This is a genomic window from [Flexibacter] sp. ATCC 35208, from assembly GCF_001975825.1.
In the GTDB taxonomy this organism is placed as follows: domain Bacteria; phylum Bacteroidota; class Bacteroidia; order Chitinophagales; family Chitinophagaceae; genus Chitinophaga.
The window spans coordinates 215,244-330,586 of sequence record NZ_MTKN01000001.1 but is presented as its reverse complement, the minus strand read 5'-3'; the positions used below and the strand labels follow the sequence as shown (position 1 = coordinate 330,586).

General features: G+C 43.8%; 81 protein-coding genes and 1 tRNA gene (2 of these 82 cut by a window edge). 32 read left to right on the top strand and 50 right to left on the bottom strand.

Annotated elements, in window-relative coordinates; all coding sequences use genetic code 11:
• Together BW716_RS01260 and metG are read right to left on the bottom strand one after the other, a co-directional pair.
• Positions 1-633, bottom strand: partial view of a 3-hydroxyacyl-CoA dehydrogenase/enoyl-CoA hydratase family protein gene (locus BW716_RS01260; protein WP_083720280.1) — the start only. The gene continues 1,767 nt to the left of window position 1, outside the view; only the first 633 of its 2,400 coding nucleotides appear in the window; it begins with the start codon at positions 631-633; its stop codon lies off the left edge, out of view.
• 112 nt (positions 634-745) lie between these two features.
• Positions 746-2,854: a methionine--tRNA ligase gene (metG, locus tag BW716_RS01255; protein ID WP_255373850.1), complete on the bottom strand. Its 2,109-nt coding sequence runs from the start codon at positions 2,852-2,854 to the stop codon at positions 746-748.
• Between the two features lie 127 nt (positions 2,855-2,981).
• Here metG and BW716_RS01250 point away from each other — a divergent pair, with 127 nt between their 5' ends.
• Positions 2,982-3,890 carry an LD-carboxypeptidase gene (locus BW716_RS01250; protein WP_083720278.1) on the top strand — a complete coding sequence of 303 codons (909 nt, stop codon included), beginning with the start codon at positions 2,982-2,984 and terminating at the stop codon, positions 3,888-3,890.
• 174 nt (positions 3,891-4,064) lie between these two features.
• Here BW716_RS01250 and BW716_RS01245 read toward each other — a convergent pair whose 3' ends face one another.
• From BW716_RS01245 to BW716_RS01235, 3 genes are read right to left on the bottom strand one after another with little or no spacing between them, the layout of a single operon-like run.
• Entirely contained in the window at positions 4,065-4,853 is a 789-nt protein-coding gene (locus BW716_RS01245) for an alpha/beta hydrolase (protein WP_083720277.1), read from the bottom strand.
• An 11-nt stretch (positions 4,854-4,864) separates the two neighbouring features.
• On the bottom strand, positions 4,865-5,677 hold the full coding sequence (locus BW716_RS01240; RefSeq protein ID WP_083720276.1) for a HesA/MoeB/ThiF family protein: 813 nt from the start codon (positions 5,675-5,677) through the stop codon (positions 4,865-4,867).
• A 27-nt stretch (positions 5,678-5,704) separates the two neighbouring features.
• Positions 5,705-7,060 (bottom strand): sensor histidine kinase KdpD, encoded by a 1,356-nt coding sequence (locus tag BW716_RS01235; RefSeq protein WP_083720275.1) that lies wholly within the window; start codon positions 7,058-7,060, stop codon positions 5,705-5,707.
• Positions 7,061-7,656: 596 nt separating this feature from the next.
• On the opposite strand from BW716_RS01235, the gene BW716_RS01230 reads away from it, so the two are divergent.
• Entirely contained in the window at positions 7,657-8,211 is a 555-nt protein-coding gene (locus BW716_RS01230) for a YqgE/AlgH family protein (RefSeq protein ID WP_083720274.1), read from the top strand.
• 643 nt (positions 8,212-8,854) lie between these two features.
• Here BW716_RS01230 and atpC read toward each other — a convergent pair.
• Both atpC and atpD read right to left on the bottom strand, forming a co-directional pair.
• A complete protein-coding gene (gene atpC / locus BW716_RS01225) occupies positions 8,855-9,106 on the bottom strand; it encodes an ATP synthase F1 subunit epsilon (protein WP_083720273.1) in 252 nt (83 codons plus the stop codon).
• A 26-nt stretch (positions 9,107-9,132) separates the two neighbouring features.
• Positions 9,133-10,635 carry a F0F1 ATP synthase subunit beta gene (atpD, locus tag BW716_RS01220; protein WP_083720272.1) on the bottom strand — a complete coding sequence of 501 codons (1,503 nt, stop codon included), beginning with the start codon at positions 10,633-10,635 and terminating at the stop codon, positions 9,133-9,135.
• Positions 10,636-11,160: 525 nt separating this feature from the next.
• On the opposite strand from atpD, the gene BW716_RS36030 reads away from it, so the two are divergent.
• Positions 11,161-12,639, top strand: a complete 1,479-nt coding sequence (locus BW716_RS36030) for a DUF6600 domain-containing protein (protein ID WP_143708676.1) — start codon at positions 11,161-11,163, stop codon at positions 12,637-12,639.
• Positions 12,640-12,658: 19 nt separating this feature from the next.
• Here BW716_RS36030 and BW716_RS01205 read toward each other — a convergent pair whose 3' ends face one another.
• Both BW716_RS01205 and BW716_RS01200 read right to left on the bottom strand, forming a co-directional pair.
• Positions 12,659-13,171, bottom strand: a complete 513-nt coding sequence (locus BW716_RS01205) for a GNAT family N-acetyltransferase (protein ID WP_083720269.1) — start codon at positions 13,169-13,171, stop codon at positions 12,659-12,661.
• A 124-nt stretch (positions 13,172-13,295) separates the two neighbouring features.
• A complete protein-coding gene (locus BW716_RS01200; protein WP_083720268.1) occupies positions 13,296-13,907 on the bottom strand; it encodes a hypothetical protein in 612 nt (203 codons plus the stop codon).
• 75 nt (positions 13,908-13,982) lie between these two features.
• On the opposite strand from BW716_RS01200, the gene BW716_RS01195 reads away from it, so the two are divergent.
• The gene (locus BW716_RS01195) at positions 13,983-14,354 is read left to right on the top strand and encodes a hypothetical protein (protein ID WP_083720267.1); all 372 of its coding nucleotides are present in this window, start codon (positions 13,983-13,985) and stop codon (positions 14,352-14,354) included.
• A gap of 361 nt (positions 14,355-14,715) precedes the next feature.
• Complete coding sequence (locus tag BW716_RS01190; protein ID WP_083720266.1) at positions 14,716-15,879, top strand: hypothetical protein; 1,164 nt, start codon at positions 14,716-14,718, stop codon at positions 15,877-15,879.
• Positions 15,880-16,102: 223 nt separating this feature from the next.
• Here the strand turns inward: BW716_RS01190 and BW716_RS01185 are convergent, their stop codons facing one another.
• The gene (locus BW716_RS01185) at positions 16,103-17,290 is read right to left on the bottom strand and encodes an ATP-binding protein (RefSeq protein ID WP_179090956.1); all 1,188 of its coding nucleotides are present in this window, start codon (positions 17,288-17,290) and stop codon (positions 16,103-16,105) included.
• Positions 17,291-17,670: 380 nt separating this feature from the next.
• Here BW716_RS01185 and BW716_RS01180 point away from each other — a divergent pair, with 380 nt between their 5' ends.
• The 9 genes from BW716_RS01180 to BW716_RS01140 all read left to right on the top strand — a co-directional run bounded on the left by BW716_RS01180 (position 17,671) and on the right by BW716_RS01140 (position 27,711).
• A complete protein-coding gene (locus tag BW716_RS01180; RefSeq protein WP_083720264.1) occupies positions 17,671-19,785 on the top strand; it encodes a M48 family metalloprotease in 2,115 nt (704 codons plus the stop codon).
• Positions 19,786-19,861: 76 nt separating this feature from the next.
• A complete protein-coding gene (locus BW716_RS01175) occupies positions 19,862-21,907 on the top strand; it encodes a DNA polymerase III subunit gamma/tau (protein ID WP_083720263.1) in 2,046 nt (681 codons plus the stop codon).
• 88 nt (positions 21,908-21,995) lie between these two features.
• Positions 21,996-23,645, top strand: a complete 1,650-nt coding sequence (locus tag BW716_RS01170; RefSeq protein WP_083720262.1) for a pyruvate dehydrogenase complex dihydrolipoamide acetyltransferase — start codon at positions 21,996-21,998, stop codon at positions 23,643-23,645.
• 134 nt (positions 23,646-23,779) lie between these two features.
• The gene (locus BW716_RS01165) at positions 23,780-24,166 is read left to right on the top strand and encodes a VOC family protein (RefSeq protein ID WP_083720345.1); all 387 of its coding nucleotides are present in this window, start codon (positions 23,780-23,782) and stop codon (positions 24,164-24,166) included.
• Between the two features lie 73 nt (positions 24,167-24,239).
• Positions 24,240-24,746: a GbsR/MarR family transcriptional regulator gene (locus BW716_RS01160; protein WP_083720261.1), complete on the top strand. Its 507-nt coding sequence runs from the start codon at positions 24,240-24,242 to the stop codon at positions 24,744-24,746.
• Between the two features lie 213 nt (positions 24,747-24,959).
• A complete protein-coding gene (locus BW716_RS01155; protein WP_083720260.1) occupies positions 24,960-25,910 on the top strand; it encodes a TIGR01777 family oxidoreductase in 951 nt (316 codons plus the stop codon).
• A 32-nt stretch (positions 25,911-25,942) separates the two neighbouring features.
• Positions 25,943-26,311 (top strand): CoA-binding protein, encoded by a 369-nt coding sequence (locus BW716_RS01150; RefSeq protein WP_083720259.1) that lies wholly within the window; start codon positions 25,943-25,945, stop codon positions 26,309-26,311.
• 185 nt (positions 26,312-26,496) lie between these two features.
• Positions 26,497-26,970, top strand: a complete 474-nt coding sequence (locus BW716_RS01145; protein WP_083720258.1) for a ribonuclease H-like YkuK family protein — start codon at positions 26,497-26,499, stop codon at positions 26,968-26,970.
• A gap of 324 nt (positions 26,971-27,294) precedes the next feature.
• Positions 27,295-27,711 (top strand): hypothetical protein, encoded by a 417-nt coding sequence (locus BW716_RS01140; protein ID WP_083720257.1) that lies wholly within the window; start codon positions 27,295-27,297, stop codon positions 27,709-27,711.
• A 259-nt stretch (positions 27,712-27,970) separates the two neighbouring features.
• On the opposite strand, the gene yihA is transcribed toward BW716_RS01140, so the two are convergent.
• The gene (yihA, locus tag BW716_RS01135; protein ID WP_179090955.1) at positions 27,971-28,579 is read right to left on the bottom strand and encodes a ribosome biogenesis GTP-binding protein YihA/YsxC; all 609 of its coding nucleotides are present in this window, start codon (positions 28,577-28,579) and stop codon (positions 27,971-27,973) included.
• 90 nt (positions 28,580-28,669) lie between these two features.
• Between yihA and ubiE the strand changes: the two genes are divergently transcribed.
• The 5 genes from ubiE (at position 28,670) to BW716_RS01110 (ending at position 34,727) form a co-directional block, all read left to right on the top strand.
• Positions 28,670-29,404 carry a bifunctional demethylmenaquinone methyltransferase/2-methoxy-6-polyprenyl-1,4-benzoquinol methylase UbiE gene (ubiE, locus tag BW716_RS01130; protein WP_083720256.1) on the top strand — a complete coding sequence of 245 codons (735 nt, stop codon included), beginning with the start codon at positions 28,670-28,672 and terminating at the stop codon, positions 29,402-29,404.
• Between the two features lie 59 nt (positions 29,405-29,463).
• The gene (locus tag BW716_RS01125; protein ID WP_235643406.1) at positions 29,464-30,081 is read left to right on the top strand and encodes an outer membrane beta-barrel protein; all 618 of its coding nucleotides are present in this window, start codon (positions 29,464-29,466) and stop codon (positions 30,079-30,081) included.
• 132 nt (positions 30,082-30,213) lie between these two features.
• Positions 30,214-31,560 carry a dihydroorotase gene (locus BW716_RS01120; RefSeq protein WP_083720254.1) on the top strand — a complete coding sequence of 449 codons (1,347 nt, stop codon included), beginning with the start codon at positions 30,214-30,216 and terminating at the stop codon, positions 31,558-31,560.
• Between the two features lie 163 nt (positions 31,561-31,723).
• Entirely contained in the window at positions 31,724-33,052 is a 1,329-nt protein-coding gene (locus BW716_RS01115; RefSeq protein ID WP_083720253.1) for a DNA mismatch repair protein MutS, read from the top strand.
• A gap of 142 nt (positions 33,053-33,194) precedes the next feature.
• Entirely contained in the window at positions 33,195-34,727 is a 1,533-nt protein-coding gene (locus BW716_RS01110) for a YifB family Mg chelatase-like AAA ATPase (RefSeq protein WP_083720252.1), read from the top strand.
• A 3-nt stretch (positions 34,728-34,730) separates the two neighbouring features.
• On the opposite strand, the gene BW716_RS01105 is transcribed toward BW716_RS01110, so the two are convergent.
• Both BW716_RS01105 and BW716_RS01100 read right to left on the bottom strand, forming a co-directional pair.
• Complete coding sequence (locus BW716_RS01105; protein ID WP_083720251.1) at positions 34,731-35,387, bottom strand: nucleotidyl transferase AbiEii/AbiGii toxin family protein; 657 nt, start codon at positions 35,385-35,387, stop codon at positions 34,731-34,733.
• Positions 35,377-35,889, bottom strand: coding sequence for a helix-turn-helix domain-containing protein (locus tag BW716_RS01100; protein WP_220388694.1), 513 nt, complete (start codon positions 35,887-35,889; stop codon positions 35,377-35,379). The genes BW716_RS01105 and BW716_RS01100 overlap by 11 nt, the downstream gene beginning before the upstream one ends.
• Before the next feature lie 818 nt (positions 35,890-36,707).
• Between BW716_RS01100 and BW716_RS01095 the strand changes: the two genes are divergently transcribed.
• Together BW716_RS01095 and BW716_RS01090 are read left to right on the top strand one after the other, a co-directional pair.
• The gene (locus tag BW716_RS01095; RefSeq protein WP_235643404.1) at positions 36,708-39,740 is read left to right on the top strand and encodes a TonB-dependent receptor; all 3,033 of its coding nucleotides are present in this window, start codon (positions 36,708-36,710) and stop codon (positions 39,738-39,740) included.
• A gap of 27 nt (positions 39,741-39,767) precedes the next feature.
• A complete protein-coding gene (locus BW716_RS01090; protein ID WP_083720249.1) occupies positions 39,768-41,405 on the top strand; it encodes a RagB/SusD family nutrient uptake outer membrane protein in 1,638 nt (545 codons plus the stop codon).
• A gap of 245 nt (positions 41,406-41,650) precedes the next feature.
• Here the strand turns inward: BW716_RS01090 and BW716_RS01085 are convergent, their stop codons facing one another.
• Positions 41,651-43,780, bottom strand: a complete 2,130-nt coding sequence (locus BW716_RS01085; RefSeq protein WP_083720248.1) for a translation factor GTPase family protein — start codon at positions 43,778-43,780, stop codon at positions 41,651-41,653.
• Positions 43,781-44,011: 231 nt separating this feature from the next.
• Here BW716_RS01085 and BW716_RS01080 point away from each other — a divergent pair, with 231 nt between their 5' ends.
• Positions 44,012-45,769 carry an ABC transporter ATP-binding protein gene (locus BW716_RS01080; protein ID WP_083720247.1) on the top strand — a complete coding sequence of 586 codons (1,758 nt, stop codon included), beginning with the start codon at positions 44,012-44,014 and terminating at the stop codon, positions 45,767-45,769.
• Between the two features lie 722 nt (positions 45,770-46,491).
• Here the strand turns inward: BW716_RS01080 and BW716_RS01075 are convergent.
• Positions 46,492-46,899 (bottom strand): DUF983 domain-containing protein, encoded by a 408-nt coding sequence (locus BW716_RS01075; protein ID WP_083720246.1) that lies wholly within the window; start codon positions 46,897-46,899, stop codon positions 46,492-46,494.
• Positions 46,900-47,013: 114 nt separating this feature from the next.
• Between BW716_RS01075 and BW716_RS01070 the strand changes: the two genes are divergently transcribed.
• Positions 47,014-47,481: a hypothetical protein gene (locus BW716_RS01070; protein ID WP_083720245.1), complete on the top strand. Its 468-nt coding sequence runs from the start codon at positions 47,014-47,016 to the stop codon at positions 47,479-47,481.
• A gap of 257 nt (positions 47,482-47,738) precedes the next feature.
• Here the strand turns inward: BW716_RS01070 and BW716_RS01065 are convergent, their stop codons facing one another.
• The 4 genes from BW716_RS01065 to BW716_RS01050 all read right to left on the bottom strand — a co-directional run bounded on the left by BW716_RS01065 (position 47,739) and on the right by BW716_RS01050 (position 53,988).
• Positions 47,739-50,183 carry a TonB-dependent receptor gene (locus tag BW716_RS01065; protein WP_083720244.1) on the bottom strand — a complete coding sequence of 815 codons (2,445 nt, stop codon included), beginning with the start codon at positions 50,181-50,183 and terminating at the stop codon, positions 47,739-47,741.
• An 85-nt stretch (positions 50,184-50,268) separates the two neighbouring features.
• Positions 50,269-50,607 (bottom strand): hypothetical protein, encoded by a 339-nt coding sequence (locus BW716_RS01060; protein WP_083720243.1) that lies wholly within the window; start codon positions 50,605-50,607, stop codon positions 50,269-50,271.
• Positions 50,608-50,732: 125 nt separating this feature from the next.
• A complete protein-coding gene (locus BW716_RS01055) occupies positions 50,733-52,316 on the bottom strand; it encodes a DUF1501 domain-containing protein (RefSeq protein WP_083720242.1) in 1,584 nt (527 codons plus the stop codon).
• A gap of 28 nt (positions 52,317-52,344) precedes the next feature.
• On the bottom strand, positions 52,345-53,988 hold the full coding sequence (locus BW716_RS01050) for a DUF1800 family protein (protein WP_083720241.1): 1,644 nt from the start codon (positions 53,986-53,988) through the stop codon (positions 52,345-52,347).
• 298 nt (positions 53,989-54,286) lie between these two features.
• Here BW716_RS01050 and BW716_RS01045 point away from each other — a divergent pair, with 298 nt between their 5' ends.
• On the top strand, positions 54,287-54,796 hold the full coding sequence (locus tag BW716_RS01045; protein WP_083720240.1) for a hypothetical protein: 510 nt from the start codon (positions 54,287-54,289) through the stop codon (positions 54,794-54,796).
• Positions 54,797-54,857: 61 nt separating this feature from the next.
• Here BW716_RS01045 and BW716_RS01040 read toward each other — a convergent pair whose 3' ends face one another.
• From BW716_RS01040 to BW716_RS01025, 4 genes are all read right to left on the bottom strand, one after another.
• The gene (locus BW716_RS01040) at positions 54,858-55,265 is read right to left on the bottom strand and encodes a hypothetical protein (RefSeq protein ID WP_083720239.1); all 408 of its coding nucleotides are present in this window, start codon (positions 55,263-55,265) and stop codon (positions 54,858-54,860) included.
• Complete coding sequence (locus BW716_RS01035) at positions 55,262-55,822, bottom strand: hypothetical protein (protein WP_083720238.1); 561 nt, start codon at positions 55,820-55,822, stop codon at positions 55,262-55,264. The genes BW716_RS01040 and BW716_RS01035 overlap by 4 nt, the downstream gene beginning before the upstream one ends.
• A gap of 500 nt (positions 55,823-56,322) precedes the next feature.
• Positions 56,323-57,036, bottom strand: coding sequence for a hypothetical protein (locus BW716_RS01030; RefSeq protein WP_220388693.1), 714 nt, complete (start codon positions 57,034-57,036; stop codon positions 56,323-56,325).
• Positions 57,037-57,354: 318 nt separating this feature from the next.
• Positions 57,355-57,427: transfer RNA gene (locus BW716_RS01025), tRNA-Lys, on the bottom strand.
• Between the two features lie 138 nt (positions 57,428-57,565).
• Between BW716_RS01025 and BW716_RS01020 the strand changes: the two genes are divergently transcribed.
• Both BW716_RS01020 and BW716_RS01015 read left to right on the top strand, forming a co-directional pair.
• A complete protein-coding gene (locus tag BW716_RS01020; protein WP_083720236.1) occupies positions 57,566-58,741 on the top strand; it encodes an acetyl-CoA C-acyltransferase in 1,176 nt (391 codons plus the stop codon).
• Positions 58,742-59,014: 273 nt separating this feature from the next.
• On the top strand, positions 59,015-60,598 hold the full coding sequence (locus BW716_RS01015; protein WP_143708674.1) for a glycoside hydrolase family 71/99-like protein: 1,584 nt from the start codon (positions 59,015-59,017) through the stop codon (positions 60,596-60,598).
• Between the two features lie 397 nt (positions 60,599-60,995).
• Here BW716_RS01015 and BW716_RS01010 read toward each other — a convergent pair whose 3' ends face one another.
• The 10 genes from BW716_RS01010 to BW716_RS00965 form a co-directional block, all read right to left on the bottom strand.
• Complete coding sequence (locus tag BW716_RS01010) at positions 60,996-61,361, bottom strand: hypothetical protein (protein ID WP_083720234.1); 366 nt, start codon at positions 61,359-61,361, stop codon at positions 60,996-60,998.
• A 146-nt stretch (positions 61,362-61,507) separates the two neighbouring features.
• On the bottom strand, positions 61,508-62,668 hold the full coding sequence (locus BW716_RS01005; RefSeq protein ID WP_179090954.1) for a carboxypeptidase-like regulatory domain-containing protein: 1,161 nt from the start codon (positions 62,666-62,668) through the stop codon (positions 61,508-61,510).
• Between the two features lie 379 nt (positions 62,669-63,047).
• A complete protein-coding gene (locus tag BW716_RS01000) occupies positions 63,048-64,727 on the bottom strand; it encodes a RagB/SusD family nutrient uptake outer membrane protein (protein WP_083720232.1) in 1,680 nt (559 codons plus the stop codon).
• 27 nt (positions 64,728-64,754) lie between these two features.
• Positions 64,755-68,033 (bottom strand): SusC/RagA family TonB-linked outer membrane protein, encoded by a 3,279-nt coding sequence (locus BW716_RS00995; protein WP_083720231.1) that lies wholly within the window; start codon positions 68,031-68,033, stop codon positions 64,755-64,757.
• A 521-nt stretch (positions 68,034-68,554) separates the two neighbouring features.
• Positions 68,555-69,280: a hypothetical protein gene (locus BW716_RS00990; protein ID WP_083720230.1), complete on the bottom strand. Its 726-nt coding sequence runs from the start codon at positions 69,278-69,280 to the stop codon at positions 68,555-68,557.
• Positions 69,281-69,285: 5 nt separating this feature from the next.
• Entirely contained in the window at positions 69,286-70,563 is a 1,278-nt protein-coding gene (locus BW716_RS00985; RefSeq protein WP_083720229.1) for an LVIVD repeat-containing protein, read from the bottom strand.
• Between the two features lie 204 nt (positions 70,564-70,767).
• On the bottom strand, positions 70,768-72,582 hold the full coding sequence (locus BW716_RS00980; RefSeq protein WP_083720228.1) for a beta-galactosidase family protein: 1,815 nt from the start codon (positions 72,580-72,582) through the stop codon (positions 70,768-70,770).
• 168 nt (positions 72,583-72,750) lie between these two features.
• Positions 72,751-74,412: a RagB/SusD family nutrient uptake outer membrane protein gene (locus BW716_RS00975; RefSeq protein ID WP_083720227.1), complete on the bottom strand. Its 1,662-nt coding sequence runs from the start codon at positions 74,410-74,412 to the stop codon at positions 72,751-72,753.
• A gap of 18 nt (positions 74,413-74,430) precedes the next feature.
• Positions 74,431-77,529 (bottom strand): TonB-dependent receptor, encoded by a 3,099-nt coding sequence (locus BW716_RS00970; protein ID WP_083720226.1) that lies wholly within the window; start codon positions 77,527-77,529, stop codon positions 74,431-74,433.
• Between the two features lie 132 nt (positions 77,530-77,661).
• Positions 77,662-81,639 (bottom strand): two-component regulator propeller domain-containing protein, encoded by a 3,978-nt coding sequence (locus BW716_RS00965; RefSeq protein ID WP_235643398.1) that lies wholly within the window; start codon positions 81,637-81,639, stop codon positions 77,662-77,664.
• A 158-nt stretch (positions 81,640-81,797) separates the two neighbouring features.
• Between BW716_RS00965 and BW716_RS00960 the strand changes: the two genes are divergently transcribed.
• Positions 81,798-82,166, top strand: coding sequence for a VOC family protein (locus BW716_RS00960; RefSeq protein ID WP_083720225.1), 369 nt, complete (start codon positions 81,798-81,800; stop codon positions 82,164-82,166).
• 64 nt (positions 82,167-82,230) lie between these two features.
• Here the strand turns inward: BW716_RS00960 and BW716_RS00955 are convergent, their stop codons facing one another.
• Positions 82,231-82,455, bottom strand: coding sequence for a hypothetical protein (locus tag BW716_RS00955; RefSeq protein WP_083720224.1), 225 nt, complete (start codon positions 82,453-82,455; stop codon positions 82,231-82,233).
• Positions 82,456-82,677: 222 nt separating this feature from the next.
• Between BW716_RS00955 and BW716_RS00950 the strand changes: the two genes are divergently transcribed.
• Positions 82,678-82,908 (top strand): helix-turn-helix domain-containing protein, encoded by a 231-nt coding sequence (locus BW716_RS00950; RefSeq protein WP_083720223.1) that lies wholly within the window; start codon positions 82,678-82,680, stop codon positions 82,906-82,908.
• A gap of 283 nt (positions 82,909-83,191) precedes the next feature.
• Here the strand turns inward: BW716_RS00950 and BW716_RS00945 are convergent, their stop codons facing one another.
• Positions 83,192-84,466 carry an MFS transporter gene (locus BW716_RS00945; protein WP_083720222.1) on the bottom strand — a complete coding sequence of 425 codons (1,275 nt, stop codon included), beginning with the start codon at positions 84,464-84,466 and terminating at the stop codon, positions 83,192-83,194.
• Between the two features lie 250 nt (positions 84,467-84,716).
• Here BW716_RS00945 and BW716_RS00940 point away from each other — a divergent pair, with 250 nt between their 5' ends.
• Together BW716_RS00940 and BW716_RS00935 are read left to right on the top strand one after the other, a co-directional pair.
• Positions 84,717-85,148 carry a MarR family winged helix-turn-helix transcriptional regulator gene (locus tag BW716_RS00940; RefSeq protein WP_083720221.1) on the top strand — a complete coding sequence of 144 codons (432 nt, stop codon included), beginning with the start codon at positions 84,717-84,719 and terminating at the stop codon, positions 85,146-85,148.
• Positions 85,149-85,403: 255 nt separating this feature from the next.
• Complete coding sequence (locus BW716_RS00935) at positions 85,404-86,384, top strand: tetratricopeptide repeat protein (protein WP_179090953.1); 981 nt, start codon at positions 85,404-85,406, stop codon at positions 86,382-86,384.
• Between the two features lie 681 nt (positions 86,385-87,065).
• Here the strand turns inward: BW716_RS00935 and BW716_RS00925 are convergent.
• The 4 genes from BW716_RS00925 to BW716_RS00910 all read right to left on the bottom strand — a co-directional run bounded on the left by BW716_RS00925 (position 87,066) and on the right by BW716_RS00910 (position 95,321).
• On the bottom strand, positions 87,066-89,171 hold the full coding sequence (locus BW716_RS00925) for a GH92 family glycosyl hydrolase (RefSeq protein WP_235643396.1): 2,106 nt from the start codon (positions 89,169-89,171) through the stop codon (positions 87,066-87,068).
• 152 nt (positions 89,172-89,323) lie between these two features.
• Positions 89,324-90,244 carry an endonuclease/exonuclease/phosphatase family protein gene (locus BW716_RS00920; protein ID WP_083720341.1) on the bottom strand — a complete coding sequence of 307 codons (921 nt, stop codon included), beginning with the start codon at positions 90,242-90,244 and terminating at the stop codon, positions 89,324-89,326.
• Positions 90,245-90,269: 25 nt separating this feature from the next.
• The gene (locus BW716_RS00915) at positions 90,270-92,093 is read right to left on the bottom strand and encodes a RagB/SusD family nutrient uptake outer membrane protein (RefSeq protein ID WP_179090952.1); all 1,824 of its coding nucleotides are present in this window, start codon (positions 92,091-92,093) and stop codon (positions 90,270-90,272) included.
• An 18-nt stretch (positions 92,094-92,111) separates the two neighbouring features.
• The gene (locus BW716_RS00910) at positions 92,112-95,321 is read right to left on the bottom strand and encodes a TonB-dependent receptor (RefSeq protein WP_083720217.1); all 3,210 of its coding nucleotides are present in this window, start codon (positions 95,319-95,321) and stop codon (positions 92,112-92,114) included.
• Between the two features lie 225 nt (positions 95,322-95,546).
• Here BW716_RS00910 and BW716_RS00905 point away from each other — a divergent pair, with 225 nt between their 5' ends.
• The gene (locus BW716_RS00905; RefSeq protein WP_083720216.1) at positions 95,547-98,102 is read left to right on the top strand and encodes a hypothetical protein; all 2,556 of its coding nucleotides are present in this window, start codon (positions 95,547-95,549) and stop codon (positions 98,100-98,102) included.
• Positions 98,103-98,131: 29 nt separating this feature from the next.
• Positions 98,132-99,235, top strand: a complete 1,104-nt coding sequence (gene dinB, locus BW716_RS00900) for a DNA polymerase IV (RefSeq protein ID WP_083720215.1) — start codon at positions 98,132-98,134, stop codon at positions 99,233-99,235.
• Positions 99,236-99,359: 124 nt separating this feature from the next.
• On the opposite strand, the gene BW716_RS00895 is transcribed toward dinB, so the two are convergent.
• The 11 genes from BW716_RS00895 to BW716_RS00845 all read right to left on the bottom strand — a co-directional run.
• On the bottom strand, positions 99,360-100,991 hold the full coding sequence (locus BW716_RS00895) for a RagB/SusD family nutrient uptake outer membrane protein (RefSeq protein ID WP_083720214.1): 1,632 nt from the start codon (positions 100,989-100,991) through the stop codon (positions 99,360-99,362).
• 25 nt (positions 100,992-101,016) lie between these two features.
• The gene (locus BW716_RS00890) at positions 101,017-103,989 is read right to left on the bottom strand and encodes a TonB-dependent receptor (RefSeq protein WP_235643394.1); all 2,973 of its coding nucleotides are present in this window, start codon (positions 103,987-103,989) and stop codon (positions 101,017-101,019) included.
• 644 nt (positions 103,990-104,633) lie between these two features.
• Positions 104,634-105,143: a DinB family protein gene (locus tag BW716_RS00885; protein ID WP_083720212.1), complete on the bottom strand. Its 510-nt coding sequence runs from the start codon at positions 105,141-105,143 to the stop codon at positions 104,634-104,636.
• Positions 105,144-105,320: 177 nt separating this feature from the next.
• Positions 105,321-106,349 (bottom strand): exo-alpha-sialidase, encoded by a 1,029-nt coding sequence (locus BW716_RS00880; protein ID WP_083720211.1) that lies wholly within the window; start codon positions 106,347-106,349, stop codon positions 105,321-105,323.
• A 78-nt stretch (positions 106,350-106,427) separates the two neighbouring features.
• A complete protein-coding gene (locus BW716_RS00875) occupies positions 106,428-108,065 on the bottom strand; it encodes a SusD/RagB family nutrient-binding outer membrane lipoprotein (RefSeq protein ID WP_179090951.1) in 1,638 nt (545 codons plus the stop codon).
• 32 nt (positions 108,066-108,097) lie between these two features.
• A complete protein-coding gene (locus tag BW716_RS00870; protein WP_083720209.1) occupies positions 108,098-111,724 on the bottom strand; it encodes a SusC/RagA family TonB-linked outer membrane protein in 3,627 nt (1,208 codons plus the stop codon).
• 294 nt (positions 111,725-112,018) lie between these two features.
• Complete coding sequence (locus tag BW716_RS00865; protein WP_179090950.1) at positions 112,019-113,080, bottom strand: FecR family protein; 1,062 nt, start codon at positions 113,078-113,080, stop codon at positions 112,019-112,021.
• 94 nt (positions 113,081-113,174) lie between these two features.
• On the bottom strand, positions 113,175-113,804 hold the full coding sequence (locus BW716_RS00860; RefSeq protein WP_083720207.1) for an RNA polymerase sigma-70 factor: 630 nt from the start codon (positions 113,802-113,804) through the stop codon (positions 113,175-113,177).
• Positions 113,805-114,010: 206 nt separating this feature from the next.
• Entirely contained in the window at positions 114,011-114,508 is a 498-nt protein-coding gene (locus BW716_RS00855; RefSeq protein ID WP_083720206.1) for a ferritin, read from the bottom strand.
• 30 nt (positions 114,509-114,538) lie between these two features.
• Positions 114,539-114,802, bottom strand: a complete 264-nt coding sequence (locus BW716_RS00850) for a cupin domain-containing protein (RefSeq protein WP_235643384.1) — start codon at positions 114,800-114,802, stop codon at positions 114,539-114,541.
• Between the two features lie 109 nt (positions 114,803-114,911).
• Positions 114,912-115,343, bottom strand: the 3' portion of a protein-coding gene (locus BW716_RS00845; RefSeq protein WP_083720204.1) for a DUF4369 domain-containing protein. The gene runs 249 nt beyond the window's last position; only the last 432 of its 681 coding nucleotides appear in the window; its start codon lies off the right edge, out of view — the gene reads right to left on this strand; the stop codon is at positions 114,912-114,914.

The window sequence follows — 115,343 nt, the reverse complement described above, 5'->3', positions numbered from 1 at the left end:
ATTTGCAATAAAGGCAGGCGTATCCTTACAGAACACGGTCGTTTTACCCAGGTACAGGTCTCCGTACTCCATCAGGAAACTGATGATGGCCGGATCTGTATGTGGAGTAGGAATAATTTCAAGTAAACGCAGGTAACGGGGAGGGTTAAAAAAGTGAGTACCGCAGAAATGTTTCTGGAAGTCTTCACTCCTGCCTTCCGCCATCAGGTGAATAGGAATGCCGGAAGTATTGGACGTAATCAACGTACCCGGTTTCCGGAATTTCTCCACCTGCTCAAAAACGGATTTCTTCACGTCCAGGTTCTCTACCACAACTTCAATGATCCAGTCTACGTTGGCAATCTGGGACATGTCGTCAGTAAAGTTTCCGGTACGAATCAGTTTTACAACCTCCTTCGTGTACACAGGGGAAGGATTCGATTTTAACGTGGATTGCAGAGCATCGTTGACAATACGGTTTCTTACCGCTTTGCTTTCGAGGGACAAACCTTTGGCCTTTTCTGCATCATTGAGTTCTTTGGGGGCTATATCCAGCAACAATACCTGTACGCCTATCCCGGCAAAATGAGCTGCAATACGGGAACCCATCACGCCAGAACCTAAAACGGCCACCTTATGGATGTGTCTTTTCATAGAACGCGTAATTTTTTATCGGTAAATGAATATAGGATATTATGCCGATATCCTGCATAAAAAACCCTCCGGTGATGAGCCGGAGGGTATCTATCTTATTACATATCAAATGTTATCTCACTTCACTTCCTGGTGCAGTTTCCACATCAGGATTTACAAATACGAGCTTGCCAGCTGCATCTTCCGCCATCAGGATCATACCCTGGCTATCGATCCCCTTCATTTTACGGGGAGCCAGGTTAGCCACCAGTGTTACCTGTTTGCCAATGATTTCTTCAGGTGTATAGTGCAGGGCAATACCGGAAACTACGGTACGTTTTTCTGTACCGATATCTACCAGTAATTTCAGCAGTTTATCTGCTTTCTTTACTTTTTCAGCCTCAACGATGGTACCTACGCGGAGGTCCAGTTTTGCGAAATCGTCGTATTGAATATCGTCCTTTACAGGAGCTGGTTCTGCAGCAGGAGCTGCTTCAACAGGCTTAACTAAGCCAGCATGTAATTTTTCCACTTGTTCCTGGATTTTAGCGTCTTCAATTTTCGTAAACAGGTATTCAGGCTCGCGCATTGCATAACCAGTATTTACCAGTTTCAGGCTACCTGCATTTTCCCATTCCAGCATGCGGTCTACCACTTTCAGCATATGGCAGATCTTTTTAGACGTACCAGGCATGAATGGATTAGACAAAATAGCCAGGTTGGCAGTCAGCTGTAAACATAAATGCAGACAATTGTCAATCAGTTTCTGTTTAGCCTCCTTCAGTTCCGGATTAGCTTCCTGTTCTTTTGCCAGTTTCCATGGTGCTTTGCCCTGAAGATAAACGTTACCACTACGAGCTACGTTAATCACTTCAGCCAGCGCTTCCCTGAAACGATAATTTTCCAGTGACTCTTCAATTTTCTTCTTGGATTCTAACAAGTCGCTCAGCAATTTATCATCTGCCTCATCCTTCACATCCAGGTGGAAAGGAGGTACTTTACCTTTGCTATACTTGTGTACCAGTACCATAGTGCGGTTCACAAAATTGCTATAGATATCCGTCAGCTCACTATTATTCCGCTGCTGGAAATCTTTCCAAGAAAAGTCATTATCCTTCGTCTCCGGTGCAGTCGCACACAGTACATAACGCAGAATATCTTCCTGACCAGGAAAATCCTTCACATAATCATGCACCCACACCGCCCAGTTACGTGAAGTAGAGATCTTATCTCCTTCAATGTTCAGGAACTCATTCGCAGGTACATTCTCAGGCAATACAAATCCGCCATGCGCTTTCAGCATGGATGGGAATATGATACAGTGGAATACGATATTATCTTTTCCAATAAAGTGTACCAGCTTGGAATCTTCTTTACACCAGTAATCTTCCCAGTTAGGCGTCAGTTCTTTGGTCGCAGAGATATACCCAATCGGTGCATCGAACCATACGTACAATACCTTTCCTTCTGCATCAGGCAACGGAACTTTGATCCCCCACTCACTGTCACGGGTCATGGCGCGGCTCTGCAAACCACTGTCCAGCCAGCTTTTACACTGACCATACACATTGTTTTTCCATTCCTTATGACCTTCCAGCAACCACTCTTTCAGGAATGGTTCATAATTCTGGAGTGGCATGTACCAATGTTTGGTTTTCTTCTTCACAGGCACCGCATCACTCAGGGTAGAGCGTGGTGAAATCAGGTCGTCAGGACTGAGACTTGTACCACAGCGTTCGCACTGGTCACCATATGCATTAGGATTACCACATTTAGGGCAGGTACCTACTATATATCTGTCAGCCAGGAATACCTTGGCCACATCGTCATAGAATTGTTCAGTCTCCTTTTCTTCAAACAGGCCATCGTCGTACATCTTCTTAAAGAAGGCAGCAGCGGTTTCATGATGGATTTGTTTGGTGGTACGGGAAAAGATATCAAAAGAGATGCCCATATCAGCAAAGCTTTCGGAAATGATCCTATGATACTTGTCCACAATATCCTGTGGCGTTACACCTTCTTTCAGGGCTTTGATGAGAATGGGAACTCCATGCTCATCGGTGCCCCCAATGAATTTGACATCTGCTTTCTTTGCACGCAGGTAGCGCACATAGATATCAGCAGGGAGGTAACAACCCGCCAGGTGACCAATATGAACTGGTCCGTTGGCATAAGGCAGGGCAGCCGTGATTAGATATCTGTTAAATTTTGCCATGTTAACTGAAATAATCTTGAAATCTATTTTATCCTTTTGGAAGAGCGAAAAGTATTTATCAACTTAGCCCTGTTAAAACTCCCAGCAAAAAAGTGGGGCTTGTCTCGCGAATTCGTCATTCGCAGGTTGCAAAGGTAACTTAAAGCGTAGAACAATGAAAATTCCTCCATATCTGAAAAAAAGTGACCTTATAGGCGTCACCTGTAGTAGTAGTAAAATGGATTTACAGGCAGCAGAATATGCAGCTGGCGTATTCACCTCCTGGGGATACCGTGTACACCTGGGTATCACGGTGGGCACCAGTTTTCACAACTTTTCCGCACCTGATGAGCTGAGGCTGGAAGAGCTACAGGATATGCTGGATGATCCGGAAATCAAGGCGATCGTTTTTGGCCGTGGTGGTTATGGCATGATTTGTCTGCTGGATCAGTTGGATTTCAGGAAGTTCCGCAAGCATCCCAAATGGATATGTGGTTATAGCGATGTAACTGCCCTCCATGGACATATTCACCGGCAATATGGCATTCCTACACTCCATTCTGTGATGTGTAGCGGCATCCGCCCTGAAACTGTGGAAAATGTGTATGTAGAAAGTCTGCGCCTGGCCCTGAGAGGAAAAAACTACAGATACAGCTTTGAGCCACATGCCCTGAACCGCACTGGCAAAGCATCCGGCCAGCTCATTGGTGGCAATCTCACATTGCTGGCCAACCTGTCAGGCACCGTTTCTCAACCTGATACCAAGGGTAAAATACTGGTACTGGAAGATGTAGGTGAATATCGCTATAGAGTAGATGGAATGATGCACAACCTGAAAAGAGCGGGTTGGCTTGATAAACTGGCAGGCTTAGTAGTGGGTACATTTACAGACCCGCAGGAAACAACTACGCCTTTCGGTCAGAATGAATATGAGATTATACACAATATTGTAAAGGATTATGAATACCCGGTGGCATATGGATTTCCGGTAGGTCATACCCATGAGAATTATACATTGAAACTGGGTGTCACGCATGATTTGCAAATCGGCGAAAAAACCTGCAAACTAATAGATCGTTCATAAATTTTAAGGACACTTCTCTAAAAGCCGGCCGCTCTTAAATTCGCATTTTAAAAGCGCTAGAAGCCGGTCGCTATTGCATTAGCTCCTCTAAAAGCCGGCTGCAGGCCTCATTCCAATAAAAAATGCTCCTGCCTTCGGCACGGGCATTTTTTATTGGAATATTTATTTAATAATTTATTTCACCAATCCTTCAACTGTCTTTCCAAACAGCGGATACTCCTTCAAATTATTATGCCCTGCACCTGGAATCGTAATAAAACTATCCCCCTTCTTAAAATACTCCTTCAACTTCATCCCCGACTCATAAGGCACCGTCCTATCATCCGTACCATGAATTATCGTAACCGGCGCCGTCACTTTCTGCAAATATTCATTCGTCGGAAACTTATAATTCAACATAAACCCATACGGATAAATCGGCGCCATCTTCATCGCCATATCCGTCAGATTATAATAAGGCGCCTCCAATACAAGTCGCTTACAATCCCTGATACTAGCCAGTTGCGCAGCAATGCCTGTACCCAAAGACCTCCCATAAATGATAATACTATCCGGAGAAAAACGAGACCTCGCCACCTGGTACATCTGCAATGCATCCGCATACAGATCATCTTCCGTCAACGGACCCGTACTCTTACCAAAACCAGGATAATCCATCATCAACACCTCATACCCATGTTTGGCAAAGTACTGACTCACGTAAGCATAATAAGATACATTCTGTGCATTCCCATGAAAATACACCACAATCCCTTTGGGCTGTTCAGCTTTAAAAAGGATCGCATTGATGGTAGTCTTGTCATTCACCCTGATATTCATCTCCTGAAACGGCACATCAAAATGATAGGTAGCATCAGCTGCCGTTACAATCGGATGGAAGATCAGTTTCTTCTGAAAAAAGTACAGGAGTGCACCAGCCAATACATACACCACTAAGATCCAGGTTAATACCTTTCTAAACATGTAAGTTTTATTTAGTCTTCAATATCCGGTACTAATTCCAGTCCATAAGCTTCTGCGGTGAGCAGGCCATTGGCTTTGGTAGTAGCCAGGATCCCGGCATCGGGGTTGAGTGTATGGGTTTGGTATACGTTATGGAGGTAATCCATACTATATAGTTTATTCGCCAGGCCATCGGGTACACCGGCCAGGTATTTCAATACCTCATTCACGATCAGCATACCGGTAGCGCCATGCGTTACACCGATAGCACCTGCATCGAAATTGGTATATTCATCTATCAGGTTAATATTGCAACGATAAGACGCTGCCGCATCACCACTGGATGGCGCGATGTTAAACCCCGCCCACCAGGAGATCCAGTTATGCACCTCGCCAATTACAAAAGGTTTACCTTTTGCGATACAGGCATCATTCACCACCAGGTGAGTCGGCATATGTTGAGAACAATCAATGACGAGGTCCATACCTTCCAGTAACTGATTGATATTTTCAGGTTTCACCTGCAACAACAGGGGATAATGTTTTGTAAAAGGATTGCTGGACCACAGACGGCTGGCAGCCATCTTCGCCTTGTGCTTACGCAGATCCTGCATATGGTAAATAGGCTGACGATGCATATCTTCGTCAGTAATTACACCATAATCAGCAATGCCGATTACACCGATACCACTTGCACTCAGGTATTGAATAACCGGACTACCTAAACCTCCCGCACCTACAACCAGGATACGGCTTTCCTTCAGTTTTTCCTGCATAGCAGTACCCATACCGGGAACGGCTATAGGATATCTAAAATGTGCTAATTCTTTTTCGATTAATGCCATTGAACAACCCCTTTTAAAAATAATAAATTAGTCCTGCGGGAATTCAAGTGTAAACTTACTACCCTTACCCACAGCGCTTTCCACCTTGATTTTTCCTTTGTGTGCATCCATGATAGCTTTTACATAGCTGAGACCCAGGCCGAAGCCTTTTACATTGTGTACGTTACCTGTATGTGCACGATAGAATTTTTCAAAGATACGTGAAATCGTATCACGACTCATCCCGATACCATTATCTGATACGGTGATGACAAGGCTCTTGCGGGTGCTGTAGGTAGAGATGATCACTTCCAGGTTCTCTTTGGAATACTTGATCGCATTGTCCAGCAGATTGAAAATAACGTTGGAGAAATGTACGTCATCAGCCTGAATGATGGGGTTGATTGCATCCAGTCTCAGTTCAACGTGACCATTCTTGGAAGCCAGCTGCAGCTGTATATTTTCGACCGTATGCGTGATTACTTCATGCACATCGGTGGGTTGCAATTTCAATCCAATTTCGTTCTTCTCCAACAAGGCAGATTGCAGAATGCTTTCCACCTGTTTGTTCATACGTTTATTCTCTTCTTTGATGATACCGGAGAAGTAGCGGATCTTTTCTTTATTGTCCATGACCTTCTCATTGCCGATCGCATCAATGGCCAGCGAGATGGTGGCCAGCGGGGTTTTCAGCTCATGCGTCATGTTGTTGATGAAGTCAGATTTGATCTCGGAGATCTTCTTCTGGTTCAGCATGGTGCGGATGGTGAGTGCGAATGCAGTGATGATCACACCGGTAAAGAGAATACCACCGGCGACCATTTTTCCGAGAGACAGCAGGAAAGACATGTTGTTACGAGGTTGCAGTACCACCATTGTTTCCGTATTATCCGTCATGTATTCATAGCTACCTAACAGAGGCATGTATTTCACGAGGTAGTTTACACTATCCCGGGCAACAGCGGTGGCCATATTAGGGAAGCCGGCAGACTGCATTTTAATACTGCTTTCCCCAAAGTTACCTTTGCCTACGATCGCGAATTCGAAGGTTGTATCAAGCCCTTCACGTTTCAGTCCGCTGATGAGCAGGTTTCTCACCTCTGCGGTTGTGAAGCGGTCACTGACCGCTATATTCAGGTCAAGGGTATTGAACTTATCGATCGTTAAACCTCTTTCGGTAGGCCTGACCCCGGTACCATTCATTTTCAGGCGAATAGCGGGACCGGACCGTGCAAGCATTTCTTCACGCACCCTATCAAGTACATTGATAGCGCGTTCTTCAATTTGCTCTCTGCGTACGATAGAGGCGTTATGGATCCAGCTAAACTGGATGTAAATGAGGCCCAGCAAGGATAGTGTAATTAACACCACAATGATGGGAAAGACTTTCTTCAGTGGTACCATTTCAGGATGCTCGTAAAGCGCACAATATACTCACATTCAGTGAGCGTTCCAGCGCTTATTTTGTTAAAACTGGATATTTGCTATAGCAACGTTAATATAAAATTAATACGCTAAAACCTTTTACCAGCTTGGATCAAGCAAATAAACACCACTTTAACGTAATTTTAACTGGCAAAAGGCGTTTATAATTCTCTTTCTTTACGTACATTTGCTATATCAAACTGGTACTAAATTTGATGTAACAGTTTAACAAACAAGCAATTTTAATTATTCTACATACATCGACATGGATTCGTTCCATCAAGCGATTTAGATTTTGGTTGATAAAATGGTAAGGAGGCTTTCTAGCCTCCTTTATTTTTTTAGAAATTTTGCAGCCTGCATTCGCCTCAAAAAACACGCATTCCTCACTGCCACAGTCAATTTTCCAACAGGGCCACAGCCCCACAATAAGCCCTCTTTCCTGCCGCCGCTGGCCAATTCAAACCCTCCTAAGTTTGTTAAACTTTCTCCAATCTCTAACGAAATCTCTAATAAATTCTATTCTACTTGCATTCAATTAGTTAAATTTGAGTAAGTGATAAAACTGAATGTGTATGGTAACCTTGTCGCCTGGAATATTGCTTATTTCTGACCCGTTCCTTAAAGATCCAAACTTTGCCCGCACCGTAGTACTACTCTGCGAGCACCAATCCAATAAAGGAAGTTTTGGCTTTGTACTCAACAAACGTTTCGATCAAAATCTGCACGACCTCGTTCCGGACATATTGATTCCCAACATCCCTGTCTATTACGGAGGCCCGGTGCAGATAGACACCATTCACTTCGTTCACCAACAACCAGAACTCATCAAAGGAGGTTTCGAAATCATCAACGGTGTATACTGGGGTGGCGAATTTGATAAGGTAGTGAACATGATCAATGCAGGCAAACTCGATATCAATAAGATCCGTTTCTTCATCGGCTATTCCGGTTGGAGTAGTGGACAGCTTGACAATGAATTAAATGAAAAAAGCTGGATACTTTCAGCCAGCAGTAAAGCCCTCATCTTCGATGAAAAAGATGAAAACATTTGGAAACAGGCTTTAAAGAACCTGGGCAGTAACTTTGCCATCATGGCCAACTTCCCCATAGATCCATTATTAAATTAGTAACGTGTATACTGCACCGTATGCCACTGATGAGCTGTAAATAGCTTATTGTGGAAAAAAAAGAAAAAAATATTTACAAGCCTAAAGACTCAGTTCCAACGACTAACGTTGTTGGCTGGATTTTAGTATCCCCCAGCGACCACTCAGCACGAGGATATTTAAAAAAAATCAAATATCTTGCTTGAGCAAAATAGTAATATAGTCAGAGCAATCTATTGTTGGTGACCCTGTTTATCAGTATTATGATTGGAAAAATGTGAACTAAACCGAAGTATAAACACCTATGAAGGACAAACCGATACACATGTTACGTATGCCTTCCTGGACTATAATTGAAACAACTAAAATATAATCACTTACCCTCTACTTCCGGTCAGGGGTTTGTGATAAATGTGACAGTTATACAATTAAAAAAATCATTACATAATATAAGATATTCATTTTCATAGGAACAGGCCCAATTGCGGCTGTAGGATACTTGTATCCTGCGCGGCGTGGGTCCTGATTGTAAGACGCCCTGGCCAGTAATCCTACTGCGCTCCTTAAACAGGGTAATTATTAATTAGATTGGAATAGTTAGGACAAAACGAAGGCCGGGTAATCCTACCCGGCCTATTTCATTTATAGCTATTCGCTATTTCAGTTATATTGCTGCTGCACCTTCTACAAGCACAGTCGCTTTATTCCTTAGTACTTCCACAAAACCACCTTCTATGTTATAGAATTCATTCTGTGACTTATCTTTCAGCACTTTCATTCTGCCCTTGCCCAATGCGGCAATCAACGGCGCGTGATTATTCAGCACTTCAAAAGAGCCGTCTATCCCTGGCAACTGTACGCCATACACTTCGCCAGAGTACAGTTTTTTTTCAGGTGTTAATACTTCTAATAACATATTAAAAGTTAAGGGTGATAAATGAATTAGTTCTTAGCTGCTTCCAGCAGTTTCTTACCTTTCTCGATAGCTGCTTCGATGTTACCTACCAGGTTGAATGCTGCTTCCGGATACTCATCAACTTCTCCATCCATGATCATGTTGAAACCTTTGATAGTTTCTTCGATCGGAACCAGTACACCTTTCAGACCAGTAAACTGTTCTGCTACGTGGAAAGGCTGTGACAGGAAACGCTGTACACGACGTGCACGGCTTACTGTGAGTTTATCTTCGTCGCTCAATTCATCCATACCAAGAATCGCGATGATATCCTGCAGTTCTTTATAACGTTGCAGAATCATCTTCACACGCTGTGCACAGTTGTAGTGTGCTTCACCTACGATAGTAGGAGAAAGAATACGTGATGTAGAATCCAGTGGGCTCACCGCAGGATAGATACCAAGGTCAGAGATCTTACGATCCAATACCGTAGTAGCATCCAGGTGCGCAAATGTTGTAGCCGGAGCAGGGTCAGTCAAGTCATCCGCAGGTACATACACCGCCTGTACGGAAGTGATGGAACCATTCTTGGTTGAAGTGATACGCTCCTGCATCAGACCCATCTCTGTAGCCAGTGTAGGCTGATAACCCACCGCAGAAGGCATACGGCCTAACAACGCGGATACTTCAGAACCTGCCTGAGTGAAACGGAAGATGTTGTCAACGAAAAACAGGATATCCTTACCACCACCTGCAGTACCATCTCCATCACGGAAATATTCTGCAATAGTCAGACCAGACAATGCAACACGTGCACGGGCACCAGGAGGTTCATTCATCTGACCAAAGATAAATGTAGCCTGAGATTCTTTCAGTTGTTCTTTATCAACAGCTGCCAGATCCCATCCACCATGTTCCATGGATTCAACAAATTTCTCACCATATTTAACGATACCAGCTTCGATCATTTCACGCATCAGGTCATTACCTTCACGGGTACGCTCACCCACACCTGCAAACACAGACAAACCTTCGTAACCTTTCGCAATGTTGTTGATCAGCTCCTGGATCAATACTGTTTTACCTACACCAGCACCACCGAACAATCCAATCTTACCACCTTTTGCATATGGTTCGATCAGGTCAATTACTTTGATACCGGTAAATAATACTTCTGTATCTGTAGCCAGATCCTCGAAACGAGGAGGCTTACGGTGAATAGGATAACCATTTGTAGTATCAATATCACCCAGACCGTCAATAGCCTCACCTACCACGTTGAACAAGCGACCCTTAATACCATCGCCCACCGGCATTTTAATAGGAGCACCCTTGTCTGTTACCACCATTCCCCTTACGAAACCGTCTGTAGAGTCCATTGCAACGCAACGAACGCTATCTTCGCCAAGGTGCTGCTGAACTTCCAGCACTACCTTCTGACCATTTTCGCGGGTAATTTCCAGTGCATTGTAGATTTCGGGTAGCTTCCCGTCGAAGTGGACGTCCACCACTGGACCGATAATTTGCTTGATCTTACCTGTGTTAGGCATATTTTTAAGAGGTTTATAAATGCTTAAAATGAGCGGTTTGTTAATTTTGCCGCAAAGGTAACAGTTAATAGGGGAAATTCAAAATACCGTGGATATTCCGCCGAAATTCCCTTTTAAACGTGGCTTTGCGCTAATTATGTTAGACATAATTATGATGCATTCTCAGGTGTAAAAATAACAGGTCCCGGCCATTTGTCATGCATGATTGTCATCATTCTTATCCACATACATAATCATACAAATGTTAGCATTATGCTAAAATCAGCTCCACAAAACCATTAAAACCCGCTACAGCTCAGCATTTAAGTAATCCGGCACAGGATTTGATTTTATTTAACCAAGCTAAATTCTGACACCGCGAACATCCGAATATGAATGCAGCAGGCCAGCCTAAGCCAGCAATAACACTTGATCAACTGTTATACACTACTCATTCGTAAACTATTAAATTTCAATTGATTCCTTTACTGCTGTAGAACTAAATCCTATACATTAAAGTAATCAGCCGCCAAAAAGATTACATATATGAAAAACATTAAACGATATATTTTCACAATAGCTATAGCAGCCTCCTTTGCTGCACTCCCCGGTATGTCCTGTGTAGCTGCCCGCCCTCCACAAGACTTTCAGGTTTCCGATGGCGGCTTCTACGATGCCCTTAGCCCTTATGGCCGCTGGGTCAACTATGGAGGTTACGGAGACTGCTGGATTCCAAATGCCGGACCTGATTTCCAACCCTACTCTACCAATGGTCACTGGGTATACACTGACTATGGTTGGACCTGGATGTCTGATTACGATTGGGGATGGGCACCTTTCCACTACGGTCGCTGGACATATGACGACTATTATGGTTGGCTCTGGATCCCAGGCTACGAATGGGGACCAGCATGGGTGAGTTGGAGAAACAGTACCGATTATTATGGCTGGGCACCTTTAGGTCCTGGTATGAGCATCGGCGTGAGTGTGAATATTCCCGTTTCTTACTGGTCATTCGTACCCTGCCAGTACATTACCAATGCTTATGTAAGCCGGTATTATGTACCTCATAATAATAGAGTAGAAATTTTTAACCGTACTACCATAATTAATAATACCACTATTATTAATAACCGCACCTACTACCGTGGCCCTGCCACCAGAGATGTGGAACGCTACACCAGGACAAACATTCGTCCAATGCGTGTGGAAAACAGTGATCGTCCAGGTCGTGGTTCAATAGGCAATGACCAGGTACGTGTGTATCGCCCTAACCCAAATGACTTACGTCAGGGTCAGCAGAACCGGAACTTCTCCGGCGGGAATGGTAATAACAGGAATAACTTCGATAGACCTAACAGTCCGAATAATAATAACGTCCCTAACAGGGTCGATAACAGGAATAATACCGTTCCTAACAGGGGAAATAATAACAATAATAATAACCTCCCTAACAGGAATGATAATAACAATAACAACGTCCCTAACAGGGTCGATAATAGAAACAATAATAATAACACAAACAACATTAACAATGACCGGAACGACAATCGCAATTCTGACAGGGGCCTTGACAGGAATAACAATTCTAACAGGCCTGATCGTACCACGCCTTCAACGTCTACGCCCAATACCGGTACGCGCACGCAGGTAAATGACCAGCAACGTAATCAGCAACAGCAACAGGCGCAACAACAGCAACAGGAACGTGTTCGTCAACAACAGCAGCAACAACGTGTTCAGCAGCAGCAAAATCAGCAAAGGGTACAGCAAAATCAGCAACAGCAAAGGACTCAACAGGACCAACAACAGCGTATCCAGCAACAACAACAGCAACAAAGAGCGCAACAGGAACAACAGCAGAGAGTTCAACAACAGCAACAGCAACAGCAACAACGTACCCAGCAGCAGCAACAGCAGCAAAGAGTACAGCCACAGCAGCAGCAACGGGTACAACAACAGCAACAACAGCAACAGCCGCAATCCCAACCTTCCCGTACTGCACCACGCAGAACTGAAAGGTAATATTGCCAGCCTTTAATTATCAGAGACCATAAACCTCCCGATATATTTCATTGCTGACTTTTGAAAAGGTATGTTCCTCAAGGAACATACCTTTCTGCATTAAGATCAATTGTAATGGTTCCCAACCTTCCCTGTAAGGAGGCTGTAAATAAGGTGTGGAAAATGCACCAAACCCCAGCGCTTCATAGAACCGGATTCGCCGTTGCGCATCAAGGGTATGTGGCAACTCTGTTTCTAATACTAACCTTCCAAATCGCTCAAATAATAAGGTGATGACCTTCGTACCTGTCCCCTGCCCTCTCATAGCAGGATCGATCGCAAAATGCTCTATAAACGTGAAATCCGTCAATCCCCAACAAAACACAAACCCTACAAACCTCCCCCCCTCCATCACCTTCAGCAACTGCAAAGCCCCCTCCACCAGCAACCGCTGTTGCGCAGGCAAAGGCCGCCGCTCCTCCTCAGGAAAGGCTGCCTCATACAATGCAATCACTTCAGGTGAAATAATTTTTGTGTACTGGAACGATAACATGTCCCAAAGATAATCACTTATCAGGCGTGCATTTAAAAGGTGCTTGCTTATGATCTAAATAAATAATCACTTATCCTGCTACCTTTAAAAGGGATATTTACCTATTATCTACCTAAATAAATAATCACTTATCCTGCGTGCATTTAAAAGGATCCGGGTTAACAGGATCTACTACTTTATTCACAGCCCAGCAAAAATTCATAGACTGACTCGTAATACTCACTAACTTAATGACTACCTTCTGCCCCTTCCTGCTATCCGCCGCTCTCACCGACTTCGTCCCCTTCGCACCTATATCACTGATAGTATACTGTTCTGTTTTAAATACATCTCCATTTCCTCTCTGATAATCTACTGACACCACTACATTATCAACCACAAACTCCGTCTGGTTCTTCACAATAACATCCAGATCCTTTATCCCTCCCAGAAAACCAGTTCTGTAATCACTATTCGTTACAGCAATAAACTGCTTCCAGTTCTTTCTATAATAAATCCTTGGATCTACAAACTGCCCCTGACTATTCTGCCGCTCCCTCACCTCAGCCCTGTCCGCAATCTGTTGCGCAGTATTACTGCTCATGTCTAATGACTGTCTTAAATGACGATTCTCATTATTTAACCGTTCATTCTCTGCCAATATCTTCTTTACCCGTTGCTGCTGCCGGGAATAACTCATTACGAGAAAAATACCGAGAAAAATGATGATGATAATATATCCTACATTCCGTTTCATAACGGACTTATCTGAAAAAATGATGCCAGTGAATTATACCTCATAGAAATCACCACCCTCAAAGCTAACATCGGATTGGAAAACGAAACCACTTCTTCCAGTTACAACTACAATTTTAAAATCGACTCCCAATACCAAAAAGAATATAAAATCGTCAGGTTATTTCTGGAAATAAGCATCCAGGGGTTAGATGATGCCGATCAGTTCAATGGCATCTCTGCAGGCTATACACACGAATTTGTTTTTCATGTTGATAACCTGGAAGAATTAGTCGAATTCGATGAAGAAAAGAAAATAGTCGTTGCCGATGGCGACCTGGGTATTACTCTCGCTGGCATTGCTTACTCCACCGCCAGAGGCATCATCTTTGACAAAACACAAGGTACATTGCTCAAAGGCCTGATCCTCCCTATTATCAGTCCTAATCAATTACTTTCTACTCCTTAAGTGCATACCTGATCTTTTCCCTCTTCTCAAAATACCTGTATCAACTAATCTTTACACACATACCAGATCTCACCTCTTCTCAAAGTATAAATATCCCCTATTCCTTAAATGCATACCTGATCTCTTCCCCAAATACGAGTCTCACCTATTCCTTACACATATACCAGATCTCACCTCTTCTCAAAGTATAAGTTTCCCCCTACTCCTTAAACACATACCAAATCTTCCCTCCTCTCAAAATCCCAGTCCCCCTTTCCTCACGCTATATTTGATCTTTTGAAAAATAAATGTTAGCCCTGCCAATTCTTAGAAGCCGATATATATTTACCAATCGTTACTTTTGCACCTCTAAATCTCCCCTATGGAACTGGTGATTGTAAATGATAAACACACAGCAAAGCAGTTTTTAGACGTTCACGTGCTGCTGAATAAAGATATTCCCGGATGGGTTCGCCCCCTGGATAAGGATATCAACGCGGTGTTTGATACGAAAAAGAACAAGGCATTCCGTCACGGAGAGTTGATCCGCTGGGTGCTGAAGGATGATAATGGCAAACTGATAGGCCGTATCGCCGCTTTTGTTAATAAGAAATATAAGAACAAAGGAGATACCCAACCAACAGGTGGTGTAGGCTTCTTTGATGTGATCAATGATCAGGAAGCTACCAACATCCTCTTTGACCATGCCCGTGACTGGCTGAAAGAAAGAGGGATGGAAGCAATGGATGGCCCTATCAACTTTGGTGAAAGAAACAACTGGTGGGGATTACTGGTAGAAGGCTTCCACGAGCCGTTATATGCCATGAACTTCAATCCGCCATACTATAAGCAGCTGATGGAAAATTATGGTTTCCTGCCATTCTTCCACCAGCATTGCTATGGTCGGGATGTAAAAGAGCAGGTGCAGGAAAAGTTTTATAACCGCCACGCCGCTATGGCAGCCGATCCTGCATTCTCTTCCAGCCATCTCAAAAAGAACCGGATGGAAAAGTATGTAAAGGACTTTGTGTATGTGTATAATAAAGCCTGGGCAGGCCACGGTGGTAATAAGGAGATGGGCTTCCAGCAAGCCTTGAAGTTGTTTAAACAGATGAAACCTGTGATGGATGAAAAAATCATATGGTTCATTTATCACAACGACGAACCTATCGGCGCCTGGTTGAATCTGCCTTCCCTGAATGAGTATTTCAAACACTTGAATGGTAAATTTGGTCCTTTACAGATACTCAAACTCCTCTGGTTGAAAATGACCCGGGGTACCAAAACATTTACAGGGATCTTATTTGGTATAATACCTGAATTTCAGGGAACAGGTGCGGATGCTTACCTGGTCCTGGAAGGTGGCGCTATTATCCAGCACAAGCTGAAATATGAAAAGTATGAGATGCAATGGATTGGCGACTTCAATCCTAAAATGATCAATATGGCAGAAGGATTGGGAACAACCATCACCCGTAGGTTAACGACTTACCGTTATCTTTTTGACAGAACTAAAGAATTCAAACGTCACCCACTACTGAGTTAACATACGGGGCTGACCTCTATGTTGAAAAACAAGCCCCGAGAAAAAAAAGTAAATAAAACTTTTAGGCTGGTCTTTTTAGGCCAGCTTTTATTTTACCTATAAAAACAATCTTCTCTTAGCAGACATTGCTATGCAAGCTGCAAATTCTTGTATTATTCTCTATAGGAAGCCATATGCAAACTAAAAAGAGTGGTCTTGTAAATAAGCCACAGTCAGCCCCTGGTTATAATACCTTTACACCCGCTGGAGGTAAATGTCTGATAATAGTGTTGTAAATATCCCTTTCCCTGAAAGGCTTCAACATACAATCATTAAATCCTAAATCTCTATACCGGCTATTCTCCGTAATCGTAATATCAGCAGTAATAGCCAGCACTGGCACGCTGGCTTTCGCCACATCCCTATCCTCCCTGATTTTCTTCACGACTTCCACCCCTGTCATCCCCGGCATCTGTACATCCAGCAGCACCAGATCATAATCGTGCAAAGAGAATAATTCATATGCCTCAATACCATTCGCAGCCTTATCAAAATTACATTTCCAACGGCTTAGAATATGTGTAAGTAATAACAAATTCATCTCCTGATCATCCGCCACCAGAATATTCCTGCCTTCCATAAAGCTGCCGGTCATATCCTCCAGCTCCCTGCGCGTAATCAAAGTCATCTGGGCATCCGATAGCTGGTATAAAATTTCAAATGCAAAAGTGCTGCCTTTGCCTGGCGTACTTTCAACTTTTATATTTGTTCCATGCAGGTGCAGAATACGCTGAATAATAGCTAAGCCTAATCCCGTTCCACTCACCGACGCCATTTGCGGAGGACGTGCTAAACTATAAAATCCGAATAGATGAGGAAGCATGTTTATAGGAATACCCATACCAGTATCTTTAACCTCTGCTCTTACCAACACTTTATCTTCAGCAGTTTTTGACACACGCAGTATAACCTGTATACCTCCCAGCGTAGTATATCTGATAGCGTTTTCAACCAGGTGTAGTATCACCTGTTTCAGACGTTGTTCATCACCCTGTACACGCAGGTATTGATCGCCTTCATAAAGAGCATCAAAGTATAATCCTTTTTCCAAAGCAGCTTTTCGTTTTTCTTCAGTCACTGCATGAAAGGCAGCGTATACTTCAAAAGGGTGTGAATTCAATTGTACCTCACCATTTGTCAGGTTATATACTTCCTGTGCATTGTTCATGATGCGCAACAGCTTACCTGTAGCATGTTCAATAGAATACATGAGTTCACGTTGTTCCTTATCCAGTAGGGTATGAGAAAGCTGTTCACTCATGCCGATGACAGCATTGAGTGGCGTGCGTATTTCCCTGTTGAAATTTGTAATCATATCCAGCTTGCCTTTCATAGAATCAGACAAGGCAGATTGTGCTTTGTTTAATTGCATCCGCAGGCGATAGATCATGACAATAGCTCCACTGGCTATTAATAGAAATAATAGTGCTATGACAATAATGCTATCGGGTGATTGCACCAAAAGGGGTACAATACATGAGGTCAACCTGGGTGCGACCATCCGCGACATCATAAGAAATTGAAATATTAAAATGATTGCTTGCTACATGATAATTATGGTCCGTTCTGTGGTGCTTTAGCTGATATTAAGGTAGCGATTTATTTATTTATGGCCAATTCATTGCTGAGAGTGCCAGCCAAAAAAGAAAAATCTTCCATGCTGCTTTTCTCAAATTCTCTCATTCCCCATCTCTACTTATCAAAATAGAGTTATATTTATTCAGCAATCATAATGCTAACTTGCTTGTAACTATGTCCAGCTTCTTTTCGGCCAGTTCCGAAAACACCACGACCGTCCCGCCTGCAGGATCATTCAGATTGCAGGTTCTCAAAATGATGGGAAGCATCCTGCTATTCTTCATCACCTATGGTCTTCTGCTCATCTATGCAGGTATACTCGCCGCCATTTTTCTCTGGGCAGGCGTCAGTCTTATCATGTTCGCCCCGCTCCACCCCATCACCATCTTATCTGTATTCATGTTCATCGCAGGACTAGGAATAATTTTCATGGGTATTATGCAGGTGTTGTTCCTGATCAAGTTCCTCTTTACCCGCCAGCACCAGGACCTTTCACTCCGCATTCCCATCACACGCAAAGAACAGCCGGCACTTTTCGACTGCCTCCAACAAATTGCTCGATCGACCAAAACCCGCTTCCCTAAAAAAGTGTACCTCGCCCCCGGTGTAAATGCCGCAGTCATTTATCCGGTAAAATTCATGAACATGTTCTGGCCTGTTGGCAAAAAACTGGAAATAGGTTTAGGACTTGTAAACAGTCTGAACGTAAGTGAATTCAGCATGGCCATCGCACACGAATTCGGTCATTTTTCACAGCGTAGTATGAAACTCGCCAGCTATGTGTACACCGTAAACAGGATGATCTACAACATGCTCTACGAAAACCAGAGCTGGCACAAAACCATGAGCTGGATTTCCAGCAGGTGGATCGTATTTGCACTTCTGGCCCACATCAATCTCCGCATCGTAAGCGATATACAAAAAGCATTACGACTCATGTACAGTATTGTCAACAAACAGTACATGCGCCTGAGAAGAGAAATGGAATTTCATGCAGATGCAGTAGCACTGACAGTAGCTGGTACAGATGCAGCCATTTCCGCCATGCGCAGGCTGGAAATAAGTGGGTTCTTTTATGAGCATTGTTTGCTGCAACTTCCTGAAATGGCACGGCAGCAACGTCGCTTTGGAAATATTTATGAAGTACACAGATCATTGATCCGGCTATATGCCACCCAACACGAAATAGCACTGGATGCACACCAGTTACCACTGGTGACAGATAATTACTTTAGTTCATTCCTGCTAAGCAGGGTACAATTACCCGATCAATGGGCCACTCATCCTTCCCGCGAAGAACGGGAACAACGTTACATGGCAGCGAATATCAGCAAAACCATCAAAGGAGAAAGTGCATGGCACCTTTTTCAACATGCAGAAGAGCTACAGGAGCATATGTCCTCCTTACTCAGTCAATCTTTTATTCAGCCATCCGCTGAATATGCACCCTATCCGGTAGAAAACTTCATCGCAGATACAGCCACCCGAATCAAAGATTACTCAATGCCGGCGATTTTCAATGAGTATTATGACAACCGCCCATTGCCAATTTTGCCTGAGGGGAATATTACCCCCTTGTCAGATGAACAGATGGCGACACTCTCCGTTTCCACTTTATACTCAGAAAACAAAGTCCAGCGTTTGCGCGCTTATTTCAGGGATATGCAGGATGCCGATACCTTGCATGCAATACAGCAGGGACAAATTAAAACGAGGTATTTTGAATTTGAAGGCAAACAATATCCGGTTACTGCTGCCGGCAAAGTACGTGCTAAACTGCAATCCAGTATCCGGCAGGATACAGAATGGCTACTGGCCCATGATACACAGGCGATAAAATACCATTATACCATCATTTTTCAGAAAGATCCTGCCTATGCACAAAAAATACAGGAACAATATCACACATTACTGGAACACCAGGCTACCTGCTGGCAACTAAATGATATTGTCGCAAGGATCCTTCATAATGTCAGCTCACTATTCAGTGAACAGGGTCTGACGGTAGTAAGTGCCCAACCATATTTTGATAGCCTGATTGATGAAGGAGCTTTATTAAAGAAGATCCTCCTCCGCCTGAAACAAATTCCGGAAGTAACAACGGGTTGGGAAGGTGCTTTGCAGGAAAAGATCAGTCATTTCCTCAGGTACAATTACAATTATGTTAAGGGGAATGAGCCAATTATGGAGGAGATTACAAATCTGCATGAAATTAGTACTACAGTGATGGATCAATATAATAATTGCATCATCCTGATGAAAAAGGCGTGGTTAGAAGCGGTGTTGTAATTATATCCCCCATCCCTCTTTTCACCATTTCTCCTGAATTTTCTGTACTTTCGGCCTTCGTGAATAGCCTTTGAATATGGAGAATTTTATCGTTTCTGCCCGTAAATACAGACCACAGAACTTTTCTACAGTAGTAGGACAATCCCACATTACCACCACACTCAAAAACGCCATCCGCAACAACCAACTTGCGCATGCCTTTTTGTTCTGCGGTCCACGCGGTGTGGGAAAAACCACCTGTGCCCGTATCCTGGCAAAAACCATCAACTGCGAAAATCTCCAACCCGATGGCGAAGCCTGCAACCAATGTCACTCCTGCGTTTCATTCAACGAAGGTAGCTCTTTCAACATCCATGAATTAGATGCCGCCTCCAACAACTCAGTAGATGACATCCGTACCCTTGTAGAACAGGTACGCTTTGCTCCTCAAGCGGGTAAATATAAAATCTATATCATAGATGAGGTACACATGCTCAGTTCCTCCGCGTTCAACGCATTCCTGAAAACGCTGGAAGAACCCCCCTCCTATGCAATATTCATACTGGCTACCACCGAAAAACATAAAATCCTCCCCACTATCCTGAGCCGATGCCAGATCTTCGATTTCAAGCGCATCACCATTCAGGATACCGTGGATCACTTACAGGAAATCTGTCAGAAAGAACACATTCAGGCCGAAGGAGATGCCCTGCACCTCGTAGCGCAAAAGACCGATGGCTGTATGCGTGACTCGCTCAGTACCCTGGATAAAATCGTCTCCTTCACCGGCGGAAAGCTTACCTACCAGAATACCCTGGAACACCTCAACATCCTTGACTATGATTATTTCTTCAAACTCATGGATGGAGTACTGCAACAGGACGTAGCTGCTGCCCTCCTCATCTTTGACGAAATCCTTCAGAAAGGTTTCGAAGGAGACAACTTCCTCAATGGCTGGGCCGAATTCCTCCGCAACCTCCTGTTGTGCAAGGAAGACAAAGTCCTCCACCTGGTAGAAGTAAGTGGTAACCTGAAAGACCGCTACCGCCAGTTATCCGGCAAACTGAGTCCATCTTACCTGATCACCGCCCTCCACCTGCTGAACGAAACGGAAATCAACTACCGCATGGCGCGCAACAAACGGCTTCATGTGGAAATGGCGCTGATCAAACTTTGTTTCCTGCAACAGGCTGTGAACTTAGTCAGCGATGACCAAACCGGTGAGGTAGTAAAAAAAAAACTGGTAGCTGACGGTTCTGCACCGCAAAAGCTCCGGGCACCGATCGCACAAGCCACACCTGCCAAAGCAGGCCAGCCGGCTACAAGTGCATCAATCGCTGCCAATGAGCCAAAGCTTACTATAGAAAATACACCAACACAGAATACTTCATATAATTCTTCTCAGACGAGTTCCGGACAGCCGCATTCTCAAACTGCCTCAGGGCAAACTGGGTATTCTCAAACAGCTCCCGGACAAACGAACTCTCAAACTGCTTCAGGACAGGCTGCGTATTCTCAGACCGCTTCCGGACAAACGAATTCTCAGACACCCTCCGGACAGACTACTTATTCTCAAGCAGCTTCCGGACAAGCAGCAAATACTCAAACAGCTCCCGGACATGCAACACCTGCGCAGACCTCTTCCGGACAAGCAACTTCCAAACCTGCCCAACCAGCGGCCAATGTGCCAAAGTTAACAGGTCTGGCAGCCATGAAGCAGGCCTTCGCTGCATCGCAATCCACTGAGACCAAACAGGAAATCATTCCGATGACCCTGGGTGCCCTGCATGTATACTGGGAAGAATTTATCGACCGTTTCCGTCAGGCTAACAAAATGACAGTCGTAAGCAACTTACAACTGGCTGCAATCTCCATGAACGGAGCTGAAGAGATCGGAATTACCAGCAGAAATATTGTCCAATTCCGCTTCATGGAAGAAGAAAAATTGTCCATCTCGGCTTTCTTCAAAGAGAAGTTCCGAAACAACGGGCTAGTACTGACATTACATCTCGACGAATCACAGCAAACTGCGGATATTGGCCCTGCGCCTTTATCCAGCCGTGAGAAATTTGCGAAGATGGTAGAAAAATATCCACTTGTGAAAGAGTTGAAAGACAAACTAAATTTGGAACTCGATTTTTAATACTGTTTATAATCAGCAGAAGATCACGAATACGACTTTCACAATTCGCAATTCTTTTGTAGGTTTGAGCAAAATTTGGAAAAATACTATGGCAGAAGTTATCAGAATGCCCCTTTTGAGTGACACGATGACAGAAGGGGTGATCGCGGAATGGCATAAAAAGGTAGGCGATACCGTAAAAGCAGACGATGTAATTGCTGAGGTGGAAACTGATAAGGCCACCATGGAAGTGATGGGATATGTAGAGGGTACGTTATTATATATAGGTGTAGAGAAGGGAAAGGCTGCTAAAGTAAATGAAGTAATAGCTATTGTTGGTAAACCGGGTGAAGACTTCCAGTCTTTACTGGGTGGTGGTGCTCCAGCGCCAGCTCCGGCTGCCGCACCTGCACCTGCACAACAGGAAGCTCCGGCACCAGCTCCTGCTGCTGATAATGCAGCTGCTGCAGAGGCTCTGAAAAATGCAACTGTAATCCGTATGCCGCTCCTGAGCGATACGATGACAGAAGGTAAAATCGTTGCCTGGAATAAGAAAGTAGGCGAAACCGTGAAAAGCGATGACGTACTGGCTGAAGTGGAAACCGACAAGGCAACCATGGAAGTAATTGGTTACGCTGACGGTGAATTATTATATGTAGGCGTAAAAGAAGGTGATGCTGCCAAAGTAAATGGTATCATCGCTATCGTAGGTAAGAAAGGTACAAATGTGGAAGCTATCCTGGCCGCTGAAGGTCAGGGTGGTGCTAAACCAGCTGCTGCCGCTTCTGCTCCTGCCGCTCAAACTGCTGCTCCTGCTGCAAATGTAGCTCCGACAGCAACTCCTGAAGCTGCTGCTGACGCTAACGGTCGTGTGAAAGCATCTCCGCTGGCTAAGAAACTGGCTCAGGAAAAAGGTATCGATATCAATAAAGTACCTGGTTCCGGCGATAACGGTAGAATCGTGAAGAAAGATGTGGACGGATTCGTTCCATCTGCTGCACCTGCTGCTACCACCACCGCTTCTGCACCTGCTGCTGCTGCTGCGAAAACAGCGCCTGCTTTTGCACCTGCCGGTCAGGAAGGTTACACAGATATTCAGCTTACTCAGATGCGTAAAATTATCGCTAAACGCCTGAGCGAAAGCAAATTCTCTGCTCCTCACTTCTACCTGAAAGTAGATGTAAATATGGACAAGGCAATGGATGCCCGTAAAGCAATTAACGAGGTATCTCCTGTTAAGATCTCCTTCAATGATATGGTGATCAAAGCAGCTGCCCTGGCCCTGCGTCAGCATCCTGATGTGAATAGCAGCTGGATGGGTGATTTCATCCGCCAGAACCACCACATACACATCGGTTCCGCTGTAGCGATCGAAGATGGTCTGATCGTACCGGTTATCCGCTTCGCTGATCAGAAATCTCTGAGCCAGATCGCAGCTGATGCTAAAGGGCTGTACGACAAGGCTAAGAACAAGAAACTCCAACCACAGGACTTCACTGGTAATACCTTCACTATCTCTAACCTGGGTATGATGGGTATCGATGAATTCACTGCAATCATCAATCCTCCGGATTCTGCAATCCTGGCTGTTGGTGGTATCAAGGAAACAGTAGTATCTGAAAAAGGACAGTTTAAGGCTGTTAATATCATGAAACTGACCCTGAGCTGTGATCACCGTAGTGTAGATGGATCTGTAGGTGCGAAGTTCCTGGCAACACTGAAAGGTTACTTGGAAAACCCGGTTACAATGCTGGTGTAGACTAATAAGATATAATTTTGAAAAGCGGCTTCCTGCAGGAAGCCGCTTTTTTTTTGAAAATGGTTTTCATTCCCCGTTGGTGAATTCCCTTTTTCATGAATGTTTTATTTATATTTATACTAAATCCAGTCGCAATGGAACCTCTCAGGAATGCATTAAACTGGTTCGAAATCCCTGTCCACGACTTCGACAGAGCAAAGAAATTCTACAGCCAGATCCTTGGCTGCGACCTTCCCGAACAAACTTCCGGATTCAAAAAAATGGCCTTCTTCCCCTTCGACCCCTCTACTGGCGCAGGCGGCGCACTCGTCCATGGCATGGAATACCTCCCCAGCCAGCGCGGAGCACTGATTTACCTCAACGCCGGCGAAGACCTTACCCCTATTCTCGACCGCGTCGAAGCCGCCGGTGGCAAAATCGAACTCGACAAACGCCCTATCTCCGACATCCCCCTCCCAGGCTTCTTCGCCATCATCTACGATACCGACGGCAACCGCATCGCCCTCCATTCCCGTACCTAATCATCAATTAATTTTCACAAACTCTTGAAAGTTCAAAAACATAATATACCTTTATACTATCAATAAGGAAGCAATGAAATTACCGGAAGCAAAAGCACAATTCATCCAGACATGGGGTTCACTCGGAGCACAATGGGGAATCAACCGGACCATGGCCCAGATTCATGCTTTGCTAATGATCATGCCTGATCCACTGAGTGCAGACGAAATCATGGCAGAGCTGAACATTTCCCGTGGTAATACCAATATGAATGTGCGTGAGCTCATCAACTGGGGTATCGTAGACCGTGTCCTCGTTCCCGGCGAAAGAAAAGAATATTTCACTGCCGAAAAAGACATCTACAAAGTCGCTAAGGAAATAGCCAGGGAAAGAAAACGACGAGAACTGGAACCCATCCTCAAAACCCTGGATCAACTCCAGGAAGTTGAAGGAGATCCAAAAGACAAGCACGTACAATCTTTCAAAAATTCTATTGCTGAAATAAACAAATTCGCTCATCAGACAGATAAAACCCTGAGTTTATTTGTAAAAGCAGATGAAAATTGGTTTTATTCTACACTGATTAAGCTATTTAAATAATTAATAGAGAACGTTTGTTGAGATCTTCAGTCTGAAAAGACCTTTCAAACCATTTGCCTGAAAGTTCTTCAATTCCATCAGTCTGAAAAGATCTTCCAAACCATTTGCCTGAAAGCTTTTATCACCCGCTTTCCAGGTATCTCAACTAATCAAAGGCGGCCCTCCGCCTTCTTTTTTCAAAATATGTTTCAATAATTACTGAAAGTTCAGAACATGAAAAACAAAAAGATCATCATCGCTGGCGGCACTGGCTTCATCGGCACAGGCCTGACTCACTACTTCGGTCATGACAACGACATCATCATCCTCACCCGCCACCCTCTCCCTGACCATGACCGTGTCACCTATGCCGCCTGGGATGGAAAATCCCTTGGCAACTGGGTACACCACTTCGAAAATGCCGACCTACTCATCAATCTCACCGGCAAATCTGTCAACTGCCGCTACACACCCGAAAATAAACAAGCCATCTTCGACAGTCGTACCAACGCTACCGACGTAATAGCCGCCGCCTTTCGTTCCATCCCCAATCCCCCTAAAGTCTGGATCAACGCCGCTTCTGCCACCATCTACCGCCATGCAGAAGATCATCCCATGGATGAATTCAATGGCGAAATAGAAAACGACTTCTCTGTGCAGGTCTGCAAAAAATGGGAAGCAGGTTTCAACGAAGCCACCGTACCTGCAGGTGTGCGCAAAGCTGTATTACGCATCGCCGTGACCATCGGTGCCGAAGGAGGCGTAATTTTCCCCTACCTGAACCTGGTCAAATTTGGCCTGGGTGGTTACCAGGGCAGTGGCCAACAGCGTTTCAGCTGGGTACACCTCACAGATGTAGCCCGCATGATGGAATGGATTTACGAAAACCCAACCCTCGAAGGTACCTTCAATTGCTGTGCTCCACATCCCACCACTAACCGTGAATTCATGCGCACATTACGCAAAGCCGCCGGCCACCTGTTCGGTCTGCCCGCTCCCACCTGGATGCTGAAAATCGGCGCCTGTCTCATTGGCACAGAAACAGAATTACTCCTGAAAAGCAGATGGGTGCTGCCTACCCGCGCCACTCAGGCTGGCTTTACATTTCAGTATCCCCACCTGAAACCCGCCATGGAAAACATTATACATAGTCTGCCAAGAAGACGGTATCACCTCTTCTATTAATGATCTGGTGTAAAGTTTGATATTATGTAAATATGAGCGACAAGAAAAAAACAGTGGTATTGGGTGCATCACCTAATCCTGACAGATATAGTTTCCTGGCTGTGAATAGATTGACGGCCAATGGGCATCCTGTGGTAGCTATTGGTAAAAGGGCTGCTCAGATTGGAAGTATTCCCATTGTTACCGACCACGCTTCGCAGGAAGATGTGGATACAGTCACCCTGTATATGAACCCAGGAAATCAAAAGGAATACTATGATTATATCATGAATCTGCATCCCAAACGCATCATCTTCAATCCCGGTACAGAAAATGACGAATTAGCGAAAATGGCGGAAGATAAAGGAATTGATACATTAGAAGCTTGTACATTGGTACTCCTCAGTACCGGACAATATTGATTGCTTTTTTCATAAAAAGAGGGGGATTGCTTTCGCAGTCCCCCTCTTTCACATATACACCATACTCAACCTACCCAAATAAGTTGTATATTCGGTTATCCTAATATCCCCATCAGCCCGGCACTAAATCATCGACTGGCCTTAACTACATCAACACCGCCTTTTCACTCTAATCATATATAATCATGAAATGGAGAAGATTCAACGGCGAACAAATCCAATTGCCAATTAAGGAAGAAGTCCGCGAGGCTATCATCCGCGAAACCGCAAAAGGCTTTCACCTAAAAGTATGTATCGGTACCGACTCCCAGGTCAAAGGCGCTGATACAGAATTCGCTACAGTTATCGTTTTTCTGCGTGAAGGACATGGAGGTTTTATGTTCATTCACAATGAAAAAACCCGCGACGTCTACTCTATCAAAGAGCGGATGCTCATAGAAGTAGCCAAAAGCATCGAAATCGCCTACGAACTCTGTGACATGTTTACTAAATATGACGTAGACATGGAAGTACATGCAGACATCAACACCAACCCCCAGTTTAAAAGTAACCTCGCTTTACGCGAAGCCATGGGTTATATACTGGGTATGGGGTTCGCCTTCAAAGCCAAGCCAGACGCGTTTGCCAGCAGTTGCTGTGCCGATAAGGTAGTCAACTGACAAACGTAGTTCACATCGCTTTCATTGTTTTAGGATGTGTACTCACACATCCAGGGACTTTATCCCCCATAAAATTCAAAAAAACACTCCCTCCTCCTCCCAAAAGTTATGTTAAAGTGGGCCATCCTCTGTAACCAATCTCCCCCTCACGTTTTACCAACATTAAAACCCACATCCATTCACTTTATCTTACCTATTTTACTCACAATCGTATTATTCTCCTCCTGCACATCCGAAGACGAAGACACCTTCATCTTCTCATTTTTCAAAAATTCTTCGTAACTTATATCGTTACCTAACCTACAATAAAATAAAGGGATCAAAATGAGACCCATTTCTGTCACTGTCACACTAGTAGCGATATTAGCAACCTTTGCCTGCAAAAAAGAGAACCTTGCAGACAATCCATCCAGCAAACTTCAGGGTAGCTGGCGACTGATACAAACCGTCTCCGGCAAGCATCTTAGCCTGGTAGATAGTAGCGCTCTCAATACCATTACCTTCAATGGCAATACTATGCTCACTTACCGTCACGACACCCTCGTGAACCGGGAGTCTTTCCTGATGGCTTTTAAAGCCGACCGTCTTCCTTACCTGGTCTCTGACAAAGACCCATGGAATCCAAGAATTTACAGCTGCACCTTTTGCACCTCTGCTGATACGCTATACCTATCAGCAGTTCATATAGCTGATGGGATTAAAGCCACTTATGTTCGTGTAAAAAATAAAGGAGCACTGTAACAGCGCCCCTTTAATTAAATAATATTGTATACAGTTTGGGTAATTACCTGAACTGTATGTTTATTTTATCTATTTAGGTCAGGCGCACTCCCCTCCTTCAATCATCCTAAACTACACCCAGTTTACACAATCATCCTAAACTGCATATTCATCCACATAGCCCACCATCTCTCCCCAACCTACACCCAGTTTACGCAATCATCCTAAACTGCATATTCATCCACATAGCCCACCATCTCTCTCCCGACCTACACCCAGTTTACGCAATCGCCCTAAACTGCATATTCATCTCATCAATAAACTCCAATATCTTATCCCTCCCCATCTTCTTCACCGTACTCGTCACAAAATTCGCCGGCAAAAACTCCCAACTCTCCCTCAACTTATTCAAAAACGCCTTCACATTCTTACTCGTCTCCGCCTGCGTACTCTTATCCGCCTTCGTAAACACCAGGTTAAAAGGAATCTGCCACTCCCCCAACTGATTTACAAAATCCAAATCCAGCTGCTGCGGCGTATGCCTGCTGTCAATCAACACAAATACATTCACCAGATTCTGCCGCTTCCTCAAATAATTCTCAATCATCTTCTCCCAACTTCTCCGCTGAGACTGGCTCACTTTCGCAAACCCATATCCTGGCAAATCCACCAGATACCAATCCTTATTAATCACAAAATGATTAATCAACTGCGTCTTCCCTGGCGTTCCGGAAGTCTTTGCCAACTTCTCATTGTTCGCTAACATATTGATCAATGAGGACTTACCCACATTCGACCTGCCAATAAAAGCATACTCCGGCAGATTCGGAGTCGGGCACTTATCCCACTCAACATTACTAATCAGATATTCTGCAGACTTTATAATCATAATCTCTTTTTTCAAAAAAAATAAAAAATGGCCCCGTACATGACTTTTAGCATTTTACTTATCAACAAGAACACCCTAACTTTGCGGGCTATGTCAGACAAGAAAGTAGTACCGTTTGCCGCGTCAAAATTAAGCAAGAAGGAACAAATAGCGACAATGTTCAATGATATTGCCCACCGCTATGACTTTTTAAACCACTTTATGTCCCTCGGGATCGATATCATGTGGCGTAAAAAAGCCCTCAGACTGCTGAAATCCCTCCAACCCAAAAAGATGCTGGACGTGGCTACCGGTACCGGCGACTTCGCCATTATGGCCAACAAAATACTGAATCCTGACACCATTACTGGAATAGATATCTCCGAAGGTATGCTCTCTTTCGGTCGGGAAAAAATCAATAATCTGGGCCTCTCTGACAAAATTACCCTGCAGCTGGGAGATAGCGAAACAATAAGTTTTCCTGATAATACGTTTGATGCAATAACGGTAGCATACGGTGTTCGCAACTTCGAAAATCTGGAAAAAGGACTGGCGGAAATGTTGCGTGTATTAAAGCCGGGCGGAAAATTGGTAATATTAGAATTCTCTAATCCAACAGTTTTTCCTATTAAACAATTATATAATTTGTATTTTCGCTATATTACACCCCTGATCGGAAAATGGATTGCAAAGAGTGAGGCAGCATATAGCTACCTTCCCGAATCTGTGAAAGCGTTCCCACAAGGTCAGGAAATGTGTAATATTTTAACTAATACCGGCTTTCAAGCAGTGACATGCAAAAAACTCACATTCGGCATCAGCTCTATTTATTGCGCTTCCCGCTAGTACTGATACTGGCTATCCTATGGAATACAAGGGGCGCACACGCGCAAACCGTACTGAATATGGAAGAACATGATGCCAAACCCTATTACTTTGGTATCACGCTCGCGGCCAACAACTCTAATTTCAAACTCCTCCACGATGCTGTTTTTTTGCATCAGGACTCTATCATGGTAGTAGAGCCCCTCAAGACCTTTGGATTCAACCTCGGTCTGCTGGGCAACATACGCCTGAGCGAATATTTTGACCTTCGCCTTAATCCGCAATTGTCATTCGCCTCGAAAAACTTATACTATAGAGAAAATTTCCCTTCCAGGGAGACCACTAAAAATATCGAATCCATCCTCCTGCAATTCCCTTTACAGGTTAAGTTCAAATCCGACCGTATCGATAATATGCGCGTATACGTGATCGCTGGTCTGAAATACGATTATGACCTGGCTTCCAATGCCCGTGCACGTCGTGCAGACGATCTTATAAAAATCAAAGCGGGTGACTACGGCTATGAAGCCGGCGCTGGTTTTGAATTTTATTTCCCCAGCTTTATCTTCTCACCAGAGTTTAAAATCAGTAATGGTTTGTCTAATATGCAGGTGAAAGATAAGAACCTCCGTTACTCCAACGTGATTCAATCCCTGAAGTCCAGAATGATCGTGTTCTCTATCCATCTGGAAGGTTAATAAATTACACCCGTATGTGAAAGGCAACAACCTATCACTACCTGTGGTGGCTTTTCTTCCCAAACATGGAATGATAATAAACCTCCTTCCCCTGACAGGTTAACAAACCTTTCTTTGCACTATATTTGCGGCATGCAGACATATATCATCCGCAATATATCCGTAGTGAACGAAGGCAGTACCACTGTCCAGGACGTCCTCATCAGCAATGGCCGTATAGAAAAAATCGCCCCGCAGATCACCATCAGCGGACAATACATTGAAATCAACGGCGAAGGCAAACACCTCCTCCCCGGTGTCATCGATGACCAGGTGCACTTCCGCGAACCCGGCCTTACCCACAAAGCTACCATCTACACAGAATCCCGTGCAGCTGTAGCCGGCGGTACCACCAGCTTCATGGAAATGCCTAACACCATTCCCGCCGCCCTCACCCAGGAGCTGCTGGAAGACAAATACACCATCGGTGCAAATCATTCCCTGGCCAACTATTCCTTCTTCATGGGCGTATCCAACGACAACGCTGATGAAGTACTGAAAACAAACGAAAAGAAAGACCGTATCTGCGGCGTGAAAATATTCATGGGTTCCTCTACCGGCAATATGCTGGTGGATAACTTCATCACCCTCGAACGCATCTTTGGTGGTAGCGAAGTACTCATTGCCACCCACTGCGAAGATGAAAAGATCATCAAAACCAATCTCGAAAAATACAAACAGGAAGTAGGTCCGGAAAACCTCACCGCTGCTTACCACCCCCTGATCCGTAACGAAGAAGGTTGTTTCGAGTCGTCATTGGTCGCCATCCAGTTTGCTAAAAAACACAATTCCCGTCTGCATATCCTGCACATCTCTACCGAGAAGGAATTACAGTTGTTCAGCAATATGCTGCCACTGGCAGAAAAACGTATTACCGCTGAGGTATGTGTACATCACCTGTACTTCACAGCAGATGATTACGCCCGCTACGGCAATCTTATTAAATGTAACCCTGCTATCAAAGCAGCACACAATAAACATGGCCTCTGGCAAGGTCTGCTCGATGACCGTCTGGATATCATTGCCACCGACCACGCTCCTCACACCTGGGAAGAGAAACAACAACCTTACTTACAGGCGCCATCCGGCGTTCCACTGGTGCAGCACAGTCTCCTGATGATGCTGGAACATGTATCCAAAGGCAATATCTCCCTTGAGAAAGTGGTAGAGAAAATGGCGCATGCGCCCGCTATCTGTTTCCAGATTAAAGAAAGAGGTTTCCTGCGTGAAGGATACTTTGCGGACTGTGTGATCGTAGATCTGCAACAGGCCACCATGGTGGAAAAGAGCAACCTGCATTATAAATGTGGATGGTCTCCGCTCGAAGAACATACATTCCCTGCTGCCGTGACACATACATTTGTAAGTGGTCACTTGGCTTATGAGAATGGTAAATTCAATGAGAGTGAGAAAGGACAACGTTTGTTGTTCAACAGATAATAAAGGCTTCCGTTCTTCAAATAACAACGACCTTTACCAATATATTCACCCATCCTCTAAAAAGGATGGGTGCTTTTTTTATCCCCTCCTTATGGAATTCTTCACATTGCTCATCTGTAAATAAAGCGACATATTTCCGTATATTCACCTAAAAGCCTGTGCAATGGAATTAGACAAAACGACCTATTACGACCTATCTATATTTAACAGAGAAGAGGAATTTTCTTTGTTTCATAAACTGGATTTTACGACAACAACAGGCGGCAGACATTACCTCAGGCAGATATATGCAAATCCGCTGAAAGATATACCTGCCTTAGAACATAGACATAAAGCATTACAATACCTGATACAGGAAGAAGATCGCTGGCCTGTGGATATCACCAACGGTACGATCGTCGTGATGGAAAATTACCTCGAGGCACAGATAGAACCTATCAGCAATCCGGAAGGCCTCTCCCTCGTTGTAAGTGCAGTGATGACCAAGATGATCTATAATTCAGATTACGGGTTCATCCAATTCTCCTTCACACAATTGCTCAACCTGCTCAAAGGATTCCGCTCATTAGTCAGCATATACAATACTGAACATACCCCCCGCGATCTAAAACAAATTTTAGACAGGGCGCATCATCTATTATATCAAAAAGAATTCAACGACATCATCGCTGCAGATGCATCCGGACCAGCATCATTCATGCAGATCCTGCGACATGATCATTATATCCGCAAAAAACATCGTAAGACGATCCAGGAGTTGTTAGACTTATACAGCAGACTGGATGCATTATATGCAATGTCAAAAGCAATTCGTCATTTCAATTTACAGTTCCCTACATTCGAAGATACGCCGCATCCATTCGTAGAGATCAAAGATCTCTATCATCCAATCCTGCCTAAACCGGTATCTTACAATGTATCGATCACACCACAATCACACTTCATGTTCCTCACCGGCGCGAACATGGCGGGAAAGACGACATTCATCAAAGCAGTAGGTGTAGCAGTATTCCTGGCTCATATAGGCATGGGCGTACCTGCGAAAGAAATGAAATGTAGTTTCTTCAATGGTATCTTTAGTAATATCCAGGTGCAGGATAATATCTTTAAAGGAGAATCATTCTTTTTTAATGAAGTACAACGTATCAAAAATACCATCATCAAAATCAATGATGGAAGAAAGTGGTTAGTACTGATTGATGAAATGTTCAAAGGTACAAATGTGGAAGATGCAAAGAATTGTTCTCTTGCAGTGATCAATGGTTTATTAAAAAGTACGAACTGTTTGTTCATCTTATCCACACACCTGTATGAGATTGCAGAGGAGTTGAAAGATGCTGCTAATATACGATTCAAATATTTTGAAGCAGATGTGATAGATGATAATCTATACTTCACCTACCAATTGAAAGATGGTATAGCGAAGGAAAAAATTGGTTACTTAATATTGAAACGCGAGAAGGTATTGGATTTATTGAATGAAATAAAATAACAGGTTTCATCACAGGAGGATAATCTGGAAAATTCATAGCGAATAATCTGGGAAATCCACAAAATCTTTCACAAAGAAAAATCTCATCTGCCAAAAGTAGATGAGATTTTTTCGTTATATTCAATAACAAACGCTATCATCCATGATTGTTAAAACCTATGGCAGTGCGCTGCAAAGCGTCAGTGCCATCTCCATTGTTATAGAAGTGAATGTCTCACCCAAAGGCACCCGTTTCTCCATCGTAGGTTTACCAGGCAGCTCAGTCAAAGAAAGTGAAGACCGTATAGAATCTGCCATCCAAAATATCGGGTGCATATTTCCCCGCTTCAGAACCATCGTAAACATGGCGCCTGCGAACATTCGCAAAGAAGGTGCTGCATATGATCTACCAATAGCCATTGGTTTATTAGCCGCATCAGAACAAATCAAAACTGATAACTTAAATCACTATACACTCATGGGAGAGCTCTCTTTAGATGGAACCTTACTTCCAATAAAAGGAGCCCTCCCCATAGCCGTACAAGCAAAAAAAGACGGTTTCAAAGGAATCATACTCCCCCTTCAAAACGCCAAAGAAGCATCAATGGTAGACGGCATCAAAGTTTACGGCGCTGCCGATCTGAAAGAAGTCATTGACTTCTACAACAACCCCAAAACCTTACGTCCTACCAATTCCGATGTCGTCAACATCTTCTCCCAACAAAACTCCAACGATCCCGACTTCAATGAAGTTAAAGGACAATATATGGTCAAACGCGGCCTCGAAATAGCCGCCGCCGGTGGACACAACGTTTTACTCATCGGCCCTCCCGGTGCTGGCAAAACAATGCTGGCAAAACGCTTTCCTGGCATTCTTCCTCCCATGACCCTTCCCGAAGCTTTAGAAACCACCAAAATCTATTCAGTAGCTGGCAAACTCGATTGCTCTTTAATCACCAAACGTCCCTTCCGCTCACCACATCACACGATCAGTGACACCGCCTTAGTAGGTGGGGGTGTCACACCGCAACCAGGTGAAATATCCTTAGCCCACAATGGCGTATTATTCCTCGATGAATTACCTGAATTCAAACGCACGGTTTTAGAAGTAATGCGTCAACCCATAGAAGAAAGAAAAGTCACCATTTCAAGAGCCTCCTATACTGCCGACTTTCCCGCCGGTTTCATGCTCATTGCGAGTATGAATCCATGCCCCTGTGGATATTTTAATCATCCTGACAGGTCCTGCTCCTGCCCCGCAGGCGCTGTTCAACGCTATATGCGCAAAATCTCTGGTCCACTCATGGACAGGATAGATTTACATATAGAAGTGACACCTGTATCTCACCAGGAATTAACAGGCTTATCCACATCCGAATCCAGTAATAAAATAAGAGAAAGAGTGATCGCCGCCAGGAATATTCAAAAACAACGATTCAATAGACATAAAGGAATTTACAATAATGCACAAATGCATCCATCCTTATTAAAAAAGGTATCTCAACTGGATACCCAATGTGCTGATCTGCTCAAAAAAGCGATGCAAACGTTGAACCTTTCGGCCCGCGCTTACGACCGCATACTCAAAGTATCGCGCACCATCGCCGACCTGGCTCAAAGTGAACATATTCAATCCGATCACATTGCGGAGGCGATACAATTCAGGTCTCTTGACAGAGAGAATTACTGGATGTAAAATCTATGATTTACGTGCCTCCATAAATTCGATCATCTCAAGTTTAACTATTTCCCAATGTTTTCCTTTTAGGCAAATAGGCTCAAAATCTGCATCAGCTTGTGAGAAATCAATCAAATTTGATCTGATAATTTTTTCATCATGACCATAGGGATAACGTTGCAAATGTAAATCTAACATTTGCTCAGGCGTATAGTCATTTATTAACTCGTGTAAATCCCAAAAATCTTTTTTACGTGCCCCATGCTGTACTACCTCCAATTTCATGGCAATTATTTCTTCAATAGTTGCCATGCTGATATTACCGAATTTTATTACAGGCTGAATAAATTTATCAGTATAATAAATATCAAGTTTTATCGCATCTGCTTCACTCTCACCTATAAAATATGATTTTCCAAATGCTATCGGCCCGGTTCTTGAATCAGAAACATAGGCAAATTCCGAAAGCAAAAATTTATCCATTTCCTGAAAATCTATTGAGCCGTAATCAGCGTCTGTGAATAAATCAATATCTACAGATAAACGGTGGCCCATCTGAAGACTAAGTGCAGTTCCCCCTACCAAACGGAATTGTTCAAATACTTCGCAATTCATTAATCGCAGGAGAACTTCTTTTAATAATGGAGTTACGGTATTCCAGTAAATTTTAGCTGGCATACTTTGGAGTATTATAATCTTTTATTATTTCATCAACTACTTTCTTACCATAAAACCGAATAATCTCTTCCTTCTCCTGTTCATTCCCTCGTTCAAAAACTCTCAGAATAACTGCGCGCTTTTGCTTTTGCCAATCGATTTTCTCCATTTGGGTGTCCCAAAATAATACACGTCTTAGTTTGGAAAGATCAGGTAATTGATTGACAGATCGTTTTCGCTTTTCTTCTTGAATATCATAATAAACCTGCAAGACCATAAAATATCCTTCCTCAATATTTAGTGCATGCTCAATTTTTAATGCAAGCCATATATTCATATTTCTTTTCCCTTTGGTAATCGCACCAAGGGTTTGAGGATACTCGTTAATAGATTGAGCAAATTCCTTTTTTGTAAGGTTTCTTTTTCGAAGTTCCCTTTCCAAAACAATGCCCGGATGTATTCCCTTCAATATGGATAGCTGTTCTTGCATATTGTAAAAATAAACAAATTTGTTTACTTCCACAAACAACATTTTAATCACATGATATTAAAAATCAAAACATTATAAAAATAAAATCTTTATATTATAACTTGAACCCCATGAAAAATCGACTCTACTCCTGTCAGTAGATTAACTGAACAAAGACTTTAACTTAGCCTACGATGAAATCATCTAAAACACCTATCCCTTGCTTTTCTCTACATCATTACTTTCTGTCACCTTCCTCCACCCCGAAATAAACCACCCGTATTACAACCTGGATTACTCCAATACATTCCCCCAATACCATCGACAAATCAACTATCCTCCAACTAATCCACCAAACAGCCTCCTACCAAACCACCCCCACCATCCATCCTCATTATTAAGTGTTCTACCGACATTTATGTCCACCCCATTCACTCCCCACCCCCAAAAATCATTTTTTTTCAAAAAAAATGCAGAATTTAAATATTCTCATTATCTTCAAACTGAATTCCATAGTTATAAGGAGATATACCGAACAGTAAAACAACCAATCAACAGTGGACGATGCGGGGTAAACGCCTAAGCAAGCCGCAAATTAAAGAAGTGGTGTAGTAAATAACTCTGTAGAATTCCAGGTTAGGAGGGACGAATTCCTATAATCATTTATCAACAAAAAATGTGAACTGAAACTTGCCCGTATCTCACGATACCATCCAGTATGGCCTGCTATACTCACGTATGTGGCCAAACCAAAATTAAAACGTGCGCACAAAACAACTATTTATAAACCTAAATACGGAAAAACTATGAAGCTGCCTGCTATTCGCAGAAATTGCAATCGATTGCAATTTAAACCAGGGACCACAATAAGAATGATGTCATTCTTATTGCTGACTGCCGGGATTCAGATCCAAGCCAGCGCATCTCCCCTCCGGATCACTCCCGGAAGCATCAATACCAACGCAAGGTTTGGGCCCCCAGTTAAAGGTAAGGTGACATCAGCTACTGGTGAACCTATGATCGGCGTGAACGTTATGGTAAAAGCTACTAAAAAAGGAACTTCCACAAACGAAAAAGGAGAATTCACTATCAACGCTTCTCCGGACGATATCCTCGTTATTACCTACATCGGATACGAAACCAAAGAAGTCAAAGTAGGTAACAATACTACGCTCAATATTGTTCTCTCTTCCGGCGCTACCCAACTAAACGATGTCGCCATCGTTGGTTATGGTAAACAAAAAAGACAGGCACTCACCAGTGCCATCACCTCCGTTAAACCAGGAGACCTCAATAGAGGCGCTATTACGGACCTCGGACAACTCCTGCAGGGTAAAGTCCCAGGCCTCAACATTACCGCCAGCGGTGACCCTAATAAGCCCGCTGCCGTTATCCTCCGTGGTGCCTCCACCCTCAACTCATCCCAGACACCTTTCTATGTAATTGATGGTGTGCCCGGTATGGATATCTCCCTCATCGCTCCCGATGATATCGCCAACATCGAAGTACTGAAAGATGCCGCCGCTACCGCTATCTATGGTAACAGAGCTTCCGCAGGCGTTATCATCGTAACCACCCGCAAAGGGAAATCCGGTAACCTACAGGTAAGCTACAATACCTATGTAGGTGCTGAAAAAATATCTAAAAACCTGGACGTGATGAGCGCCGATGAACTCCGCGCTTTCCTCACTAAAAATGGTTCCGGCTTCTCCCCTAACGATGACCTGGGCGCCCATACCAACTGGCAGAAAGAAATCGAAAGAGAAACCGCCGTGTCTCAAAATCATAACATCTCTTTCAGCGGCGGTTCTGAACATAGCAATTATATCGCTACGCTCAACTATGCCAACAAAGAAGGTATTATCAAGAAAACCTCTCTGGAACGTATGATCGCCAGATTAGCCGTTGAACAATATGCGCTGAACGATAATGTGAAATTCGGACTCAATATATCCAACTCTATCAGCAATGCGAAGGACGTTCCTTACAGAAACACCATCCTCCTGCAATCTGCTATCTATCTGCCCGTTTCTCCTGTAAAAAACACTGACGGCAGCTACTTCGAAAACTTCCAGTATAGCAACTACTTCAATCCTGTCGCTATGCTGAACAACAGCGACCTGGAAACAAAGAACAATAACTTCTCTGCCAACTTTACCACCAACGTAAAGCTGCCATGGGGATTCACATATGACCTCAGCGTGTCTTACATGAACGTATCCGCACTCTCCGGTCAGTATCTCTCCAAGTACTACACCAATGAATATAATGGTATGTACAACAACCCTGATCCAGGAACCTCCGGTCACACACAACAAACCTTCGGTACCAATGGTCAGGCTACCAGATCTTCTTATACCAACACATATAAAATTCTGGAAAGCTTCCTCTCCTGGAACAGACACTTCGGCGGCCATAACATCAACGCCGTTGCTGGTTATTCCTGGCAGAGCAACATCATCGGCGATGGCTTCTCTACTACCACTTACAACTTCGCCGTTGATAACACAAGTTTCAGAAACCTTGCACTGAGCAACCCTTACGCTTACTCTACCCACATCAACCTCGGCTCTGATGGCGTATACCAGGAAACTAAACTGATCTCTGACTTCGCACGTGTGAACTACGATTACAAAGAAAAATATTTATTACAAGCCTCCATTCGTCACGATGGTAGCTCCGTATTCGGTGCCAACAACAGATGGGGTTACTTCCCTTCTGTAGGTATCGGCTGGCGCATCGCACAGGAATCTTTCATGAAAGATCAACATCTATTTGATGACCTGAAATTAAGAGCCAGCTATGGTGTAACCGGTAACTCAAGTGGTTTTAGCGCATTCACTGCTCAATATATCATCGGTAGTAACGGTACCTTCTATTATGATGGTCAGCAACTGGCCGCTTACGGTCCTACTCAGGCTCAAAACGCTAACCTGAAATGGGAAAAAACAGCCACTACCAACATCGGTCTGGACTTCGCTATTCTGAAAAGCAGATTGACAGGCTCACTGGAAGTGTATAACAAAAACACCACCGGCATGATCTATTCTTATAGCGTAAATCCTGCCCTGGTTCCAACCGGTTCGATCGTTGCAAACGGTGGTAGCATGAATAACAAGGGTATTGAATTAAGCCTGAACGGCGCGATCATTGATCAGAAAGACTTCGGCTGGACCTCCTCCCTGAACCTCGCTACCAACAAAAACCAGATAACCAGCCTGAACAACCCACTGTTCTCAGGTGGTGACTCAGTTGCTGTCGCCTATCCTGAAGGTGCTTCTCAATCAGGTGCAAGTTTGCAATTGCTGAAAACAGGTAAACCACTGGGACAGTTCTTTACCTTCCAATATGCAGGCAAAAACACCAGCGGGATCTCTCAATACCTCAAAAGAGATGGTACCACTACCATCTCTCCAAGTAATGGTACTGACTACCACTACCTGGGCAGCGCACAGCCTAAACTGATCTACGGATGGTCCAATACCTTCAGGTACAAACACTGGGACCTGAACGTATTCGTGAGAGGTGTGTATGGCAACAAAATTTTCAATGCTACCAGGGCTGACCTGTTCCGCCCTGCCACTGCTCAATATGCGAACATCCTGGCAGATGCAAAAGATGAATCTGCAAGCGATATAAACTCTTACAGATACTCTTCCCGCTACATCGAATCAGGTAGCTACCTGCGATTCGATAACGCAACACTGGCTTATACTTTCGGAAATGTCAATCCTGCTATCAAAAAACTGAGATTGTACGTTTCCTGCAACAACCTCTTCGTCATTACTAAATATAAAGGGGTAGATCCTGAAGTAAATCAGGGAGGCATCGCACCTGGCGTAGATTATAACAACTTCTACCCAAAAACACGCACCTTCCTGATCGGTGCGAACCTGTCCCTCTAATATTTATCAATTCAACAAACGAGAAGTATGAAACGCTCAATCATAAAATATTTTCTTTCTTCAGTGCTGGTGGCTGCAAGCTTTGCCTGCCATAAGCTAGAAGTACCAGTGACTACTGAACTCACTACTGATACCTACCCACAGGACTCTGCTTCCTTCATCACCGCATCCGGCCCCGTGTATGTTGTACTGAGAGGTAACTACGGCGTTGAATGGCAAATGCAGAACTCTTTAAGTACAGACGAAACCATCATGCCCGCCCGTGGCGGTAACTGGTACGATGGTGGACAAAACGTTCAGATGCACTACCACACCTGGACCAGGGATAATGGTTATGTAAACGGGAACTGGACCTGGCTCTCCACCATCATCGGTGTAACTAACCAAACACTCGACATCCTCGGCACCACCGAAACAGATGGCGCTACTAAAAGCAGACATCTTGCCGAAATAAAAATGATCCGTGCCCTGGCTTATTTCTGGATGATGGACAACTACGGCCGTGTACCACTGGATACTGTAGCCGGTGACTATACTCCGCATGAAAATGTAGATCGCTCCGTTACTTTCAACTGGATTGAAAAAGAAATCACCAATGCACTGCCTTACCTGAGCAGGGCAACCGGTACCTCTACCTACGGCAGAGCGAACAAGTTCATGGCGTTTTCCCTGCTGGCAAAATTGTACCTGAATGCTGAATACTACACCGGCACTCAACGTTACAACGATGCAATCATTGCCTGCGACAGTGTTATTAACTCTAACCTGTACACCCTGGCCAGCAGCGGTAGCTACCTGGATATGTTCAAATACAATAACGGTCCTGCTACCCCTGAATTCATCTTCGCCGTTCCTTATGATCCTAACTTCAGCAACGGCTCATGGCCGTTCAGAGGCGTAAATATCCACAGCCGCTATGATGTGCCACGCTCTATGGGTAACGTAGCAGCAGGCGCCGGTTACAACTACTTCAGCATTCCATTCGTACCAGGTGCACCCAGAAGTACCATACCTTCCTACTATGCCTACTTTTATGATGACAATGATGTACGTAACGGTCAATGGCTGCATGGTAAACAATACAAACAGGATGGTACTCCTATCACCATCACCACTACTTATGCAGGTTATGATGCAATCACCTATGCAGGTAACACCGCTTCTTACACCTATCAGCTGGACCTGACTCCTGATGTAGTGCTGAGACAAAGTACTGACCTGTTTGATTGTGGTAATGACGAAGTAGCCTGGAACATGGGTTACCGTAATATCAAGTTCTATCCTGATGCAACATCTGCAAACCGTAACCAGAATAACGACATTCCTGTATTCAGATATGCCGACATCCTGATGATGAAAGCCGAAGCAATTCAGCGTGGTGGTAGCGCTACCAACGGTGCTTCTGCACTGAGCCTGGTAAACCAGGTAAGAGCTCAGCGTACTACCAGCGCAGCATGGACAAATATCACACTGGATTCTATCTACAATGAAAGAACCAGAGAGTTCGCAATGGAAGCATGGCATAGAAATGACATGATCCGGTTTGGTAAATTTGAAAACAGCTGGGGTTTCAAAACAGATGCTGATGTGAATCACCGTATCTTCCCGATCCCTACTAATGCAATTAAGTTGAATCCGAATCTGACACAGAATCCGGGTTATTAATAAAAGTTTGATAAAGGATAGCTGGCTCCTTTAGCTAACTGAATAAAAAGAGGGTGTATCTAATTTCAGATACACCCTCTTTTTATTGAAAATGGTTTTCCTCTTCGCTGGTGAATTCTCTCTTTCATGAATGTTTTTATTCGGATACCTGATGAAGCCAGATTCCATTTTATGCGTTTCTCAGGAGTTTCATTTATTTATGATACACCTTCTTTTATTCCCCAATAAATTCAACATTTTTGTTTTTATCCCCCTACTAATTCTACACTCCTATACTCCTCCATCAGCTTCTTCTGTAATTCCCCCGGCACAGCTGCATACTCTGCAAACACCGCTTTCACCCTCGCTTTCCCCTGCGTCACATTTCGCAATGCTGCAAACAACTTATCCAATTCCGCCTGCGGCGTGCGCGCTTTAATAATCTGATATCCATTTTCAGAATCCATCCCTGTAATCAAACTTCGCCTGCTCTGCAACTCTCCCATCACATCGCCCGCCATATCATCCGGCGCAGTCGTCTCCACATCATACACAGGTTCTAATAATAACGGTGCCGCCTGGTGAAAAGCATCTTTAAACGCCATCATCCCCGCTATCTTAAATGAAATATCATTACTATCCACAGGATGCATTTTACCATCATATACACTCACTCTGATGTCCCGCACATAAGATCCTGTCAAAGGACCTTCATTCATCTTCTCCATAATCCCTTTCATAATAGAAGGTAAAAACCGTGTATCAATGGCGCCACCTACAATACAATTATTGAATACCAGCTTACCACCCCAGTTTAAATCTACCGTTTCCGTATCACGTACCGGATGTTCCTTATACGGAGGCATACCATCATAGTAAGGTTCTATTTTTATATACACCTCTGCAAACTGCCCCGAACCACCTGATTGTTTTTTATGCCTGTATGTAGACTGTGCACCCTGCCTGATCGTTTCCCTGTAAGGTATTTTCGCAGGAATAAAATCGATCGGCATTTTATAAATATGCTCCAGCCGCCATTTGGTCAATGCTAAATGTAATTCACCTTGCCCATGCAAAATCACCTGTTTCAATTCACGGTTATATTCAATTTCCAAAGTAGGGTCTTCCATATGAATTTCTGCCAGCACTTCGCTCAGTTTTTCATCATCCCCTTTATTCACAGGTTCGATCGCTACCCGCACATTTGGTGTAGGAAAATGAATCGCTTCCACCTGCACACTCCCCTTCTCTCCCAATGTATGATTCGTCAAAGTATTTTTCAGTTTCAAAGTACAACCGATATCTCCTGTACGCAGTACCTCCACATTATTGCGGTTCTTACCATCAGCAATAAATAACTGATTCAACCGCTCTGCCGTATTCCCCTTCTCATTGTACAACTCAACTCCCGCCTTCACTTCCCCCGACAACACTTTAAAAAACGATAGCTTTCCAATATGCGGTTCCAGCAAAGTCTTGAATACAAACAATACCGGAGGGCCTGCCGGATCACAGGCTATCGTTTCACCTTTTTCGCCTTTTTCAGGAGGCATATCCACCGCCGATAGGGCTACATTGTCAATAAATCCCATCAGCCTTCCACTTCCCATATCATTCAAAGCAGATAAACAAAACAATGGAAACACATCGTGTTTCAACATCCCTATTTTCAATCCCTGCCGCAATTCATCTTCATCGAGATTTCCTTTTTCAAAATACTGTTCCATGAGGGTATCGTCATTTTCGGCGGCTTTTTCTACGAGTTCATTGTGTAGCTTTTCCGCCTGCTCCTTTTCACTCTCAGGAATGGGTAGTTTTTCTGGCTTACCACCTTTTTCCGGGAATTTGTACATCGTCATTTTCAACAGGTCGATCACGCTGTTAAAACCAGGTCCCTGGTTCACAGGGTATTGCATGACCGTAACGGCGTTTCCCAATACCCGTTTTGCGGATTCAACAGTGCGGGAAAAATTTGCTAGTTCTGCATCGAGCTGATTCACAACCACGATAGTCGGTTTGCGGTACTTATCCACATAGTCCCAAATCAGTTCGGTACCCACTTCTACGCCGTGCTGTGCATTCAGCAGGAGGAGTGCGGTGTCACAGATGCGGATGGATGCAATTACTTCCCCGATAAAGTCTTCAAGTCCCGGGGTATCAATAATATTGATCTTGTAATCACGCCACTCTGTGTGCATACAGGTGGCGTAAACCGAGCTACCCCTGTCATGCTCTATATCATGGTAATCGGAGACCGTGTTCCCCTCTTCGACCCTGCCTCGTCGGGGAATGATACCGGCCTCGAATAACATGGTTTCGCAAAGTGTGGTCTTACCGCTTTTCGCTGCTCCTAATAGGACAATGTTCCTGATGTGTTTCTCATCATAGGTCTTCATAACAATTTGATTAAGAAAAAATTGTGAAGTAAACGTGGAAAGCCGTTTTGGTGAATAGTGGCCGTAGCGGCGCTGCTGCCGAAGCGTTGCTGTTGATTTATAACCTTTTATAAGCTATATAAATCCCTCTCTGAGTATTAAGGTACTCAATTTTTATGACCTGTAGTATAGTCAAAGATGTTGCAACATTTATAATATCGTATATTTGCGATCTAGACTGTTCTTTGCATCATGAAATTGTTTTTACATTATCTGAAAAGATATAAATGGTTAATCGGATTGGCTTTATTATTAGCGACCATTAACCAGGTATTTTCCCTGCTTGATCCATATATTTTTGGAAAGCTGATTGATCGATTCGCGAATCACCCAAACACGACTGCTAAAGGAATACCACGCGGGCAGGGTGATTATATCAGCGGTGTTATTCTGCTACTGCTTGCTTCTATGGGTGTCGCTATGGTCTCGCGTATTGCCAAGGCCTTCCAGGATTACTTCACAAACGTGATTATCCAGAAGTTTGGCGCCAGTGTTTACACCGACGGACTGAAGCATTCCCTCCGCCTGCCATACCAGCAATTTGAAGACCAGCGTAGTGGCGAAACACTCGCTGTATTACAGAAAGTACGCACGGATAGCGAGAAGTTCATCACTGCCTTTGTGAACGTACTCTTCGTTGCCCTGGTAGGTGTCATTTTCGTGATGGTGTATGCTTACACTGTAAACAAAAGCCTGGTATTTGTATACACCGGCGGTTGTTTGCTCCTGTCCTGGCTCATGAACGTACTCAGCCGCAAGATCAAGACTATTCAGAAAACGATCGTCAAGGAAACGACCATGCTTGCAGGCGCGACCACAGAGTCCCTGCGTAACATCGAATTGGTAAAAAGCCTTGGCCTCACTAACCAGGAAATCCGTCGTCTCAATTCAACGACCATCCGTATCCTCATGCTGGAACTGAAAAAGGTGCGTAGCATCAGAAGTATCAGTTTTGTACAGGGTACGTTTGTAAACTTCCTGCGCCAGGTGATCCTCTTCCTGCTCATGTACCTGATTTACGGAGGTTCCGTAACGGTAGGCCAGTTGTTCACCTTACAGCTGTATTCCTTCTTCATTTTCGGCCCTTTGCAGGAATTAGGCAATATCATCCTCGCTTACCGTGAGGCACAGGTATCTCTCCTGAACTTCCAGCGCATCCTGGATACTCCGGTAGAAGAAACGCCCTCCAACCCTGTCAGGATCAGCAATATTGAGTCCCTCACATTTGAAAATGTAGGATTCCAGCACCTGACAGCGAGTACCAAAGCCCTCGAACAGATCAGTTTCACGGTGAAAACCGGTGAAACAGTGGCATTCGTCGGCCCTTCCGGCTCTGGCAAGACCACGCTGGTGAAATTACTTGTCGGTTTGTACAATCCTGCTGAAGGAAATCTGTACTACAACGGCATTAAAAGTTCCGGGATTGATATAGAAGAATTACGCGCACAGATCGGTTTCGTGACACAGGATACCCAGTTATTCTCAGGTACCATCCGCGAAAACCTCTTATTCGTAAATCCCCGCGCCACAGACGATGATATGCTGCGCGTGCTGAAACAGGCAAGTTGCGACACCCTGCTCGCCCGTGGTGATAATGGGCTGGATACCATGATTGGTGAAGGTGGTATGAAGGTATCAGGCGGTGAGAAACAACGTCTCTCTATTGCCCGTGCACTCCTCCGCCATCCGCGTTTGCTGGTATTTGATGAGGCGACTTCTGCGCTGGATTCTATTACTGAAGAAGCAATCTCTAATACGGTAAGAGCAATCACCGCTACCCGTGAGCATATTACTGTGATGATTGCACATAGGTTGTCCACGATTATGCATGCGGACAAGATTTTTGTGCTGGAAAAGGGGAGGATTATTGAGACGGGGAATCATATTGATCTGTTGGCTGAGAAAGGGCTGTATTATGCCATGTGGAGGCAACAGATCGGGGAAAGATAGTTTTGTCTTTTTTATAATGAAGAGGGGAAGTGATGTATCACTTTCCCTCTTTGTTTTATGATTCGATTGATCGTTTTTATGATTTGATCGATCTTTTTTATTTGCTGATTGATTTAAATAATCATTTTCTATATGTAAATACTTCTCTTCTTTTATGCTTAAATATCCGTCTTGCTCCTTCAAATACTCCGCTTCCAACAGCCGGGTTACCTCCTCCTCAATTACTCCCGCTTTCAATAATTTCGTCGCCTTCCCCGTCATCTCCCTATACACCCCATGCACCTTCTCTTCCAACTGCCTGTACACCCTGCTCGCTATCTTCGACGCCCTTCCCAACCGCGCAGCACTCCGCCGCGTGCCCTCAAATGCAGGCAGCGTCATCACCTCTTCAGCCGTCAGGGAACTTTTCATTCTCATGTAATAATTCCCATTCGCTGAATAAAGTGTAATCTCTCCAAAAGTGCCCTGTAAAGGATTGGGATCAAACAATTTAGCCATACTATAAGTTAGGGATTTTCAGCGAACTGAACAAATCATTTTCCGCAGTTGCAGCAACCATTCTTCGCAGTTGCAATAACCATTCTTCAGCAATTCATTTGCTCCTTCCCCCCTCCTTCGACAGCCTTTCAATATCGTTTCTATCCCCCTTCTATATCACTCTACCGCCGCTTTACCGCCGCTTCGCCGTACATACTGCGCACTTTCATGACAATCATGACAAATCACAACTCCGCCGTATCCTCATCATAATACACAAAGAAATACAAATAAATCACCCTGCTTATCCGCATCATCCACGGCTGCAACAACACCAGCAATACCCCATTCACCCCCAGCCACCAAAACACACTGTCATCCTTCCAGGAAATCCCAACCAACACCCAGTAACAAATCAGCGTAAACACCGAAAACGCTACCCCCAAAGCATAACTCACATACCCGGTCCCAAACCAGAACCCCGTCTCCAACTCATACACCTGCCCACATACCGGACAACGTTCATTCATGTTGAAGATCTTCTTAAAACTCAAATGATACGGATTCTTATCCTTAAACATATCCCCTCTCCTGCAATGAGGGCACTTCATGGATAACATACTCAGAAAGTAGTTTGGTCTTTGATGGCTCATACCCCAAAATTACAATTATAATTTATTTATCCTTCCTCTTGTTATCCAGCCACAAACGCAATTTCCTGCTGGCCTGTATTTTGTGTTACTTTCCTCAAAACAAAATCACCCATTATGCGTCCATCAAATCTGCTCATCATCCTATCAATGGCCCTCCTCTCTGCCTGCGCCGCCGCCTCGCAGGAAGCAAGCGCCGATACCACCACTGTAAACAAAGTCATTGCCGAATCCACCCCCACTAATGCAGACATCAAAGATTCGACAAATACTACTCTCAAACCAAAATCCGGCTCCTATTCTCCTGAATGCTACAAAGCCATCACTGACATCGTCATGAGCTCCAGCTTCAAAACCGAAGCGGCAAAAAAAGAAAATATAAAAGTGAGAATAGACCGGGAAGAAGGTAGCAAACTCTTTCTACAACTCTTCGCCAGCGAAAAAGACCACGAGTCTACTTTAGCATGGCTCAGACTGGATAAGGCAAATGAAAAACTGGAAGATATTACTGTAGACCCGGCAAACCCGGTGGCATTGAGATATGACACTAAATTAATTAGTGCATTGAGACAAAGTTGTCCATAAACAATAGGATGAATTAAGATATGACACTAAATTAATCAGTGCATTGAGACAGAACTGTCCATAAAGATGATCTGAAAAAATGGAAATACCAGCAATACAATACCCCTCAAACAAACAATGCATCAAACAAACAATGTCTACAAAGCCAAAGCTACAATGACAATAGCATATTCCATTATACACATTCCCCTCTTATAAAATCAGAAAGGTCGTCCACGCCCGGACGACCCTTCCTTCTCTATCTGTATACGCAACGACTATTTAAAATTCAACGGTATAGCCACTCTCACACTATAATTCCTCCCCATATTAAACACACCTGTTCTTCCTGTCACCTCATTCTCCGCCGCATATTTCAATCTGCTCAAATGATTCTGATAAGCTACATCTGTCAGATTATTTGCTGCCAGATGCAATGAGAACAATACCTTCTTATTCTTATTCACCACATCTGCACCAATCCCCGCATTCCACAATGTATATCCAGGTGTTGCTGTCTCCGTCTGATAAGCATAGTACACATTGTTCTGGTCAAACGTCCAATCCATCTGTATACCCGCATACGCATTCTGGAATATACCACCTACATGTTTGAACTTTCCTTTCAACTCTGACAACCATCTTGCCGCCGGAATATTAGGCAGATACTTTGTAGAATCTGAACCATTCGCTATCACCGCCTTCACATAGGAGAAAGTATTCTCAAAGTGCAACCAGTCTATCGGATGCGGATGTATATCAATCATCACCTCTCCTCCATACAAATTAGCTGTTGACTGCTGATACTTGAATGCCGCATACCCCTCATCATTATCAGTCGTAGGAATTGAATCCCCACCATTCACACTGCTCAGCTTACGGCTATAAATAAAGTTGGTAATGTGATTATAAAACAAGCTACCCGTCATTGACACGTGCTCTGAATTAAACTCCACGCCAATATCACCCTGTGTGCTCACCTCTGGCTTCAGCGACTCATTCCCATATTCATACTTGATCGTGCCTTCATGTACACCATTCGCGCCAATCTCTGAAATATTCGGCGCCCTGAAACCTCTTGCTACATTCGCTTTCAGCGTCACCTTATCACTCGCTGCATAACTCAGACCCGCACTACCAGAAATGTTGGAAAAATTCTTGCTCAGTGCATTGAACTTCTCTTCACCACCACTGCTTACCGGTTTACCATCTTCATCCAGCATCAAACCCTGCACACTGATATGTCTGTTGTCAAAACGCAGACCACCGCTGAATGTCAGCTTATCCCACGTCTTACTTGTCACCGCATAGATACCCGCGTCAAACAGGTTGTAACCTGGCACCAGGAACTCACTTCCTGAAAGAATATTATTATGCTGCTGCATACCGTTCACACCTATAGCAGTCTGCCATCCATTCATATCAGCAAATGAATATTTCACACCATAGTTGAACGTATTCAACTTCAGGTACAACTCAGGTTCATTCGGATTTAATACATCTCCAAACTCCTGACGTCTGTTCCACTGATAACCAAGTATCACATTCAATCTGCCACCATTGTGCATATAGAAATCGTTATCCCATACCAATTTCTGATGGTTGATCTGCTGACGTGGCAAACCGATTGTATATGATTTGAAATCTTTATCGGTAGCGACTCCTTCTCCTGCTACGCCATTATCATTGATAGGCTTGATGAACTGACCCAGTTCATTACGATCACCTTCTACCAAACCCAACTCCTGGTTAAAGGAAGTAAAGCGCAATACAGAAGATCCCCAGTTTTTATTGAAACCAATGCTACCACCGTAGTTCGTGTTATGGAACTTAGAGTTATACACATATCCATCGTACTTATTCTTATAATCGTGTGCAAACTTCTGCGTACCATACACACTCCAGCTAAAACCATTTTGAGTTGTGCCTGCCAGATCTGCGTGATAGGCAATCATCCCATTGTTAGACAGATAATTGGCGGCTATGTTGCCTTTCACATGACCTGCCGGCTCAGGAGTTGGTGGTACGATATTGACCACCCCCGCCAGCGCATCGGAACCATATACCAGTGATGCAGGGCCTTTCAGCACTTCTATTTTACTTACATTATAATCGTCGATTTCTATACCATGCTCATCACCCCATTGCTGACCTTCCTGTCTGATACCATCGCCTATTACCACTACACGGTTGTAACCCAGACCACGGATGAACGGCTTGGATATAGCCGGACCCGTCGTCAGCTGACTTACACCTGGTAGCTTGGCCACTGCATCAATGATATTGGTAGATATATTTGATTCCAGATAATCTTTTCTGATAATGTTCACCGGAGTCGGGTTTTGCTTTAGCGATGTCGCCTGACTCACACCTGTAACCACTACTTCATTTTCTTCAATCACTTTAGTACTCAGACCAAAGTTGATGTTGGTAGCGCCATTCACCTGAACGGTTTGCGTGAGGGTCGCATAACCAATGAAATGTACCTCTACCAGGAATTTTCCTTTTGGTAAATTTTTGATCTCGTAATGACCCTGCGCATCTGTAGAAGCCCCTACATGCAGGTCTGGCAAATAAACGGTCACTCCCGGTAATGGGGTATTATTCGATTTGTCTGTAACCGATCCACTCAGTGAGTTGCCGGCATCATCATCGGCAAAGGCAGGAGAATAAAGAGAAAGTCCTGTCAGTATACTTAATATAACAACACGCAGGTAGTGCATAAAAATAAAATAGTTTAGAATAAATGCATGAATGCATGCATAGCGATTGACATTGCGTCAATTCAATCAGATATAAAAGAGATGATTAAAGAAAAGAAACGGCAGGAGGTGCCCGGGGGGATAACATGCGGTAATCTTCCTGCGTAATTGCCGGAATAACCGGGTTAGCATAACTCCACAATACAGATTGCTCCAGCACAGCAAAGAAAGTACTGGTGTGCTGATAAGGTTCCGGCTCTATCTGCAGGAACTTACAGTGTTGGTGTTTGATAGAAAAAGCAAGTCCATCGTGCGGGATAGGCGCGTCCCTGGTATCATGGTGATCCATGAATACCTGGTGTATGAATTCCCTGGGGGTCGTATTAAAAGTAAATACGCCCAGGAGCAGGATCGCCAGTATCTTATGTAGGAACCTGTTTTTCAAAGTGAAACAAAGGTAGGGGAATTCCTAATAAATGCAACAATGTTGTTAAACATAATGATGAATGGTGAAAAAGATAAGGGACGTATGTCGCCATACGTCCCTTATTATATATTAAATATTTTTGGCTATACCTTCACTTTCAGCATAGATCTCACTTCCTGGTACACCCCATTCTGCAAACGGGCATAGAAGATACCAGCTGCCAGCTTTTTGCTGTCAAACACCGTTGTATACTCCCCTCCTGCCAACACATTATTCACTGGCACCGCCACCAAACGACCCATGGTATCAAAGATCTGGATCATAGTATGCCCGCCACGTGTTTTGTACTTCAGGGTTGTTGTATCTACAAAAGGGTTAGGATAGTTGGTTATCAACCCCTTACTACCGTTATTCACATCGTCGATACCTGTAATAGTACCACAGGCTATACCGCTTACAATTGGCAAGCGCTGGTAATCCTTGAACAAAATAGACTGCAACGTCGTATTATCTACACAGAACCATTGTTCCAGCAAACTCGCATATACTGACCGGAAATCATACTGCATCGGGGTATTATCCGCCACCGACCCGCTATCCGGAATATCCGGCGAAGTCCCCAGGATCCCCTGCTGTACATAATCACCAAATACAATCATCGGCGCAGCAGCACCGTGATCCGTACCCATACTGCTGTTTGATTTGATACGACGGCCAAATTCAGAGAAGGTCATACCCACCACTCTGCGGGACGCTTTCAGTTTGGTCAGGTCATCCATAAATGCCTTGATTCCTTCTGACAGTTCCTGCAATAGTTCTGCGTGATAACCGGTGGTGTTATCTCCCCCCTGTGTCTGGCTGGCGTGGGTATCAAAAAAGCCCATGCTCACCATGTACATTCTGGTCTTCAGACCACCTGCCACCAGTCTGGCCACGATCTTCAGCTGTCTGCCCAGTTGCGTATCAGGATATGCACTTTGAGAAGTGACATTCTGCGCCGCTTTCTTGATAGCATCAGAGAACTTATTTGTCTGCTTGGCGATCAGGCGTATATAAGCCAGTTCTACCCCTGCATGCGTATCCGGAACCGGGTCCGTTACGTCATCTAACAGGTTATAAAAGTCCGTCGCACTGGAAATCGCAATCCCCGTATTGGTATTCGCCCCCTGGAAAGCAGGAGATACGATAGAACCAATCTGGATCGCCAGCGGATCAGGATTATCATCATTCGGGTAACCATCAGGATAACCCGGGTATTGTGTATCAAGATAACGACCTCCCCATCCGGTTTCGACAATCTCATTCGCATCAGAACCAGATACCCAGATATCGGTAGCGCGGAAGTGTGAGTAGTTTGGTGAAGGATAGCCTACGCTCTGGATGATGCAGACCTTCCCTTCTTCATATAACTGCTGCACCCCGGTCATAGCAGGATGTAGCCCTGTTTTTACATTATTCACCAGTGGTAACAGCTTACCCTGGGGGATGGCGATATTTGGACGAATAGCCTGGTATTTATCATAGAGATCGATAGGCACGACCATGTTCAGGCCATCGTTCCCACCGACCAGCTGGATCATAACCAGAACGTGATCGTTGTCCGCCGAAGCACTTTCAAGTGCCGACAATAATGAGGAAGAGCCAAAAGCCTTTACAGCAAACCCGTTGATGAAGGTTGGCAGAATAGCGGCTGGCGCGGTATATTTAAGAAAATCTCTACGTTTCATATTGATAGAGTATAGGTCTTTCTAAAGATCAGGATAGTTGATATTCGGATAGGTTCATCAGGTATTTGTACAGCGTACGCAGGCGGCTTTCAACGACTGTGCGCAATGCGGTATCGGTAGGATAGGCTACCCAGGCATTCCAGGCATCTGTCCAGTAGTAGTCGCTGTCAGGGTTCTGGCCACTGAGCAGGATGGTGTTTTTAAACCATGCCTTGGTGGTGTCAGATACACCTATACGGTACAAAATATCCAGAGAGTCAGAGATCAGTTGTTTTGGATCGGAAGGATTGGAGAGTCTTTGTGCAAAGGCCATCACATCGATCGCCACACCTGCATAACCACCTTCGCTAATCATGGCATCGGTGATCTGGTTACGCTTAGGCAGGGTATCGGTGTTGATCCACATCTCATGGTATTGAGGTTCCTGGTAGTAAGGCTGCCAGCCGGCTACCTGTGGTGGTTCGCCAATGTCCTGCAGCATGCTGGCTGCGTGAGAGCGCAGCCTGTCCCAGGAGTCGTAGGCATCCATATAGGCAGTAGGGAAGGTAACGCCGAATTCGCGCACCATACCTACGTTGTGATCGATCGGACTTTTGATGAGTGCTGACATATTCAGCGGATCGAAGAAGTGCTCACTCTTGAAGAGGGCCCTGAGTACTGGCAGCAGATCGTAGTTATTATTTCTGAAAATGTCTGCCAGTGGGGTGATCACATTTGTCTCTACCGCATCGTCGATGAGGTAGTATACAAACCAGCGGTATAATTTGCGAACGATAAATTTCGCGCATTCCGGCTGGGCAAAGATGATGGTCAGCAGGTCATCGAGTTCAGTCGCGCCATCCTGACCGGTTTTGCCGGTGATCTTTTTATTGCTGTAAAAGTCGGAGAATTCTTTGTTTTCGATATCGTGCTCGGTACTCTCAAAGTACGTAGTGATGGTATTGGCATTGATGCGGAAACCAGTGAGCACGCGGGCGGTAGCACGCACGTCTTCTTCGGTGTAGTGGCTATCGGGGCCTTTACCAACGGTGAACAATTCATGGAGTTCACGTGCATAGTTTTCATCCGCGCCCGCTTTGGAGTTGAGGTATCCGTTCAGATATCTCAGCATGGCAGGGTCGAGGGTGATTGCTTTCGTGAGTGTTTTGAAATTGCCCACAGCGTTTGCACGCAGGGTGGTGTTGTACTTGTAGATGTAGCGGGAGTCGTGGGTCATATCCATTTCAGTCACGAAGTGGTTATGCCAGAAGAGCGTCATTTTCTCCTGTATGCTACGGCCTTGATTGATCATGACACCAAGCCACCAGGCTTTGTAGGAGTTCCAGCGTTTGCCATCTTCATCATCGGAGGAAGGTGGGGGTGAGTACACCCAGGTTTCGCCGGGAAGTATGCCATGTTCATCCTCGCCATAGATGTTGACAGGTTGAGTAGTAACGGCGGTGACGGTGGTGAGCAGGGCTTCCACGGCCTGGTCCATGCCGAGACTTTTCACCCATGCAATATCTTCAGGAGTGGCGCCAAACATGGTACGTTTGAGCAGGTGCACTGCCTGGGCGGTATCGAAAGTGCCGGTGTATGCGGAAATACCTGAATCCGTACGCGAACCGGTGGTAGTCGCTTTCACTGCTGGCTGTCGTTTTGCTGATAGCGAAAGGAATTGTCTGCGATCCATAAGGTAATTGATATGGTTATATGGTATTAGGGATGAGTTTTAAAATATAGGCTTTTACACGGTACCTGAATAAGGGTACAAGTTAGTAAAAATTTTAATGAATGGGAGGAAAATTGTGGATTTGTTTAGGGATTTGTTTAGGGATTATTTCAACCTTCAATTTCAATATGATATTATGCTTATCATTTTGAAATTCATTTAATTTCAAAATGATAGAACTTTTGTCAGCCCTTGTTTACAAAGGAAAAACCGCCTATATTCATTTAGACCAAAACAATTAAAAGACATTAATCTCAGGATGATGATTGAGCTCAACGATGATAATTCAGTTTCTAATTACTTTAAATCTGCCAGGTTAGGTATTAATAGTATCGCAACATTATTCGATCGGCATGAGAAGGAGATTCCGGTTTATGATGAGCATGTTCAGTTAGCGGATCTGGTATCCAACCCCGAGGCAGTGCTACCTGTTTACACATTGACTGGGAATATTTTTAAAAGAGGGGAATTGTATATCTACATGAAAGATAATAGTTTACTTCCTGCATGGGATAAGCATGACCTGATTTTATTGAAGAGTGTTGACCAGGCGGTACTGGTAGCTGGTGATAAGTATTATTTCGTGCTGGAAGATAAGAGGGAATTAGCGGGTGTTTTAACACATGATGAGACTCATTTTATTATCACACCTGATAATGAGGAGTATGATAAGGAATGGTTGAAACCCTGTGCTGTTCTAAAGATGTACAAAATTATGGGCGGGTTAAAAAAGGAAGAGGCGCTCAGGGAGCGGGAGAAAAAGGGATAAGCCACCCCTGAAGATTCAGGGATGGGGTGCTGGAAAAACCATATTTGAAGTCAATGAGCAATTATTCAAATTCTACTCCTAACTCTTTCCAGTATTCTTCACATTCTTTCAATTCTCTTTCCCTGATTTCTTCTTCGGTTGGAAGAGGTTTTGTTCGACCTCCAAACCTGGGTACAAATGGCCATTCTTCCAGCAATTTCACATCTGCCGGATTATTTGGATCAAAAGACCTTCTCAACCAATAACCAGGTCCCACCTCTTTCATCCGATTTCCATATGCAAACCTATATCCCGTTGAAGCACTAACCGGCGTGCCTTTTCTGGACATTTCACTCAAATATTTCAATTCCGCACTCATTTCTTCTGCCTGCTCTTTCGTCTTAATAATTTCATGCAGGGAATTAGGTACGTAGTACCTTTTATTCTCGATAGTTGGGCGCTTAGGCTTTTTTACCCGTATTCTAATCATTTATGTATTTTTTCAAAAGTGAAATAATTAAACATTGTTTCTAACTCTCTATTTTTTTCTAACTCTTCTTTATCTAACTTCTCGAACAGAGTTTCTATATCCCTGAAATCAAATGGGTTTTCATAAAATCCTGTTCCTTTCCTTTTTACCCTCACGTAATATTTAATACCATACATCACAAATCGCTCACTCAAATAATCATAATTCTGCTTAATCATCCGGAAGTAGTAGTAAGCCCTGGAATTGGTTGATCCATCTAAACCAACCATGCGATAAGGATTTCTATCTAAATACCCTTTTGCAAAATTCAAAATGGTCGAAAACACCATGGAATAATCAGCATGATTTATGCTCTCCATATCTTTTATTCGCCCCTTTCTATCCACCGGGCCAAATGCCAGATTATACGTATCATTAAATAATTCCTGCGGCTTATCGTCTATTTGCATTTTGATCCTCTTTTTTCTTCCACTCCTCAAAACCGTATAAAAAAATCCCTCATTCCCTTTCTCAACATCAACCTGATATACCCTATCAAAATCAAGCTTAACAAACATTGAATGCTATTTTAAAATGGATTAACAATACGCTCCCCTCCCGCACTTCCATGCGCTCAATTTCTTCCTCATAAAGTATATCTTATCTAATATCGAATAGTACTACCTGTGGCTAATAATACTACCCTAAATAGCTAATTGATTTTCCGGTTTTTCAATTGATAATAAAAACACCCATCCCCTCTAAAACACAATAGCCGCGAAGGATCTACCGACCCTCGCAGCTATACCATAAATGTACAGAGATAAACAATTACCTTCCTACTATTTTCCATTCATTTTAAAAATGAACAAACTCAAATGAATAAACTCATCTCCCCCTCTTTCTCATTCACTGCCACCTCCTGCCCCACCATCACTCATTTTGATGAGGTATTAACGCTAATCAGAAATTTTATAAAAGAACAAGAATTTTAAGCTAAATCCAATTGACTCAAAATGCAATAAAACAATGTGTTCTAAATAACAAAGCTTGCATCGCACTGCCAGATTCGAAATTGTTAATCCAGTTTCTTTATGCTCACATCTGTAAAATAGCCAAGCGTTTCCGGACCAATCCAAAGGCCTACGCTTCCACGCAGATTTTTGCCCTGCTTCAGGTCATTGACAATCAAAGTAGGCTGTTCTGCACCGTTGATATAGAACTTGGCCGTTTCATCTTTTACTTCAATTTTCACCCTGATCCATTCAGCCGGCATCATATCAGCATAAGCCTCGTATTTTTCTGGTGTTTCTGCTCGCGATCTCTCCCAGGGATAGCCCGGCAACGAAACATACTGAGTCGAATGATTCCTCCGTACCTGATCATTTGCCCGGCCGTTGGTTGGACGAATGTAAAACAGCTCCATTTTGGAGGTATCCTTACTCACCCGAAAGGCAATGCCAACAAACCCACGTGCGCCTCCTCCGGCATTCATTTGTGGTTGTCCTGAAATTGTTGCTTCAATGATACCATTATGAAAATCGATATTTTTGAGCAATGCAAATGTCTTTTCGTTAATGGCGGTCTTCGGCATTTGTAAAGCCAGCGCGTTTTTACCTTTATAATCTGACTGCGCAACAGTTACCTGGTAAGGAATAACATTATCAGGAGCCAGAGAAATATTCTGCGCTTGAGACGATGCAAATAAAAACGCACTCATTCCCAAAGTAATCAATAAAACTTTTCTCATTGGAACTGATTTTAGTAGATATTTCAATGCTATTATTTTCATTTGAACAGTAAAGTTCAGCAAACTATTCAAAGCAAAAACCAATCTTTCTTCATTGGCTGTCAGACAGTCTTTTTGCTGATAACTTCTTTAAAAAACATGCCTCCTTTCTTAAAGGACTTACTTTTTGGGTGTAATTTCCAGTGATGATACCCCCCTCGTACCGGGTGATGGTATGCCCACTAAGAAGAGCCCCAAAAAAAAGAGCGTTTTAAGATTTTAAAGATATGATATAGTGTTGATTAAAGGCAGCCAGAAAACAGAAAAGCCGCGTAAATCATGTGATTTATGCGGCTTTGATACTGCTTGATGCTTTTGTTGTGACCCCGCTCGGGCTCGAACCGAGGACCCAAAGATTAAGAGTCTTTTGCTCTACCAACTGAGCTACGGAGTCATCTCTTATCACCACATATCGTGTGGTTGGGGTTGCAAAACTACAACCTTTATTAATATTTCACAAAAATAATTTAACTTAAATTTCTTTAATTTTTAAAAACCTCCGGATATACCCCCGGTTAAAATATACTCAGTTATGGAAACAGCATACATTGTAGCCGGATACAGAACCGCTGTGGGAAAGGCTAAACGTGGCGGATTCCGCTTCTATCGCCCCGACGATCTCGCCGTAGATGTCATAACAGGTTTGTTAAAAAGCGTCCCCCAGCTTGACCCAAAGCGCGTCGATGACCTTATCGTAGGGAACGCCGTCCCAGAAGCTGAACAAGGTCTCCAGATAGGCAGAATGATCTCCGTCAGAGCCCTCGGCATCGAAGTACCCGGCGTAACCGTAAACAGATACTGCGCCTCCGGCCTTGAAACCATCGCCATCGCTACCGCCAAAATTCAATCCGGTATGGCCCACTGCATCATCGCCGGTGGCACCGAAAGTATGAGCCTGGTACCCGTAGCCGGCTGGAAAACAGTGCCGAATTTTAAAGTCGCCAGCACCACGCCAGAATACTACCTCGGCATGGGCCTCACCGCCGAAGCCGTGGCCAAAGAATACAACATCTCCCGCGAAGACCAGGACCTCTTCGCCCTCAACTCTCATCAAAAAGCCATCAAGGCTATCCAGAACGGCTACTTTAAAGAAGGGATCCTCCCCATCAACATCGATGAAGTATATGTTGATGAGAAAGGTCGCAAACAACAACGCTCCTACACCGTCGATACCGACGAAGGTCCCCGTGCCGATACATCTGCCGAAGCCCTCGCCAAACTAAAACCCGTTTTTGCCGCTGGTGGCAGCGTCACCGCCGGCAACTCCTCTCAGACCTCCGACGGCGCCGCCTTCGTAATCGTCATGAGCGAAACCATGGTCAAAGAACTGGGATTGACTCCCATCGGTCGCCTCGTTGGTTGCGCTTCCGCAGGTGTACACCCACGTATTATGGGTATCGGCCCCGTTGCTGCCATTCCGAAAGTTTTGCAACAAACTGGAAAGACCCTGAACGATATCAACCTCGTTGAACTGAATGAAGCCTTTGCCTCTCAATCTGTAGCCGTGATCCGCGAACTGGGCATCGACCCCGATATCGTTAATATCAATGGCGGCGCCATCGCCCTGGGCCATCCCCTTGGCTGTACCGGCGCCAAACTCACTGTTCAAATCCTCAGTGACCTGAAACGACTCAATCAAAAATATGGCATCGTCACCGCCTGCGTAGGTGGTGGTCAGGGAATAGCCGGTGTCATCGAAAGATTATAAAAAACTTATAAAAATCAATCTCAAAAGATCACAAATCATTATTAAAAGATCACAAAAACCCGCATCGAAAAATTACAAAAAAGAGAAATGCCTCCTGAATCAAGGAGGCATTCCCCTTTTTACATCTATATCCCAAAACCAATAAATAATTGATTCTCAATCCCACTAATTATATTTCTTCTATATTCCCCCCATACTCTTCCCCCCGCAATACCTTCCTCCCTACTTTTAGGTTTTAAGAATACTCAATCAATAACCATTTAAAAAATCTCCATGAAACCACTTACCTGGCTCTGTTGCTGTGCCCTATTGCTATTCGCATGTAATAAACAACAGGAAGCCAAATTGTCTTTAAACACTGAAACTATAGCTGCCACCCCCGTCAGCAAAATCACTAGCAAAAAGATCTTTATCCACTACATGCCCTGGTTCGAAACACCCGATTCCAAAGGCACCTGGGGATACCACTGGAAAATGAACACCCAAAACCCGGACATCATCACCAATGGTAAAAGACAAATCGCTACTTACTATTACCCTAAAACCGGTCCTTATTATTCCAGCGATCCGGCCATTATCGAGTACCAACTCCTCCTCATGAAATACGCCGGTGCCGATGGCGTCTTCATCGACTGGCCAGGTACCAGAGCGCTCTACGACTACTCTGACAACCTCGCCAATTCCAATGCCCTTATCAACAAACTGAATGCTGTCGGTCTGCAATTCGGTATCGTCGAAGAAGACAGGAACTGGGATGCCGGCAATACCTCCGGTGCCCATGGCGATTTTGTCTACATGCAAAACAACTACTTCAATCAATCCAATTACCTCACTACCAATGGTACCCCGGTCGTGCTCAACTTCGGTCCCATCACCTTTCATCAATCCTCCCAATGGGATGCTATCTTAAATGGTATCAGCCCGAAACCCAAAGTACTTCCGCTCTTTGGCTTTACGTCCGAAGTCGGATCCAACAATACCGGTGGTGAATTCCCCTGGATCTACCAGGATCATCCCTCTGTTGTGAATAACTACTATGCCCAGGCTGCGAACTTCGCACTATCTGTGGGGGTAGTTTATCCTGGCTTCAATACGTTCTATGCCGCCGGTGGTGCCGATGGCCCTACCTGGCAGATCGCCTATAACGGTACCAGCACCTTCTCTACCATGCTGGATAAGGCCCTTGCCTCTTCTGTGGGCATTATTCAATTTGCTACCTGGAATGACTATGGTGAAGGGACCATGATCGAACCTACTGAAGAATTCGGCTACTCTTTCCTCACTACCATGCAAACAAAACTGGGCGTTCCATATGGACAGCATGAACTGGAAGTCATTTATCAATTGTACCAGGCTCGCAAATCTTATGCTGGCAATACTACCATTCAGGCGCAACTGGACCAGGTATTCACCTACCTCGCCAATCAACAGGTGGCACAAGCCGAAACTTTGCTCAACAACCTTGGTGGTAACAATAACTCCACAGGTGTGTATATCAAAAACAAATGGCTGAGCACCTACCTCTATGAAGATAATGGTCAGGTGAAATACAGCTCTTCCAATTCCGGTAACCAATATAAATGGATACAGGAAACGGTGAATGGACACATCCGTTTCAAAAACCTTTCTACTGGCCACTACCTGAATATTGAACACCTCTATTCTTATGTGGAAAGTGCTGATGTACCCAATACATATTATAGCAGCTACTGGGTGCTGGAAAGTTATAATGGATATACCAGGTTGAAAAATGAATGGCAAAGCACTTATGTAAATCTTGAAAATCAAAGCGGATTGGCCCAGTGCACAACAGTGCCGGACTACTTTGAAAGTAGCCAATGGACACTCCAACAATAAAAACAATAAAATAATAAATTCTATACCGGCCCTTTTCAAACCTCCGCCCCAAAGCAAAAGCCTGAAAAGGGCCGGTGCTTTTATGAGCATCAACTCTTCCTTACAATAATTAGCTGGTGATACCGCTGCGGCTTTTGCCGGAATGATAGTCGTGCAGAAAACAAAGACAAGTGCTTAAGGGACTACCTATCACCATTAAGCACCCAAATAAAAGGGGGCAGTATCATTAATAAATGAAACTCCTGAGAAACGCATACAATGGAATCTGGCTCCATCAGGTATCCGAATTAAAACCTTCATGAAAGAGGGAATTCACCAACAGGGAATGAAAACTATTTTCAAAGAAAAGAGGGTGTATCTGAAATTAGATACACCCTCTTTTTGCTAGCAGAAAAAACTATTCTACCCAGTAAGTTAAAGTCACCACAATATACCCATCACTACCTACCTGACTATCACTCAGCGTAACAGTCTGAGATACTACACCATCCCAGTTACCCGGATTAGCGCCGAACTGATAAGTACCTGCTGGCAGGTCATAAATCTCGTAACTTTCACGCGCAGCATTGTAAGTAACGCCGGTGGACTGATTGATGGCCCAAAAACCATACAGACCAGTACTACCTGTGTATGGATTACCGTAAATGTCTACCAGTTCAATACGTACATTGTAAGTAGTAGCTACCGCTGGCTTTGGTGTTGCAGCAAAAGTGTTCGCAAAAAATAAAATTGACAGAAGACTGCAAATGAGTGAGAACCTCATGGGCTAAAACAAATTTAAATTGAGGGAATTGACATATCAGCCGTAAGGTATAATAATTTGATAAAAATTATACATTAAGATAATGTTACAAAACATACAGCCCTCTGTAAGGTAATGGCTTGCGGCCACCCTGAACTGTGCTTTTATTATTTCTTTCCCGTCGATACATAATCATACGGCACCTGATCCGCCAGCTTCTCAAATCCCCAATACCCACTAAACAACATCGCCAACGGATCCACACAAACCCCCTCCTTACTAAACGTACAATCCGGTTGAAAAAACCGTATCATCGACTCCTGCTGCCGTGGCAATCTCCCCATCATTCTTGCATATTTATTCGCCTCCAGCTCCTTCATATAACTTACCATCAGCATATTCTCACAATGCAATACATACTTATCCTCCAGGGAATCAGAAGGCTTCATTAAATCAACTGGCTTTAACGCTATCGGTATCCTGTAATTCACATAATTGCTATCATCAGAATACGCATCCCTGTTCAACATGATCTTCCCATTCTTCACAATCGTATCATGCACATACCCCCGCTGCCGCGGCCGCCTGACTATCTCATTCACCACAAAACCTTCTTCCTCCGTATTTCCTTCAATCAATGACCTGAAGAAATGTAATGAAGATCCATGAAACACCGTCTCCCTATTCGCCAGCCACTGCCGCATCTGCGCCTTCTTCTTCGTCGTCATACTCTCATAAAAAGCATATCCATAATAAGAGATCGTATGATCCCTGTCTGAATTCACATATTGCTTCAGCATAAAACGGATCTTATACCCCAATGCCGCATTATTAATAACCAGGTAATCTTCCGTACTCGCCTTCAATGCCTGCTCCGCATTATTATACCCAATATCCAGAATTTCATCATTGGTAATCACACAATTCTTTGCAAAATCCGTCTTCCCAATAAATGTTTCTTTGAACGTTTTAATATACGCCTCCCGCTTAGGATCACGCTTCACCTCAAATGCCTTCAGCACCGTCGCCTTTGGTTGCAGGGTGATCTTTATATTCACATCCTCTGTATTAATATCCAGGTAATTCGATGCCGTCTCATACCCCACATAAGAAGCAATCAACTCATACCGACCCGCTACAATCCCTCCAATACTAAAACTACCCTTCTCCGTCGTCGTACCACCCTTGCTCGTATTATTGATAAATACCGTTGCAAAACCCAGTGGCTTGCCATCCGTAGCTGACACCACTGTACCTGTAATTTTGACCTGTGCAAAAATGACCTCCGTCAGTGTGATCAAATAACCGAGGATTAAAAATCGTTTCATGGGCGCGAAATAACATCGAAGCACGATTGCCATTTTGTTAATATCGATGTACTGGCAGGATGTGCAGACAAAACACACATTTTTAAATAAAAATATTCATGAAAGAGGGAATTTACCAACCTGAATAAAATCCATTTTCAGAAAAAAATATCATAAACAGACAAAATTTACCAACCTGAATAAAACCCATTTCCTCAAAAAAATATCATAAACAGACAAAATTCGCCAACCTGAATAAAACCCATTTCCTCAAAAAAAAAGGGTGTATCAAAAGTTTGATACACCCTCCTTTAATTCGGATACCTGGTGGAGCCAGATTCCATTTTATGCCATTCTCAGGAGGTTCATTTTTTTATGATCCACCCTCTTTTCAATATTATCAATAGTTAGGATTTTTCGTCTCCGCACTCCCCTCTCCTCCCGGATTCAGATCCGCCTCATCCGCCGGCACATCCCAGTAATCCATGAAGTTGAAATTGATTGTCACATTACTATTCAGTTTCCCGGCTGCCGTCAGGAAGTTATTCCCATAACTACCCCCGCCTGATCCAATATCATAAGACCATCCCCAACGACGCATATCATAGAATGACAACCCTCTGAATACCAATGACACTCTCCTTTCCATCACCAGCTCCTGCATCGCATTTACTGCTGTCAATCCCGTGCCGGTCACAGCTGTCACACCCGCACCCTGGTAACTTCTCACTGCATCTACATATGCTAATCCGGCATCCGTATTTCCCAAACGGATATTCGCCTCTGCCAGCATCAACGCATTTTCTTCGTAACTACCTGCTATAAATTGTTCATAACCACCTATCTCAGTACTCCCATACACATACACACCTGATGTGCCATTACCACCATCTAAAATACTCCACCTCGTACCAAATGATAAATCATCCAGGTATTTGGTTGCCGTATCAAAATTGTTTGCCACGCGCTTATCACCAGTATGGAAGTTCTGCATAAAGCGCTCTCCCAATCTGAATGTAGTCGATGTATTCACACCCGTGGTTAACACAGACACTGTACCACCTGATGCGGAGAAGAAACCATTCGCTGCAGCACTTCTGCCCGTGAATACATAGTCTCCGTTCTTGATACCACTTGTCGCCAGGGTCAACACTTCATTCCAGTCTGCCGTCGTCATCGGTGTCGTTGAAGTCGTAGTGATCGATGCACTCAGGTCCTTATTCACAAAAGGCGCCAGTTTATTCACCAGCAGGTTTCTCGCCAGCAACGTATTGATGTTCCTCACCCACATATCAGTCGTCAACACCCCACCATTACCTACCTGGCAAAAAGAAGGAATCAGCTGTCCCAACACCGTACTATAATCTGTAGTACTCGTGATGCCTGTCTGCAACAGACTCGCTGCTTCGTTAAGGTAATCATTGGACAATGCAATGATACTATCCTTAATCAGGTATTTGTTAGACGTACCACCAAATGTATCGATCCTTAATCCTGAATAATACAAAGAACCGATCTGTGAATACGCAAATCCTTTCCACCAATAACACCATGCCTTGATCGTATTGGAACGGGTAGTAGCATCGCCACTGAATGTAATTCCATCTACCAGACTCAATACCTGGTTCAGTGTATTGTTCATCGCATACATATTCAACCACTGATAGTAAGTAGGGTTATAACCCGACCCTGTTTGTGCACGGGTATTATTCGCACGCATCAGACTTACATTCGCAATACCTGTTTCTGTCTTGGTACCGTCGTCGAGTATAAAGTATTCAGGAATGCTTATGGTACTTATCAACTGGTTCGATGCCTGTGCACCCACCACATCACCTAACAACTCCGCATAACCAAAAGGCAATGAAAAATAACTATCGCCCAACCAGTCGTCACCCGTCTTAAAACCGTTGACGTACACACCACCTGTAGCCAGTGAGATCAGGCCGGACTCAGTATTCACATTCCCATCCACGGTAGGCAGGTTCGGATTTCCTACATTCAGTTCTTTCTTGCAGGACAGTGTTCCTAATAATAGCAAACTGCAAACAAGAGATAAGATATATTTATTATTACTCATGATGATGTTCCCTTTTAAAATAAAAATTTAGAATCCTACATTTAAACCTACCTGATATGATCTCATGTTAGGAATGGTACTGTGGTCAATCCCTCTGTCGAACGATGAGTTAGCCGCGCCTGAACTGATTTCAGGATCAAAGCCGTTATATTTCGTCACCGTCAGCAGGTTCCTGCCTGTGAATACCACCTGCAGTTTGTTGAACTTTTGTGTATGAAGGATTCTTGCCAGATCAAATCCTAAGGAGACATTTCTCAGACGCAGGAAAGAAGCATCTTCATAAAAATAATCCTTGGTCGCATTGTTACCCGGTCCATACAGACTACCCCATGAACTGGAATACGCACTACCATAGTAAGCAGTGTAAGCAGCTTTTCTGCCATTGATAGTAACCGGTTTTGCGAAGTCGCCATCTATACCATCACGATACATCCACTCTTTGGTCTGGTTGTACAGATGACTACCATATACCCAGTCAAACTGGAAGGAGAGGGTAATGAAATTCTTATAGGTGAACTGGTTGATAAATGATGCATTGAATTTAGGATTCGGATCACCAAATGCCGTGGCACTTTCTTCGAACTGTATGGCTCTGGTAGCAGTATCTACCACACGACCTTCTACAATTTCATACTTGCCTTTATCAGCATCTGCAAAATACTTGGAACCATCTCCCTTCACAGCATCCTTACTCCTCAAAGCCTTGTAACCATAGATCTGTCCGATCTTCTGACCAGCTGTCAGTGTCAGTGCCGTACTACCTGCAGCAGATGTTAAGATGATATCTGCCCCACCACGTATCTTGTCAATCCTGGATGTTTGCTTACCAAAGTTGGTAGTGAAATCCCATCCGAAATTCCTTGATTTATACACAGGAATATTCACCTGGAACTGTATCCCTTTTGACGACATATCGATGGCATTTGTCAACACAGAAGTACTACCAGTAGATAGCGCAGAGCTTACTTTGTAGATCACATTTTCTGCTTTACGCGTCCAGTAAGAAAATGATCCATTCAAAGAGCCTAACCAGTCACCATTCAACAACGTCACAGAGAAATCGGTACCAATTTCAAACTCTTTAGAGACCTCTACTTTCAGGTCAGGATTCTGTGAGGTGGCAGGATTGGAATAATACAAAGAAGATCCCAATGTACCCTGGTTCAATGTAGGATACCTGTCAAAAACACCCGGTTGTGTACCCGCTTCGCCATACGCAGCGCGGATCTTGAAGTAAGGTACCACATGTTCCAGCCCTTTCCAGAAGTTAAAGGAAGAAGGTAATACATAACCGTTTGTATGCGGGAAAGTAAATGGTTTAGACCCGCTACCAAATGCGGAAGACCAGTCACTTCTAAATCCACCGGATATACCACCCCAATCGCCAATATCAAATTTCTGATCAATGAGGTAACCAAAGGTCACGAAAGTTTCCTGGTAATCTCCGTTGGTAGGCTCGGTGGTAGAGGTAGAAGTAGGTGCTATATAAACGGCGGACGCAGAGGCGAGATTAATAGGAGAAGTGGTAGGCAAGCCTAAACCATATATATCATATTCCCTGTACTTTCTCTGGCGGTAATCATACGATGCGAGCGTAGTTGTTTGAATGGGAAGGTTCCAGCCAAAGTCTTTTTTGAAATCAGTCCTGAAGTAAGCACTTCCGATGAAGTTCTGGAACGTAGTCGTATAGTTCCACTGATCAATTTCACCAGTACGGTCTGTAGCAAAGTAAGAGGCTTTTGTATCCCAATACTCTGCATTTGCATTACCCGTCTGGTTAAAGTAGGTCCATGTTGCGCGTTCTGTTCTGTAGTTGATACCATACTTCGCATCTACCTCCAGGAAGTGATTGATCTTGTAGTTGGCATTCAGGCTTTGTACGATATCAATCTTATTATCCAGCCCATCTGCATACTCCTGTACATAGTATGGATTAAAGGCATTGATACTTAAGAAATCGGCAGTCTGATAGGCAGGAGAATGTCCATCTGCCATCTTCCATTTTAAACTGAAGAAAGGAGAAGTATTCAGGAAGCTGTAGATGTTACCGACATTCCCTGCCACGTTACCTCTACCGTAGAGATAACCACCTGGGGCCCCGAGACCCGGTGTCAGTGTATTTTTGGTGTAGATAACCTGTGTAGTGGAGCGGAGATGAAAACCTTTGAATACCTCAGTGCCTATGTTGGCGGTTAGGTTCGTGCGGTCTACATAACCATTGTGCATAACAGGACTCAAAGTATGATTATTGGCGAATGCCATATTGAAATCCGTCTTATCTGTGCCCCCTGAAAAGTTGATCGCATTGTTCCAGGTACTACCTGTTAAGAACATCTCTTTGAAGTGATCATAATATTTCAGGTTCATGTTGTACGGCTTGTCTGCAATGTTGTTGGGATTCAATATTCCATAACGGGTAGCACCTCCATAAGTATAACTGATACCAGAATAGTCGCCATACTGATCAAGGGCCAGAATATTGCCACTGGCATCTACCACATTATTATTACCATCAGTGAGATAGGGATGTTTGCTGGCTTTAGTTACACCACCACTGTTGATGTAATTATTAATGGAGTAACTGGTGCTATAGTTCACTTCCAGACGACCGGATTTACCCTTTTTAGTAAAGAGCTGAATAGCACCATTTGCACCCTGTGCACCATACAGCGCAGCAGAAGCAGCACCTTGTACCACTTCGACTCTTTCTACGTTGGCAAGATCGAGACTATTAAAATCAGTTGCAGCTACCTGCACACCATCTAACATGATGAGGGGTTTAGTACCACCCTGAATGGTGTTCACACCTCTGAGGAGGATGTTCACCGGGTCACTGGGGTTACCACTTACAGTAGAAATCTGCGCACCGGGTATTTTACCAACCAGTGCCTGGTCCACACTGGTGGAAGCACCCATCAGCTTATCACCAGAAACAGATTCTACGGATATACCCAGCCTTCTCTTGCTGGTAGGCGTTCCTGTCCCGGTGACAACAAATTCAGTCAAAATCTTTTTGTCATTCCCCAATTGTACACTGATGGGTAAACCATCTACAGTGACTTCTTTTGTTTCATATCCAACTGCTGTGATGATAAGCTTCTGACCTTTGGAAGCCATAATGGTGAAAGCGCCACTAATGTCGGCTACTGTACCTCCACCCCCTTTAATTTTGATAGTAGCACCAGGAATAGCTTGCCCCGATTCATCTTTAATAATACCGGTGACCTTGGTTGATTGTGCAAATAATGAAAACGTATAGACATGGCACATCAGTACCATTAGGCATAGAAAACCCTTGATTCTCATAATTGTGATTTAAAATGACAGTAGATAACCTTGTGATCAAATATTAGCTACGCACGGGTTGCTGGCATCGCCCACCATAGCAGTCTTTTCATTGTTTCGTTATTTTAAGTAATAGTAAACCTGCATGCCGGAATGGCAACGGCATGCGCTACAGCACAAGAAAAGGGTTATTACGTTAATTAATCTTACGGTAAACGGTTCGTCTTTTCGGTCCTGCCATTTGGTTGAAATGGCTCGTTCATCTGGTTAGAATTAAGTTAAATAGTTTTACTGTAAAAGCAAATCTCTTACAAAGGTAATCAATAGATGTCCATCACAATGTCAGCCTATAAATATTGATTAGATTTTGGTTATTTGGATTTTGATTTTGGTTGTTATGTTAAATATAGAGACTTGGATGATAATTTCATAATTTTTATAACAAAAAATGTAAATAATGTAATATAGAATTATTTATAATATATTTAAAAGTACCGCAAGTATTGAGGTTCAGAAAATTGTAAAGGGGGGACGCGCCCCCCTTACAGTGTGATGCCCATCATCACGGTAACTCTGTTAAAAGTATAATCTGTGGTGGTAAAGGTGCCTAATGGCCTTTGCGTCTGCCAATCCAACACTGCAGTCTTTGTTTTGAATGCTGCATGCGCATAACCTGCTGATAAATGAAATGAACTATTATATCTCCACCTGAATTTATATCCCAATCCCGCATGTATATAAGTGCCGGCTACGTTCTGATCCGGTTCTCTGGAATTTTGTAGCGACCACTGTTTACGTGTTAACCATGGAATGGCTTTGCCCGCACCTGCATAAGAAAAGAAAGTTCGCTCCTCCTTACTGAAATCATAACGAAGATCTCCGAATACCGGTACTGACCTTGCCTGATAATCATCTAACCCAATCCCCACACCTATCTGGTATTGATAGGCAAACCTATATCCTGCAATGCATCTCCACACAGATCCCTTCTTATCAGAAAATTGTAACCCTGCTTCATCTATATTATAAAAACCATTAGGCGCTATTTTAGGATATACCTTCTCCTGCTTCACACTATCCATCTCTGCACGATTAAACACTAACGTATCTTTTACCCTGTTCTCTATTTTCAATACCCCATTCTCTGTCGAAAAGATATGCCCCCTGATCACACTGCCATTCTTAAAATATAGTACATCCAGCTTTCGCTGCGCAGTCAATCCCTGCATAGCCAACAGCCCTGCACATAACAACAGTATATATTTCATAGTAATTATTTAATGACGATGCCAATCTTACTTAACAAGGCAGGTTTACTTAAATTAGAATAATCGTACTGGTACAAACCATCTTTGGCTGTTACCAACAGTACATGATTGTTTGGGATCACATCATAGGCTTCTATGTCTTTCACGGTTTGCTTCGTCTCTACATTCAATGGATCAGTGGCATCCATAAAGTGTAAGCCATTTGTACCTTCACATACAAACAGGTTGTTGCCATCAATACCTAATCCATAAGGCCCTGTCATGACATAGCTTTTCAACAATTGCGGGTTTTTCACATCTGCTATATTAATTACGTCCAGTTGATTCTGATTACCCGCGCAGGTTGTACCGGATCTTAATGTCACATACGCCGTTTTCCCTTCTACCACTACAGGATCACAGGATTGAATGTGTGAGAAAGTACCTGCAGCTACCGGCATTTCAGGATTGCTCACATCATAAATGAGCATGCCGGTGGTGCTGCCAATAAAGATGTAATGATCGTATGGGAAAATAGTTTCGATATTAGCAAAAACAGTAAAGTTGTTTTTCTTCACAGGTTCATTGGCCTGTTGTACATTAAAGACCTGGATACCGTAATAATCCACTGTATACAGGGTATTATTCATCAGCCCAAAACGTGCGGTAGAACCAGCTTTGCCGGTAACAGAAGGTACAGATACATTTGAGCTGTTCGAAACGGTGACACTGTTGGCCGCACTATTATATACATAAACACCATTCCAGCTGTCTAAATTACAGGTATTTGAAAGCACGGTATCTCTTATTTCGAAACTGGTGATTATCCCTCTCAGCGTATCGGCAATGATACCATATTCATATTGCCGCTGGGGGAATACATTGTTCAGTCTTTTTGTCTGGCGGATGTTGTGAGGATCGCTGATGTCCAGCGCCACAAGGTCGATGTAACTGTCCACATACATCACATTCCCTTTTACAGCCAGGTCTACATTGCCGGGGATGTTGATAAATGCGATTTTTTGTGGGGAAGATGGGTTGGAGTTGTCGATGACGTGGATACCTTTGTTCAGCTCGTTCAGGAAGATGTAGTTGCCGTAGAGATAGATTTTACCTGGTGATACAATTTCGTGTGGAGACTCGCTACGGATAGAAGATCTAAGGGAATCGAGACTGGCGTAAACAGGTGTGTATATTTTTGAAGGAATGTTGTTGGTACATTTATCCTTCAAACAGCTGCTTAGCATAAACAAATACACGGCCAGCAGCGCTGTCGGAAACAGTCTGGTTGATGCTACATACATGGGAAATAGGTTTTCATTAGAACGAGACGACTGTTCCAAAAGTTACAACTTACGAAAAGCTGCTTCGGCCGGAGGCCGAAGCAGCTTTTCGTGCGGGCGATTATTACCGACCGGCTTTTCGCCGGTCGGTAATAATCGCATCTAAATAAATCTAAAAGCAAAAAGCCCTCCCAAATGGGAGGGCCTACTCATCGTTCTACGTTTTTATCTTACCTCATCCAAAATAGCATGATCTATCCCCCTCACGACCTGTACCTCCGGCTTTATCAACTCCAACACCGCAATACTATTCTCCCCTTTTTTCAACCACTCCGCCGGCACAAACACCGTCTGCTGTGGCCCCACTTCCCAGTACCTTCCTAAATTATGCCCATTCACCCACACCACACCTTTCCCCCACTGGCTCATATCCAGGTAAGTATCACCTACCGCATCCAGTTTAAAACCACCCTCTCTCAGCACCGGCTCATTCACCCCAACTTTTCCCGCCTTCACTACCGGCACATTACTAAACGGCAAAGAATACATCTCCCATCCTTTCAACTCCTTTCCACCAAATACCACGCTCTCTGTAATCCCTTTCTTATTCTGCAATAAATAAGGTCCAAAATTGATCCTCCCTAAGTTCTCCACCAGGATCTCCAGTCGCACTTTCCCTTTCGGTAATGTCACCTGCAAACTATCCTGCTTCAACCTTCTATCCAGCGTACCCACTCTCTTTCCATTCACATACACAATCCCATAATCCCTCAATGCATTGATCTTCAGCACACCCGCTTTACCACCATCCACCGTCGTTCTATATAAAACAAATCCATAGGCCTGTTTCAAATCTTCAAAAGTCAGTGGGGTCGCATGCTTCACTGCCGCCGGCAATAAACTGAATACCCCAGTCGCCTGTGTTAATGTAACAGCAGGAATAGTGATCACACCTCTCTTCGCCGGCACGGCTGGCAATGTCTGCCCCGGTTGCAAATGCTTTGCTATCACCGCACGGAACTGCATGTATTTTTCCGTCGCATTACCTGCCTCATCCAATGGCGCATCGTAATCGTAACTACTTATCTGCGGCTCATAAGGATCCTTATCATTCGCATTTGCCCCATTCATAAATCCACGCGTTGTACCACCATGGAACATATACATGTTAATAGAAATACCCGCACTCAACACACTATCCAATCTACCCAGGTATTGCTGATACGGTACGGTGTGATGTTTTGTACCCCACCAGTCAAACCATGCAGGATACCATTCAGCAATATAAAAAGGCCCTTTTCCGCCATGATTTTCGCGTATCAGTTTCTTTACCTTCACTGGGTTATCCTGCCCATTAATAGCCGGTAATAAGCCCGGTAAATGCCCGTTTTTAATCGCTGCTTCCGGATCGCAGGTAAACAGCAATCCATCAAAACCTGCATCGACAAACATCTTCCTGTTTATTTCCAGGTACTCCTTATCATCTGAATAAGAACCATACTCATTTTCAATCTGCACCATCAGTATATTCCCGCCATGATTCACCTGCAATGGCGCCAACTGCTTGCCCACCGCATGGATATAATTGCGGTAAGCCTCCAGGTAACGCGGATCTTTACTCCTCACTACCAATCCTTTCTCATTCTGCAACCAATAAGGGTAGCCACCAAACTCCCACTCCGCACACACATAAGGACTTGGCCGCAGTACCACATACATCCCCTCCTCCTTCGCAATCTTCACAAACTCCGCAATATCATTATTGCCCGAAAACTCATAATGCCCCTTCTCCGGCTCATGCACATTCCAGAATACATAGGTACCAATGGTATTCAAACCCATTGACTTTGCCATTTGAATTCTGGCACGCCATGCCTCACGAGGTACCCGGGGATAATGAATCTCACCCGAAATCATCTGAAAAGGATGCCCGTCCAGCAAAAAGGTACTGTCTCCCAACGCAAAGGTGTGTTGAGATTGCCCCATCCCCTGCATCCATAAAGCCATTAGGGCGATGATCGCTACGCTTATTTTTTTCATCCTGTCTAAGTTTATTATAACGCTATCATGATAATGCTACTATAAGGCCGCTAAAAGGCCATTATAAGGTTACCAAAAGGTCACTTCATTATCCCTGGGATATTGAGGTGACCTTTTGATGCTCTTTTGGTGAACTTTTGGCGCCCTGTTGGCACCGGCATCACACTATTAGTACCCCGTATTCTGCGTCAACTGACCATTAGACGCCAATATCTCAGATCTTGGAATTGGCAGCCAATAGTTCTTGTCAGCAAATAAACGTCCGGCCAGCGCTGTCTTCCTGGTATATGTATATACCCCGTTTGACTTCGTGATCGTCATACCATATGCCGGCACATTCTCAGTCGTAGATGCAATTTTCCATCTTCTCACATCATAAAAACGATGCTCTTCAAATGCCAGCTCTACCTGTCTTTCTCTCTGAATAGCCGTTCTCATTTCATCCTGTGTCAAACCTGTCGTCAATGCAGGTTGATTGACACTGCTACGCTGACGAACCTGGTTCACTGCTGCATATACTGATGCATCTGGTCCCGCTGCTTCATTCTGTGCTTCTGCATAGTTCAGCAGGATCTCTGCATAGCGGAAATAAATCCATGGTTGTAATCCTGCCACATTCCATGGGTTGTCGATCGGATTGGTATCGTCCATGAACTTCTTCAGGTAATAACCTGTCTTGGATGTATTCCAGTTCGAATTACCATCCTGACTATCTTTACCTCCTGGTGTGAATGTTTCGATCGTACTGTTTCTATAGGTCGCACCATTGTACAGAATAGAAGCATAGAAACGCGCATCCCTGTTAGCATAGGGGTTTGCTGCATCATAACCGGAGCTCGCATCGGTAATAGGAAGACCATTATTCATTTCATACGCATCTACTATATTCTGCAATGGTGTATTACCCGCCCATCCGCCATAACCATTTGGTCCGTTGGCAATTTCTAAACAGGTATGTCTTGCACCAATTACATATAGTCTTTCGAAAATGATCTCTTTACTCGCTGAGTTCTTAAACAATCCTCCATAGTCTGCATCAATTGAATACTGCCCCAGATCCATCACCGCTTTTGCAGCGGCTGCTGCATCTGCCCAGGTTCCTGCATTGTAAAGCGGACTCGCTGCATACAGTGTCAGCCTTGATTTCAGTGCCAGTGCCGCACCTTTGGTAGCACGACCCAGTTCCCATGAATCATCATTTGCTGATGGTAAATAATAAGCTGCTGAATCCATTTCCTTTATCGCATAATCCATAGATGTCTGCAAAGATGCACGGGTGTACAAGGATGCATCTGCCAGATTATCCTCCAGGTTATACACACTATCACCCACCATCACTACACCACCATAGTTGCGGATCAGATCCTGGTAACGGAACCCACGGATAAAGTGTAATTCACCTCTCAGCTTATTCCGCAATCCCTCACTCATTGGCACTACTGCAATGTTGTTCAGGGCATAGTTTACCTCCCTGATGCTACGATAACTTCTAGCCCAGAGTGTACCGGTAATACCTGTGTTTTCTGGTGCCAGCAAACCCTGTTGCACCAACCAGGTATTATCATCATTATTATAAATAGATTCATCTGATAGTGAGCTCCACATCGCGTATTCAAATCCTCTTCCAAAACCCGGAGGCGTACCCTCCGCTTCTTTATCCTGGAGCTTTACACCCATGTATCGGTTAATCACATAGTCTTCAAACAAAAGCGAGTCGGACAACACTGCCACGTCAGACACACGGTCCGTAGGCACGATATCCAGGTAATTCTTCTTGCAGGACACAAATCCTATTGCCAGAAGGTATAAAAAATATTGAATCTTTCTCATGACCGTAATTTTTCAGAATTAAAACTTAACATTCAGCCCCAGGTTCACAATACGCTGTTGCGGATAGAACTGTCCGCTGCTGCTGTTTCCTTCCGGATCGTAATCTTTCACTTTTGTAATCGTGAACAGGTTGTAAGCGCTGGCATACACACGGAGTGAACTGATCTTTGCCCTGTTCAGCAACGTTGCATTGATCGTATACCCCAACTCTACGTTCTTCAAACGGAGAAAGGATGCATTGTTCAGCCAGAAATTGTTCGCATACAAACCACCATTTACGGAAGATGATGCACGGGTATCTACTCTTGGATAAGTTCCATCTGTATGGGTTGGGCTCCAACGGTTATCTGCCCAGCTGCTGTAGAAGTTTCCGATTGTACCTGATTCAGGCAGTACATACTGACTTACATGTGTCTGCCCTGCAAATACAACTGATGCATCGAAACCTTTGTATGCTCCATTCAACAGAATACCATATGTGATTTCAGGAATGTTGCCATACTTTGTTCTTGTCTGGTCATCAGCTGTGATCGCACCATCGTTGTTGTAATCCTGGTAGATCAGATCACCCAGTTGTGCATTGGCCAGGTGTGGATATTTATCCAGATCTTCCTGTGTTCTGAATATACCAATCGCATTATACAATAAAGAGGTGTTCATCGGATGACCGGTTTGACGCTGGTAATCGAGTGTACCAGACGCTTCGTCGATGTAGATGATCTTGCTCTTTGCATATGTGATGTTGGTATTGATACCATAACGGAAGCCCCCTTTAGTCACATTATTGTATCCCAGTGTAGCTTCAATACCATTACTGTTTACCTTACCAATGTTCTCTGCAGGCACCAGCGGATCGGAACCATAAGGGTTTACGATGCCTGAAGTACCAGGAATAGAAGCATTGCGCTGGGTGAGGATATCAGAACGTTTCTGCTGGAAGTAAATAAACTCCACGTTGAAATGATCCAGGAATATTGCATTCAGACCTACGTCCAGTTTCTTCGCTACTTCCCAGGTGATATTCTGGTTAGCCAGTTTAGTGAGGTCAATACCCGCATGTACCGCATCACCGATTACATACTGACTGTTGAATGAGTAGTTGTCAAAGTACTGGAACAGGGAGATATTATCATTACCCAATGAACCATAAGATCCACGGAGTTTCAGGTCATTGATGAACTTCACACCCTTAAACCATGGCTCCTGTGAAATGCGGTAACCAGCAGAGATAGATGGGAAGAACCCATACTGATGCCCGCTTGGGAATGCAGAAGATCCATCCACACGTGCCTGCGCTTCTACCAGGTATTTCTCCTGGTAGTTGTACGCCAGTCTACCGAAATAACTCTTACGGGTAAAGTTATAGCTGTTACCAGAGTTATTTTTGTCTTCACTGGCAGGACCACCCTGTGACAGTTCCGGTGTAGTGGAAGATGGGAAGTTCATGCGGTAAGCACCCAGTGAATCCTGAGATGTTTTACTTTGCTCATAAGCGACAAACGCTGCGATGTTGTGTTTACCAAACTGATGTGCATAGTTCAGTTTGATGTTGGACACCATCATGGTTCTGTTTAATTGTCCTTCTGACAAAGTTGCTAACCCGTTTGAACCACCTACGATTGTCTTATCGTAAGCACCGGTCGTTGAATTGTAGTTGTATACGGAATAAGGTTTGCTGAACGTCTTGATAAAGCTCCAGGATTTGTCGATAGAATAAAATCCATCCAGTGACAACCCTTCTACTCCTGGAATCTGGTATGCACCTTTCAGTATACCATTAAATACCTGTGTAGGGTTGCGGCTGGTTCCACCTATGCTGGTGCCTATCAGTGCAGGGTTACTCCCTTCTATACCATAAGTAGGTAATCCATTAGGGTAGTAAGGTGCGATGGTAGGATAAGCCCTGTAAATAGCGCGGAAGATGTCGCCGGCACTGGTTACAGGGTAGTTACGATCTTCCTCTCTGCCGCTCAGGTACAGACTTACTTTCAGTCTTTTAGTTACATCCGCATCGATGTTGGAACGGAAGTTATACTGATTGTACTTTGTCGCACCATTTTTATATAAACCATCCTGGCTGATCGTACCGAGAGATGCATAATATCTTACATCAGTCGTACCACCGCTTACTGCCAGGTTATGCTGCTGCTGTGTCGCTGATTTTTTCAGCACCACTTTCTGCCAGTCAGTATTAGGGTAGTTCAGCGGATCAGAACCATCTCTGTATTTCTGGATCTCTTCGTCCGTATAATACTGGTTCATGCCACCTGCCGGATCGGTGTAATACGCAATCTCATTCTGGATCGCAGCAAAGGTGGGTGCATCCGCCATTTTTGGCAAACGGGTTGGGGAAGAAAAACCCTGGTTAAAGGTGTAATTGATCACCGGCTTACCGGTTTTACCTCTCTTGGTGGTTACGAGGATCACACCATTCGCTGCACGGCTACCATATACTGCAGCAGAAGCGTCTTTCAGTACGCTGATGCTTTCAATATCGTTAGGGTCCAGTCTTGATAATCCACCAATCTGACCTGGTACACCATCTACCACTACAAGTACATCGTTGTTACCGGTGGTACCCAGACCTCTGATGTAAATGTTGGAGTTGTCATAACCCGGTTCACCAGCACGGTTGTTGGCGATCACACCAGAGAAACGACCTGCGAGTGAGTTGGATACGTTCGGTTGCGGACTTCTTACAATGTCCGCACCTTTTACGACGGAGATAGATCCGGTCAGGGTCTCCTTTTTCTGGGTACCATAACCTACTACTACCACTTCGCTCACAGTCTGCGAGTTTTCACTCAGCGTTGCATTCACGGAAGGCCCTGCAACGGCGATAGACTGAGCAGCGTAAGACATGTGATTGAATACAAGGGTATCTCCCTGTTTTGCAGTGACGGTATAGTGACCATTGATGTCGGTCACAGCTCCCTGGTTAGTCCCTTTAACTTTCACTGTTACACCAGGTACTGGTTGTCCCCCGGACACCACTTTACCGGAAATTTTGCCCTCCTGGGCCTGTGCAATAAATACAGGGAACATGAATACTAAAAGCAATGACAGTCGCAGAAACAAGGGCAACTGCCGCACGTGCCTGTGCAAGACTTTTTTCATAACGGAATTCTGTTTGGATGAGTAAACGGTTGATTATCAGGTTTTCATTGATCAAGACAAGGGCAAATTAATGATTTACCCCCCCCTGGGAAGGGGGGTAAATCATTTAAGAAAGGGGGTAAATTCGTTCAATTACCCCTCTTTTATGATAGTAAGGTCCTGGTTAAAAGAGTGGCGATACTTCTTTACATATTCGGATGGATTCATGCCAAAGAGCTTTACAAATTGCTCCCTGAAGTACTTCACATCGCCAATGCCTACCTCAAAAGCTGCCTGATTGATGGTATAATCTTCCTTTATCATCAGCATCGCCGCTTTGCGAAGTCGAATAGAACGGATAAAGGCATTGATCGTCTGACCGGAAATGGATTTTACCTTTTTGTATAAGCTGGAATGACTCATACCGATAGCCTGCGTGAAGGTTTTGATAGAGAAATCTTCATTTCCCAGGTTGGATTCTATAATACTGATACAATTATTGAGGAAGTCCCGGTAGGCAGCGGGAACTTTGACTGTACTCTTTTGTAAGGTGATGCTGTCCAGGAAGTATTGGCGAAGCAGGTTCCTGTTTTTCAGAAGGGTCTGCACCTTGGCCAGCAACAGGTCTTTATCAAATGGTTTGGTGATGTAATCGTCCGCCCCTTCTTCTATCCCTTTGATTTTCAGTTCATGGGCAGAGGTCAGGAGGATCACGGGGATGTGGCTCAGGGCTTCTGTATTTTTGATTTTGGTACAGAGTTCCAATCCATCCATACCCGGCATTTGTACATCACTGATCACAAGATCCGGGAGTTGCTCCTGCACCATGGCAAATCCGTCATCCCCGTTTTCTGCTTCATATATTATATAATGGTCAGAAAATAACTGCCGGAGGTACGCCCGGATGTCAGCATTGTCATCAATGCAAAGCAGGGATCTTTTCTCTGTGACCATTTCTCCAGGCAGGAGTTTTTCTTCTTTTTTCGCAGGTACAGTCGTTTCTTCCATCAGTTCCTGCAAAATGGCGGAGCGCTCATTGGTGGCAAAGTCATACCCGGTGAGATGACCGAGACCCTTGCGCAAACGAATGACGAAAGTAGTGCCTTCCTGCTGGCGGCTATGGTAAGTAATACTACCATGATGACTTTCAATAAAATGCTTCACGAGATAAAGGCCGATCCCGAAACCTGTCTGACGCCCACCTACCCTGCTGAATTTATCAAAAATGCGGTTACCGGTAGTAATAGGAATACCACAACCGGAATCCTGTATGGAAATTTCCACTTCTGTGAATAACTCACGAATTTTAAAGACCACCTTTCCACCATCAGGGGTAAATTTGAAAGCATTGGACAATAAATTGAATAAGGCCACCTCCATCTTCTCATCATCTACATACATTTCGATCGGACATTGTCCGCCTTCGAACTGGTAGTCGATATTTTTGAGTCTTGCCTGCTGAGAGAAACACAAAAAAGCTTCTTTACATAGCTCCACCATATCCAGTCTATTGATTTTCAATGTATCTCCACCTGAATCAGCTTTTCTGAACAGGAGTAACTGATCCACTAAACTGAGTAGTCTGCGTGCATTTCTATAGACAATACTGAGTTCCGGGTCCTGGGTGTATGCTTTAAGAGGATTGATAATCAAGCTCAAAGGTGTCCTAAATTCATGTGAAATATGAGTAAAGAAAGATAACTTCTTCTCATTCAGCTCTTTTTCTTTCTCATTTTCCAGGTGCGCAAGCCGAATTTCGTAATCAAGGCGTTCCTGCCTGGAGCGATAACGCATAAAAACATATAACAGACCTCCTATTACTACGGTATATAATAAGTATGCCCACCAGCTTCTGTACCAGGGTGGCAATACAATAATGCGGATCGTGCTGATCTCTGGCCCCCAAAGACCTTCGGCACTGGTGGCTTTGATTTTAAAAATATACGTGCCTTCCTGCAGACGGGTATAATTTGCGGTACGTGCTTCTCCGACATAGTTCCATTGTTTATCCCAGCCTTCCAGTCGGTAGGCATAATTGATCTTGTCCGGAGAAGTATATTCCAGGGCGACGAAGTCCAGGGAAATAGCTGCTTTGTCGTAAGGGATCTTTAATTCCTCTACATTTTCAAGCGCGCTTTTGGAAATATATTTGCCTTCCTGTTCAACAGGGGTATTGCTAATTCTGATACCAGTGAGGAATACCGGCGGCAAAGTAGTCTGGTCGTAAATACTATCCGGGAAAAAGACATTGAAGCCTTTGATACCCCCGAACATACACTCACCGGTGCTGAGTTTGAGTGCCGCATTGTAGCTGAACTGGTTACTTTGCAGGCCATCAGATTGTGAGAAACTACGACAGATTTTTGTCTGCGGGTTAAATCTGGCCAGACCATTGAAAGTACTGAGCCATAGATCGCCGCTGTTATCTTCGATGATTCGCAGGATAGCGTTGCTGGGTAAACCATCTGTTTCTGTATAGCGAATAAAACGGCCTGTTTGTTTATTGAATTGTAATAAGCCACCACCATCGGTGCCTACCCAGAAGTTGCCATGTTTATCCTCGTGAATACTGCGTACGGTGTAACCAATGTGGAAAACCTTGTGTTGTTTGTGTGCCCTGTCTATGGAGATCAGGTCCTGGTAGTTACCACCCCACAGATGTCCCTGGGCATCTTCGGCCAGGCATTGGATGTTGATAAGGGTATTGTCAAAGAGTTCGAACTGGTTGGTCGTTCTGTTGAAAGTATAGAGGGTACCATTATTGGTGGTACTGGCCCATATCTGTTTCTGTGCATCTTCGTATACAACCCATACATTGTTTTCAGTAGTATTGGTAGTGGGGTTGTTGCAATGAAAATGCTCGAAGGCGTTACTGCCTTTTTTATACCTGTTGATGCCGCCGAACCAGGTGGACACCCAGATATCATCCTGCGCATCACGAAGAATGCAGGTGATAAAGTTGCTACTGATAGCGTTGGGTTTGGTAGCGTCGGCAGTGAAAGCAGTGAATTGATTATGGGGTCTGTCCCAGTGCTTGAGACCTCCGCCATCAGTGCCGATCCAGATATCGTTATTCACTCCTTCGCAGAAGGAAAGGATAAAGTTGCACACCGTGTTTTCCCCATTGAAACGATGGAGTTCGAATGGATTACGCCGAGGGGCGACAATGCTGATTCCACCTCTTAAAGTGCCGATCCACATACGACCTTCTCTGTCTTCATATACAGCATATACCGCATTACTGTTCAATTGACACTTATTGATATTTTCACGGGAAGAGACGATGAAGACACCTGCCCCGTCAGAGGCTACCCAGATCCTGCCGGTTTTGTCTATACAGAGGCCTACGACTTTGTTGTGGGTCTGGATGTAATTTTCTGAGAAGGAATTATTAGTAAGGTTGTATCGGAACAAGCCATTATCAGTACCTAACCATAGGCCACCTTGCTGATCGCTACGAAGACAGTTTGCCTGGCGGATGCTCTGATTGATGATTTGCAGGGATCGTGTTTGTGGATTGTATTTGCAAAGGCCAATGTCTTGTACAAATACAAAAGCAATATTGTGGTCAAAGTCGATACCGGTCACTTCGTAATTGGTGAGGGTAGTGGTATTTTGAATGATGGGTACCTGGATACCGGCGTATACATTTTCATGAAATAATAAGAGACCGTCACGTTCCGTACCTGCTAAGACGGTTTTTCCACTATCGCCGGCGCGGATAATGTGGATAACGCCGATTTCAGGGCGGGGAGTAGGGCTTTTATAAGGGGTAAAACGGGCGGTGGTAAATTGCTCATTGACGGGGTTGAATACACTAATACCTTTGCGGCCCCCAAGCCAGATACGGTGGAGGTAGTCGCCTTCGATCGTGAAATTCCCATTGTCATTGAGGGAAGTGGAGTCGCCGATTTTATTGCGGAAGATGCGGAATTTGTAGCCGTCGAAGCGGTTGAGACCATCATAGGTACAGATCCACATAAAGCCTTTGTAGTCCTGGTATACGTTCATGACGGCGTTATTGGATAAGCCGTTTTCAATACCGAGGTTTTTTATAGGTTCGTCGTTGGCATACAGCGTAATGTATAAAAAGCAGCAACAGAACGGCAGTAGCATCCGGAACAATTTCATAACGTGCGCGTTTTGGTGGAGTGTAAAGTATAAAAAGTTTTTAAATAATACCAGGTAAAAATCGGCTACCGGAGGCAGCCGATTTTTACCTGGCCCGCGCATGAATTTGGGCAGCTTCCTGCTGCCCAAATTCATGCGCTTATTTTTATCTTTATGCTATGATCTCCTGCAACCTCATCGTCATTCGTACCAACAAACTACACGAACAGGCTCAGTTTTACACCGCCCTCGGATTTGAATTCGAATACCACCAACATGGAAACGGCCCTATGCACTACGCCAGCAAAGGCACCACTCCCACTTTAGAAATCTACCCGCTCTTAAAATCTCAAACTATTCCGGACGCAAGCACCCGCCTCGGCTTCTCAGTTGAGAACCCCGATATCGTTGTGCAATCCATATTATCATTAGGAGGAAATTTGGTGACGCCAGGAGTAGACACCCCCTGGGGCTACACCGCCGTCATTGCAGATCTAGACGGCAGAAAAATAGAATTAGTTAAGTCTACCCCTTCTGCTTTTAAGTAGAAAAATTGAATGAGTCTAATCTACCTATTCCACTTTCAAAACAAAAAAACTAAACTGGCCCAGCCTACCTCTCCCGCTCACTAAGCGGGAAATAATGTGATACCGCCCAGATTATTTTACCCAATGCGTCCTCAGGTAAATCCGGCTTTGTCTCAAATGTAGGCTCCTGACCTTTGTGTCTTAACAATAAAAACTCATCTTCCTTGAAGCGTATACGCATATGCGAAGTGCCCCGCAACTTACGCATATAAATAACAGCGCTATCAATCGTGATTTTGCGTCCGGTCATAATATTATCACATTAAAGATATAGGAATGGGGTGTCATTTAGAACCTGTAAGTGTCATTTTGGTTTTAACATGTCTGAATTGATCGGGCTACTATTAAAATGTTGTAGCTCCCTCGAAAATTCACCCTAAAATATCGTCGAATGTAAATCTTTTTCTCAAATCTTGGGCGATCACCCAATAATTATTTTACTCATTTAACCCAACTTGGACGCCACAAGAAAATGGCTCCAGAACAGGTAAAAATATTAATCGTATTCGGCAACAACCTCCGGCAACTCCGGAAGGATAAGCAGCTTACGTTACTTGACCTGGAAGTGAGCAGTGGCGTGAATCAGGGAGATATTTCAAGAATCGAAAACGGAAAGAAAAATCTAAGCTTTACAACATTGTTTAAATTGGCGAAAGGATTGGATATGCATCCGTCACAGTTGTTACTGGCTTCTTTTCCTTAGTCTATATTTTGAATTTTATTCAAGCATAAAAAATCATCATGAGTTATACATGCCATAAGCAATACTCTTAATCGAAAGAACCCGACTTTACCATAAGTAAAACCGGGTTCTTCCGCGAGTATTTTACACTACTATATTAAACTACATATTTTTAATAAGATTTTTTAAAAAGGCATTTCTATACAGTATTCTTAAAAGAGGTAGTAATATCTTTATCCTATCAATGCCTGCATTCATCTTATCAATGTCTGAACCCATCCTATCAACACCTGCATTCATCCTATCAATGCCTGAATCGCAACGGATTCATTGACCTCATCCACTCTCCATCATGCAGTTTCCGCTGATGCAATATAAATCCAATCACAATCAATATCCCTGCTACACCCTCTGCAAATACCACTGCACTCACACCTAATCTTTCTGCCAAACTCCCCATGATCAAACTACCAATCGGCAATACACCCTGATACGCCATGATGTAATAACTCAATGTCCTTGCTCTCATTTCTGAAGATGCATGTGTCTGCAAATATGTATTGATCGCTGAGTTCTGTACCATCAAACCCGCACCTGTAAAACCTGTCGCAATCAATGCCAGCCAGATCTGAGAAGAGAATCCTAAACACACGACTGCAACTGCAAATAAAATACTGGAAATAATAGTCAACTGATTCAGATCCTTACCCGGTCTTAACATCGCCATATACACAGCTCCAAACAATGCACCTAAACCCGCTGCACTTTCAAACCAGCTAAATGTTGTGGCATTACCATGAAATACATCTTTTGCAATCGCAGGTAATAATGTAGTATATGGAATCACCAGCAGACTGGATGCTGCCAGCATCAATATCAATGAAGACAAATCAGGCGATTCACGCAAATAATCATATCCCTTCTTCAAATCAGCCCAGATATTTTCTTCTGATTTCTCCTGCTGTTTAATTTTCAGTTTCATCTGCAACAAACAACCAATTACAAAGAAGAAACTCAAAAAGTTAATCAGGAAACAAATATCCTCACCAAAAGCACTCAGAATAAAACCGGCAAATGCTGGTCCTACTAACCTCGCTGCATTAAATGCAGAAGAGTTCAATGCAATGGCATTGGGCAAATCCTCCTTATCATCTACCAGGTCTACCATCAGTGACTGACGTGCCGTGGTATCGAATGTATTTATTATCCCCTGCGCCAGACTCAGGGTCGCAATCATCATAATATTATAATAGCTTAACCAGACAATCAGCGCCAGAATCCCTGCCTGTACCATCAGACCGATCTGGGTAATGAACACAATTTTGTATTTATCATGCCTGTCTATAAAGCTCCCTGCATAAGGAGCAAGCACGAGAGAAGGAATTAAACTTAAGAAGGTAACCAATCCAAGTAAAAAAGTAGAGCCCGTGATCCGGTATACTAACCAGCTGATGGCAACCCTTTGCATCCAGGTACCGATGAGGGAAACGGATTGACCTGTGAAGTGTAATCTGAAGTTCTTGTGTTTTAGTGAACGAAATATAGATGAATTGCTTAAAAATGACCTTACTATCCTCATATGCTAAACTAAATTGATAAAGTTACTTTACAAAATTACAACTTTTTAAGGAATTCTATTTCATGAAAAAGTTAAAAACAAATCGTAAATAATAGCTAAATCGCTTCAAATAAGGTCTAAAATCACTAAAAATGAATCTAAAACCATTGAAACAGAAGGATTTCTTCCATTCCCCGTAAATAACGAAGGTCCTAAGATGTAAGATACCTGCCCAGCTGGAAATTCAAAAAAACTAAAGTACCTTTGCCAAATGTCTAAAACCTATGAGGTAGCTGCCTCCTTGCGCAGCACCGTCACTCGCCTCACCAGGCAACTGCGAAAACAAAACATCTCCTCCGCATTCTCCAATGCCGAGCTCCTCACCATGGGCTTATTGGACCAACACGGTAGCATGCTCCCATCTGCCCTCGCAGACCTGGAACGCATCTCTGCTCAGGCTATTTCACAGATTATCAATAGATTAGTTGAAACAGGCGTCGTAGCACGCACCTCCGACGAGTCAGATAAAAGAAAAGTCCTCATCTCCCTCACTGCAAGCGGTAAACAATACCTCGACGAAAACCGCCGGATTAAGGAAGAATGGCTCGTAAAAGCAATGGACAACCTCTTCTCCACAGAAGAGCTTGTACTCATCGAAGCATTCCTCCCGCTCCTCCAACGATTAGCCGAATACAACGGATAACGACCACTTAATAAGCAGCCCTATCCAAAAATAAAATTATAAATGTCCCATACGTTATAATATACTTATATTTGTATAATCAATAGTTTAAATCAGAAATTACAGGCAATCAGATACTTTAGTGTCTAAATTGACATGGGCATAAGTCAGCAAATGTCAGATTGTAGTAATACAATGTTATTCCATCTGTTTCCAGGAACCCCTGTACAGAAGATTAGCTTGATTATTTATCCGATCCTAGATCCTATGATGACTATGAAACATTTATTTACAATTCTTCTATTATGCTCTTTGTCCACCACTTCCATTCTGGCCCAGAATTACAAACAGGAGTTCGAAAAATTATGTGAACAGGGGGATACGGCGAAACAAAAGAAATTGTTAGAAAAGTGGGAAAAAAGCCGTCCAAACGATGCAGAATTGTACATTGCCTATTTCAATTTCTACGTAAGCAGAAGTAAAACTGAAATTGTTACCAAAGTAAGCCACCCCGACGCTGATACAAAACCCAAAGCCAAAAAGCAAACAGGATATACCAGCGAAATCGGTTACAGGGCTGCCCCCCTCGGTAAAGGTTTCAAATACATCAACGCCGGCATCGCCAAATACCCCGACCGCCTCGATATGCGCTTCGGTAAAGTATATATGCTGGGCGAAACGTATAAATATGCTGCCCTCACGCAGGAACTGGTCAATGTATTAAATTACTCCACCACCATCCAGAACAAATGGAAATGGACTGACAACAAATTGCTGGACAAACCTGAAGATTTCATGCTCAGCGCTATCCAGGAATACGTAGCCACCATCTACAACTCCGGCAAAAGCCAGGCTGATAACATGAAGGAAATCGCCGAAACCGTACTGAAATACTATCCTAAACATGTGGAAAGTCTGTCAGATCTCGGTATCGTCTATACCATGAAAGGAGATCTCAATATGGCCCTGAGATACTTCCTGAAAGCAACTGCAATAGAGCCGAAAGACTTTATCGTACTCAACAACATCGCGAACATCTACAATAAAAAGAAAGATACCACCAATGCCGTGAAGTACTACGAACAGGCATTGAAATTTGGGGACACAGAAGCAAAAGAACTCGCTGGTAAAGAACTGAAAAGATTAGCGAGAAAACCAGCTGCTACTAATACTGCTGCAAAAGCAAAAACAACTGCTCCAGCAAAAAAATCAGCCGCCACCTCCACAAACAAAAAGGCCCCTAAGAAAAAATCTTAAGGACCTTTAAATGTGGTTTACCCGACGTTCTTTTACTTGATCGATTGTAAAAGATTACAGAACTCTAACTTCTGATCCGATGTAAGGAAAGAGTTAGCTATTGTTTCATTGATTAAATCGCTGGTTAGAGAGAATTCATCATAAAGATCATTTTGTTCGACACCGTACTTTTTAGCAGTCGAAAATCTTACGGCCATTAAGATCTCTTTTGAGGGAACCTTTTTTTCTACCAGCAACGGTCTGATGGAATACAACATTTCGTTATTGGCAATCTCTAACTTCTTAATGTAGTCCGTCTTGCCATGTCGGGAAAAGAAATGTCGTGTCAATAAAAAAACAATCAGGGAAGCTAAAATTCCAAAGATTGCTACGTAGACAGTGCTATCTTGTAAGTGTATCATAGGTAAACTAAAAATGAGCGTATAAATACATTCAAAATATACGCAATGTATGGGGGATTAGTTTGATAAAACCTGAGCAACAAACGAGATTTATATTGTGATTTTTATTATTACGTAACAAGTACCTGGGTATCAACATGATTCCAGAAGGATAGTATTTTTTTACTTTCTGGCGCCTGAGTACTGGTACTTAAAAGCTACAGGGAGGTTTCACCCCCCCTTCGGTGAAACCTCCCGGTAGGACATAGCCCTCCGGCAGCCTGGAAATACAAGCTGATATTTAGAAATGCGGTTTATCCCCCATCTCTAATTCCAATACTCCACCAGCCATCAACTCCTCGTGGGTGAAAAACAAATCCTTCCGCTCCTTCCCATTCATCTTCACCCCCTGTACATATTTGTTCACCACTGAACAATTATGTGCCACCATTGTAAAATCCTTCCCGTTCTCCAAATGCACCACCACTTTACTAAATACAGGACTACCAATCGTATATACAGGCTCACCCGCCGTGACAGGATAAAAACCCATCGATGAAAACACCACAAATGCACTCATTCCACCCCCATCTTCATCTCCCGGTATCCCAAACTCATTGTCTTTGAACCATATATCCAGCAAGGACCGTATCATCCTTTGCGTTTTCCACCCCTTTCCTATATAATTATATAAGTAAGGAATATGAAATCCCGGCTCATTCCCCATCGAAAACTGCCCTACCAACCCCGTCGCATCCGGAAACTTCGCCCAGAACTGGTATCGCTGTCTGCCCAGATCCGCATGAAACAATGTATCCAGCCTTCGCTCAAATCCCTGCTTCCCTCCCATCATCTCAATCAAGGCAGGAATATTAAATGCTACCTGCCACTGATACGTCCAGCCATTATTCTCATCATAATAATCCCTGCCCCCTGGTCCTCCATCCCATCCCGGATCTATATCTATCCACTCATTCTGTTCATCCTTCGGCATGAAAAATCCCTTCTCCCCATTCCACAAATTCAAATAAGCCCTTGACCGCACATTAAAAAATGCCGCATCATCGGCATGCTTCAATTCTTTCGCCAGTTCACCCAATGCCCAGTCGTCATAACTATGCCCTAACGTTACCGCTACTGCCTGTCTTTTTTCAAATGTATCTATAGCTGCCACTGTTTCCTGCGCACCCGGCTTTAATGCCGGATAATAACCATGCTGCGCATAAAATACATCCAACGGCGTTAGCCCTCCATTTCTCCACGGCAACATCGTCGCCTGCAATGCATTTTTCTTCATCCCCTCATATGCTTTCTCCATATCCGGAATATGCAACCCTTTTCTATATGCATCCAAAAACACTATCGTAGAATGAAACCCATTCATACACGGATGATCCCCATATACTCTCGGAAACGTAGGCATCCACCCACTCTGCTCATACATCCGTACATAAGATGCTAACATATCTTCTTCCTGGTGCGGATGCAATATCATTCTCAATGGATGCATGGCCTGGTAAGTATCCCACGTTGCATCATCCACATAAAAAGGCCGCACATCTGCATGCACCTGTTTATCAAAACCACTGTAATAAGCACCTTCTTCACTGATATTCACCATGCGCTCATGACACCTGTACAACGCTGTAAAAAACGAACGCCGCTGTGCTGCTGTACCACCTTCTACACTGATCTGATTCATCACTCGGTGCCATGCTGCCTCCGCCGCTTTTTTGATTTCATTAAATCCTTTCCCGGCCAACTCCTGTTCAAAGCTCACTTTCGCAGCAGCTACACTGATATAAGAAATGGCATATCGCAATGACACAATACTATCTTTAAAAGTTAAAGAAGCATCATAAGGCGTGTCAAACTGCCCATATAAATACACTTTTGTATCACCATGATATAAACTCGTTCCCATAATCTCTCCATTGCCATCCAGTACCCAGTTATCTACAGGCGATAACAATACGCGATGCACAGCATGTGCAGGATACGTAAACCTGTACATACCGCATTTTCGACCGGGTGCATATTCTACCTGTATCTGATCTTCGACCAGCCAGTTACGATAATACCATGGATGAATCTCTTCCTGCTCATGATCATACAGCTGTTTCCTTTCCCATCCCGTACTATCTGTCACAGGTTTTATACAAAATACTTCTCCTGCATTATGCCCTACTACCTGTAAGGGAAATGCTGTGATCTGATCATCGGTATAATCCTTTCGGATAGGATACACCCTGATCATCTGGTTAGGTCGATGCAATTGTGGTTTAGTAGTTTGTAATAACGGCGAGATATTACCAATCGTTGGGTCTATATATTGTTCATTTCCTGCAGGCGCTGCCGGGCGGCAACAACACAGCAGTAATAGTGGAATAAGTACAGCAGGTCGCACAAAATTTTTATTGATTTAATAAGACAAAAAAAGAGGGTAACTAAAAAAATAATAAACCTCCTCAGAATTGCTTAAAGGACTGGTACCCGAATAAAATGAGGCCGTATCTTATTGTTGATACGGCCTCTGGGTTTCCGCAGGATAGTATAAAATTATTTTAAGCTAATTACCGCCATTACAGGAAAGTGATCTGATGGCTCTCTCGCAGTATACTTCTCCAAACCCACTTCTTTCGGGAAGTTGCCGGAATCAGTCTTTGATGCATCTGCATCTTTACTGCGATAAGTATCTGTCAGAATACCATACTTCTGCACTTTGAACTGTTTGGTCAGGAAGATGTGATCGATACGGCTGTCAGTCTTACTATTAGGTTTGAAAGCATTGAACGTACCATTCAGCGCATAGCGTAAAGCAGTGGTTTCATATGCATCTTTCAGTAAGCCTGAAGTATTGATCAGCTGATAAGATTCACTGTTTTGATCTACGTTGAAATCACCTGTCAGGATAGTCGGTGTATTACCCGCCATTGTCTTAATCTTCGACATCACCAGCTTTGCACTCTCTGCTCTAGCTACTACACCAATGTGATCCATGTGCAGGTTGAAGAAGAAGAAAGTAAAACCGGTTTTGATTTCCCTGAATTTACCCCATGAGCAAATTCTTGGCAACACAGCATCCCATCCTTTGTTAGGCTTGTCTGTCACTGTAGACATCCAGAAATCTCCCTTTTCCAGCAGTTTAAATTTCGCGGTATTATAGAAGATAGCAGAATGTTCTCCTTTATCTTTTCCATCATCACGACCTACACCGATGTAAGCATAACCGGGCAAACTGTCTTTGATATTTTCCAGCTGATCTTTCAGACACTCCTGTGTACCGAAGATATCAAACCCATGAAAACGAATCAACGACGTGATCACCGGATACCGTTGTTGCCATCCATCGCCGCGCTCTACATCACCATTATCACGGTTGTTGTTGCGCATGTTGTAAGTGCCTACCGTAAATTGCTGTGCCATCACAGCGGTGGTCATTACGGCAAAGCCAACCATCATTAAGAACCATTTTTTCATCTGCATCTATTTTATGAAATAATAATTACAAATTCTCCCATCCTACATTCTGCACCAGCTTGGTGTTCAGCTGCAGTTCTGTGTATGGTAATGGGTACAGGTAGCGGAAGTCTGCCCAGGTGACTCTGGAAATGTTATCCAGCCACTTGATCTCTCCATACGTACCATGAGATAACTGTGTAGGATTCGTTACCCCATTCACGGTAGGCGCTACGCTAATGTAGGTCACACCACTCACCTGTGTAGCAGGCAATGTCTGGTAGAAACATACATCGTTCACCCCATCCCCGTTCAGGTCCATTGGCACATCCAGCGCTGGTACATACATACCATTCCATTGCTGTACCAGCAGTTCACCATCATTCCATCTTACCAGGTCATAGAAACGGAAACCTTCCAGCACCAGCTCTATACCACGCTCTCTTCTGATCTCCAGGATAGAAGGATCGGTAGGATCACCACCTTTGTTAAAATAGTTAGTAACTAAATACTGATCTGCCACGGTTGGTTTTGTAGCAATACCACTGGTAATACCAGCTCTCGCTCTCAGCGCACCTACTGTACCTGCCCAATCGGCATCAGTCAGTGTACCAAGTTCAGCTTTGGCTTCCGCATAGTTCAACAGTATTTCTGCATAACGCATGATACAAATGGAATTCGTATTGTTGGACCCTCCGTCATAATAGGTATCATCCAGACACCATTTTTTAGGCATATACCCGGTGTAAGTATAAGAAAATACCGGCGGAGCAGCAACAGTTTTTCCATTATCGGTACGGGTGTAACTTCCCATGCGAATAGTCTGTGACAAACGCAGGTCTCTGTTCTTTGTTTCTTCTACAAATGGCTTGGTTTCATAACCGCTCACACTGGTGAAAGGCGTTCCATCAATGTTCAGGTAAGTGTTGATAAACTTACGTGTTAAACTCAGGCGCACACCATATGTAGCACTGGTGTAATACCAGTTTGCATCGTTGAAGACAGCCAGGGTGCTGCTGGCTACGTTAGACAACATTACTTCTGTCGTAACAGGCGATGCACTGATGAACAGCTGACGGTAAGATCCACTGGTGCCTCCTGCCTGGTTCAGGCTAAAACCACCCTGATCCATCACTACCTTAGCCGCATCTGCCGCTGCCTGTAATAAAGCCGGCGCATCTCCTGTCAGCCCCAGGGAAGTATGGTATTTTCTGAAAGTACCTTCAAAAAGACATACACGTGATTTCAGTGCATATGCTGTATACTTCGTGATCTGGCTGGCTGTTGCATCAGTATTCAGCGAGATATGCGCGGCTGCATAATCCAGGTCAGCAATGATAGAATCCATCACCAGTTTACGGCTGTCGCGTGCTGCATACAGTGAACTGTCTGCAATACCCAATGGGGTACCGATCCAGGGCACATCACCATAACGTTTTACTTTATCAAAGTAGAACCAGGCACGGAAAAAACGTGCCAGGCCATTATAGTTTTCACGAATCGTCTGCCCTACTGCAGGGTTGGTATTGTTCGCGAGGAAATAGTTGATGTTACGCAGCTTGGTCCATTTCCAGTTGTCAATTTCTGCCTGTACACGGGAGTTGTAAGCACCGTCACGAAGAAAATCAGGAACGGCATTCACCGCACTGTAATCGGCCATCGCATCGCCTCTGAACACATCGCCCATAGCAGGCAGTACATCGTAAAATGAGTTGGCGTATAATTTCAGACCGGCTTCGTTTCCGAAGATCGCATCTCTGTCTGCAGTGGATACAGGACGCTGTTCCAGTTCTTTCGAACAGCTGCCTGCCAGTACCCACAACACCAGCGCCATCGAGGTCCATTTCAACCGGGTAATATATTGTTGCATGTTGCTTTTTTTAATTTTTTACAGGGTAATGTTTAAACCTAATGTGAAGCTCTTCAGAATCGGATAGTTGTTACCGTTACCCGCGTTGTCTGTAGGATTCGGGTTGGTGATCATGTCGGAACGACCAATGCTTTCTACATCCAGATCTTTGGTAACCTTGTACAGCGGAGACCAGGAGAACAGGTTCTCTGCTGACAGGTATATTTTTGCACTCTGCAATTTTGCTCTTGACACAAGTGTCTTTGGCAGACTATAACCCACCTGTATATTCTTCATACGCAGGTATCTTACATTCTGCAGGTACTTCGTCTGCTTAGCATACAGTTCACCTGAACCATTCTGTGCTACATAACCACGATAGCGTGGGAAGTAAGTATTTGGATTCTCTGCTGACCAGATCTTGCCTACCTGTGATTTAGGCATGTAGTTGTAAGGTCTGTTGTACTGACCCCAGAATACATCGTTCTCGTTACCAGGCCACCAGTCTTGTTTTCCTACACCCTGGAAGAATACTCCAAAGAAGAAATTGTTCCAGTCTGCATTCACACTTACACCATAAGTATAGCGTGGAGTAGAGTTACCAATCACTTTCATATCACCAGGATTACCTGTAGTGTTTGTACCATTGTTGATCACACCATCCCCATTCAGGTCTTTGAATTTGATATCACCCGGCAGCCACTGACCACTGGTTGATGCTTTGAACAGCGCCTGTGTGCTGGCAGCCTTACCTACATTGTCCGCAGTCCAGTAACCGTCGTTTTCATAACCCCAGATCTCACCATACTTCTGACCAGCGTAGTAGTCAGTCAGCTTGTTGTTGGTATTATTGTATTTAGTGATCGTTGCAGAATAGTCAGCGAGATTAGCTGTAACTGAATAGTGAAGTGGTTTCTCTGCTACATTGAATTGATCTCTCCAGGTCAGGGAAATTTCCCATCCTTTCGTTTTCAGGTCAGCATAGTTACCTTTTGGAACATCTGTACCGAATACAGCAGGCAGTGTCTGCCCTACGGTAAACATGTCGGTCGTTACACGGGTATACATATCACCGCTGAAGGTCAGGTGATCATTCAGTGCAGACAGATCCAGACCAATGTTGCGGGTGGTAGATGTTTCCCATGTCAGCCCATTCGGAATCACAGAAGGCTGACCGGTTTGCTGAGGTCGTACGCCATTGATGACACGACCACTCTGTGTGATTGCGAATTTTTCCTGGAATGCATAAGAGTTGATGTTACCATTACCCAGTGAGCCCCATGAACCACGCACTTTCAGGTCAGAGATCGCTTTCGCAGGTACTTTCCAGAATGCTTCTTTAGACACTCTCCAACCACCGGATACAGATGGGAAGAATGCATAACGCTGGTTGGCAGGGAACTTGGAACTACCATCGTAACGACCATTTACCTCTAACAGGTAACGCTCTTTGAAGGCATAGTTCAAACGGAAGAACTCACCCTGGATCGCCCATTTCTCATAACCACCGGCAGTAGAGATATTGCTACCCAGTGCCAGGTTCATATCATTTGCATCGCTATAGATCAGACCATTCCTGGTGAGGGAGAAACCGCTACCGGTAGACTGTTCATAGTTGAAACCCGCCATTGCCTTGAAGTAATGGTTAGTACCGATGTTAGTTTCGTACTCTGCATACAGATTGGTAGCGAGGTATTTGGTAGATGAATCGGAATTCATCAGGTCATTATAGCCAGTACCTACATAAGCAGTTACACCGGGTGCAGCGCTGTAAGGAACCTGTACTCGTCTTCTCTTCTGATCGTCAGTGATGTTCTGCCAGGTTATGTTACCGATGATGCGCAGTTTGTTTTTATATACATTGGCAGTAAAACCAGTGGTATTTCTGAACATCTGGCGATACAGGTTGATGCCGTTCTTACCATAATAGAAGTCACCTACTGTATAAGCAGCTGAATAGGTCAGGGTACCATCCGGGTTCAGCAGCATGGAAGTAGGGTGTGCCTCATCCGCCATGTTTCTGAAGATACCGCCACCTTCACCTACGTTCAGTGGGTTGTGGTAAGAGCGGTTGGCATATTCTGTATTATTATATATCTGCAACCATGAGGTCAGTTGGATTGTACCCTTGGCACGCATGTTATACATTTTGTAATCGTCAGAATTAAAACGGAAGAGACCGTCCTGACCATAATAACGACCGGTAATATAATAAGAAGCCTTACCGCTGCTACCAGAAACAGAGAGATTCTGGTCCATTGCTGCAGTGTGGTTCTTATATAATAAGTCATACCAGTCAGTATTACCATAATATACATAGTTACCATTCCCGTCCAGCTCTGTTTTAGACAGGGCAGGATTGTCGTTATGTTCTTTCAACGCAGCCAGGTAAGCGGCAGAGAACTTCTGGGTTTTGTTGATATTCTGAGGAGTCTGTGCATAATCGTTCCATGCAGACCATGCATCGCTGAAGCCCTTTGCATATTGGTATCCGTTAGATACCATATCAGGTACAGTAGTAGGTTTTTTGCTGGAATAGTTGGAAGAGTAGGTCACGGTCACCTTATCTTTAGAAGGTGTTTTGGTGGTGATGAGCACAACCCCGAAGGCAGCTCTTGCACCATATACCGCTGCGGAAGATGCATCTTTCAGCACACTGATGCTGGCTACATCAGATGGGTTCAGCATGCTTGGGTCGCCTTCCACCCCATCGATCAGTACCAGTGCATTACCACCCTGGCCTATAGAGGTTGTACCACGGATATTGTAAGTTGGCGACTGGATAGGTTTACCATCGCCCATAGTCAGGTTCAGGTTAGGGATTACACCTTGCAGCCCCTGGCTGAGGTTTGGAATAGGACGGTTTTCCAGCACCTTGCCAGTTACCTGTGTTACAGCACCTGTCAGGTTTACTTTTTTCTGTGTACCATATCCCACTACAACTACGTCATTGAGGGAAGATACATTACTTTTCATCGCTACACGAACATCACCCTGTGCAGGTACCTGTACGGTGTCGGACAAAAAGCCGATTGAACTGATCACCAAAGTAGGATTTTCTGTTGCATTCAGACTGAATTGACCTTTCTCGTCAGTACCAGCTCCGATAGCAGTGCCCAGTACTTTTACTGTTGCACCAATAATCGGTTGCCCGCTTTCGTCAGTCACCCGGCCTTTCACGATACGCGACTGTGCATATGTGTTCAGCACGCAACATGTAAATAGAAGGATGCATAACCATCTTTTCATGAGGAGTATTTTTTTTGTACTGCAAAAGAAGAATTCAGAGGTGAACAGGGCGGTTAATTAGAGATTAACGCGGGTATTAATCAATAAAAAATTATGATTCTCCGGATTAATTAATTATTTTCAGTTAACGCATCGGGATATTTAAAGTTAACTTAACGTTCCTTTTGCGTTTAATAGACAACCAAAAAGTAATTTGCCACGTTATTTAAAAAAGCCAATCGGAGTATGCCAGGGCTTACCTCTTCTGATGTAGTAAAGAACCATCTATTTATTACTACTATTCTGTTGTTACTGTTCGCATTATTTCCATGTGGGATATGTGCGCAGAACGTTTATGGGCTTGAGTTTGCAGGTAAAAAAATCGCACAGGAGTTACGCACTTCATTGAATCTTTTTCCAGACGAACCGCTTACTGTAAAGGACGATTGTGACCTATCATTTGATCTCTCATTTGCACCGGGATATGATTCTTATTTCGGCTACATTTTTAGAATCACAAATGAACTGGGACAAAATACAGACCTTATATATAGTAACCAGACACAGTCTATAAATCTCGTATCCGGCGATGAATACACAGGTATTCTTTTCAAATTCCCACCATCAGAAGTGGCAGGAAAATGGTACCACCTGCAGTTTTCATTCAACCAGGCTACGCGTATTACGACATTAAAAATTAACGGCCAACTGGCGGGAAGCACGACTATGCCTGCTTCTTTAGGAAACCAATTGCGCATCTTCTTTGGTGCAAACCATTATAAACAATGCAATACATTTGACCTCCCTACCATGCGACTGCGCGACGTACAGATTGCACAGTCCGGCAAAACCCAATACCACTGGCCATTACGACAGCATGATGGAGAACAGGAGTTTGATCTGATCTGTCATAGCAAAGCAGTGATCGAACATCCTATCTGGCTTGCAAAAGCATATAGTGAATGGAATACACGACAAACAATTACTGTAAATGGTAACGCAGGCGTAACATTCGATAAAGAAAATGGTATATTATATATAACAGGTAGTGATTCCCTCTATCAGTTCACCTGTAATGGAAATAAACTCAGTGTAGTACCACTGGCACAATCCAGAATATTGCCAGCTGGCAATGTGACAGAATTTGATACGAAGCGGCATCAACTCCTGAATTACTTTGTAGATGACCAACAGGTAGCCCGGTATGATAATACACAACATACATGGAGCAAACCTGTTGAAGGAAATAAAGTAACAGGATTCTGGCAGCACAATCATTTTTATTCACCCTACGATAGCAGCTTATACGTATTTGGTGGTTATGGACATTATCACTACACAGCCGAAGTACAAAAGTATAGCACCGCAGATGATCAGTGGAAAACAGTCGCTGCAAAGGGCGATAAATTTGCACCAAGATATATGGCAGCACTGGGCGCTACTGAAAATGGCGATTCGGCTTATATACTCGGTGGACACGGCAGTGCTACAGGCGATCAGCTGTTGAACCCTGAAAATTTTTACGACCTTTTACTATTCGATGTAAAGAACCATACCTTCAAAAAGATCTATGCGCTGGATAAACCAGATGTGCCCATGGCCTTTGGGAATACGATGGTGATAGATACAAAAGAACGTGCCTATTATGCACTGTCTTATGCGAATGACAGGATGGAGTCCGCGTTACAATTAATTAAAGGCTCTCTGGATAAACCTGAATATGAGAAACTGGGCAATGAATTGCCTTACCAGTTTTATGATATTAAATCCAGCGCAGCCTTATACTATTATGCAAAAGGACAGGAATTAATCGCCGTCAGCTTATACAATCCAGAGAATAACGTCACCACAATAAAGATTCACACAATACTTTTTCCACCTGCATTATTGATGCCCGACAAAGGTGTGGGAGAAAAGAATTATCAATACCTGTTATGGGGGCTGGTAGTATTAAGCAGTTTATTAACAGGGTTATTACTGAGGAGAAAGAAACGAGAACAAACCGCACCCCTGATCACTATTTATCATTTACCGGAGCCTCCCCAAAAAGCCCCGCTATTCAGGGTGATTGAACTCCCTGCACCTGTTGAAAAGAAAAACGCATCGATTTATTTATTCGGACATTTCACCATCATCGATAAAGAAGGGAATGATATCAGCAAATTATTCAGTCCACTGGTGAAAGAATTGTTCTTATTAATATTCCTCCATTCCTCATTCGGCAGAAAAGGTATTTCTTCCGAAAAGATTAATGAAATACTCTGGACAGGGCGATCAGTAAAAGATGCAAAGAATAACCGGTCCGTGAATATGGTGAAGCTGAAAAACATACTTGAGAAACTTGGCGACTATAGTTTAGCGAAGGAAAACGGGAAATGGAAATTAACATTTGAGGAAGGTGTATATGTGGATATCCGGCATGGCCACCAGTTAATGGAAGAGCACCATATCGCACAACTGGTGCAGGTATGTGGCAGAGGAGGCTTACTGATGGAGACAGATTATAGCTGGCTGGATAAATTTAAATCGGACCTGAGTACAGAACTGCTTAATATTTTTACCAGGTACCTGGATGAGCATGCAGAACAGTTACACCCGGAAGAGATCATACAGACCTGCGACACTATGCTGCATTTTGATTCCCTCTGTGAAGAGGCGGTGATGTACAAATGCAGGGCGCTGGTAGCTATGCACCAGCATGCGACAGCGAGGAGCTTGTTCCGGACTTTCAAAAACGAATATGAGCAGTTATATGGGGAGCCATTTGAAAAAGATTATATGGCGGTGATGGTAAATGATTAATGTATCTTTGCACTTTACAGACAGGTGCCATGGAACAGGAAGCAAATAAAAAAAGAAAGATCATTCATATCGATATGGATGCTTTCTATGCTTCCGTAGAGCAGCGGGATCATCCTGAATACCGCGGCAAACCTGTTATCGTAGGAGGCTCCCCCAATAGCCGCGGGGTAGTTGCCACAGCCTCTTACGAAGCCCGTAAATTCGGCGTCCGTTCTGCCATGTCTTCGAGAAGAGCGGTACAACTTTGTCCGGAAGGGATTTTTGTTTATCCAAGATTTGATGTGTATAAAGAAGTGTCCAGGCATATCCGGGAAATTTTCAGCCGGTATACAGACCTGATAGAACCTTTGTCATTAGATGAGGCCTATCTGGATGTGAGTGTGGATAAACTGGGGATTGGGTCAGCGATTGAGATTGCCAGACTCATCAAACAGGCTATTAAAGATGAGCTGCACCTCACAGCATCCGCCGGCGTATCTATCAATAAATTCGTGGCTAAGATTGCCTCAGACATGAATAAACCGGATGGCTTAACTTTTATCGGACCTTCACAGATCAATAACTTCATGGAACAATTACCTGTTGAAAAGTTTCATGGAGTAGGGAAAGTGACAGCAGAGAAAATGAAGAAAATGGGATTGCATACCGGTGCAGATCTGAAACGATTATCAGAGAATGAAATCAAGCAGTATTTCGGAAAACCGGGAGCGTTTTATTTCAGGATTGTAAGAGGGATCGATGAAAGAGAAGTACAACCACACAGAGAAACGAAATCAGCAGGCGCAGAAGACACTTTTCCGGTCGATTTAACAGAGGTGGAAGAGATGAACAGGGAGTTGGAAAGAATCGGAACACTGGTCACTACGCGGCTTAAAAGGCACAATTTAAAAGGGCGTACCATTACGCTAAAAGTAAAGTACAGCGATTTTAAGCAAATAACCCGTAATCAGTCATTGTCATTTGCAACAGACGATCTTGAGATTATTGTAAGAACAGCACAACAACTATTAGCAGCAGTAGATCACGAGGACAAACCAATTCGCCTGTTAGGCATCTCTCTTTCAAACTTCGGAGAAATAATACATATCAATGGAAATAGCAGCAATAGCACGCAGCTATCATTATTCGATTAAAAAACCAACCTTCTGTTTTTCACCTCCGGTAAAAAACAGAAGGTTGGTTACCCTCCAAATTAAAAAGGTTTTGCCTCTGGCAAAACCTTTTTAATTTGACTATTAAATTTAGATACCGATCTGATTAGTTCGGATATCCATCATTCTGTTTCAGATTCGCATTCAACTGCAACTGCGTCCTTGGAATCGGGAACAACTCTCTGTAACTATCAGAAGCCACGTGATCCCACCATGTACCTGTCGTATACTTACCAAAACGAATCAGCTCCTGCCTTCTATACCCTTCAAAAACAAACTCCCGGCCCAATTCAGCCAGCAATTCATCTAATGTGAGTGTAGCAACAGTATACTGATGCGCAGGCCAATCCGCCGCACTATAAGCACGTTGTTTAATCGTATTCACCAGATCAACTGCCTCCTGTGTAGCCACCCCACCATTCTTACGCATAATCGCCTCGGCCTTCACTAAATATATCCATGACAAACGATATACCGCCCAGTCACAACTACGATAACTTGGATCACTCAATGGACCGAGCCTGTATTTGTTAAAACGCACGCCACTGTTCTCTTCACCCTGTGTCATATCTGAAACAGTGCTACCCTGTGCATTCTTCCGGATGTTATCCACAAATACCAGCTGCTGACCATCATACTCATTACCACCACTACAAATCACCGGATCAGTACCATTAGATCCATACTTCCACTGTGGGCCTGCAAGTATCCACTCGCTCTTACGCTTATCAGCATCATCAAATGTAGTGTACACACCAGGTATCATTACTACCCCATCATTCCCATTGATCGGGTTACCATTGATCTGGCTCTGGTTAAAGTGATAGAAATCACCAGGCCACTGTGGTGCAAAGTTTGAAACGATATAATCGTAAGCAATAGAGAAGATAATTTCTTTTGACAGATCGTTAGCTGGTTTATAAGTATCTGTCAGATTCGTATCCAGTGCCAGTGCACCGTTCATACCACCAGCGGTATTATTTATGAGCGCATCGCAGGCTGCAATACAATCATCCCAGCGTGCAGTACCAGACCACTTTTCAGCATTCAGGTACAATTCAGCCAGCATGGCATAACCACCTGCTCTGGACATACGACCCAGCAATGCTTTTGACAGCACAGGGCTCTTATCAAGATTGTCTTTGATCTCCTGCTCGATGAAAGAAAAAACCTCCGCACGAGGCTTTGTTTCAGGACTGACAGGATCACCCACTTTAGTCACGATTGGAATATTGCCATAAATATCCATCAGACGCAGATAGTGGAAAGCACGCAGCAAACGCAGCTCACCAGTAAAACCATCTTTCTCTTCCTGTGTAAGCCCCATTGCACTTGCATCACGACCATCGATATTACCAATGGCGTCATTACAGAAACCCAGACCTGTCCACAACAGGTTCCAGCAGTTCAGTACTGTAGATTCATCCACTGTCCAGGTATGGTAGTGCAGACGGATCCACTGACCATTATCGTAACCATGACGACCTTTCTGTGGCCATGCCAGCTGATCGGCAGAGAGCTCGCTCAAACGCCACCAGCCACTCTGACCTGGGGTGATCCATGCATTCGCGTGTGTGTAGGGTCTGAGTACGGCAGACACTACTTCGTTCTTGTTATTATAGAAGTTGTTAGTGAGCAGTGTATCGTATGCTTTTTCATCCAGGTTAGTACAGCTGTTTGCCAGTACCGGAAGTAAAGCTAAACTTGTATATACAGCTATCTTTTTAAATCGTTTCATTCGACAAGTTTTAAATGGGTACATGTTAGAATCCTACATTCAATCCAAACATAAAGCCGCGGGTGCCCATATATGGAGTACGGCTATCTGAAGCATTCAGGGCATCAACGCCTGGTGTCAGACCTGTATCTCTTACGTAGTCAGGATCGTTACCTGTATACTTCGTGATAATAAAGAGGTTAGATGCAGTCAGGTACAATCTCAGGCTCTGGATCGTCTTTTTGTTCTTGAATGGAACAGTATAACCCAGGGTTAACTCATCCAGTTTCATGAAATTACCTTTCTCTATGTAGTAGTCAGAATACTGATAACCACCCGTGATCTTACCATTCTTGGTAAATGCTGTTTTCAGCACATTGCTGGGCAATGAAGCTTTTGAACCGTAGAACATTTCCATGGTGTTCAGGATATTGTAACCAAACTTGCCTCGCAGGAACGCTCTCAGATCAAAGTTCTTGTACTTGAAAGTGTTGGTGATACCCAGGTATACTTTAGGCACCGCATTACCAATCACAGCAAAGTCTTTTTCACTATCCAGCTGGTCAGCAGAAGCTTTGGTACCATCTGCTTTGTAGAACAGCCAGTCACCGGAATCAGTCAGACCAGCAAAACGCTTACCGTAGAAGTTACCGATACGGTCACCTTCGTAAGTACGGATCGCATTACCCAGTGCACCATAACCACCAATATCAGCATAAGACTGGTATTTGATTGTATACAGTTCATTAGAATAACGGTCCAGTATATTTTTCGAATTGCTGAATGCTAAGTCTACTGTCCAGGAGAAATCCTTTGTTCTGACAGGTACGCCACTAAGGGTGATTTCCACACCTTTGGAAGATACCTGGCCTACGTTTGCATAGATGCTACTGGTCACAAAAGGAGGAAGCTGGGTCGTTACGTTTTCCAGCAGATCTTTGGTGATACGTTTGTACACATCGATCGCACCGGAGAGGCGGCCTTTGAAGAAACTGAAGTCAACACCCACGTTGTATTCAGATTTCCTTTCCCATTTCAGATCCGGGTTAGGATTTTTGTTAGGACCATAAGTCTGACGCCATACCCCATCCGGATTCAGATAGTTACCACCGGTACCTAGTGTCACCAGTGAGCTGTAGTTGTTGATACCAGAGTTACCGGTTACACCATAACCAGCTCTCAGTTTCAGGTCGTCCAGGAAAGTAGCTCCCTGCATGAAAGGTTCATCACGCATGTTCCAACCCAAAGACAACGCCGGGAAATTACCCCATTTGTTGTTCGCACCGAAACGGGAAGAACCTTCATGACGCAGAATCACGCTGGCCATGTATTTATCTTTGTAGTTATAGTTCACTCTACCAAAGAATGCGATGAGCTTATTATCATTTTTATAGCTGCTCATGCTTGCTTTACCAGTCAGGAGCTGGTTACCCGCACCCAGATTATTTTCCTCGAAGATGTCATTTACGAAGCCGTAGTTACTGGCATCAAAATATTGTTCTACTTCATAACGGTAGCTATAACCACCAATAGCGGTGAAGTTATGGTCCTTGTTAACAGTGATATTATATTCCAGTGTGGGTTCTACAGCATATTTAAGGTTCAGGAAAGAAGACTGCCATGCATAGCCGGAGGAATCATAGTTTTCAACAGACAGCTCAGATAGCAGGTCCGCATAACCACCTTCTGAATAGCTATCGCGGGTTACAGAACCAAAAATGGATGCTTTCAGCCCCTTCACAATATCGAGGGATACCTTCGCATCGCCTGAAGTAGTTTGCTGCTGGCGAATGTCAGTTTGCTGGTGCAATCTGGCCAGTTCGTTGGTACTGGTTTGCTCAAAATACCAGGAGCCATCAGGATTGTATGGAGAATAAGTGGGGTTAAAAGTATAATACCCCTGCAGGTTACCACCATCTGTCAGCAGGTTCGATTTATTGAAGTTGGTAGCGAGGTTGAACTGGGAAGTCAACCGATCATTCAATCCTTTGGAGGTGATGCTCAGACGACCACCATATTGCTGACGTTCATTTTCCTTCAGGATACCTTCCTGATTCAGGTAATACACACTTGCACGATAGTTAGACTGTTCACCACCACCAGAAAATGCCAGGTTATGGTTTTGCGTTAAGTTGTCGTGATTTACCAGCAGGTCTACGAAATCAGTTCTGTAACCTTTGTCAATAGCATTGATTTCACCATCAGCAATCTTCGCTGCATATTCATCAGCAGTGAGGAATTTAGGAATACGTGATTTGAATTCTTTGCGGAAGTAGTTGTTGTAAGTCACGCGGGCAGGACCTTTCACACCTTTCTTGGTAGTCACGATGATTACACCACCATTCGCCTGTGTACCATAGATTGCAGCAGCAGAACCATCTTTCAGTACAGAGATGGATGCGATATCATCTTGTTGCAGCAGATCCAGGTTACCACCGGGAATACCATCGACTACGATCAGTGGCGACATACTACCGGTTAACGAAGTTACACCGCGCAACTGGATAGCAGGACTGGTATTGGGGTTAGAACCACCAGTCCGGGTGATCTGCAGACCAGCTACTTTACCTTGTACAAGGTCCAGCGCATTGCGGGCACCACTCTGACGGAAGTCAGTCGGTTCAATGGAAGTAATAGCCGAAGTAACTTCCTGCTTCTTCTGCGTACCGTAACCCACTACTACCACGTCTTTGAGCGAAGTAACATCCGCAGCTAAACTAATATTGACAGTATTGGAAGCTCCTAACGGAAATTCTTCCGTTTTGTAACCTACAAAAGTAAATACAAGGGTAATGGTACCACTGGGAACATTTAGGGAATAAGAACCGTCAACCTTGGTCTGGGTGCCGATTGTAGCACCCTTTACCTGTACGGTCACACCGGGTAAGGGACTGTGTCCGCTTGCATCCAAAACCTTACCGGAAATGGTGCGGGACTGGGAAAATGCGAGCATAGAAAGGAATAACATCCATATACTATGCAGGCATATCCGAGAAAGAAAAACGAGTCTTCTCTTCATATACTTTGATTTTGGTATTAAGCAGAATTATTAAGCGTATCCTTTTAAAGTTGGCACATACTTCCCCCGCTCGCAGCAACTTGTTTTTGCAGCGATAGCAATTGATTATTTTAAAAATGACAATACGTTCACCGTGCGATGAAAAAAAGCTTTTCAGCGCATGCAGTTACAATCAGAATGACACACGAATTACGCTTGTGCACTGCTGGAATTGGCAGTGGATAATGCTTTTGGTTTAGTTCAACAACTCAAAAACAATAGTCACTTTGCACTACGGTCTTTCAATCCACACATAATTTTTTGAAAAATAAACTGGCAGGTATTACGCAGATTCAATCATCATCTCCATTTTAGATTTTAGTTCGGTTAAAATGACTGATTAAAAACAATGTAACTCCAGGTTCAATAACGTCGATTATACAATGCTGTCTACTAATTTTGTCTGTTACCAGCGACTCTCTCAATGCTACATCAGTTCTCATTTCAGAGTTTTCGATTTAGCTACCGGTAGTAAAAATAGAGAAGTTTTTCACAATCCAAAACTGATAAGCCGGGTTTTAAATTGTGTTAACAATGTTTAAAATTCATTAACAATTAGATGCTTAGCGATGAAGCACACTTTTTTCATAATACAACCATCGCCGTTAGGAATGATATTTTAATACTTTTATAGTAACGAGTAACTGGCCGGTATGGCGCATGGTGTGTTCTGCGGAGTGAAATAATAAACCACCGAGTGTAGTGGGAATTTGTTTTCTACCGATGCCGCGGGGTACAGCGAGGGCATATTCTTCAGTGGATTGTAGCTTGGCGAGACTAATGGTGATTTGCGCGTCGAGGGCTGCGAGTAATGAATGAATCGTAATATGTGGTTGCTTTTTGCCTTCGGCAGCGAGTGCGGTGAGTTGGTCTTCGTTCAGGGATTTGAATTCGGCATAAGTAAAAAGGCGGTCAAGTACGCCTCTGATGTGTTGGAGGTGGAAGGCGACAGAAGCGCAATCGAAGGGGGTATCCCAGATTTTGGATTCAGGGAAGTCTTTGAGGTGAGCATGGATTTCTTCCTGGGCCTGCAGGAGGGCGTGGGCAATGGGTTGAAGGAGGGTGGGGATGCCTGCAATGGGGCCGCGCATCCATACTTCTAGTTGCTGACTCATGAGTTGATGCTGTTTTACCTGAACAAGTATACAAAAAATAACCAGATGGATTTTGCCTGAGATTTCATGAATTATCCTGGCTTTGTGATTTTGCCTCCGGCAAAATCACAAAGCCAGAAACGAACCTTTTAAGTTTTGCCTTCGGCAAAACTTAAAAGGTTCGTTCATTTAAACTACTCAAAGCTTGATCACCACATGCTTTATATTCTTCCTATCATACGTATAACTAATATGTATCTCCCCATTCTTGCCCTCTATCACCGCCGGATAACTAAACTCCCCCTTCTCATGCTTCTCCAGCTCATACACATCTTCCCAATGCTCCCCATCCTTCGACACACCTACCCTCAACTCATTCCTCCCATCAGACCAATCCTTTCCACTCACCGCCGGATTATAAATCAACACATGCACCCCACTCTTCGTCGTCACCGCATCAATCCCACTATTCGGATTCAACATATCCTGTTTCCTCAACTTTGACCATGTCACCCCATTATCTGCAGACCAACTCTCCACAATCGCATTCTGCCTGCTCCTACACAGCATTTGCAGCTTATTTCCGGGATGAAAAAGAATTGTAGGCTGTATCACGCCAAACGTATCACAATCTATATTTACCCGCTTCCAGTTCTTTCCATACACATCTGAAAATTCCACATGCACATTCCACACCTTCTCATCCAGACTCTCCGTACTGGAAGGATGCAACAACAACCCATTAGCCAACAACACCGGTTTATTCCTGATCGGCCCTAAAATACTATCCGGCAGTGGCACCGCCTTAGACCAGGTCTTCCCATTATTCTTAGAAGTCTTCATTAATCCCCACCATTCGCGTGGATTAGGTCCTACTTTATAAAACAGCAGCAATTCTCCTTTCTTATTCGTATACAACACCGGGTTCCAGGCCGGATACCGGGTAGTATCATTCACGACCCCATCTGCCACCACCACTGGTGCTGACCATTTTCCACCGGAATATATAGCAGTATAAATACATACATCCTTCGCACTTTCCCGGCTCCCGCCAAACCACGACATCATTAGCCTGCCATCTGCCAGTTCTGTCATTGTAGAAGCATGGGCAGCCGGCACCGGCGGTTTATCCATCACCATTTCCGCTCTTACCAGTGTAGCCTTGTGCTGTGCCATCAAAGGCAATAACCCACTCAATAATAAACATGACAATAATCCTTTCTTCATATCATTTATTTAAAACAGGAAGGCCACAAAGATAAAAATCCTTGTGGCCTTCCACCATCTAAATTATAAGTATGTTTATTAGTTTACATCCCAGAAAATTTTTGCGGTTCTGGTATCATTTGCCTGAACATCTGCATAACTTGTATTATATGCCTTCTCACTCGCAGGATACGTAAACCTGTTTGGAGGAGTAGGATATATAGAAGAAGTTGATTGCCAGATGGTGATCTGTGGATATTTGGTTCTACGATATTCAGCCCATGCCTGTCCACACTGTGTAAATCCAAATGCCAGCCATTTCTGTGTCCAGATCTTACCCAGTTTTTCCTGTGAAGTACCTGAATAAGCAATTGCTGTTTTAGCCATGAATACATCTACCTCAGCAGTAGAAGGCTGTGTTACAGATTCATACTGGGTAGTATTGGTTGAGTGCAGGTAATATTGGAACGCAATGGATTGACGTATCGCCAATTCATAACTCGCTGCCGCAGTACCGCCAGTCAGACCCCAACGTTCGAAAGCTTCAGCTTTCAGGAAGTTGGTCTCAGCAGCACTCATCATAACACCTGGCAGGTGAGAGTTGAAACGGTATGTAGTGGAGTCAATGGTGGAGTAGTTGTTAATACTGTCACCCTGCATCGTTGAAGTCCACTGTTGTGACATGGCTTTGTAAGTTGCATTCGGAACAAATACGCTATTTACAGTAGCCCCAAATTTATCAAACATCAGTGGAATACGTGGGTCATCCACAGGCAACATCACCGTATTCAGCATATAGTCCGGCGCTGCCTGCGCACTGATTTCGGTAAAGGCACTATTCAGATTGTTCGTATAGGTCGTCAACTGGAATAACAACATATCCGTGTTGTAAGGACTATAGGTATCACCTACCCCATCCCCATCCATCAATGGATACTGCAATGGGCTGGATAAAATTTCCTGGATCTCAGTCTTCGCTCTTGCCTCATCATAATAAGACTGACGCAGGAGATAACGGAGACGCAGGGAGTTAATATAACGACGCCATTTAGACAGGCTACCGTGACCCACATAATCCTGGTTAGCGAAAGCGGATGCAGCAACAGTATTGAGCGTAGCAGCTGCAAACCAGTCTGCCATTTCTTTCAACTGAGTGACTACGGTATCGTATACTGCAATCTGTGAATCGAATTTAGGATTGGAGATCGTAGCAGTAGCATCCAGGCTACCTGCCTCAGAGTAAGGAATATCTCCGAACATATCTACCATCTGTGCTGCCTGATCCAACAGCAATACCCTTCCTGCCATCATAAACACCTCCATGTTAGGGCGTTCATCTACAGGCAATTCCTTGTACAGCCGCTGCATAGTGCGGTATTGTGCCATTGGCCCACTACCACTACCTGCATCATTCGCATTGCTACCCTGGTTATTAGGTGTATAGAAATCATTCCAGCGATCCTCAATATAGTCATCGTTCTGGGAATAGGTTGTCAGCTCATTTAAAAACGCGGTCATCTGACAATACTTACCCATCTGGTTAAGCTGTAAAGTACGAAGGTCCCAGTACATAGGCCGAATGCGGTTATTATCCAGGATAGAGGAAAATAACTTCTCAATAGTAGGATCAGTCGTTTTATCGGGATTTGTATAATAGTCTTCAAGTTGCTTCTTACAACCAGTCATCCCAATGGCCAGTGTAATAATACAACTTATATGTAAAAAGTATTTCTTCATGATCATGTCTGTTTGTTAGGTCTTCAGAATAGTTAGAAACTTGCATTTAAACTAAAACCAATACTACGTGTAGCACCGGTAGAGCCTTCATCAACACCCTGGTTTAACCAGCTTTGACCTACAGGAGCCTCAGGGTCAATGTTCTTCAGCGTTCTGTAGAAGTAAAACAGGTTTCTACCGATCAAAGACAAACGAATATTCTGCATGTGTAATTTCTGAGCAGTACCTCTTGACAAGGCGTAACTCAATGACACTTCTCTGAATTTAATATAATTGTTCTTGATCACTGCCGGACCGTTATAACCATTTGCTGAAGCGTCAAATACAGTCAGGTAATAGTTAGCTGCTTCTACTATCATATCGTTATCTGAACCATCGGATTCCTTCTTACCAGGCAGTATTATACCATCATGGTATACTTTACCATATGGAGAAACCGCATTGTGGCTCGCCAGTCTGGTAGCTACACCCTGTTCGTTCACATAGTATGGAAGACCACCATTTGCTTCATCTCTATATTTCATGGTAGACTTGAACATACCAGCATTGGTGCCATATTTCTGTGGCATGGACAAAATCTCACCACCAAAACGGTAGTCGATGGTGATATCAAGTGTCAGCGCTTTGTAGCTGAAGGTATTAGACCAACCACCCACTACTTTAGGAAGAATATTACCGGCTTTTTCATATTTTGACTTGTCTACATAGTAGAAACCACTAGAGTTCACAAGCTTATTACCCTTCTCGTCTTTTGCGTAAGGATACATATAGATGTTACCGATAGTCTGCCCTTTTTCTGCTACGATTTCCACGGAGTTGGCATCACCACCCTTAAATACGATCTGGTTTACACCTTCAGACAGGCTCACCACCTTAGAGTTGTTGAATGCAAAGTTAATGCGGGTGTTCCAGCTTAATTTTGGACGTTTCAGCGGGGTTGCATTGAAAGCGATTTCAAGACCTTTACTATTCAATTCACCGACGTTGGTAATACGTGTCAATGCACCATTGGATACCGGTGTAGACAAACGCATCAGCAGGTCTTTAACTTTACTGTTATAAACAGAGATGTCTATACCAATTCTGCTTTGCAGCATTTTGGTTTCGAGACCAAACTCCATTTCAGTTTTCTTTTCAGACTTCAGGTTCGCATTACCATATGCATTTTGTGCAGTCAGTACAGGCACAGAACCGGTAGTAGTAGCAATCGGTTTCTGAGTATATACGATATTTGATTCATATGGAGGAGGCGCATTACCAACCATACCATAAGATGCACGCAGCTTACCATAGTTTAACCATTTGGGCATTTCAAAAGCCTCTGAGAAGATGAATGAAGAGTTCGCAGAAGGGTAGAAATAATGGTTATTAGCAATAGGCAGTGTAGAAGAATATTCCTGACGGGCAGTACCTTCCAGGAACACAAAGTTTTTATAACTTAAGTTCATGATACCCAGGTAAGCGTATTTCAATAGCTTACTACGTGCCTCGGAAGTAGTCTGTGCATTGTAAGAGTTATTCAAAGAGAACCAGTTAGCAGTTACCAGACCACCACTGGTATTGGAAGACTGATCTGTAAAGCTCTCCTGACGGCTCTGGAAACCACCGCTGACGCTATAACCAAATACTTTATTCTGGTCATTTGCATAGGTGGCTAAGAAGTCCGTATATACAATAGAATAACGGTTTTTGGTAACAGAATATTTACCGGTACTGCTGGTCGTATTGAAAGAGATAGGATATTCGTTATATTCTTTGGCTTCTGTATTGATGCTGGTAAAGTCATTACCAACCCTGGTACGGAGTTTCAACCCCTTTGCCAGATCGATATTAAGTGTTATGCTGGACAATAAACGATCCTGATTTTCCACTTCATTATTCCTCAACTGGTACCAAAGGAAGTTCAGCAATTCAGGACGGATGTTGAACACCAATGCTTCATCCGGGTTTAATTGAGTATTATTATAAGGCACCCATTTGTAACCTTTGGACGTTTTGTACTTATCGAATACAACAGCCATATCTTCAGAACGGCCGAAGAAACCATCAAAGGAGTTGAAGAGGCGGTTCATCAGACGGGCTCTGTTTGTCACGGTCGTATTCACATAACCACCTACCACATCTAAGCTTACTTTACTATGCAGCTTGATAGTACTGTTCAGGTTGAAGGTATTTTTACCCTGGTTGGTACCGATCTGGATACCTTTATAATCACCGCGTGTATAACTGAAACGATAATTTGCTTTTTCGTTCATATTCGAAAGGGATACATTCAAATTTGAATTGTATCCCTTCTGAAACATTTGTTTATAGTTGTTTGGCTGAGGTGAATAGGGATGCATAGAACCATCCCACCATGGCACCATCTCACCAGTCATTTTAGGACCGAACTGGCCATATGCCCTGAAGAAAGGTCGGACCACTCCATTAGTACCATAAGGTACCCAACCATCTTCATTCGCACCCAACGAAACGTTGCTCGCTCTGTCATAACCAGGACCGTAAGTGTTCTGGTACTGAGGTGCATTAGCAATTGTTTCTCTTGTAGTATTGAAGTTTACATCAACACCAAGTCCTCTGCCTTTCTGGCCTTTCTTGGTAGTGATTACAACCACACCACTTGACGCATCAGAACCATATAAGGCTGTCGCACTCGCGCCTTTCAATACGGTCAGGTTCTCGATGTCAGTAGGGTTGATATCCAGGATACCATTACCACGGATACGTGGGTCATCCCAATAACCACCAGAGTTACCACCTACACCACCGGATTCGTTATTATTTCTGATCTGCACACCATCCACCACATACAGCGGCTGAGTACTATAGTTCAGTGAGTTTACACCACGAATCTGAACGTTAACGGCACTGGTAGCACCACCTGGCGCTGTGGTGATTTTCACACCCGCCGCCTTACCATATAAGGCGGAAGCGAAGTTGGTGTTACCAGATGCGTTAATTTGTTCGGAAGTAATAGTAGAAACTGAGTAACCAAGCGCTTTTTCTTCTCTCTTGATACCCAGTGCCGTTACTACAAATTCGTTGATCATCTTATCTGCAGGTTGCAACGTGATAGTCAACGCAGTCTTTCCGTTCACAGGAACTTCCTGTGTTTTGAAACCTACGTAAGATACCACCAGGATTGCATCGTCAGGTACACTTAATGTAAAACCACCATTTTCATCTGTAGCTACCCCATCCGAAGTTCCTTTGATTTTCACTGAAGCACCAATCAAAGCTTCACCTGTCTGATCCAGTACCTTACCGGTGATCTTCACAGTTGTGATTCTCTCACCCATAGGCACAATCACAATCAGGTTGTTAGCCAGCTCCTGATAGGTATATCCTGATTTGTCCAGGATCATATCCATCACGGTGGAGATTTGTGCATCTTTCACAGATATATCCACTTTGCTTTTGTTAGGGATATTTCTGTTGCTGAACATAAAGCGGTAATCGCTCTGGTGTTCGATAATAGAAAGTACCTCCTTAAATTCAACAGAGCGGAGGTTCAGTGTAATCGTTTTTGAGGAAAGAACATTTGCAACTACATGCAGATTCAGGAAAAGGATGAACCCTAACGTTAGTTGTAAAATCAGCAATGGCCTTAAAAGCCCGTAAGGGATCTTGACGCCCTTAGGGCGTACATAAAAACTCATAACTTAGATGTTAAAGGTGATAAAAGTGTTAAAACGGCAGTACTCGTGCGAAAAGGCCCGCAGTTTTATTGGAATAAGTCATCTTTCAGCGGGGTTTATTTAAATGATCCCCGCATTTATTCAGTAGTAATCGCTTTCTTTTCCCATAGACAAAATTTTAGTTGTTATTACTTTGCTTTTGGTGAAATGAAAGGGCGATTCCATAGGTATTACACATCATAGGCATCGGCATAGGGTCCTCATCTCACCTTTCACTACTTATGAAAGGAATTTCTTGATTTACCTGGTTCTTCTTTAATATATTACGATCGTTGAATCTTCAATCTTATAGTTGAAGTTCTCTGTCAGGTGCAATGCATTCAATGCTTCTGCAATTGTCTCCCCTTCTAAAACACCTGTAAACCGCAACTGTCTGTAGCCAACCCGGTTGAAATGGATACTGATATTGTAATAGCGTTCCATTCTCTTGGCCAGCGTACCAAAGTCTTCGTCCTGGAATACCAGTTTGTTCTGTAACCAGCTGGTTTCCATCACTACCGATGAATCTTTTCTGTCATTCAGGTAAGTCATGGATGTTACGCTAGGTACATTTGGTACTAAATCTTTTATGCTGACAGCTTTCCTCCTTGTAGAGTCAAAGTTGGTCAGCACCAGTTTCTGAGAAGGTTTCAATATTATTTTCTCAGATGGATTGTCAGTCACGGTAACCTCTATCGCCCCTGTAATCAGCGTAGCTTCAGAAGAAGCTTCGTCTGGATAAGATTTTACGTTGAAAGCAGTACCCAGTACCTTGATATCCATTTTGGAAGTATGGATGATAAAAGGTTTTTGTGGATCTGCATGTACGTCAAAGAATGCCTCCCCTGTCAGGTATACTTCCCTGTTTTTAGTCGCAAAGTCTTCGCTATATTCAAGTTTACTGTCCGCATTGAGTGTCACTCTTGTACCATCTTCCATTATAAAAGTGGATTTCTGCCCTTTGGCAGTCACTTTTTGCATCATGGAGCCGCGCTGATATATATAATAAAAGCCGCCTGCTGTAATAAGGAGTGCCAGTGATGCTGCAGCTGCTACCCAGCGCATACGGCCTGTATTTTGTACAGGCTTCATCAGCGGCGCCATGACCGGCGTACCTGCTTCTTTTTCCAACTCATTTATCTTCGTCTGCACATTTTCAAAAAGCCTGCGCCCGTCTATATAATCAGTTTGATTCTGAGCCCAGTAGGTACGGAACATGTCATACTGCTTTGCTGAAGCAGTATCCTCATGCATGATATGTTGTAGTTCCTGGCCTTCTTGAGGTGTGATGTCACCAACCAGGTCCTTTATAACCATTTCAAAAAAACGATCGCTCATTGTCCGTTGGAATAACCCTTTGTATATAGGACAATTTTTTAATGGTAATATGCGTACAAGCTTTAAAAAAAAATTTAACATATAATTCCAAGTCCTAATTACCCATAAATATGAATAAAACTAATATAGCACTGATGAGATTGTCTGTCGCCTGTCGGTTTACCTTCTTCAAATATGGATCCATCGCCTTACTCATCTTCTTCATAGCCCGAAGCATCTGAGTGTGTACTGTACGATGTGAAATGTTGAGAATCTCTGCTACCTCCTTGTATTTCATACCATTTTCCTTGATAAGCCGGAATATGATACCACATTGACGGGGAAGTGTACTTATCGCCTGATCCATTCTGAAAATCAGCTCTTTTTTCTCCAGTTCCAACTCCGGCGAGGCTTCATTGATCAGCACCCCGCCTCCGTCATGGTCCTCAATATTGACTACCTGTATACTGGAAAAACGTTTATTATAGTTCAGGGCCTGGTTTTTTACAGCAATAAACAGATAGGTTTCGGGCTTTTCTACCGCCTGCATCTGAACCCTGTCCATCCAGCATTTCACAAAAACATCCGATACTATCTCTTCAGCAACCTGATGATAATGAACGTACAGCTTGCAAAATTTAATGAGTCGCGGGTTTAATGCGTGAAATAAACCCTCAAATGACCGGGCATCACTCACCTTCGTGAAGCGCTCCCATAGATCATTTATATTAACCTCTTTTTGCATTCTAACTTTTCATTATATTTCGGACAGCAATGTAGTAAAAGTATATGGCAAATAAAAATAATAAATCTTTCTGAATTAATTATTTATAATATATATTATTACCGATACATTAATATTTACGGGTATCAGATTAGCACAAAAAAAGAGGGGGAAGCAGTCCTTACCCGGACTACTTCCCCCTTCTATATCAAGGAGTTATATTTTTACTATTCCTGCTCCATCGTCATTATGTCACGATCGAACAAATAGAGACCACTTTTGTCATCTCCAATCAGTTCCAGCTTATCATTACACTCACGGGCCAGTCTTTCCTCTTCAATCTGCTCATTTACATACCACTGCAGGAAGTTGTGCGTAGCATAATCTTTCTCCTGTAATGACATGTCTACCAGCTCATTAATCCCCTCACTCACCTTCACCTCATGGGCAAACAACTCTTCAAACGCCTTCTTCAATGATGGGAAGGTCAGCACCGGCTGAGCCAATGCAGGTACGAGGGCAAAACCACCCCGCTCATTTATATAATGGATCAGTTTCAGCATGTGCATTCTCTCTTCGTCACTGTGCTTAAAGAAGAATTTTGTTACTCCCTTCAGACCAGGCTGAATGTCTGCCCAGCTACCCATGGCGAGGTAAGCCTGTGACGACTGCGCCTCCATTAAAACCTGCTTGTTCAGCGCTTCCTGCATTCTTTGTGACAACATAATATTCGCTTTTTGTTGATAATTAATTGATTATCTATGTAAAAAGTCTTCTCTCATGGGATTGAAGACGTCAATAAGTACTCCTTCTTCTTTGCAAACCACGCCATGGATGGCTCCAGACGGTACTGAAAATACATCCCCTGTCTGCAATATTTTCTTGTGGCCGGCAATCTCCACCTCAAACGATCCCTTTTCCACATACGACATCTGTAAATGTGGGTGCGCGTGTAACGTACCTACTGCACCGGTTTCGAAAGCCACTTTTACGATCATGAGCTGTTCACTGTATGCCATGACCTTTCTCTTGACTCCGGGATCCGTTGGCTCCCATACAATATCAGCATCTAATTTATAAAAAACAGACAAGTCCGCCATTTGTTGCTTGTTAAGGAATCAAATATAATTATTTCAGGAGCTTTCTAAACGCTTTTCCCTGCGTACTTGATTTTATCGCCGGCGATAACAATTGATATAATGAATCTGCTTTCGTATCCGGCACCCCATTCGCATACCACTGCAATGCTACTATACTGATGATGGAATTGGGATGTGTAGCGGCAAAACTAAGGTACACCTGCTTTTCGTCCTTTCGGGTGTTTGTGTATTCATCCGCAATGGATGACTGAAATGCAGGAAGGTGCCTGGCTTCCAGCGGAGCGGATGTATAATCGCGATAAATGCTCTTTTGCTTTTCCCGGATCGGTTTGAGCCGGGCCTGTAACGCCTGGTATTCCTGATTTACAGCACCAGCGGTAAATGTAGCTGTTATCAGAGAATCTTTACCAGTGAGTTCCATCGTCCCTTTTTCTATGTAAAAGAGAATGGCATCCAGTGG

Excerpts from the sequence above, each read along its gene's own strand:
- BW716_RS01145 (WP_083720258.1), top strand. The coding sequence starts at position 26,497 with ATGAAATGGAGAAGATTCAACGGCGAACAAATCCAATTGCCAATTAAG.
- BW716_RS00875 (WP_179090951.1), bottom strand. The coding sequence starts at position 108,065 with ATGAAGAAATACTTTTTACATATAAGTTGTATTATTACACTGGCCATT.
- BW716_RS01040 (WP_083720239.1), bottom strand. The coding sequence starts at position 55,265 with ATGATTAGAATACGGGTAAAAAAGCCTAAGCGCCCAACTATCGAGAAT.
- yihA (WP_179090955.1), bottom strand. The coding sequence starts at position 28,579 with ATGATTATAAAGTCTGCAGAATATCTGATTAGTAATGTTGAGTGGGAT.
- BW716_RS01000 (WP_083720232.1), bottom strand. The coding sequence starts at position 64,727 with ATGAGTAATAATAAATATATCTTATCTCTTGTTTGCAGTTTGCTATTA.
- BW716_RS01165 (WP_083720345.1), top strand. The coding sequence starts at position 23,780 with ATGGAACCTCTCAGGAATGCATTAAACTGGTTCGAAATCCCTGTCCAC.
- BW716_RS01045 (WP_083720240.1), top strand. The coding sequence starts at position 54,287 with ATGATGATTGAGCTCAACGATGATAATTCAGTTTCTAATTACTTTAAA.
- BW716_RS01180 (WP_083720264.1), top strand. The coding sequence starts at position 17,671 with ATGTCCAGCTTCTTTTCGGCCAGTTCCGAAAACACCACGACCGTCCCG.
- BW716_RS01105 (WP_083720251.1), bottom strand. The coding sequence starts at position 35,387 with ATGCCAGCTAAAATTTACTGGAATACCGTAACTCCATTATTAAAAGAA.
- BW716_RS01205 (WP_083720269.1), bottom strand. The coding sequence starts at position 13,171 with ATGTTATCGTTCCAGTACACAAAAATTATTTCACCTGAAGTGATTGCA.
- BW716_RS00880 (WP_083720211.1), bottom strand. The coding sequence starts at position 106,349 with ATGAAGAAAGGATTATTGTCATGTTTATTATTGAGTGGGTTATTGCCT.
- BW716_RS00910 (WP_083720217.1), bottom strand. The coding sequence starts at position 95,321 with ATGAAAAGATGGTTATGCATCCTTCTATTTACATGTTGCGTGCTGAAC.
- BW716_RS00935 (WP_179090953.1), top strand. The coding sequence starts at position 85,404 with ATGAAACATTTATTTACAATTCTTCTATTATGCTCTTTGTCCACCACT.
- BW716_RS01190 (WP_083720266.1), top strand. The coding sequence starts at position 14,716 with ATGGAACTGGTGATTGTAAATGATAAACACACAGCAAAGCAGTTTTTA.
- BW716_RS01235 (WP_083720275.1), bottom strand. The coding sequence starts at position 7,060 with ATGGTACCACTGAAGAAAGTCTTTCCCATCATTGTGGTGTTAATTACA.
- atpD (WP_083720272.1), bottom strand. The coding sequence starts at position 10,635 with ATGCCTAACACAGGTAAGATCAAGCAAATTATCGGTCCAGTGGTGGAC.
- BW716_RS00940 (WP_083720221.1), top strand. The coding sequence starts at position 84,717 with ATGTCTAAAACCTATGAGGTAGCTGCCTCCTTGCGCAGCACCGTCACT.
- BW716_RS00870 (WP_083720209.1), bottom strand. The coding sequence starts at position 111,724 with ATGAGTTTTTATGTACGCCCTAAGGGCGTCAAGATCCCTTACGGGCTT.
- ubiE (WP_083720256.1), top strand. The coding sequence starts at position 28,670 with ATGTCAGACAAGAAAGTAGTACCGTTTGCCGCGTCAAAATTAAGCAAG.
- BW716_RS01160 (WP_083720261.1), top strand. The coding sequence starts at position 24,240 with ATGAAATTACCGGAAGCAAAAGCACAATTCATCCAGACATGGGGTTCA.
- BW716_RS01030 (WP_220388693.1), bottom strand. The coding sequence starts at position 57,036 with ATGAAAATAATAGCATTGAAATATCTACTAAAATCAGTTCCAATGAGA.
- BW716_RS01090 (WP_083720249.1), top strand. The coding sequence starts at position 39,768 with ATGAAACGCTCAATCATAAAATATTTTCTTTCTTCAGTGCTGGTGGCT.
- BW716_RS01035 (WP_083720238.1), bottom strand. The coding sequence starts at position 55,822 with ATGTTTGTTAAGCTTGATTTTGATAGGGTATATCAGGTTGATGTTGAG.
- BW716_RS00990 (WP_083720230.1), bottom strand. The coding sequence starts at position 69,280 with ATGAAATATATACTGTTGTTATGTGCAGGGCTGTTGGCTATGCAGGGA.
- BW716_RS01120 (WP_083720254.1), top strand. The coding sequence starts at position 30,214 with ATGCAGACATATATCATCCGCAATATATCCGTAGTGAACGAAGGCAGT.
- BW716_RS01005 (WP_179090954.1), bottom strand. The coding sequence starts at position 62,668 with ATGAAACGATTTTTAATCCTCGGTTATTTGATCACACTGACGGAGGTC.
- BW716_RS01055 (WP_083720242.1), bottom strand. The coding sequence starts at position 52,316 with ATGAAACGTAGAGATTTTCTTAAATATACCGCGCCAGCCGCTATTCTG.
- BW716_RS00885 (WP_083720212.1), bottom strand. The coding sequence starts at position 105,143 with ATGAGTCAGCAACTAGAAGTATGGATGCGCGGCCCCATTGCAGGCATC.
- BW716_RS00920 (WP_083720341.1), bottom strand. The coding sequence starts at position 90,244 with ATGAAAAAATGGTTCTTAATGATGGTTGGCTTTGCCGTAATGACCACC.
- BW716_RS01240 (WP_083720276.1), bottom strand. The coding sequence starts at position 5,677 with ATGGCATTAATCGAAAAAGAATTAGCACATTTTAGATATCCTATAGCC.
- BW716_RS00915 (WP_179090952.1), bottom strand. The coding sequence starts at position 92,093 with ATGCAACAATATATTACCCGGTTGAAATGGACCTCGATGGCGCTGGTG.
- BW716_RS01155 (WP_083720260.1), top strand. The coding sequence starts at position 24,960 with ATGAAAAACAAAAAGATCATCATCGCTGGCGGCACTGGCTTCATCGGC.
- BW716_RS00955 (WP_083720224.1), bottom strand. The coding sequence starts at position 82,455 with ATGACCGGACGCAAAATCACGATTGATAGCGCTGTTATTTATATGCGT.
- BW716_RS00945 (WP_083720222.1), bottom strand. The coding sequence starts at position 84,466 with ATGAGGATAGTAAGGTCATTTTTAAGCAATTCATCTATATTTCGTTCA.
- BW716_RS00895 (WP_083720214.1), bottom strand. The coding sequence starts at position 100,991 with ATGAAACGATTTAAAAAGATAGCTGTATATACAAGTTTAGCTTTACTT.
- BW716_RS00855 (WP_083720206.1), bottom strand. The coding sequence starts at position 114,508 with ATGTTGTCACAAAGAATGCAGGAAGCGCTGAACAAGCAGGTTTTAATG.
- BW716_RS36030 (WP_143708676.1), top strand. The coding sequence starts at position 11,161 with ATGAAAAACATTAAACGATATATTTTCACAATAGCTATAGCAGCCTCC.
- BW716_RS00905 (WP_083720216.1), top strand. The coding sequence starts at position 95,547 with ATGCCAGGGCTTACCTCTTCTGATGTAGTAAAGAACCATCTATTTATT.
- BW716_RS00980 (WP_083720228.1), bottom strand. The coding sequence starts at position 72,582 with ATGAAAAAAATAAGCGTAGCGATCATCGCCCTAATGGCTTTATGGATG.
- BW716_RS01140 (WP_083720257.1), top strand. The coding sequence starts at position 27,295 with ATGAGACCCATTTCTGTCACTGTCACACTAGTAGCGATATTAGCAACC.
- BW716_RS00890 (WP_235643394.1), bottom strand. The coding sequence starts at position 103,989 with ATGAAGAGAAGACTCGTTTTTCTTTCTCGGATATGCCTGCATAGTATA.
- BW716_RS01230 (WP_083720274.1), top strand. The coding sequence starts at position 7,657 with ATGGTAACCTTGTCGCCTGGAATATTGCTTATTTCTGACCCGTTCCTT.
- BW716_RS00865 (WP_179090950.1), bottom strand. The coding sequence starts at position 113,080 with ATGAGCGATCGTTTTTTTGAAATGGTTATAAAGGACCTGGTTGGTGAC.
- BW716_RS01015 (WP_143708674.1), top strand. The coding sequence starts at position 59,015 with ATGAAACCACTTACCTGGCTCTGTTGCTGTGCCCTATTGCTATTCGCA.
- BW716_RS01010 (WP_083720234.1), bottom strand. The coding sequence starts at position 61,361 with ATGAGGTTCTCACTCATTTGCAGTCTTCTGTCAATTTTATTTTTTGCG.
- dinB (WP_083720215.1), top strand. The coding sequence starts at position 98,132 with ATGGAACAGGAAGCAAATAAAAAAAGAAAGATCATTCATATCGATATG.
- BW716_RS01075 (WP_083720246.1), bottom strand. The coding sequence starts at position 46,899 with ATGAGCCATCAAAGACCAAACTACTTTCTGAGTATGTTATCCATGAAG.
- BW716_RS01065 (WP_083720244.1), bottom strand. The coding sequence starts at position 50,183 with ATGCACTACCTGCGTGTTGTTATATTAAGTATACTGACAGGACTTTCT.
- BW716_RS01185 (WP_179090956.1), bottom strand. The coding sequence starts at position 17,290 with ATGCAATTAAACAAAGCACAATCTGCCTTGTCTGATTCTATGAAAGGC.
- BW716_RS00985 (WP_083720229.1), bottom strand. The coding sequence starts at position 70,563 with ATGTATGTAGCATCAACCAGACTGTTTCCGACAGCGCTGCTGGCCGTG.
- BW716_RS01115 (WP_083720253.1), top strand. The coding sequence starts at position 31,724 with ATGGAATTAGACAAAACGACCTATTACGACCTATCTATATTTAACAGA.
- BW716_RS00960 (WP_083720225.1), top strand. The coding sequence starts at position 81,798 with ATGATCTCCTGCAACCTCATCGTCATTCGTACCAACAAACTACACGAA.
- BW716_RS01150 (WP_083720259.1), top strand. The coding sequence starts at position 25,943 with ATGAGCGACAAGAAAAAAACAGTGGTATTGGGTGCATCACCTAATCCT.
- BW716_RS01175 (WP_083720263.1), top strand. The coding sequence starts at position 19,862 with ATGGAGAATTTTATCGTTTCTGCCCGTAAATACAGACCACAGAACTTT.
- BW716_RS00860 (WP_083720207.1), bottom strand. The coding sequence starts at position 113,804 with ATGCAAAAAGAGGTTAATATAAATGATCTATGGGAGCGCTTCACGAAG.
- BW716_RS01125 (WP_235643406.1), top strand. The coding sequence starts at position 29,464 with ATGGAAGAACATGATGCCAAACCCTATTACTTTGGTATCACGCTCGCG.
- BW716_RS00950 (WP_083720223.1), top strand. The coding sequence starts at position 82,678 with ATGGCTCCAGAACAGGTAAAAATATTAATCGTATTCGGCAACAACCTC.
- BW716_RS01070 (WP_083720245.1), top strand. The coding sequence starts at position 47,014 with ATGCGTCCATCAAATCTGCTCATCATCCTATCAATGGCCCTCCTCTCT.
- BW716_RS00965 (WP_235643398.1), bottom strand. The coding sequence starts at position 81,639 with ATGAAATTGTTCCGGATGCTACTGCCGTTCTGTTGCTGCTTTTTATAC.
- BW716_RS00850 (WP_235643384.1), bottom strand. The coding sequence starts at position 114,802 with ATGGCATACAGTGAACAGCTCATGATCGTAAAAGTGGCTTTCGAAACC.
- BW716_RS00975 (WP_083720227.1), bottom strand. The coding sequence starts at position 74,412 with ATGAGAAAGATTCAATATTTTTTATACCTTCTGGCAATAGGATTTGTG.
- BW716_RS01095 (WP_235643404.1), top strand. The coding sequence starts at position 36,708 with ATGATGTCATTCTTATTGCTGACTGCCGGGATTCAGATCCAAGCCAGC.
- BW716_RS01245 (WP_083720277.1), bottom strand. The coding sequence starts at position 4,853 with ATGTTTAGAAAGGTATTAACCTGGATCTTAGTGGTGTATGTATTGGCT.
- BW716_RS01200 (WP_083720268.1), bottom strand. The coding sequence starts at position 13,907 with ATGAAACGGAATGTAGGATATATTATCATCATCATTTTTCTCGGTATT.
- BW716_RS01110 (WP_083720252.1), top strand. The coding sequence starts at position 33,195 with ATGATTGTTAAAACCTATGGCAGTGCGCTGCAAAGCGTCAGTGCCATC.
- BW716_RS01020 (WP_083720236.1), top strand. The coding sequence starts at position 57,566 with ATGGAAACAGCATACATTGTAGCCGGATACAGAACCGCTGTGGGAAAG.
- BW716_RS00995 (WP_083720231.1), bottom strand. The coding sequence starts at position 68,033 with ATGAGAATCAAGGGTTTTCTATGCCTAATGGTACTGATGTGCCATGTC.
- BW716_RS01170 (WP_083720262.1), top strand. The coding sequence starts at position 21,996 with ATGGCAGAAGTTATCAGAATGCCCCTTTTGAGTGACACGATGACAGAA.
- BW716_RS01080 (WP_083720247.1), top strand. The coding sequence starts at position 44,012 with ATGAAATTGTTTTTACATTATCTGAAAAGATATAAATGGTTAATCGGA.
- BW716_RS01250 (WP_083720278.1), top strand. The coding sequence starts at position 2,982 with ATGAAAATTCCTCCATATCTGAAAAAAAGTGACCTTATAGGCGTCACC.
- atpC (WP_083720273.1), bottom strand. The coding sequence starts at position 9,106 with ATGTTATTAGAAGTATTAACACCTGAAAAAAAACTGTACTCTGGCGAA.
- BW716_RS01085 (WP_083720248.1), bottom strand. The coding sequence starts at position 43,780 with ATGAAGACCTATGATGAGAAACACATCAGGAACATTGTCCTATTAGGA.
- BW716_RS00970 (WP_083720226.1), bottom strand. The coding sequence starts at position 77,529 with ATGAAAAAAGTCTTGCACAGGCACGTGCGGCAGTTGCCCTTGTTTCTG.
- BW716_RS01050 (WP_083720241.1), bottom strand. The coding sequence starts at position 53,988 with ATGGATCGCAGACAATTCCTTTCGCTATCAGCAAAACGACAGCCAGCA.